Raw genomic sequence first — 115,343 nt, forward strand, 5'->3', positions numbered from 1 at the left:
CCGAAATACTGAGAAAAAGCGTCGATATTCATGGGGGCACTCCTGAAAAAAGGAGTATGAGATCATAAGTAGCTCCGTGGGTCAAACTGAACGATTTTGATTAAATAACGTTCGCGATCTCACCCTAGGGAATAACAGAATAAATATCGGTACAATTATATAGAAATAGTTTCATGGTCAAATTAAATCGTCCCAATGAAATTAATATTAATTTGTCACAATACTCCGTATAAATTTTAAACTCGATATCATTTTAACAAGAATTTAAGCAGTATAAATATATAACAGTAAATGAGTTACAATAGATGATATTAAAAATGAATCTCAACATACAAATTGCCAATGCAAACAATTGTACCAAAGCCAAGTTATCTAATACATGTGGTCAAATCGCGATCATTGCTGCACAAAAATTTCAACATAGCCTGCTTCTAACCCGACCACTTCTACCCCCTGAGGAACAGCATACCCTGGTGTTACCGTAATCTGCTGTGCAGGATCGCGTAACTCACGTCTATAGGTAACAAAAACCTGCCCGTCAGGCCCCTGGCGTAATGCCCCGGCAGGCACCGCCAATCCATGTTCATTGCGATACGTGACAATAGCCAGTTTTGCACTCATATTCAGACGGATACGCTGCCGCTGTTTAGGTGTAAGGGGATCAATCGCTACCAACACATCATAATTTACACCCGCTCCCTGCGATTCACTTGAACGGCCCTGTACGCCAATCGTCTTAATCTGCCCCTGCAAGGATAACCCCGCAAAACCATCACCCGTGATCTGAACTGGCATTCCTTCATACAATTGGTGAAGATCTGCCTCTTCAATGCGTGCTACCGCCTGAATTTGTTCTAAATTGATTATCTCAAAAAGCGGTGCACCCTGAGTGACTCGTGTCCCTTTTTGAATAGATAACGCTTTGTCTGATTCCTGAACAAGAGGACGAACAACAATTCCGTCAAAAGGAGAAACCAGCTCGCGTTGAGCTTGCTGAACTTGGAGTGCCTGATAACGCGATTGAGCGTTGGCGAGTTCCATATCGGCGATTTGGCGATTCTCGCCTGTGCCTTTATCAAGTGTCGCGTTTAGCTCTTCCCTGGCTGCGGCAAGATCGAGCTGTTGAACTTTGACCTGCTGCTCCAGTGTATCAACTTCCATACGGGCAACAATGCCACGCTCAAATAAGGTTCGAGTATCAGTAAGTTTACGTTCAGTATCATTCAGGCTTAACTGAGCATTGGTTAAGGTTCTGCGTACCCTGGCAACGTCTTGGCTGTTTTCCCAGTTCGCCATATCTTGTACCACTCGCTGGGCTTTCAGTCGTTCCGTAAGCGCCTGTCGTAACTGGATATCCAATTGTGCAGTATCAAGGCTCAACAGGGGTTGCCCTCGTTTAACGCGCTGGCCTTCCGTCACCACGACTTCAGCGATAACACCATCGAATGGTGCCGCAATCGTCAAACTGGTAGCGGCCTGAATGCGACCAACTAACCCAAGACGGTTTTCCAGCCGTTGAGGTTCAACACGCACCCACGGTTTCTGTGATGATGTATCAGTTGAAGACGGCAGATAGACATAGGCAATGGCAACCCCGGCAACTAATGCAACAACAAGTGCCACCAGCCAACGAGTCTTACGCCTGAAACAGGCAAGTACCCTGCTCTTAATCATTAAGTGCAATATCCCAGCTCCCCAGGGTGGTGCCCAATGTTTCATCCAATTCCGCTTGCGCATTCAGGTAGGCGATTAACGCATTGAGACGAACATTCTCGGCATTACGCAGATCGGTTTCAAAACTCAATACCTGAAAGTTACTGGAACGGCCAACCGTCAGTTTTTCGCGTTCAATCTCCAGCTTGCGTCGGGATAGATCCCTGGCACGTTGTGCTATCTCATATTGACGCCAACGTGTACTAATATCACGCACCGCATTACCGACATCACGTTCCAGTAACTGTTTTGCCTCAGTAAGACGGATATCCTGATTCTGAACATCAACCCGCGCCCGCACTTCCGCCTGACGCTGACTCAAATCGCCAATGGGTATTTCCACCTGGACACCTGCGTAATTTTCCCAATTTCGCGAACTGTTTGCACCGGTTCGATCGCGTACCTGGCTGGCCCCACCGACCAAAGAGACATCCCATAAGCGGTCATTACGGGCGACTGTCAGGTTAATACCCGCCTGCTCTGCGGTAATCAATTGGGTGAGATAGGATGGTTGCTGCTCTTGTGCCAAATGTTGCGCCTGGAGCAGATTAATGTCTATGCGTTTGGCGTCCAATTTGTCAGTCGCTTTTACCTGAGTTTGCAAATCCAGGGCGAGCAAACGCAACAACTCTAAGCGACTGGTATCCAGTTGATTAGCGGCTTCCTCATTAGCCAGTTCCTGCATGGCGACATCGGCCTCAGTCTGAACAATCTCGAAAGCTGCCATTCTACCTGCGGAAATCATGACTTTATTAACCTCCAGCAGTTGGCGCGAACGTTCAAGGGCATCACGTGCGATTTGTAACTGTTCTTGAGCGCGCAGCAATTCACGGTAAGCCATAATAACCTGCGTGATAGTCTGAGATACCGTTGCTTTCAGATTCAGGCGATTTATTTGCTCCATCAGTTGAGCAAGACGTACAGGTGCCGTCGCCACCTCTTTGCCGGCCCCGCGCAGCAGTGGCTGGATCACAGAGAATGAAGCGCCATCATTACGGCTACGGCCAGCATTTTCCGCCCATGTCGCCCGGCTCGTCCATGACAAGCTGAACCGGGTACCATATTCCCCAAGCATTGTAGACGTGGGCGTAACCTCGCTCTGACGGTAACGATCATCTTGATTACGGGCAGCAATATAACGACTATTGATCAGCAATTTCGGCGTAAAACGATCTTCTGCAACCCGCAAATCGAATTTCTGGGCAATACGATCCAGATAAGCACTGCGAATTGAGCGATTGTTTCGTAATCCCAAATAGATTGCATCACTGAGTGTCAGATCGATAGTCTGCTGATTAAGAGAAATTGTGCTCATTGTGGGCATGGTTGCCTGCGACGGGGTCAGCGGCTCCGCTAAAGCTTGTTTGACGGATACCGCTATCATCAGCGCAATAATGATGCCAATAACACGCTGAAAAGTTTGGCTAATCATCACGAAGTGCCTCTACAGGTTGTAACCTGGCAGCAGTCAATGCCGGGTTGATGCCGAAAAATAAACCGATCACTAACGAACTGGCAATCCCCAGTGGCAAAGAGAGTGGAGATAACGTGAATACCCAACCAGAAAATTTTACAAACAGGTACCCAGCGGTCACCCCCAACAGCGATCCAGCGACTGCGCCGACAATAGACAAAGTGGCCGCCTCCAGCATAAAAAGCACACCGATATCAACAGGTCGGGCTCCCAGAGCCATACGAACACCAATTTCACGCCTGCGTTCTGAAACATTCATCAGCATGACATTCATGACACCCACCCCGCCCACCAGCAATGAAATGCCTCCCAATCCGGCAAGCAAATAGGAGAATGTCTTTGCTTGTCGCGTCAATCCATCAAGCAATTGCTGCGGAATTTGAACTTCAACATGACGACCTTTTGATAATGAGACAAGATAATCACGTAATAATACAGCATCACTGCTTAACGTTGTTACGTCTCGCGCTCTGGCAATGACACTGCCTATCTCTGGAGCTGGCCGCAGCCGTCGCATTCCTTCAATGGGCAATATCACGGAACCATCAACAGAAACCGGGAGTAAAGGATTTATTCCCTGAGCAGAGAGAATACCTATCACTTCAAACAGATATCCCTCAATTTGCAGTTGACTACCTACCCGGATAGGTTGGTTTGGTACTTTTGACTGTTTCGCAATATCTGCGCCGATCACGGCATAAGTTGTCTGTCGATCATAGTCCGATAGAAAACGCCCCTGCTCGATCTGTAAATCAAGCACTGCGGCCAGATCAGAGGATGTACCTGTAATATTCGTATCAATCCCTTGCCCCAGGAAACGCATTCGAGTTGAGTATAACGTGATGGGGGCAGCATGCATGATCGTGGGCAGCGTTCGGGTAAGCATCTGAGTATCCAGTGTGGATGGCGCAGGTTTGACATCAGTGCCCGGCATAAAATCAAAATGGGCGACCAGCATATTGCTCCCCATGCTCTTGAAAGTGCTGATAGCTTCATTGGCAGCGTTGTAACCAATGTTCAAAAGTGCAATGACCGAAGCACACCCGACGGCAATACCAAGCAACGCAAACAGGGAACGCCGCCCCAGTAAACGCAGGCTATCCAGCGATTCACGCAAGGCTTGCGAGAAGGAAAATCCGTGGCGACCAGAATTCACATTAAGCATCGGATATATCCGACCATAGATCGGTTTCGGAAAGCTGCCCATCATTGACATACAGACAGCGCTGCATATTTCTGGCGATTGCTTCATCGTGTGTCACCATGATCAGTGTCACTCCCTGCTCGCGATTCAGTGACAGAAGAAGCGCCATGATATCGCGTGCTGTAGTACTGTCGAGATTGCCTGTCGGTTCATCAGCCAAAATGAGAGAGGGCTTGCCGACCAAGGCTCTGGCGATGGCAACACGTTGACGTTGTCCCCCGGAGAGATCTGCCGGCCGATGGTGAATACGATCAGCCAGACCAACCAATTCAAGCTGATATTTCGCCTCCTGCCGGGCCAGCGAACGTGAATATCCACGATACAGCAATGGCAGCGCCACATTATCCAATGCCTGCATTCTGGGAAGTAAATTGAAACTCTGAAATACGAAACCAATTTCCTGATTTCTTATTCTCGCCCGCTCATCAGGAGTAACATTTGTTATATTAACGCCACTAAACTGAAAACAACCAGAAGTAGGTTGATCCAATAAACCAATAATATTAAGCAAAGTACTTTTACCCGAACCGGAAGCGCCAACAATAGCACAACTTTGCCCACGCATTATGGTAAGTGATATTTTATCCAGCACCGGATGATAGTTTTCCCCCATACGATAGGTTCGACAAATATTTCTCATATAAATCAAAACCTCTCCACCCTGGGAAGTTGTGATTGTCATGTCTGATTTATTCATCGCTTTTGACATCCATTAAATGTATCACTGGCTCCATTTGATCGTTTACCCGGTTTTATATCATGGGAAGATTCTCTTGTAAAAGGCTGCAACTTGAGTGAGATGCAAAAACGTCGAGCAGCAAAAATAGATTAGATTAACTTAACATAAATTCAAGTTACCCATTGCATTTTGGGGTTAATCCCGCCAAATTAATCCTGCCAGCTTTGGCATTTCGTACAGGTTTTTATGAAAGTTCAAGAGATAAAGGGCGCGAGATCAAAATGTATATCTAAGCTCTCGCAATAGAAAATTATCAGGTATTGGGGTAATAGCGATGAAATTAAAAAAAATCTTGGGAATGGGTAGTGCATTATTGTTAACCCTGTTTTCACAAGCAGCATTATCGGCGAGCTACCAATCTTCGGTTGTTCTGCCAACCGTGTATTCCAGAAATTACACAGAAACAGCTTATCTTCCTGTCGTCGGATCTCCACCAGCCTCAGGCAGTATTAGCAATGTATCCTGGACTTGGAATGTCGTCGGGTGGCCTCAAGGACTGTCGGTTTATCTTTGTCAGGGAGATATCAACAACAACAGTTGCCTTGATATCTCTCGCACCCGGAGAATGTCTACAGCCGCATTCAATACTAGAAGCCCGGCACAGCAGTTCTTTTATGCTTTGAAAGTTGCAAATGGCGGAACAGTACCAGTGGCAGGCCAAATGGGAGAAATTACTGTCACTTGGTAATAATTTCTCGATTGTCCTCCAAAGATTGCCGTCAGCACCACAGGCGGCAATTCTGACTTATAACTGAGCTCAAGAAACATCTGCTAAAGCTATCAAAGCCTATTAACAAAGAATGTCTCCAACCTTATCGCGATTTTCTAGCATTTAATATACCTCATTCCCCATTGCCAGGATTAAACAACTCGATCTTGATCGCATTTTATACTATCCATTCGGACGGATAAATAATTTCATATTAGAATAGTTTAATTAAGTCACTATTAAATCATCAATATTCTCTATGGGAAGATGACTGCTTTATCACCGCAGCCTGACAGCGGATAACAGGGTCACTTATTGGTCAGTCTCACTGACATTGTCACATTTAACGTAAAAAAAGGAACAGAACGATGGCGAAATGCCACAACTCGATGGCCAGGGTCACGAGTTATCTTTTAATTTACCTGACGGCAATCCAGCCGCTGCACCCGGCTATCGCTGCCGGCATAACACCGGATAACAACCGTACGCAGGTACAAAACCACGCCAACGTGCCGGTGGTGAATATCGCCACACCGAATGACGCCGGGATATCCCATAACACCTATCAAGAGTTTAACGTTGCCACTCAAGGTGCCGTACTCAATAACGCCACTCAGGCGGCGCAATCACAACTGGCCGGGCAACTTAACGCTAACCCTAATCTAAAGGACAAAGCGGCTGAACTGATTATCAATGAAGTCACCGGCAACGGACGCTCTGAGCTGCAAGGTCAATTGGAAATTGTCGGCAATAAAGCCAACGTGATGATTGCCAACCCTAACGGCATCACCTGTGATGGCTGTGGCTTTATCAATACTGCCAGCGCCACTCTGACCACCGGGAAGCCTCAATTTGATAAACAAGGTGCGCTGGAAGCGTTGGAAGTTAAACAAGGCCAGATCACCATTGGTAGCAAAGGGCTGGATGGCAAAGCGACGGATTATGTCGATATCATCAGCCGGGCAACGGAGTTAAACGGGAAAATTCAGGCTAACACCCTGTCACTGACGCAGGGAGCCAACCGCATCAGCTTAAAAGACGGCACGGTTAACCCTCTCGCTGGAGAAGGCGCTAAACCGCAATTAGCCATTGATACCAAAGCATTAGGCGGCATGTATGCCAATAAAATCCGGCTGGTGGCCACTGAAGATGGTGTTGGGGTGAATTTGAAAGATTTAACCAGTGACCAGCGTGATATCACTTTAAACGCTAACGGTAAAATCGAATTAGGCAATACCAATGCTAAAACCGACTTAAATATTATCGGCAAAGAAACGCATATTGCCCCGAATATTACCGTGCAAGCAGAGCGGGATATGCGGGTATTTGGCGACACCGTACGCAATACCGGTGATAAAGCCTTGCTGCAAGCCAACGATAATCTGTGGATACAGAAAGATGCGCAGGGAAATAAAGGTCAGTTAGTCGAGAATAGATCGGTGACAATAAAAACCGTCAAGGGGGATTTGGTTGTCAGGACAAAAGATCTGAATAATACCCACAATGTCTTTGTTATGCAAAATAAGCCGGTAAAACCGGATTTTACAGACAGAGATATGACCGTATTTAATGATGTCAATATTTTTGGCAAGCCCTATGCTATAACAGCAGAGTTGACACCACTTCCGGACAAATGGTTCGGTCATGCCTATTTCAGTCGTCTTAGTTTTGAGGATAACAGAACAGAAAAAGCTTATTTAAATAATGCCAGAATGAAAAGCAGGGTATTAGAAAATTCTCTGCCCGGTCTTATCCTCTCGGGAAGAAATGCTTATATCAACTGACCCCCCCTTCTGAAAAATTGCACTTATTAGTCGAATCCGCCCTATTTTTCAAAATAAACCGGATTTAATAACGTTTTCAACCGGTGAATAAACTCTTTTATAAGTCATTTAAATAATTATTCATAAAAAACAAGATTAACAAAACCCGAAAATAAATAACTTAACCGAATGCGAACTGAATGACTTACAGCGCTATTGTATTGAATTTATTATGCAATATCGCGATGCATTAAATACATCCGTTTAAACTTTTTTTACACTATTTCATCCGTTTAATAGCATTGCTTTTCTACCGTTTGATTTAAATCATGTGTCTCTTTTTATACCTCAAATATGCTTTAACACTTAAATGCTCATTTAATTATGACTAATTAGCTCGCCATACTTTTCACCATTTTTGATATAATAAGATGTTATTAAATGAGTTTACCGATTTATTTAAACACCATTTAAATAGATGTCGAGCGGGAAGCTGTTTTTTTCGGTGATCCGTTAACTGAGGATAAAAAGCAGGTATCCATTAATGCCAGATTTTGAAAAGGTGCAGAATAACTAAAAACGGTTTATTCCCTGTCCTGCCATGACCATTTAAAACCACGAAAACAGCTGGATTAAAGCTTTTATATAAAAGACGGATTTAACTATAAGTGCAGTTTTTAAATGACATTAACCATTAACAGAAAACTTAAAATAAATCAGCGAGAAAAAGAATATTATCCGAAAAAGCATAACAGGGTATCTTTATACCATCAGGTTATTTACGGATTGATTTATGAAGATAAAAGATTGATAAAAACTTTTCATACTTGTCAGTAAAACAACGCCAGTAAAGATAAAAAGCGAATGGGTTAAACGTAAAATACAATGTACCATGATGATTAAACTTAATAAAAACCAAGAGTTAAAAGCAGTAAAAACAACGGATAAAACTTTATTATACAAGTTAAAACCAGAGGTTGAAAAAAGGTTTTTAATAACAGTTTAAAACCCGCCATTGCTGCCATTAATGGCTGTGCTTATTCTTGAGCTTGCGATGGAATTATGAGCATATCCACGATGACAACCATGAAAGAATCAGGTCAACGTTAAATAGCCTGAGTCCAGTGGAGCTCCAGATTCAGGTATCATTAGCTGCCTAGATTTACTATTTTTACTAAGGTGATTTTCTCCTCAAAAAAATACATTCTGGAATATCGTTATATATATTTCATCTCCCAAATTAAGCAAGATAATCTGACCATAATTATAAAAAATAAAACTAAAGCCAATGACACATTGCTCAATTTCAGAGTAAATAGTATTAAAACAAGATAATTTCTGGCCTATCAATCCATTGAATATTGGGATATATCCTTAATTATTTGTTTCCCGTATTCACCTAAGTCACCATCGATCATCGGCTTATTGCATACAACTAGTGATGAGCCGTCTTGACCGCAAGATATCTTCCTTGATATACCCGCCCCTTCAAATTCGAAAAATAATTCTTGAGGATGCTCTATATCCTCTACATGCAGCATATAGACTAATCCCTGAACAGATTTAAGACGGTTGCCAATAATGCCTATTCCCCAATCATGGGATTCTTTAGATATAATATTCAACGAGGTTCTCCTTTTAGGGCGTTTTTGACAGAAGTATTATTAACCCCATCTTTTAGGATAGTAATAAAAGTTCCGTCTGGTTTAGTAACAACAACATCATTCCCCTTTATTTTGAAGAACACATCACCTCTTGTTCCATTAGGGCCCTGTCCAGCAAAAATTCCTAGGATTGTTTTATCTGCGTTGTTACCTATAAGATAATCTAATGCGCTCTCAGCCTCTACAAAGCCTTTAATATCACCGATAACAGGCACGAAGTCAGTACCAAAGCTGATAATTTCTCCGGCTTGCTTACACGCCTCCGGTGATTGCTGACAAAAGGCTCTCTTTTTCTCCTCGTAAGCTTTGATTGTACCCCGTCTTTCTTTCTCTGCTGCGGATAGAAGGTGTGCCAGCGAATTATAGACAATGACAATTTCCCCGGCATTCGCACCACTGTTATCGCCGCCAGATTTGTGACCAATTTTTGCTGAGTAGGGAGAGCATAAAAAACCTTGGGGCACTTACACGGCAAAGCAGCTAAAGAAGTCTCACTTGACAACCAGAAAAACCACCAAACCAGAGGACTGATATGGCAGAGAGCCACTTAACGGTGTAAGTATTCATAGGTCGTCGATAATGGGTAATAGTCTGGTTGAATTGCCGATTTTCCCTCCAAATAACCCGAGTGCCCCAAGGTTTTTTATGTTCTCCAAATTCATAAAGGGGACTGAGTTGCTTTACCCAGGTGGATTCTCTGACAATTTCGGTATAACTAAAGTCCCTTAGTGCCTTTTTTAGTTGGGTTATCCAGTGCAGACCCCCTGATTCTTCAGATAATAAATTTGTGAGTGCCTCTTCCACATCAGGATTAAGATCTGATTTTAATTGCTCACAGATACGCCTCCTCTCATCCGATAAACATCGTCCAATCAAATCCTGAAAAGTACTGTACGCAGGGGGAATGATCTGATTTTTATTGAGGTGACTTAACAATGCCCGCAAGATAAACACAGGCTTAGCTGACCTTTTAACAACCCGTGCGGCCAGTTCAGCTAATTGTTCTGCCATGACACTGCCATAGCGTTGATAATTCAGATGCTGACAAATAAGTCTTTGCAGTTGTATCCGGGTCGTCTTGCCTGGAACTTTTATATTGGCGGCAGAATGATCAGGGAAATGGCACGCCAGAATATAAGAGATATCCGTGATGACATCTTCCCGCGTGTAGGTAAAGAATATTTTCCTGGATTTAAAATACCCAAGCATAAGAATGAAGTTCACTCTGGAGTTAACAGACCAACCTTGCGGTATTATTTGCCGAGCTGGCCGAATTTGAACGGGAGTTGATCAGTGAACGAACAAAAGCAGGGCTGGCAGCGGCCAGAGCAAGAGGACGTGAAGGCGGACGTTCTTTTAAACTCACAAAATCTCAGGTTCGCCTGGCACAAGCTTCCATGAAGAGTAGAGATTGTAGCGTATCTGAATTATGTGAAGAGCTTGGGATTAGCAGACAGGCTCTCTATAAGTATGTAGGGCCAGATGGGGAACTCAGGGAACACGGCAAAAGAGTATTAAAATCTTAGCGCTAACTGAGTACCCATTTGAGTACCCATTTTTTTCCTCATCAACTTTGAACCTTATCGGGGGATGGGCAAAAATAGCCAAAATGGATAAAACGGTTAATTTGGAAAGAGTTAAGCCCTGAACAGGTGGTTGATTATTTGAAGCAACATAAAGGGATATCTTTGCATCATGAGACGATTTATAGGCTGATTTATAAAGATAAAATAGAGGGGGTGATTTATAGCACGCAAGACACTGTATACAATTATCGTTAAACTTGATAGCAAGCGGGCATCAGAAGTCGCGAAAGCGGCAGTGAAAGTATTATACCCATTAAAACAAAAGGTTAAGACCATCACATTCGATAACGGTTTGGAGTTTACAGATCATGAAATCATCAGTGAAAAATTAGGAACCCAAATTGACTTTGCGCATCCTTATTCGCCCTGGGAAAGAGGGATCAATGAGAATATCAATGGGTTAATCAGACAATACTTTCCAAAGGGAACCGACTTTAATGAAGTCTCTGATCAGGAAATAAATTTTGTGGTAAACCGATTAAATAATCGCCCCCGAAAAACACGGGGTGGGGTGGGAAAACACCTTTACTGATTAAAAATTTTACCTGTTTTTCCGTTAAATCCTGCGGGCTTGCCAAAAAGCTTTTCTCCAGTAAACGTTATTCATGGATGAGCGGGTTACACCTTTATGGGTTGATGCATGAATAAATTCATTATTGGCATCATAAATACCAACATGTAACCCATGTTCACCACTGCCTGTTTTGAAAAAAATTAAATCACCCGGCATTAAATCATCTTTATCAATGCGGGTTCCTAACCCTACTTGCCCACGGGTAGTACGAGGTAATTGAATATCAAACCGGTCACTGAATGTACGGTAAACAAAACCAGAACAATCGACTCCCTTACGATCCATCCCACCATAATGATAGGGTGTGCCGTACCATTGATTAAGCTGCTCTTTAAGTTGAGCAATCACCATGATGGGATCAGAAAGCGCCGTTTTTAACGCAGGTGCCTGAGTTCTGGGGGTATGGCTGGAACAACCAATGAGTAACAGGCTGAGTAACAACAACAGCTCTTTTATTCTTATTGTCATCAACCTCACCTCACAGAACCCGCAAAATACGCTAACTTTATCCAGACCCCAATCAAAAAACAAGGCTGTCTTTCAAGCAGAATAGCTAAGTATTTATTTGGTTATCCGTTCTGGACGGCTAATCAACCAGACACCAAATAAAATAAAAATTACACCTGCTGTTCTCAACAAGGTGACTGTTTCATTAAACCAGGGCAATATAGCCGCCATGAAATAAACAAATACATAACTCAGGCTTATTAATGGATAAGCTTTATTTAATGGTAAATATTTCAGTGTAAATAACCAACATAGCATAGATAACAGATACCCAGCCAGACCAGCCATTATCGTCACGAGAGAATTACGATTATCCCATAACCACTCAAGATCAAACCAATGCAAGCCAAGGTTCAATGCCGGCAAATTTACAACGCCCCATTTCAGTAATAGCTGTGCTATTGTCACCAATAATACGCTGGCTAATCCCCAAATATAACCTTTCATTCATTCAGGCTCATCAACAAAATCCCCAACATAATACAAGCAACCCCACTCCAATGTTTTCTGCCTACTTTTTCCTGATAGAGAAATTTCCCCGCTAAAGTGACCATAATAAAATTGATACTCAACATGGGATAAGCTATTCCCAACGGCAATATCTGTAACAAACGCAGCCAAAATAACATCCCAGCAGCTAACAGAATCACCGCCCCTACCAACCATTTCAGCGCTAATGCTTTCTTGTTACCAGCATCATTCTGCCAGCATATCACAGCCTGTTTCTGACATAGCTGACCAGCACAGGTCATCAGGCTGACCAGCAACAGCAAAGCAAAACTTATCATGGGCGTTTCTCATAGACCATAATAACGAAGCGGTAATTACGGCTGACTTGATCTGCTTTTGGTAAGTCAGGTAATTCTTCATTTTTATACAAATGAAAAAGTACTGATACCCGGCCTTCTTTACGGGCTTTTTCCAGCCATTGCGGAAAATCTTTATCGTTAATATGCCGGTATCGGCTATCCGGATAATTCAAACCGTATTCCAGTTCACCAAAACGCTCAAGCATATAAATATCACTGCGTTTCATCTCCCATGCAGCACTGGTCGCAAGGCCAACACTTTCCGATACAATATATCGACTGTCTGCAAGCTCCTGACGATGCAGGTTAATAAAACGCTGAGGCAATTTGGAGTTAATGATATTTTCAGGTAAAGCATTACCAATCGTCAGACTGACAACAATAGAGCAAAATGCCGCCCACAACCAGTATTTCCCATTCAGCATGAAACACAGATAACCAATAATTGCCCAGATCCCAAAGGCAACAATCGCTAAGACCCATTTCGACCATTCTGATGGCTGGTATAAAGCATGTTTTGTCACGGCTTCCATAGCAAACAAAGCCATTACCGCCAACAGACCAATGAATACGTTAACCATTCCATTGATCTTCAATAACTTCATCTTGCCATTTTTTACACAATCTACACCCAATTTAGCCATCATCATTGCCAATGGCGCCATACAGGGCAAGATGTAAGTCGGCAGTTTTCCTTTTGCAATACTGAAAAATAATAATGGCACAGCAAACCAGCAAAGCAGAAAAAACATTTCAGGATGAGATTTTCTCTCTTTCCAGCCTTTAATCACAGCCCCAGGCAATAATCCAAGCCACGGGATCACCCCAAGGATCAGAATCGGGATGTAATACCAGAATGGTGCTATATGTTGGGCATCATCGGCTGAGAAACGCTTAATATGTTCAATCCAGAAGAAATAGTGCCAATAATCAGGCTCACGCAGAGCAACCGCAATGACCCACGGTAAACTAATTGCTATCGCAGAAATAATGGCAAGCGGACCAAAGCATATTATTTGCCGGAGCCGTTTCTGATAAATGACAATCGGCAACATAGCAATCACCGGAACGGCCAAGGCCAGAAACCCTTTCGTCATAAAGCCCATACCACAACATAAACCAAGCACCAAATATGCTATAACCCGCTGCCAGGTACAATCGGCTTTTAATGCCCAGAAACTGCACACCATGGCCGCTGTCATCCACAAAGAGAACATCGGATCAAGCACGCTATAAGTGCCAATCGCCAAAACCAGAAACATTGAGATATAAATCAGACTGGTGGCAAAAGCAATATGCCGGTCCTGCCACATCATCATAGCAAGCCGATATAATAAAATTGTACTGATGAAAATACAGAAAACAGATCCAAAACGGACAGCAAAGTTATTCTCACCAAAAATCCATTGGCTAATATTATTAATCCAATAACCCGCTACCGGCTTTTCAAAATAACGAATATCCAGTAAATACGGAACAATCCAATCTCCTCGTTGCAGCATTTCACGACTAATTTCTGCATAACGGGTTTCATCTGGCTGCCACAATAGACGGCCATTAAGGGGTAATAAATAGGTAAGGGCAAAAAAAAGAGCCATCAAAAAGGCCCCTACTTTACACGCCCGGTTATTTAACATAGATAAGTTAAACCTCTTGTTGACATCCTAACCACCCTTCTCTGCCGGGAAATTCGGAACGAACGATTCTTCCTACAGGAATTCGCTGTATATTTTCAGGCAGCAGATGACTCAATGCACAAAATTGTATGTTTTCCCGGTGAGCCATTTCCAGCAGAGCTGCAAATTCTGTGGATTTGGACATCCCTTCCACTTCCGTATGGATGGTATATACCGGAATTCCCTGGCTGTTTTTTATTTCATCAAGGATAAACCGGTTAAAATCTTCATCTTTGACCTGAATTCCTATCACTTCATCATAAGTTGGCAACGTCACCGGAATTTGCACAGTGCCAATAGTCCCATCAGGTAACATCGGCCTGAATGGATGCGTCCCCCGGCAATCACTGTTGTAATCAAAACCAAACCGCTGCTTTACCGCAAGTACGCGTTCATCCGCCCGCCAGCCAGCAACAGCAGAACACGTTACCCGTTGGCCGGTCGCTTGTACCAAAGCCTCTACTCCCAGTTTAACCTGCTCGGTTAACTGAGCCTCAGACCAGCGGCCAACTTTCGCCTGCCAGCCCTGATGATCCCATGCATGCAAACCAACTTCATGGCCTGCATCCAACGTTTGCTTCATCAGATAGCCTAAGTCCCTGGCTATCTTCTTACCCGGCCATGCAGTACCCGCCAGTAAGATATCAAGACCATACAAAGATGCCGCATTTGATCTCAACATTTTCCATAAGAATTTCGGCCGTAAAAGACGCCATAAATGACGTCCCATATTATCCGGCCCGACACTAAAGAAAAAACTGGCCTGAATCTGATGCTTTGCCAAGATGTTAAGCAACCGCGGTACCCCTTCAAAGGTTCCCCGATAGGTGTCCACATCAATTCTCAAGCCAACTTGTTTCATGCGTTTTTCCCTAATTCTTCCACTTCACCACGCAAGAAGAAATCCAATGTTTCATTGATCGTCTGTTTCATTTCAATGGTTGGTTTCCAACCCAGCAGCCGTTGCGCATTTTTAATGCTGGGCTTACGGTGTTCAACATCCTGATAGCCTTTACCGTAGTAACTTCCGCTTTCAATCTTTTTGAATCCGGCAAACGGCGGAAAATGACCTCTCAACTCATGATTCTCAAAACTATCAAGTAACATTTCTGCTAACTGGCGAATACTGGCTTCGTTAGTTGGATTACCAATATTGACAATTTGACCGTCACACAACCCACCACGGTTTTCAATAATCCGGAATAGCGCTTCAATACCATCATTAATATCAGTAAAACAGCGTTTCTGTTCTCCACCATCCACCAGCTTGATCGGTGAGCCTTCAACTAAGTTCAATATCAGTTGTGTGATCGCTCTGGAACTGCCAATACGCGCAGAGTTCAGGTTATCCAAACGTGGTCCCATCCAATTAAATGGACGAAACAGCGTGAATTTAAGCCCCTCTTTCTCACCATATGCCCAGATAACTCGATCCAATAATTGTTTGGATACAGAATAGATCCAGCGCTGTTTGTTAATCGGACCAACAATCAGACGAGAATCATCTTCGTCAAACTCTTTATCATCACACATGCCGTAAACTTCTGATGTGGATGGGAAAATAATCCGTTTATTGTATTTAACACAATAACGAACAATCTTTAGATTCTCTTCGAAATCCAGTTCAAATACGCGCAGTGGGTTACGGGTATATTCAATCGGGGTTGCAATAGCCACCAACGGCAGAACCACATCACACTTCTTAATGTGATACTCGATCCATTCAGTATGGATGTTGACATCACCTTCAATGAAGTGAAAACGTGGGTTACCAATGAAGCGCTCAATGGCAGAAGAACCGATATCCATACCGTAGATGTCATAGTTGCCATCACGCAACAGGCGCTCTGTCAGATGATTACCGATAAAACCATTCACACCCAGAATTAATACACGCTTACGGTGGCTAATTTGAGAAGTTGACTTTGGGCCGACACGGATATCAGTCACAATGCTCATCTCTGCCGCCAGACGCGTCCCCTGAACATACAGACCGGATTCATTCTGCCCACTCATAATTTCCAGCGCACCCTGACCACAGGCAATCATCAGCGGAGCCACAGATAATATAGTGCCTGGCTGTTTGTTATGCGCTTTATTCAGCACGGAAGCCCGCCAGATAGTCATCTTGCGCTCACCCAGGAAAGTAAATGCCCCAGGATAAGGTTCCGTCACAGCCCTTATCAGGTTGTTAATTTCCGTAGCTGATTTGTTCCAATTAATTTCGCCATCAGCAGCAGTACGGCGACCAAAGTAAGTTGCCTGCTTCTCATCCTGCGGGGTTGCAGTGTCAGTTCCTGCTTTGATCTGAGGTAATACTTGATCAAGCAGTTTTTCTGCGGCTTCACAAATTTTACCGTGCAAAATCAGCGAAGTATCTGTTTCTGCAATAGCGACTTTATGTTGGGCAACAATATCCCCTGCATCAGGTTTCAATACCATTTTATGCAGGGTGACCCCCGTTTCTGTTTCACCCTGCAAAATCGCCCAGTTAATGGGGGCACGACCACGGTATTTTGGCAACAGAGAACCATGCAGATTAAATGCGCCTGCGCTCGCCAGCGATAAGACCTCTTCGCTCAACATGTTCCGGTAATAAAAAGAGAAAATCACATCAGGCTTCATTTCCCGGATACGCTCAATCCAAAGTGGATGGTTAACGTTCTCTGGTGCAAAAACCGGCAGCGCTAAATCTGCACTCAAACGGGCAACAGAAGAGAAAAAATGGGTTTCAGTCGGATCATCTGTATGGGTAAATACCGCCTGAATATCAAAGCCAGCTTTAGTTAAGGCATTGATCCCGACACAACCGATATCATGATAGGCAAAGATAATTGCTTTCATTTAGTATTTTTCCTGGTTTTCTGGGTTATCGTTGGTCTTTTTATTTCCGACCACTTTTTGAATAAAATAACGTGGGCGTGCACGGACATCGTTATAAATACGGCCTATGTATTCACCTAATAAGCCCATTGCAACGAACTGTGCGCCAATAAACATGAAAAGGATGGCAAACAGGGTAAACACCCCGTCCGCAGCCCAAATAGAACCGAAAATCAGACGTAAGGTCATCAGCAGCACCGCCAGTAAAAAACCTGAAACTGCAATGACACTCCCGACTACGCTCAATAAACGCAATGGGGCGGTTGTCAGACAAGTAAGCAGGTCATACATCAGGTTAATCAGCTTCATGAAGTTGTATTTGGAATCACCAAATTCACGCTCTGCATGGGCAACATCAATCTCTATCGTTTTACGGGCGAACGTGTTTGCCAGAATAGGAATGAAGGTGCTGCGCTCATGGCACTGCAACATAGCTTCAATAATGTGACGGCGATAGGCGCGAAGCATACAGCCATAATCCCCCATAGAACGCCCTGTTGCCTTAGTAATCATCGCGTTGATGATTTTTGAAGCTGTTTTACGAAACAGGGAATCCTGCCGGTTAGCCCGGCGGGTACCCACAACGTCATAACCCTGTTCAGCGGTTTTAACCAGACGGGGGATCTCTTCCGGTGGATTTTGTAAATCTGCATCAAGCGTAATAACCAGATCGCCATTGACCTGATTAAAACCCGCCATGATTGCTGAATGCTGGCCGTAATTACGATTAAGCAGAATTGCAATAATATGATTTTCAGGTTGTTCCGCTGCCTGAGTCAGAATTTCCGCAGATTTATCACTACTGCCATCATCAACAAGAATAAGCTCATATTCCTGAGTCAATTGTTCACAAGCTGCCAAGGTTCTTTCCAGTAAAAGAGGTAAACTTTCTTCTTCGTTATAAACTGGAATAACAACAGACACTTTCTTAATTTGTTCAAAGGACACTTATCTGCACTCCGAAATAATTTCTTGTAAGGCATTAATTACACGATCCACATCGTCATCACTCATATCAGGGAAAAGTGGTAATGAACAAAGCGTTGCTGAATTCCATTCTGATTCAGGCAGCGACAATTGCGGGTAACGTTCCCGATAGTATTTTTGCGTATGTGCAGCTCTGAAATGCAAACCTGTGCCGATATTTTTTTCTTTTAGACGCTCCATTAATGTGTCGCGGTCAATACCACAGATTTCCTTATTAATCCGCACCATAAACAGATGATGTGCATGTAAATGTTCATAATCAGGTACACTTAACATCTGCAACGGCAAATTTTTTAATGCCGCTGAATAACGAGCTACAATTTGCCGACGGCGAGCATTCATTGATTCCAATTTACTTAATTGCACAACAGCAATGGCAGCATGAATATCAGATAAATTATATTTGTAACCGGGTTCTACAACTTCCGCCTGCGGTTTCCTGCCCTGAATTTGACGATCAAAAGCATCAACACCCAATCCATGAAACTTTAGACATCGGATCCGTTCAGCAAGTTCATTATTATCAGTAACAATTAAACCACCTTCCGCACAGGTGACATTTTTTATGGCATGAAAAGAGAAAATAGCTGTACCATGCTCACCAACCCACTCATTTTTATAACGAGTCCCTATTGCATGAGCCGCGTCTTCAATTAACGGAATACCGGCATCTTGAGCAATGACACGCAGTGCATCCAAATCACAGGGAGCCCCAGCATAATGAACAGGAATAATCGCTTTGGTTCTGGATGTCATTGCTTCTTTTACGGTTTCTGCTTCGACCATTAAGGTATTGCGATCGACATCAATCATGATCGGCTCAGCACCAAGCAGACAGATCATATTTATTGTGGAAACCCAGGTTTGAGACGGCGTAATAACTTCGTCACCGGGGCCAATGCCCAACGCCATTAATGTCAGATGCATACCTGCCGTTGCAGAGGATAAGGCAACCGCATGTTTACAACCAAACATACGGCAGAAGTCCTGTTCCAATTGATGATTTTGCGGGCCTGTTGTAATCCAGCCCGAACGAAGAACTTTCTCTACCGCCTGAATTTCTTCATCACCTATGGCAGGACGGGAAAATGGCAGAAAACAATCCATAAAAAACAGTCCAATTCATTCATAATATGATGACATATTAGATGACTGTATTTTAACGAATCATCAACGCAGGTATGATTTAGTAAATTAAGTGAAAATTACAATAGATTTACTCTGACTGAACTATGATCAAGGCAAAAAAACTCGCCAATATTTATGCCTTTTCTCTGATACGCATTTGATATCAGCCGCAAAAACGCAGGAAAGCGTATTTTCTTTCATTACCTCATCCGGTTTTCCATCCGCAACCAATAGGCCATTGGCAAGCAACCAGATCCGATCAGCTTTATCATAACTGTGATTAAGATCATGACCACTCATGATTACGGTTCCACCGAGTGCACAGAATTTCTTTACCAATAGATCAAGCGCTGCGACCTGAGTGATATCAAGGTTATTTGCAGGCTCATCCAAGAGTAATAATGTGCCTTTCGAATTCATTGATGGCCAGACCTGTAAAAAAACCCCGGTTAACCGCACCCTTTGCCATTCACCACCAGATAAGTTTCCTACCGGTGTCTCCAGCAGCATTCCCAATTTAAAATAAGAACAGAGTTCTGACAGCACATCGTCACAATTAACCCGGTGGTGCAGCAAGTGCAGTTGCAGATATTGAAAAACCGGCATTATTGGTACAGAAGAAATTTGCTGACTAAGCCATGCTCTGTGCCGCGCTAATTCACCGTGACTGTATTGACTCAGGCATTTTTGTTGCAAATCAATTTCACCACTACACGGCAAAATACCTGCCATACAGGCCAATAACGTACTTTTCCCTGAACCATTCGGCCCAATGAGATGGATTTGTTCACCTTGTTGTACTGAGGCTGTCAGCGGCATTAATCGGTTTTGTACTGAAACTTGGTGGAGAGTCATCAACTGGCTGGTGATTTGCACATCATTCACTTTTTTAACTCCAGTCTCTGACTTTTAACAATAACCAGATGAATACCGGTGCGCCCAATGTTGCAGTCACAACGCCAATCGGTACTTCTGCATTCGTCAGGCTAAGGCGAGAAAGTAAATCAGCCAGCAGTAATCCATAGCCGCCCGCCAGAACACATGCAGGCAGTAATGTTTTATAATCTGTCAAACCACACAGACGTAAAATATGTGGGATCACCAAACCAATAAAGCTGATGGTTCCGGCAAGTGCAACACTTAACCCCACCAGCAATCCAATCGCGCATACAAATAGATTACGCCAGCGATAAAGTGAGATACCTAACTGTTGAGATGTTGTTTCGCCCAGTGAAAGAAAATTAAGTACTTTTCCTTGACTGCTCAACCAAATGATTACAGGAAATAAAGCAACCACCAACCATTGCTGTCGCCAGTCTATCCCACTGAAACTGCCCATCATCCAGTATATTAGCTGGCGTAAGTCCAGACTGGTGCTAAAATAAACCATCCATGTCATCAATGCACCAGAGACGACACCGAAAGCGACACCCACCAATAACAAACGGGCATTATTCAGATGACGCTTTCTTGAAAAGGTCAGTAATATCATGGTGACAGTGAGCGCACCCAGCACAGCGCCAATGCTCAATAACCAAAATGGCGTAATACCGTGAAACATCAGCACCAAAAACACAACCACCACGCTGGCACCATTACTGATCCCCAATAATCCCGGCTCAGCCAGCGGGTTTTCAAACAGAGCCTGCATCACCGCACCCGCCACAGTCAGGCTTGCACCTACCGCAACGACAGCCAGAACACGAGGAAAACGCAGCTGCCACACAAACAATTGACCCGTTTCAGAAAACCATTGATCAGGCCATATCCAATTTTCCCCAGCACAAAGTGAGAGAAAAAAAACAAATAAAAATAAACAAGTTAGAATTGTCAGGAAGCGATAATCACGCCTTTTCTGACGAGTCACTAATTCAGCAATGGAATAGGTGGGTTGCATTGGGAATCAGCTCATGAGAGAGGATCTTTATAAGAAAAAGGCCGCTATTAATGCGGCCTTTTTGATTATTCCTTAGGTATGGCTTTCTCAACCCGGCTTTTTAACTTCTGACCAGGACGGAATGTCACTACTCGGCGAGCGGTAATCGGAATATCTTCACCCGTCTTAGGATTACGTCCCGGACGTTGGTTTTTATCCCGTAAATCAAAGTTGCCAAATCCAGACAATTTTACCTGCTCACCATTCTCCAAAGAACGACGCACTTCTTCAAAGAATAATTCAACCAGATCTTTAGCATCACGCTTGCTAATTCCCAGTTTCTCAAACAGATTTTCTGACATTTCAGCTTTAGTAAGCGCCATAGGTTCAGTCCCTCAAGGATGCTTGGAATCGCTGTTTCAGTACTGCAACACATCTATTGACAGTCGCAGCAATCTCTTCTTCTTCCAGTGTACGTGCGGTATCCTGCAAGATAAAACTTATAGCAAGGCTCTTATGACCCTCAGCTATACCTTTACCACAATACACGTCAAACAAGTTTATGCCAACTATATGATTTACGCCAACTTTCTTGCATTCTGCCAAAACATCTTCTACAGCAACGTTTTCAGGCACCACAATGGCGATATCACGACGGTTTGACGGGAAGCGTGAAATCTCTTTCGCGTCAGGGATCACGCGGCCTGACAGCTTATTCCAGAGTATTTCAAATACCACGGTACGACCATTTAAATCAAGTTTACGCTCTAATTCCGGATGGATAACACCAATGTATCCGATGTATTCATTTTCCAGATAAATCCCGGCACCTTGACCTGGGTGCAACGCCGGATTTACATCTGCTCTAAAAGAAATCTTAGATAATTTTCCCGTTAATTCCAGAACAGCTTCCAAATCGCCTTTCATATCGAAGAAATCGATAGATTGTTTTTCTAGTGACCAATGCTCTTCAAAACGATTGCCGGTAATGACACCACCTAACATCAGCTCCTGGCGAATACCCTGCCCCGCATTTTCATCAGGAACAAAACGCAAGCCGGTTTCAAACAAACGTACACGGTTTTGCTGGCGATTCTGGTTATACACCACGGTTGTCAGCAAACCCGTCAGCAAAGATAAACGCATTGCAGACATGTCCGCTGAAATTGGGTTAGGGAGCATCAATGACTGTTGCTGTGGATGCAACAATGCCTGAATTTTAGGATCAACAAAGCTGTAGGTAATCGCTTCCTGATAACCTCTGTCAACCAGCATGGTTTTAACGCGTTTCAGGGAAAGATCCACTTCACGGTGTTTTTTCATGATGAGGTCTGCACGCATCGGTACATCCGGAATATTGTTGTAACCGTAAATACGGGCAACGTCTTCCACCAGATCTTCTTCAATTTCCATATCAAAACGCCAGCTTGGCGCAATCGCCTGCCAGCAGTTTTCCTGAACAGTGACTTTGCAACCTAAACGGGTCAAGATATCACCAACCTGTTCATCAGGCACACAGTGACCAATCAAACGATCCAATTTTTCACGGCGCAGCGTGATTGTCGCAGGTTTTGGTAATTGAGATCCATCAGTAATATCAATGACCGGACCGGCTTCACCACCACAAATATCAATCAGTAGTTGAGTTGCTCTCTCTATTGCCTGGTGTTGTAACTGAGGATCAACACCGCGCTCATAGCGGTGAGAAGCGTCGGTATGTAAACCATAACGACGAGCACGACCCGCAATCGCCAAAGGTGCAAAAAACGCGCACTCAAGTAAAATATTTTGCGTTTCTTCATTCACACCTGAATGTTCACCACCAAAAATACCCGCCATTGCAATGGCTTGTTTTTCATCAGAAATAACAAGAGTATCAGCAAAAAGCGTGGCTTCTGTACCATCCAGCAAAATCAGTTTTTCATCCTGTTTCGCCATACGCACAGTGATTGAACCATTTAAACGTTCTAAATCAAACGCATGCAATGGTTGGCCTAATTCAAGCAACACATAGTTAGTCACATCGACAATCGGGTCGATAGAACGAACACCACCACGACGCAGTTTTTCACGCATCCACAATGGGGTTGTCGCTTTCACATTGATTTTTTCGATTACCCGCCCCAGGTAACGAGGGCAAGCTTCTGTTGCTTCAACATGAATAGGAAAAACAGCATCCGTTGTTGGCTTTATTGCCTCAATTTGCGGTGCAGATAATGGCATTTTATTAGCGACTGCCACATCACGTGCAACCCCCATAATACTCAGGCAATCAGCACGGTTAGGTGTAATACTGATCTCGATGACTTGATCATCCAGTTTCAGATATTCACGCAGGTCAACACCTAAAGGCGCATCAGTTGGTAATTCAATAATACCGTCGTGATCTTCAGAAATACCCAGTTCAGAGAAAGAACACAACATTCCTTCTGAAGGCTCACCACGCAGTTTAGCCGCTTTGATTTTGAAATCACCTGGCAGTACAGCGCCTATTGTGGCGACTGCAACTTTTAACCCCAAGCGGCAGTTCGGGGCACCACAAACGATATCTAATAGGCGCTCACCTCCGACATTCACTTTTGTTACTCGCAACTTATCCGCATTGGGATGCTGGCCACATTCAACAACTTCACCGATAACCACACTATGGAATTGACCCGCAACAGCCTCTGCACCATCAACCTCCAGACCAACCATAGTGATTTGATCAGATAATTCTTCACTGCCAATGGCTGGGTTTACCCACTCGCGCAACCAGAGTTCACTGAATTTCATGAGATATTCCCGCCTTATTTAAACTGTTTGAGAAAACGCAAATCATTTTCGAAGAATGCACGCAAGTCAGTGACACCGTAACGTAACATTGTCAGGCGCTCCACTCCCATGCCAAAAGCAAAACCAGAATAAATTTCAGGATCAAGGCCAACATTGTTCAGCACATTAGGATGAACCATACCGCAACCCAACACTTCCAGCCATTTGCCGTTTTTACCCATTACGTCAACTTCCGCCGAAGGTTCTGTAAATGGAAAGTAAGAAGGACGGAAACGAACCTGCAAGTCTTCTTCAAAGAAATTAGTCAGGAAATCGTGCAACGTTCCTTTCAGGTTAGTAAAACTGATGCCACGATCAATAATCAAACCTTCCACCTGATGGAACATGGGCGTATGTGTCTGGTCGTAGTCATTACGATATACACGGCCAGGGGCAATGACACGAATTGGCGGCTGTTGGTTATGCATAGTCCGGACCTGAACGCCTGAAGTCTGAGTACGCAACAGACGTTTGGCATCAAACCAGAAAGTATCATGATCAGCGCGTGCAGGATGGTGGGCAGGAATATTCAATGCATCGAAATTGTGATAATCATCTTCAATTTCAGGGCCTGATTCTACAGAAAAACCTAATTCACCAAAGAAAGTTTCAATGCGCTCTATTGTACGGTTAACCGGGTGTAATCCACCATTTTCCATACGGCGACCAGGCAAAGATACATCAATCTTCTCTGCGGCTAAACGGAAGTTCAGAAGAGCCGTCTCCAGTTTTTCTTTACGGGCATTCAAAACTTCCTGGACTTCCTGCTTCGCCTGATTAATAACCGCCCCTGCGGCGGGACGTTCTTCGGCCGGCAGATCACGCAGCGATGACATTTGGAGCGTTAAATGGCCTTTTTTGCCTAAATATTCAACACGCACCAAATCCAACGCAGCAACATCCTGGGCATCTTCTATGGCTGCTTTTGCATTTGCAACCAATTCAGCGAGATGTGGCATCGTTTTCCTCTTTCTTCGGCCTAATGGCCTGCTAATAATGATCGTTAATGACTCTATAAACCTGCTTCTGTTTTTATGTGATAAAAACAAAAAAGCCTCCACAACGGAGGCTCAGGCGCTACTTTTCGTTTCTTTTCTTACGCGCAAAGCCCCCTGAATTTAGGCGCTAAAGTAAAAGAAGAAGCGAAAAAAAGCTAAAGGCATGATATTGGTTCTCTCGGAAAAAATATTTTTTCTGACAATGACGCTCTAGTAAGCCACATTTTTAAACAAAGCAAAAGAGGGAGCATGCTCCCCCTCTCACTACTCTAACTTATGCCAGAGCGCTCTTCGCTTTTTCAACTAAAGCAGCAAATGCCACTTTGTCAAACACAGCGATGTCAGCCAGGATCTTACGGTCGATTTCAACAGAAGCCTTTTTCAGGCCATCAATGAAACGGCTGTAGGACAGACCATTCTGACGTGCAGCAGCGTTGATACGTGCAATCCACAGTTGACGGAACTGACGTTTACGCTGACGACGGTCACGGTAAGCGTACTGCCCTGCTTTGATTACTGCCTGGAAGGCAACACGGTAAACGCGCGAACGGGCACCATAGTAACCTTTCGCTTGCTTTAAAATTTTCTTGTGACGTGCACGGGCGACAACACCACGTTTTACGCGAGCCATATACTTCTCCTATCGTCTCTGAGTTCTAATCTAAAAATTGCTTATGCGTATGGCAGACAAGCAACAACCAAGCCCAGATCACCTTTGGAGACCATGCCTTTTGGACGTAAATGACGTTTACGCTTGGTTGATTTCTTAGTCAGAATGTGACGAAGGTTAGCGTGCTTACGCTTAAAACCACCACTTGCGGTTTTTTTAAAGCGTTTAGCGGCGCCGCGTACTGTTTTAATCTTTGGCATTTTAATTTCCACTTCGCATTGTTAATTACAACGAATCAGTAAGGCGAATAAGCCCCAACCAGACGAGCCGACTGGAGCTTATTACTTGATTGCCCGACTATTTCTTCTTAGGAGCGAGCACCATTATCATCTGACGGCCTTCAATCTTCGATGGGAAGGATTCAACCACTGCCAGTTCATCCAGATCGTTGCGAATGCGGTTAAGCATTTCGACACCAATCTGTTGGTGCGCCATTTCACGCCCACGGAAACGCAGGGTGATTTTGGCTTTATCGCCATCTTCCAGAAAACGAATCAGGTTGCGTAGTTTGACCTGATAGTCGCCTTCATCTGTACCAGGACGGAATTTAATTTCCTTAACCTGAATAACCTTTTGTTTTTTCTTCTGTTCTTTGACTGACTTACTCTTCTCATAGAGGAACTTGCCGTAATCCATGATACGGCAAACTGGCGGCTCGGCATTCGGGCTGATTTCAACTAAATCAACGCCTGCTTCCTCAGCTTTTTCAAGAGCTTCTCTCAGACTGACGATGCCAATCTGTTCGCCATCTAAACCTGTTAAACGAACTTCAGAAGCGCGAATCTCTCCATTAATGCGATTAGGACGCGCCGTTTGAATTCTTTTTCCGCCTTTAATACTTTATTCCTCCAATTGATGAAGATTGCGACTGCGTATTTCTATCAGCAGTTTTTCGATGAACTCGTTAACATCAATGCTACCTAAATCCTTACCTCGGCGGGTCCGAACAGAAATTTTTCCTGATTCGACCTCTTTTTCACCACAAACAAGCATATAAGAAACACGACGTAGAGTGTGTTCACGGATTTTAAAACCAATCTTCTCGTTTCTCAAGTCTGCTTTTGCACGAATGCCAGCATCTTGAAGTTTTTTTGCTAATTCCTGTACATAATCAGCCTGGCTATCTGTGATATTCATCACAACTACCTGCTGTGGAGCAATCCATGTCGGGAAAAAACCCGCATACTCCTCAGTCAGGATGCCGATAAACCGTTCCAGTGAACCCAGAACCGCACGGTGAATCATTACAGGAACCTTACGTTCGTTGTTTTCACCTACATAGGACGCACTCAAACGGCCCGGTAGTGAAAAGTCAAGCTGCACAGTACCACATTGCCACGCACGATCCAAACAATCATGCAAAGTAAATTCAATTTTTGGTCCGTAGAAAGCGCCTTCACCTGGCTGATACTCAAACTGAACACCATTTTCTTGCAGCGCCGCAGCCAAAGCTTCTTCGGCCTGACTCCATTGTTCTTCAGTACCAATGCGTTTTTCCGGGCGGGTTGACAGCTTAACCACGATTTTTTCAAAACCAAAAGTACTGTAAACGTCATACACCATCTTGATACAGCTGCTGACTTCCTGATGAATTTGCTCTTCTGTACAGAAGATATGAGCATCATCCTGAGTAAAGCCGCGAACACGCATCAAGCCATGTAATGCACCTGACGGTTCATTACGGTGGCAGCTACCGAACTCAGCCATACGCAAAGGCAAGTCACGATAAGATTTTAAACCCTGGTTAAAAATCTGAATGTGCCCTGGACAGTTCATTGGTTTAACGCAATATTCACGGTTCTCTGAAGAAGTGGTAAACATATGCTCACCATAGTTTTCCCAGTGACCTGTTTTTTCCCACATCACACGGTCCATCATAAATGGGCCTTTAACTTCCTGATATTGATATTCTTTCAGTTTAGTGCGCACGAAAGTTTCAAGTTCACGGAAAATAGTCCAGCCATCGTTATGCCAGAATGCCATACCCGGCGCTTCTTCCTGCATGTGGTACAGATCCAGCTGTTTACCAATTTTACGATGGTCACGCTTAGCGGCTTCTTCCAGACGTTGCAGATAAGTGTTGAGCTGTTTCTTATCAGCCCACGCAGTACCGTATATCCGTTGCAACATTTTATTGTTGCTGTCCCCACGCCAGTATGCCCCTGCCACTTTCTGCAATTTAAAATGATGACAGAAACGCATATTTGGCACATGTGGACCACGGCACATGTCAACATATTCTTCATGATGATAGAGACCAGGGCGATCATCACGACCAATGTTGTCATCCAAAATCTGTACTTTGTAATCCTCACCACGGGCAACGAACGTATCACGAGCTTCTTGCCAACTCACTTTTTTCTTGATGACGTCATAGTCTTTTTTGGCGAGCTCCAACATGCGTTTTTCAAGTAACGCAATATCTTCCTGTGTCAGGGCACGGCCAAGATCGACATCATAGTAGAAACCATTATCAATAACCGGCCCGATAGCCATTTTAGTATCTGGCCATAATTGCTTAATCGCATGGCCCAACAGATGTGCGCATGAATGGCGGATAATTTCCAGCCCTTTCTCATCTTTACTGGTCATAATCGCCAGTCTTGCATCAGAATCGATTAATTCACAGGCATCCACCAATTCACCATTTATGCGGCCAGCAATACATGCTTTCGCTAAACCCGGACCAATATCACAGGCAACATCCATGACAGAAACGGCACGATCAAACTGACGTTGGCTACCGTCAGGAAGAGTAATAACAGGCATTTAAAATCCTTATCTACAGTGGTGACCCGCACGAAAGGTCACTTGAAGGAGTTCGATATTCAACTAAAATAACGATTCAAATTATTATCTAGTCAATCCATTAAAGTTTGGTACTAAGATTGGTACACGATGTAAAAAGTGACTGCCTTTGATACCGAAACATCGCGAAAATATACCACCAACAAACATTCAGGTCACGGCTATGTTTAATCACAAAATCAAAGGACATACAGCCTTAATAATCCACTGCATCAATAACACCATCATAGCAACAACGAAAAAGCACGATTTCTGCTCCTATTACAAAGCGGAATAGATATCGCCAGCTTGATATTGAAATCAATGCAAGTCTTGAAAAAATCTTATAGGAAACAGGCGTAAACAGTAATGGCGGTTCCCAGTTCTAACTGAATATAATCATAATCAAATATATATTTCAGAAAAACTCATTAGAAATGGAATAGCCATTATTGTCAGCGCTTTAATCTGCCATGGTCAATGAACGGTAAGCATTCTTCACTTTCCACAAATAACGTGGAGCCTGAGGTGCCGGATGATTATCCTTGACATGCTGATAAAACTCATCCGGTGTCATACGGTTTATTTTATTAACGGCTAACTGGCGGTCAACACTAAAAGTACGCAAGAGCGCGCCTGCGCCATTGACGTAAGCAACGATAGTGGCATAGTAGAGCGTCTCCGGATTATCAATACCCGCCAGATGCTGCTCTTTTAGAAGACTAATATAAGCAGTACCAAGATCAATATTAGTTTTAGGATCTTTCAACTCACGAGTTGTCGGCTGACCAGAACGCCCCTTCTGTCGATACACATCCCGCCCGGCTGTTGATGCTTTAATTTGCATAAGGCCAATTGCATTCGATTTACTAACGGCATCGGGGCGAAAACCTGATTCAACTTGAATAATCGCCCTGATAAGCGTTTCATCAACACCGTACCGATTGGATGCCTGTTGAATAAATGTATCAAAAGGTGTCGGTGGGAAAGAAGAAAACCCAACTACATTAGCAGAGCTATTACTGAGCATACGTTGCTGACCTGGCTGTTTTCCGATATTGGTTTGCGGGGCATTTCTTCCAGCACAACCGACTAATAGCACAATCAGTGCCACAAAGCTGAGTCTTAATTTCACCCTTTTAATCCTCTGGATCAAATCTACTATAGCGCAGCATATACAATTTCGTTCACAACCCAAAAATATTTTACTTAACTTTTAACTCTATTCATGTTCATATCATATGTAATGACTATTGCAATAATCTCTGTTTCCAAATTTTATAATCTTGACTTTACTTAGATGATATTGATAATCGTTATCATATGCATATTTATAACAAGTAAAGGTTTGAATTCATGAAAAAGAAACTCTCTCTGCTTCCTTACCCCATACCTGGAATCGTATTGATTCTCTTATCCATAATCTTATTTAGCCAGCAGGTATCCGCCGCCAAAAAATTCAAAGTCGTCACCACGTTTACTATCATTCAGGATATAGCACAAAATGTAGCAGGTGATGCTGCAATTGTTGAATCAATTACTAAGCCGGGCGCTGAAATCCATGATTATCAGCCTACTCCCAAAGATATTATAAAATCTCAACATGCTGATTTGATCCTTTGGAATGGATTGAATCTGGAACGCTGGTTCGAACGTTTTTTTGAAAACCTCAAAGATGTGCCCGCCGTTGTCATTACTGAAGGCATTGTGCCACTACCTATTCGTGAAGGGCCTTACAATGGAAACCCTAACCCGCACGCCTGGATGTCACCCACCAACGCTTTGGTTTATGTTGAAAATATCCGCAAAGCATTGGTGAAGTATGATCCTGAAAATACAGAAATTTATAATAGGAATGCTAAAGCCTATGCTGAAAAAATCGCCCAACTGGATTCACCACTGCGAGAGCGTCTTTCCCGTATTCCACAGGATCAACGTTGGTTAGTCACCAGTGAAGGGGCTTTTAGCTATCTGGCTAAAGATTATCAATTTAAGGAAGTTTATCTGTGGCCAATCAATGCGGAAGAGCAAGGTTCACCACAACAAGTTCGTTATGTGATTGATACGGTAAGAGCCAATAAGATCCCGGTGGTGTTCAGCGAAAGTACCATTTCCGATAAACCAGCCAAACAAGTCAGTAAAGAAACCGATGCCCGCTATGGTGGCGTTCTTTATGTGGATTCACTCTCCGGCAGTGACGGGCCAGTACCCACTTATATTGATTTATTGAACAAAACGGTAGATACCATCGCAAAAGGATTTAATCAATGAATAGCAATATGCTGTTTGAACGTCCTCATTTAGTGGTTGATGACGCCACTGTGACTTATAACAACGGCCACACGGCTATTTATGACGCCAGTTTTTCTATCACCGGCGGTACTATCTGTGCATTGGTTGGTATTAATGGCAGTGGTAAGTCCACACTGTTTAAGACCATTATGGGGCTGGTAAACCCATCTCAAGGGAAAGTTACCCTGAGCGATATGCCTGTCAAAAGTGCGTTAAAGAAAAATATCATCGCCTATGTACCTCAAACAGAAGAAGTAGACTGGAACTTTCCGGTACTGGTTTCCGATGTCGTTATGATGGGCCGCTACGGCAAAATGGGGTTTTTGAGAATCCCAGGCAAAAAGGATCTCCAGGCTGTCGATGAAGCACTTGAACGTGTTGGCTTAACCGCTCTGCGCAACCGGCAGATTGGCGAGCTCTCAGGTGGGCAGAAAAAACGGGTTTTTCTTGCAAGAGCGCTGGCTCAGGAAGGAAAAGTTCTGTTACTGGATGAACCTTTTACCGGTGTTGATGTAAAAACAGAAAATGCCATTATTGACCTGCTGTGTGATTTACGTGATGAGGGTCATCTAGTTTTAGTCTCAACACATAACCTTGGCAGTGTGCCCGAATTCTGTGACCACGTTATCCTGATCAACCGAACTGTTCTGGCAAGTGGTCCGACAGCAACAACGTTCACCCAGAAGAATTTAGAGATGACTTTTGGTGGCGTACTTCGTCACATTAATCTATCCGGGCCGGAGTTGCATAATGATGATGATCCACGTTCCCTGACGGTGATTACTGATGATGAACGTGCAGCGGTGTTTTACGGTCAAGACAACCATGTTCCACCGAGGCAAACCCAGCAAAAGGAGAAACATCAACCATGATAGAACTTTTGCTGCAACCTTTTCACTATAACTACATGGTGAAAGCTATCTGGGTTAGTGCCATTGTCGGTGCCGTTTGTGCCTTTCTTTCTGCCTATCTGATGCTAAAAGGCTGGTCACTGATGGGAGATGCGCTCTCTCACTCGGTTGTGCCTGGTGTCGCCGGAGCTTATGCACTGGGTCTTCCTTATGCCGGTGGCGCTTTTTTTACCGGCATGCTGGCAGCGCTATCAATGACTCTGGTTCGCCATATCACTCGCTTACGTGAAGATGCGGTGATCGGGTTTATATTTTCCACTTTCTTTGCTGTCGGCTTATTGATCGTTTCTCTCAATCCCACATCCGTTAATGTACAAACCATTATCCTCGGCAATATCCTCGGTATCGCTGATGAAGATGTTCTCCAGGTTGAAATTATCATTGCGGTTTCATTTATCGTGTTGATGCTTATTTGGAAAGATTTGCTGGTTGTATTCTTCGACGAAACCCATGCACGTTCTATTGGCTTGTCGCCCTTACGGATGAAAATCATTTTTTTTACTTTACTGAGTGCCTGTACCGTTGCTGCCTTACAAACTGTCGGCGCTATTCTGGTCATTGCAATGGTAGTGACGCCAGGAGCAACCGCCTATTTGCTGACTGACCGTTTTAAACACTTACTGATAATTGCAGTGGCTATTGGTTCCCTGACCAGTGCGTTTGGTGCTTACTTAAGTTTCTTCCTTAATGGTGCCACCGGTGGTGTCATTGTCACGCTGCAAACCGTTATTTTCCTATTGGCGTTCTTCTTCGCACCAAAACACGGATTACTTGCTTCCCGTATGCGTGCCAAAAAAGAATCCGCAGCATTGGCTAAGGAGACACTTCTATGAATCAGTTGATTCAATTAATCACTGAGCCGTTTATGTTTCCATTCATGCAACGGGCAATATTCGCAGCGATTATGACAGGCACAGTATGTGCGATACTCTCTTGTTACCTAGTACTTAAAGGGTGGTCGTTAATGGGGGATGCAATCTCTCACGCCGTATTACCGGGGATTGTACTGGCTTTCGCTGCTGGGGTACCTCTGGCTATTGGGGCGTTCCTTTCTGGTATTTTTTGTGCTTTTGCAACAGGGTATCTGAAAGAACACAGCCGGATAAAAGAAGATACTGTGATGGGAATTGTCTTTTCCGGCATGTTTGCTCTTGGTTTAGTGCTTTTTGCCCGAATGGATACCGACCAACATCTCACTCATATTCTGTTTGGTAATATGCTGGGGATCACTAAAGATGAATTGAATCAAACATTATGGATTACCGGTATTACCATGGCGGTGGTACTGCTAAAACGTAAAGATTTCATGCTCTATTGCTTTGATCCAAACCAAGCGCGCGTAGTAGGGTTACCTGTTAAGTTTTTGCATTACGGTTTGCTTTGTTTGCTGGCAATGACTATTGTCGCCTCCCTGCAAGCTGTGGGAATGATTCTGGTTATTGCTATGTTAATATCGCCGGGAATTATCGCTTTTATGCTATGTCGCAGTTTTGACCGAATGTTAATTGTCGCTACAGTTGCGTCAGTCAGTTCCTGTGTTCTTGGTACACTGATTAGTTTCCATATTGATGGTGCAACAGGGCCATGCATTGTTATTGTCCAGGCTATTTTCTTTACACTGGCACTGAGTTACAACCAGATAAAGCAGGCAAGAACGAAACTCAAACATAAAACCCATCAAGCTACTCTCCAAGTCTCCGACGAACCTAATCAATAACAAAAAGGGTTATATCTGTTTTAAGATATAACCCCATTAATCATCTTTTTTACCGACTCATATATTTTCTCTGACTATAATTGTTCATTAAAGTGATTGACGATTTAGAGAGGTGAACCATGTGGCAGGCAGTAAATCGTTTGCTAAATGAATATTTCGGTGCTGCCGAGATTCACGATAAAACTGCGTTAACTGGAGGCGATATTCATCAAGCCTGGCAAGTCACTCATGGCAAACGGCAAGTTTTTGTCAAATCAAATCTGAAGGAAATGCTCCCTGTCTTCAAAGCAGAATCTGAACAACTTGAACTACTGGCACGCAGTCAAACTATTCGTGTCCCAGGGGTTTATGGTGTTGGCTGTGATCGAGACTACAGTTTTCTGTTACTTGAATTTCTGCCTTTAAAATCTTTTAACCCACACAATGCTTATTGTTTCGGTCAACAATTGGCAAAACTTCATCATTGGAGTGAGCAACCCCAATTCGGCTTTGATTTTGACAATATGCTGGCAACAACACCACAACCAAATGGTTGGCAACGACGTTGGCATCAGTTTTATGCAGAGAAACGAATTGGTTGGCAATTACAGATTGCAGCAGAAAAAGGCATGATATTTGGTGATATTGATAATATTGTTCGGGTCGTAAGTAACAAACTTCAACATCACCAACCACAGCCCTCTCTCTTACATGGCGATCTCTGGCCAGCTAATTGCGCTTCTCTGGATGATCACGCCGTTGCTTTCGATCCTGCTTGTTATTGGGGAGATCGTGAGTGTGATTTTGCTATGCTACCGTTGTACCCTGATTTACCAATGCAAATTTTTGATGGTTATCAGAGTGTGTGGCCACTGCCTGCCAATTTTATTGATCGACAACCGATATATCAGCTCTATTATTTGCTTAACCGTTGTAATCTGTTTGGTGGTGATAATTTTATTGCGGTGCAAGACATTATTGATGACATTATGCAATGAAGAAATAATTGGCTGCGGAAACGCTTCATTCCGCAGCCATCACCATCAGAAGATTTACCAGCCTAAAATTCCCAGTAGAAAATAAAAAATTGCACCGATAATTACCGGTGAAACATATAAAATATAAATCTGACTAAACAATGTATGGTGCGGAAGTTTAATTCTTGATTCAATCTGCTCTCTTGTCAGGCCACCATTATCTTTGACTCTTTCAAGAATCAACTGATCTTCAATATTTTCACGTACAAATTTCACTTGTCTATACATACGCTGACCTGATGCATTCATAGCAAGACCGACGAAAATAAGAAAATAAATAATCAGAAAGCTCATATTTTCCCCAGTGAAGCCAGCCAAACGAACAGGAGTTGGTGAATTTTTCCAGAAAAATTCCAAAAATGGCGTATTAAAACGCACCATTTCGGCCATCATTTTCAGAAAATCATCTAAAACAGCATTGATGCCATCACCTTTAATACCACGTAGCCAGGCAAGATTGATCACAGAAACGATAGTCGATAAAAGTGCCGGAATAAAAATCACCCAACCTAAGACTCGCTTAATAATAGCGAGATATCCGGCTTTTTGGTAAGTCATCGATACTCCTCATAGTAATAAATAGATTTTATTTTTGGCTAATCATAGCCCATCAATCATTAAATTTAACTTTATATTTAATTAACTAAGCATCTCTTACCCCGTTCCCGACAAGAAGAAGATTTCATCTGCCGAGATTGCTACAATCAGCTTTCGCTAACTGTCTGACCAGTGGGAGATACTCATGTCTTTTCATTTACCAATAAAAGCAGTCATCTTTGATATGGACGGTTTACTGATTGACTCTGAACCATACTGGACCCAAGGAGAAAAAGAAGTATTCAGTGAATTAGGTCTGGATTTATCTTTGGCAAAGACACGACCAGATACTCTTGGGTTGCGTATTGACCATGTTGTTGAGCTATGGTACCAAGCTTCTCCGTGGCAAAGCGCATCAAAATCAGAAGTGGAACAGCGGATTATTGATCATGTTATCAGACAGGTAAAAGAAAACCGTCCCCTGCTCCCAGGTGCCGAATATGCTTTAAATCTTTGTCGTGAACAAGGATTAAAAATCGGTCTGGCCTCAGCTTCTCCACAATATATGTTGGAACAAGTACTTGAGATGTTCAACTTGAGTCATTATTTTGATACTGTCGTTTCTGCTGCCAAATTACCCCACAGTAAACCCCATCCCGAAGTTTATTTGCTCGCTGCTGAACAACTGAGTGTTTCCCCCACAAATTGTGTGACTCTGGAAGATTCATTTAATGGAATGATAGCGACAAAAGCAGCAAGAATGCGTTCAATCGTTGTTCCAACAGCCCATCATTTTAATGATCTACGTTGGACATTAGCAGATATTAAACTACGCTCACTTGAACAATTAAGTGTAACAGATATCATCTGAGCATAACTTTAGCTGCCATTATCTGTTTAAATGGCAGTTTCTAATTGCTCACATAGCCGCCTTAGCGTTTATTCCTTATTCTGTCAAATGGAAATCTAATTAAATATTAGCTTTATATATTAATAAATAAGATATTTTTGCTTTTCACCCTCTATCTTACCCACATAAAACCCACTATACTTCGTCAACTGTATGGATAGACAGTTATCAGTCAGAGGAATTTATGACCGCAGAAGGGCATCTTTTATTTTCAGTTGCCAGTATTATTATGGCGCACAAACTTGAAATAACACCAGAAATAGCCAATGGTGACTGGTTGCATATGCTACCAGGCGTGCTGCTTACTGCATTGTTACCAGATATAGATCACCCAAATTCAACCTTGGGTAGATTATTCAGATTTATCTCAATTCCAATTGCCAAACTCTGTGGTCACAGAGGATTTACTCACAGTTTACTTGCTCTTGCATTAGGTATCGCTTTACTTTGGCTCAAAATACCAGAAGAGTGGCCTATACCAACCGATTTTTTCCATGCCATGATTATTGGTTATCTAAGTCATCTGGTAGCAGATATGCTGACTCCTGCTGGTGTGCCGTTATTATGGCCAATAAAGACACGTTTCCGCCTGCCTGTACTTGGCAAACAAGGAAACAAGAAAGCAGAAAGATTTATTTCTGCCTTGCTGATTGTCATTGCCGTTTTTCTGCCAAAACATATTGAATACTCTATACTTATTTACATAGATTACATCAAAAAACTGTATTTTTAATAACTTTTGAAAATATTTCAAGAGTTATAATCGCATAAAAATCAATCTTAATTGCCATGATGATTATATCAAATTCGATTTAATTATAAGGGCCAATAACCTTAGCTGGTACCATACTCTCAATTACTTGCTGTAGGGTATAAGTTTATAACTTAACTCGATTAATACAGCTTAACTCCCTCAATAATTAAAATCTGGAGTTTGTGGATGAACTTACCATTAATTCTAAATGTGCTCGTTTTCGCAGCACTGCTTTTACTATTGTCAAAAGCCAGCTCACACCAATGGAGTCTGTCAAAAAAGGTTCTTTTCGGCCTTGCCATTGGCGTTATTTTTGGTCTGGCGCTACAACTGACTTATGGAGCTGATAATACCATACTGAAAGAATCAATCTCATGGTTCAATATTGTAGGTAACGGCTATGTACAACTTCTGCAAATGGTGATTATGCCGCTGGTATTTGCGTCTATTCTAAGCGCTGTTGCCAGATTGCATAAAGCATCTTCTCTGGGAAAAATCAGTTTTCTGACCATTGGCAGCCTGCTGTTCACTACGATGATCGCAGCGCTGATCGGTATCATTATTACTAACCTATTCGGTCTGACGGCTGAAGGTCTGGTGCAGGGAACTCAAGAAACAGCACGTCTGTCGGCTATCGAAAATAACTACATCGGCAAAATCTCTGATTTGTCTGTGCCACAGTTAATTTTATCTTTTATTCCTAAAAACCCATTTGCCGATTTAGCCGGTGCTAATCCAACGTCTGTTATCAGCGTTGTTATTTTTGCAACCTTCCTGGGGGTTGCCGCACTGCAAATGCTGAAAGATGACCGCGAACGTGGTGAACGTGCATTAGCTGCTATCGATATTATGCAAGCATGGGCAATGAAACTGGTTCGCCTGGTTATGCGCCTGACGCCATATGGTGTTATGGCTCTAATGACCAAAGTCGTTGCCAACTCCAATATCCACGAAATTGTGAAACTGGGCAGCTTTGTTATCGCATCCTACGTCGCACTGACGTTAGTATTTGTTGCTCACGGGTTTCTGCTCTCCCTCACCGGTATCAATCCACTTAAATTTTTCAAAAAAATCTGGCCGGTATTGACCTTTGCATTCACTAGCCGTTCAAGTGCAGCCAGTATCCCACTGAACGTTGAAACCCAGACACTCCGTATCGGTGTACCGGAATCTATCGCCAGTTTCTCAGCATCTTTCGGCGCAACAATTGGTCAGAATGGTTGTGCCGGGATTTATCCGGCCATGTTGGCAGTCATGGTTGCGCCGACAGTAGGCATAAACCCATTTGATCCTGTATGGATTGCAACACTGGTTGGTATTGTGACTATCAGCTCCGCCGGTGTCGCTGGTGTGGGCGGCGGTGCCACATTTGCCGCACTGATTGTCTTACCCGCAATGGGATTACCTGTAACACTAATTGCCCTGCTGATTTCTGTTGAGCCTCTTATTGATATGGGCCGTACCGCGCTGAATGTGAGTGGTTCAATGACCGCCGGTACAATTACCAGCCAGTTAATGGGACAAACTGATAAAACTATCTTCAATCAGGAAGAAGAAATTGAATTAAACCAGCTATAATTTGAATTTCAAAAATCATAAAAAAAGCCGAAGAATACATCATTCTTTGGCTTTTTTATTTTATTCACAATATTATTTATTCAGGTATTGCCCACTACGCAGAGCTTCAATACGTTTGTCTAATGGTGGGTGAGACAGAAACAGCTCACTGAACGTCTTGGATTTACCATTAATACAGAATGCCATCATACTGCCTTCTTCCTGCGGTTCATAACTGGTTTTAAGACGCTGTAAAGCAGCAATCATCTTCTCACGGCCTACCAACTTAGCAGAACCTGCATCTGCATGGAATTCGCGGTAACGGGAGAACCACATGGTGATAATACTTGCCAGAATACCGAATACGATTTCCAGCACCATTGAAACAACCATGTAAACGATCGGGTTACCAGAAGAGTTACCCTCTTCTTCATTATTATTGCCAGACAGAAAACCTGATACAACCTGAGCCAACAGACGGGAAATAAAGATAACGAAAGTATTGACTATCCCTTGCAGCAAAGTCATCGTCACCATATCACCATTAGCGATATGGCTAATCTCATGGGCAATAACGGCTTCCGCTTCTGCCCTGCTCATATTATCCAACAGGCCAGTACTAACAGCGACCAGAGAAGCATTACGACGAGCGCCGGTAGCGAAGGCATTAATGTCAGGTGCAGCATAAATCGCAACCTGTGGCATCGTAATATTGACCTGCTCCGCCTGACGGCGAACAGTTTCAACTAACCAATGTTCGACTTCATTTGCTGGCTGTTCGATGACCTGACCACCAACAGAACGCAAGGCCATCCATTTGGACATCAGCAAGGAAATAAACGACCCACCGAAACCGAACAGGCCAGCCATAATCATTAAACCTTGTACGCTACTTCCCTGAATTCCTGTCAGAGAAAGTATTATCCCAAACACCAACATAACAGCGAGGTTAGTGAGGAGGAACAAAGCAATTCGCATCATAAAAACCGGCTTCCTTTATTAATAATCAATGCACTTTCAGAGTTAATCTATAAATAAGGCTGTTCTTGCTATATTCAAGGCTTTTAACTCCTCAAGCGATAAAATCAACACAACTTTACAAAATTATAAAAAAACCGGTATCAGCCTAACACCAATTGGTTAAGCAAAATACTCCGATACCCGGTAACAAAGAGAAAATGTGAAACAACTCATCCTCCTGAAAAGAGAAGACACCTCAAAAAGCACCGTTTATACAGAGATTAAAAACCCAATACAGCGTTCACTCAAAACATCTAAAGTGAACGGTATTGGACATCGTTAACGGGCTACTTAAAAATGACTCTACTTAGATTTAGCTAACATTTTCTCAGCAGGTTGATGAGCCAAATCAAGTGCAATTTTCACTGATTCATCAAGATAGGGATCCGGACCCTGATAATCTTTAGGTAAATCATCCAGTGAAGTTAACAGTTTTTTACCTTCGCGTTTAAAGCGATCATTAATCCGGTTCAGCTTTAAAGCATCATCTTCCTTATTTTCTTTCTCTCTTTGTGCATAGTTAAGAGAAACCATATTTTTATGCTTTTTCATTGCCTTATAGTGCGCAATGTCCTCATTGATATATTTGAACTCTGGATCATCCGCGATGCGGGCACTATGAGCCACATTCAACGGAGGAACTAACCCGGCAATAACTTTAGATCCAGTATAACGGGCAGGAGGAACGCTATCCCAAGGCAAAGCATTATCTTCAAAACTTTCCCCTGTTTCTGCCGGATCAATCCCCGTTGGCATCACAATATCAGGTGTAACACCTTTACGTTGGGTGCTACCGCCATTCACACGATAGAATTTCTGAATTGTATATTGAACAGAACCCAGTGACGGCCAATCAGGGCGCATCATTTGATCGTAAATACGACTCAAAGAACGATATTGCTGAACCGTACCTTTACCAAACGTTGGCTCACCAACAATCAGCGCCCGCCCATAATCCTGCATTGCCGCAGCAAAAATCTCAGAAGCAGAAGCACTAAACCGGTCTACCAAGACAACCAAAGGCCCTTTATAGTACACCACCTCATCAGTATCAGAATCTTGACGGATTTTCCCATTATTATCCCTGACTTGCACAACCGGGCCACTTGGGAGAAACAGGCCAGACAAAGAAACCGCTTCTGTCAGTGCACCACCGCCATTACCACGCAGATCAATGACAATAGCACTGACATGCTGTTTAGTCAGTTTTTGCAATTGAGTTTTAACATTATCAGTCAAGCCAACGTAAAAACCTGGGATATCAAGAACGCCCACTTTTTCCTTACCCATTGTCTTGACTGACATCTTCACTGCCCGATCTTCCAGACGGATCTGTTCACGAGTCAACGTGATAGTACGTGGTTTTGCCCCTTTGGTATCAGAAATAACCTCAAGCCGTACTTTACTGCCTTTAGGGCCTTTAATCAGTGCAACCACATCATCCAAACGCCAGCCAATGATATCCACCATGGACTTCCCTGACTGAGCGACACCGATAATTTTATCACCCACGTTTAACGCTTTACTTTTGGCGGCGGGTCCACCGGCAACCATCGAATTTATGACGGTATAATCATCATCTATCTGTAAAACAGCACCAATTCCTTCCAGGGAAAGACTCATCTCTGAGTTAAACTGTTCAGTATTGCGTGGTGAAAGATAATTGGTATGAGGATCGATTTCACGAGCAAACGCCGCCATAATCAATTGGAAAACATCTTCACTCTGACTTTGTGTCAGGCGTTTTAACGCAGACTGATAGCGCTTGGTCAGCACTTGTTTAATTTCTTCATCGTCTTTACCGGTGAGTTTGAGATTGAGCCAATCATATTTGACTTTAGTATCCCAAAGTTTATTTAACTCTTCGATATTCTGCGGCCAAGGCGCTTTGGAACGATCAACATCCATTGTATCGTTACCATCAAAATTCATTAGCTGTTCAAGACGAGATAACGCGTACTGATATCGCTCAAAGCGACGTTTTTGCAACAAATTAAACAGATCATACGGGATTTCCAGATTCCCGTTTTCCAATTCCTTGCCTAACAATTTTTTCCTATCAGCATATTGAGCTATATCTGACGCCAGTAATACGTTATGGCTGTAATCCAGTATATTAAGGTAGCGGTCAAATATTTTTGCTGAAAAATCACCATTTAAATTAAATTGACGATAATGAGAGCGAATGAAGCGGGATGTTACCCGCTCGCTCACTGTTGAATGCTGAGGCTCTTGCTTCAATACAGGCAGTTGTTCAATACCAACAGGAACAGCCGTTGGACTGTTTGTATCTGCATAACAAGTACCAAAAATTGAAACGCCTAAGACAAAAGCCAGTCTGACGAATATGTTCATGCCCTGGTTGGCCTCCGTATCAGAACTGTAAATGTTCTGCGCGTACAATCATCGCTAAACCGGAAGGCAATTGTACCCGTACACCGTCTTTGGCGATTTCAAGCACAGAAGCATCCATCGAGCTTTTACCCACTCTTACTTTAATTTCCTGACCAATTTTCAGCGATGAAACATCAGCGATCTGAGTCGGTGCAGGTTGAGCAGGTTGAGCCGCCGGTTTCCGTGCTTGCTGAGGGCGATTTTGTTGGCGTGGTTGCCGTTTTTCCCCTTCAGTTTTATTGGCACGACGACGAGGCGCTGGCTTTTTGGTGACAGGCCGTTCATTTTTTTCACCGGCCTCAGCATTTTCAGCTTCACGTTTTTTAGCTCTTTGCTCTGCACGCTGTGCCTGAACCCGTGCTTTGGCTTCAGTCAGTTGCTGGAGAGCGTGTTCAATGTGTTCCGCCTCCAGTTCACCGCATGAATGACCATCAAGGTCAACACGCTGCGCACCCTCTTTAACACCATACAGGTAACGCCAACTTGATGTGTACAGACGCAAAGCAGAGCGCAATTGTGTTTTACTTAAACACTCTTCGTCCTGGATACGTTCAACGATATCCTGAAAAATACCGATCTTTAAAGGACGAGCTTCACCTTCAGCTACGAAACAGAGCGGGAAACGCTCGGCTAAAAAAGCAATAATTTCTTTACTACTATTCAACTTAGGTTGATTTTCCATGAAATTTCCTGATTACAACGGTTTTGCCAACCAGCATAGGCATGAACTGGCGTCATTATAATAGCGTTGCTGATAAATGCACGTTATCCATATGTTAAGTTACGTTCAATTCAACATATTTCGGCACAACGCACTGTTCTAAATGAGCACAAAGCCCATCAATAAGGGCTTGTAAGCCAAATTCGTCTTTTTCGTCGAATCTATTAAAAATCGTACTATCAATATCCAACACACCAATGATTCTATCGTTTACAATCAATGGCAACACAATTTCAGCGTTACTGGCAGCATCACAAGCAATATGACCGGGGAATGCATGAACATCATCAACACGCTGAATACGCTTTTCTGATACAGCAGTTCCACATACCCCCTTGCCAACCGGTATTCTCACACAGGCGACTTTTCCCTGAAAGGGTCCCAGAACCAACGTATCACCATCAATCAGGTAAAAACCGACCCAGTTAACGTCATGCAAGCGTTCATACAACAATGCACTGGCATTAGCGAACGTCGCTATTAAGTCAAACTCACCAGACAACAGAGCTTTTAAGTCCGCTGCAAGCTCCCGATAGAACTCATTTTTATTCATATTGACCTATCCGATGAAATTTACAAAACGCATCTCTATTTTTTATATCAAAAAAATATCAGATGCCCATAACAATAAGGTTAACAGCCTGTCACACTGACGTAAATTTTTTACTGTCTTTAATAAGATATTCTTTATTATATTTATTGAACATGGGTAAAGGCTAGTGAGATATCACACCTCTTACCAAAACATTAAAAAGTGTAGCCAGTATGAATATGATTCACTGTAAGCACCTCAATGCCCTCACGCAATAAAAATCAGACTGAATTATTCCGCAATTATAAAGATCAATTATCTGATAACCGTACCAATCATTAGTTTCTTTCATTTTAGAGTTAACGCTTCATGAAGTAAAAAAACAAAACATTCAAACAATTTATCCGTAGAATTATTGCACTACCCCTTTATCGTTAACACTTTCAGCGCCCATGACCACACCAAATAAATATTTCCTACTGAATGTGGAAAAGGTCAAAGAATAGCGAAGACGAAAGAAGCAATATGACGAGAGTAAGTTTTAGAACAGATAATTATAACAGCAATATCATCTACCGATAATACAGCATGGAAAATATTATTACTGGCAATCTCAGTCATTTGATCTATTCTCAAATGATGGCCTTACTGGTCGTACCTGTTAACTAAAAGCTAAGGAACCATCATGAATCAGACAAAGTTAAGAATTTCCAGCTACGAAATCGATGATGCTATTCTGTCTTCACCTACCGAAGAAAACGACACGACCATTAGCATCCCTTGTAATTCTGACCACGAGCTTTGTATGCAGCTGGATGGGTGGGATGAACATACCAGTATTCCCGCCTTACTAAACGATAAGCACATTCTGCTATACAGGCAACATTATGACAGACAAAAACATGCATGGGTTATGAGGGTGGTCTGATGTCTGAAAAATTTTTGACAAAAAAAGGCCGAGTTGACTCCTCTACTCGGCCTAGGGAAAATGGCTCTTAAAGAGCCGTGCGCTAAAAGTGTCATTGAGACGTAAACAACTTACAGTTTAAAGCGTAGCTGACATACGGCATTTTACCAACTTTTTGGGCAATAAATAGCCAAACATCATGCTACCGCTTAACTCAATGGCATTATTTTTTATCACACAATGCTAAAGCTGCTTGCTGGAATGGCTCTATACTCATTTTTTGAGCCGGATTTTTGCGATCATTCAATAGAATAATATCCAAAGACTTCGCATTCACTTTCCCTACCCTCATCATCTCTGTGGCTATATCATTCAATGGGTATTGCACTAACGTACTTGGATTAATCACAAACAGAGCCTGATTTGCTCTGCAATCCAACATCACTTCTTCCCGTGTAAATGCCCATTTATCACCAAACTGTAGCTTACTCACCGTTTCAATAGGTGCAGCAATACTTTGAAAAGAGAGAGAAAACAAGGGAAGTAATAAAAATAAACGTTTCATAATAGTTACCAATGTAGATATAAGAACAAGAAAAGCAGATTCATTCTTACGCACTACCTGTACACTCCGACTTCTGCACGGCGTCCGTATTCACTCTATATTCTATTATCAGACACAGACCGCCCCAATAACCCCTACTGAAACAGGGGATGAATCAAGAAAATCAAACCGGCTGGTAAGTAGCGAAAACAGCAACACAGAATAAAGCCAGCGCTCCAAGCATAATTTCAACCCAACTATTGATAACTAACAATTGATAGCGGCCAGGTTGCCTCAATTTAGGAACCAGAATATAGCGATTAATTAGTGCAAGTACCACCATACCCGCCACCAGTGCTATCTTTAGCCATAGCATTAATTGATATTCACTGCCACTATATTCCGGCCAATCGGGGAGCAAAATCAAGCTACTGATGATACCTGTAGCAATAATAAGAATTACTGCAATATGACCATACGCGGAAAAACGCATCATAGAGATCATGATCTGTTTATCCAGCCCTACAGCCAATTTACTTTGTATACGCCAAAATTGCAGGCACAACAAAAATGGCCATAATCCACCAAACCAATATCCAACACTCAATAAGTGAATTACCTGATTAATCTGGTGAAAAACACCGGTCATCCCATTATGTATTACCGAATGGCCGATAAGAGCATGACAAGACAGTAAAATGGCAGAGATAATGAGCATAGTAACATTTCTGGTTTTTGGGTTATTGATAAACAATAACCCTGTAGCAACTATTGAAGCCAGTATTTGCCATTGCCAAACTTTGCCAAAAGTTGTTCCCAATACTGCCAGCCAGATTTCCAGATTATAAGTATCTTGCCAACCATCCCCCATTATCCCCGCTTGCATCGCCAACCAGCCAATGGCCGTTATGAGAGCCACAATCGTGCTGATAATTACCCCCAAACGGAGACGGGTATCAATCAGAATAGATAAACGATTGGGAACCAGCATGGCTGTAAATATGCTGAAGCCAAACATCAGCATGACTGCCACGAAATGAGAGAAGCGACAAAGAATATACAGCGTGACCAGAGACATAATTACTTAACTGTAAAGCTATAGACGCCTTTAGTCTTATGCCCATCAACAGAGACTACGCTCCAATCAACATCATATTTACCCGCCACCAGCTTATCTTCGACAGGAAGAATAAGTTTTGTATTGGTTGCCGGATCAAGCTTCAATTTACCCGTTTTTATAGGTTTATTTTCCGGGCCAGTCACTTTTACTTTACTGAAATTCAGCTCAATACCTTCTGAAAAACGCAAAGTAATTACCTGTGGTGTATTTTCTACTGTCGTATCTTCGGCTGGAATTTGTTCTGTTAAATGCGCATGGGCTAAAGCTTGCTGGCAAGACATGCCGACAAAAAGAACCACCAAAGCAGATAACTTTCGGCAAAAAGAGTGAATTTTGCTGATAGCCATAAATGACCTCTTAATTTTCAGATGAATTTCTATAAATTGATATCATCTTATATCAAAAGGATTATTTTATCCGCGATAACTTACAATGAGAATTTCGTCTTGTGAACTATCGCGCAAAAATAAAGGAAAACCGCAGTATTAGCCTTAAACATCTAAAGCTATTGTCAGCGACTGCGGCTAATCCATCCCATTCGATCAAACAGGATTTGCAGCAGCCAGAGCTTTTAGATCTTTATCCAGGAAGAAGAGCGCCTTACCATCCTCGCCAACCATATCCAGTTTATCAAGGATAGATTTGAACAACTTCTCTTCTTCGTGCTGTTCTGCTACATACCATTGCAGAAAGTTAAAAGTAGAATAATCCTGCGTAGTTATCGCCAAATGGGCAAGTCTATTAATTTCAGCAGTAATGAACTTCTCATGCTCATAAGTTTTCTTAAGTACATGAGATATGGATTCATAATCAGCAGAAGGCGCATCAATCTGTCCCAAACGTGGCATCGCACCAGTATCACTCAGATAATCAAATAAGCGATGCATATGCTGCATTTCTTCCTGAGCGTGTGATTTAAAAAACGCGGCGGCACCCGCTAACCCTTTATCACCGCACCATGCACTCATTTGCAGATATAAATTCGCAGAATAGAACTCCAAATTCATCTGCTCATTTAATTTATTAACTACTTCTTGATTTAACATAATAGGCACTCCAGTTATTAATTTACCTGTATTATGCCAACTATATTAAAATAATAAAACCCAATAAGCAAAAATAAATAAAATATACGTATGACATTGAAATAAAAATATATTTTTAAAAAACACAAATAGAAATGAATCTCATTTAATATGTTTAAATGGAAATGAATTTTATTTACAAAATAACACTCGCTAAGAAATTTTTATATTTAATGATAATGAATATTATTTATATTTATAAAATAATCAATTCAGCCCTTGCCAGAAAAGCGAGTCTGGATTAACTTTATCGCTTTATGAATTTGAGTTTCAATTCAGCGAGACACTTATGGGACATAATCTGGCCGGCCTTTCTACTGAGAACATGGATAAAGTCAATGTTGATTTGGCGGCATCGGGTGTAGCTTTTAAAGAACGTTACAATATGCTGGTACTTCCTGACACCGTCGAACAGGAACAACCCACACACCTTAGGGAATATTTTCAACAACGTTTGGTGCATTATCGCCAGTTATCCAAACAATTTTCCCGTTTACCTTACGAGCCAAAAAGCCGCTGATCATCTAATGAGAATGGGCAACCACCGGAGAACCGGTGGTTATATCAAATTATTGCTCTGCAAACTTATCCGTTGCATTAATCAGATGATGTAAAATACCCGGTTCGTCAAATGAGTGTCCTGCGCCCTCAATGATGTGTAATTCTGCTTCCGGCCATGCTTGAGCCAAATCCCAGGCATTTTGCAACCGGCAAGCCATATCATATCGGCCATGAATGATGACTGCCGGAATATTCCTTATAACGTCAATGTTATTCAACAATTGTTGATCGTCATTCATAAAACCCTCATTGATAAAATAGTGGTTCTCAATTCGGGCAAACGCCAAGGCAAACTCATCTTCTGCGAAAGATTCCACGCTCTCTGAAGGAAGCAATGTTACCGTCTCTCCTTCCCACAAACTCCAGAGGCGAGCGGCTTCTAATTGAACCTGACGATCATCACTAGTCAGCCGCTTATTATATGCACCGATAATATCCTTTCGCTCTTCCTCCGACAAAATAGATATCGTTCGTTGCCATTTGTCGGGAAAAAAATTAGAAGCGCCATCCTGATAATACCAGTGCAACTCCTGCGGCCTCAGCAAAAAAATCCCCCGAAGAATTAATTCAGAAACTCGTTGAGGGTGAGTCTGAGCGTAAACTAAAGATAAAGTGGAACCCCATGAACCACCAAATACCAGCCACTTTTCCACCCCCATTAATTGACGCAAGCACTCAATGTCTTCAACTAAATGCCAGGTAGTATTATTTTCCAGACTGGCATGAGGTTTTGAACGCCCACAGCCACGCTGATCAAATAACATGACATGATATTTTTTAAGGTCAAATAGCCGACGATGATAACAGGCAATACCACCGCCCGGTCCACCATGAATAAATACGGCAGGCTTACCGTTAGGATTACCACATAATTCCCAATAGATTTGATGACCATCACCTGTGTCCAAATAACCAGAACGGTAAGCTTCACAAGCAGGATATAATTTTTTTAATTCTGACATAACATTTCCTTTACTGGCTAACACCAAATCGGGTGTCCATCTAATGACGGGTAGAGATAACTATCAGAAAATGTTATTTCAATTCACTATAGCTAATCGTATTTTGCTGACAATCAACAACAACACGGTAATCTTTGTCACGCTTAGAACCACGAACAGTAAGGGGAACTTTTAATATATCTTTATCACCAGTGATATTTTCTGCATTTATCCACGCCACAGGTGTCGATGTCCCCAACTGCTTTTTATCTTCTGACCAACGGTTGATACGGTTTTGCAGAAAATCACGTTTTACCTGAGCGGCAATTTGCGACTTGGTTAAATTATCGCAAGAGACAAACTTATCAACACGTTTGCCCTCTGACACAGCAGATGCTGCGAATGAGACAGTGAACAAAAGTGCAGCGCCTGATAGGACAACTCTCTTAATGATGTGACATGCTTTCATACTACCTCCTGTTAATATCTCAAACTAAGAGATTAAATATGGAACTAACCTAACATGCCAAGTGAAATAAATGTATGATTATTGTTAAATAAATAATTTAATTATGTTGATTTTTCATCATCAAACATCACATTAACCTGCTCTTTTGTGCGATGCTGTTCGCGAATCTCTTGAGCAACCAACCCAATGGCTTCCCCACTACTCATTCCCTCAGCCATTAGTTGCTGAATTTTCTCCACTGCCAGTTGCTGTTCCTGATGAGATAAGGTTGGCATACTTGAAAACATGATAATAACCTCTGAATAAACTGATCGACGCCGAAGAGTATAGCGATTTTTATCTCAGGTAAGGAGTGGATTTCTATGTTAATCTCTAGAGATGAAAATCAATGCCAACTCTCGCGTTACAACTGTTAAAACCAACACCATAATGAGCACTTCACTGCAAAAACGACAATTACCTTATCAATCAGACGCTGCCATCAACTATTTCGCGCCGATTTCAAGCCAGCCTTGGGCAATGCTGCTTCATTCGGGTTCTGCGAACCATCCCCATAACCGGTTTGATATTCTGGTCGCAGAACCACTGATAACCCTTCTCAGTCATGAGCAATCAACCGCAATAAATGAACGTGGTGATACTTATATTACTGAGGAAGATCCCTTTTATCTGTTAAAAAAACAGCTGGAGAAATTAAATATCACAGCAAATTTTGATCCTGATTTGCCATTTCAGGGGGGAGCACTGGGTCTATGGGGATATGATCTTGGGCGTTGTATCGAAAAATTACCGTCACAAGCCAAAAATGAGTTGTCATTTCCAGATATGGCAATAGGCATTTATGACTGGGCGCTGATTGTTGATCATCATAAAAAACAGGTGACTTTATTCAGTTACAGTGATGCGGATGCACGCCTAAACTGGCTTATATCCCACCAAACTTCGCCAAAAACGGCTTTTACACTGACCAGCGAGTGGCGGTCAAATATGAGTGCAGAGCAATATCATAAAAAAATTAACTGTATTCATGACTATCTATTAGACGGCGATTGTTATCAAGTCAATTTGGCACAGCGATTTTGCGCTGATTACCGGGGAGATGAATGGCAAGCATTCATAAAACTGAATAAGAGCAATTGCGCGCCTTTTTCTGCCTTTATTCGTTTACCGGAAAACAGTGTTATCAGTGTCTCTCCTGAACGTTTCCTGCTCCTGGAAAATAATCAAATCCAGACTCGTCCAATTAAAGGAACATTACCGCGCTTAAATGACGCAAAAAAGGATGCATTACAAGCTGAAAAACTGGCGGCATCAAAAAAAGACCGGGCCGAAAACCTGATGATCGTCGATTTATTACGTAATGATATTGGCCGGGTAGCCACACCGGGCTCAGTTAAAGTTCCTGAATTATTTGTCGTTGAACAATTCCCTGCCGTTCACCATCTGGTCAGCACAATTACCGCAGCATTACCAAATGAACAGTATGCTACAGACTTACTGCGCGCCTGTTTTCCTGGAGGTTCTATCACTGGTGCTCCTAAAATCAGAGCAATGGAAATAATAGAAGAGCTTGAGCCCCATCGACGGCATGGATATTGTGGTTCAATTGGCTACATTAGCTTTTGTGGCACGATGGACAGTAATATCACCATTCGCACCCTCTTGACCGAAAAAGAAAAAATATATTGCTGGGCAGGTGGCGGAATTATTGCCGACAGCATTGCTGAAAAAGAGTATCAGGAAACATTTGATAAGTTGAATCGTATTTTGCCGCAACTGGGGAAAATAAAATCGATATGATGCCACTCTCTGATTTCATTAACAGATTTCAGTTACAACTGCCATCATCCCCTAAACGGCTTGCAAATAACACCCGCCATGCTGCGGTGTTATTGCCGATCATCTGCAAGCCGAAACCAACACTATTACTGACCCAGCGCTCCACCACATTACGCTCACACGCCGGCCAAGTGGCCTTTCCCGGTGGAGTTGCTGATCCCAAAGACAAATCAATCATCGCTACAGCACTGCGGGAAGCAGAAGAAGAAGTCAACATACCCCATCAGAAAGTTCAAGTTTTGGGGCAACTCATGCCCTTGGACAGCATTAGCGGTTATCTGGTAACCCCCATTGTCGGGTTATTACCCCCGGAATTGTCTTTCCACAGCAACCCAACAGAAGTTTCCAGTATCTTCGAAGTCCCTTTAGCTGAAGCGCTTTCACTTTCAAATTATCATTATCTTGATGTTAACCGCCGTGGTCAGCAACATCGCATCTATTTTTACTGGTATCAGAAACGACTCATCTGGGGCCTGACAGCCGCTATCATTCACCAATTAGCTCAACAGGTTCAAGTTTGATCCAAATCATGAGAAATCATCAACCTGTGTTTTTTCTATCCATTTTTGTCACGGTTGCTATCATATTTCAAAAAAAACTGTAAACTGCCTTATCAACATGACTAAATCACAGTAAAGTAGCGTCCCCCAACATATATAACTATATCTCTATCTTTTTTAAGGAGTCTGGCGTGATTAGCGTTTTCGACATGTTTAAGGTCGGTATTGGCCCATCTAGTTCTCATACGGTTGGCCCGATGAAAGCCGGCAAACAGTTTGTCGACGATCTGGTAAACCAGGGCTTAATGCCTTCTATCACGCGTGTAGCCGTCGATGTTTACGGCTCACTCTCATTAACCGGCAAAGGTCATCATACGGATATCGCCATTATCATGGGTCTGGCAGGTAATTTGCCAGCTACCGTTGATATTGATTCAATCCCCGGTTTTATTCGTGATGTAGAGCAAACTCAGCGTATTAAGCTGGCCAATGGCTTACATGAAGTCGATTTCCCCCATGATAGCGGCATGGTTTTCCGTAGTGATAACCTGTCATTACATGAAAACGGTATGCAAATTCATGCATTCGCGGGAGACAAAAAAGTTTATAGCAAAACCTACTACTCAATTGGTGGTGGTTTTATTGTTGATGAAGAACATTTTGGTAAACCCTCTCAGGATATCAAACCTGTTTCATATCCATTCAATTCAGCAAAAGAACTGCTGATGAATTGTAATAAAACCGGGCTATCTATCTCCGGTTTAATGATGAAAAACGAACTGGACCTCCACAGTAAAGAAGAAATTAACGCTTATTTTGCTGATGTCTGGGATACCATGCAGGCTTGTATTGAACGTGGTTTGAACACCGAAGGCGTTTTGCCTGGCCCATTGCGTGTGCCACGCCGTGCAGCGGCATTACATCGTATGCTGACCTCATCAAACAACCTGTCTAACGATCCAATGAATGTCGTGGATCTGGTGAACATGTTCGCCCTGGCAGTCAATGAAGAAAATGCCGCAGGTGGGCGTGTTGTTACCGCACCAACTAATGGCGCTTGTGGCATTGTTCCTGCCGTACTCGCTTATTACAACCATTGCATTGAGCCTGTGACACCAGAGCTGTATATCCGCTATTTCCTGGCATCTGGCGCTATCGGCATTCTGTATAAAATGAATGCCTCTATTTCTGGAGCTGAAGTGGGTTGTCAAGGGGAAGTTGGTGTTGCCTGTTCAATGGCCGCAGCCGGCCTTGCGGAACTGCTAGGTGGTAGTGCTGAACAGGTCTGTATTGCCGCTGAAATCGGCATGGAACATAACCTCGGCCTTACCTGTGACCCAGTTGCAGGCCAGGTACAAGTGCCTTGTATTGAACGCAATGCAATTGCTTCAGTAAAAGCCATCAACTCTAGCCGCATGGCTTTGCGCCGTACCAGTGAACCACGGGTTTCTCTCGATAAAGTCATTGAAACCATGTACGAAACAGGCAAAGACATGAATGCTAAATATCGTGAAACATCCCGTGGCGGTCTGGCGATTAAAGTTCAGTGTGATTAATCAAATAAATAACCTGTTTTTTGATCAGTAACGTCTTCTGCAATCAAAATATCCCTATGTGGTAGTAGGGATATTTTTTAGTAAAACCCCTCAATGATCACTTTTCGATCGGAAAAGATGAATATATTTTTAATTTTGAATGAATAAGATGTTACCGGAAACAGAATAAATAACTAAAAATAAGTAAATTACAGATAATTATAGATTGATTTTTCAATATTCAGCTTATTAAATTGTTTTGTGGTTAACATTTTCATCTATTTCATTTTTTCTGACTGACAGCAATTTTCCTCAGGTATTTCTGATGTTACTCTAGCAGCCTATTTTTTCAGTCAATAAGAGATAAAGTCTAAATCAAGTCAAATATTCAGGTATCACATTGATAAAAGGTTGTTATTCGTACAAACATGCTTTTTATTGGAGGAATGATTCATCAAAATAATTGGAGTAACTTTGTAATAATCCTACGTTTATATTGTTAACAGAGGGGAAAACAGGTGAGTATAGCCATTATGATTGGCACACATGGAGCTGCGGCTGAACAACTGCTTCGTACCGCAGAGATGTTAATTGGGGAACAGGAAAATGTTTCCTATATTGACTTCGTTCCTGGTGAAAATGCCGATACTTTATTTGAAAAATACAGCAATAAACTTGCAACACTTAACACAAAGCAAGGTGTACTGTTCCTTGTTGATACATGGGGAGGAAGTCCATTCAATGCAGCGAATCGTATCGCTGTAGATAAAGAGAATTATGAGATCATCACCGGGGTTAACGTTCCGATGTTGGTTGAAACCTTTATGTGCCGGGATGATGGCCCATCGTTGACAGAACTGGTTTCTGTTGCCCTTGAAACAGGGAAAGAAGGCATTCGGGCCCTGAAAACGGAAGAGCCTCAAAAAGCCGAACCCGCCAAACCGGTAACGCCTGCTGCTGTTCCTTCATCTACCCCATCAGCGGGTGGTCATATGAAAATAGCCCTGGCCCGGATTGATGACCGTCTTATTCATGGTCAGGTCGCGACTCGTTGGACAAAAGAGACCAATGTGAAACGGATCATTGTCGTCAGTGATGAAGTTGCTGCCGATACGGTCCGCGCCACCTTGCTAAAACAAGTTGCTCCGCCGGGGCTCAGTGCTCACGTTGTTGACGTTGCCAAATGTGTTCGTGTTTATAACAACCCTAAATACGCTAATGAGCGTGTTATGTTGCTATTTACAAATCCAGCAGATGTTTTACGTCTGGTCGAAGATGGTGTTGATATCACATCTGTAAACATCGGTGGAATGGCATTCCGTCAAGGAAAAACGCAAGTTAACAACGCAATATCCGTTGATGAAACCGATATTGTGGCCTTCAAAAAACTGGATGAACGTGGCATTGAGCTTGAAGCCCGCAAAGTTGCCAGTGACAGCCGTCTGCAAATGATGGATCTGCTCCAGAAGGTTAAAAACGAAAAACAAACCAGAGCAATTTAACTATTACTCAATGACAAAAATTTCTTACCGAATTTAATTTGGTTATAGGAGACAAACAATGGAAATTACCGTTGTTCAAATTGCATTGATATTCATCGTAGCTTGTATAGTCGGAATGGATTCCATTCTTGATGAATTTCAATTCCATCGCCCACTCGTGGCCTGTACTTTAATTGGGATCATCCTTGGTGATATGACAACCGGTATCATTATCGGCGGTACATTGGAAATGATCGCGCTTGGCTGGATGAATATCGGAGCTGCAATTGCCCCGGATGCGGCTTTAGCATCAATTATCTCAACTATCCTGGTCATTGCCGGTGGTCGTGATATTGGTGAAGGTATCGCCTTGGCTATTCCTCTGGCAGCCGCAGGACAAGTACTGACCATCATTGTACGTACTATCACTGTTGCCTTCCAACATGCCGCTGACAACGCAGCAGAACGTGGTAACCTTCGTGCAATCAGCTTTATCCATTTATCCGCATTACTGCTCCAGGCTATGCGTATCGCCATCCCTGCCCTGATTGTCGCCTTATCTGTTGGTACCAATGAAGTCCAGCAATTACTCGCGTCTATCCCTAAAGTCGTCACAGATGGCCTGAACATCGCGGGAGGCATGATCGTGGTTGTAGGTTACGCCATGGTCATCAATATGATGCGTGCTGGCTACCTGATGCCATTCTTCTACCTCGGCTTTGTCACTGCGGCATTCACTGAATTCAACCTAGTTGCATTAGGTATTATTGGTATCGTTATGGCCGTGCTGTACATCCAGTTAAGCCCCAAATATAACAAATCTCAGGTAGTTGCGGCCCCTGGACAAGCCAATAACCACCTTGATAACGAATTAGATTAAGAGGATGAGCAACATGTTAGATACAACAAAAACGGCTGCTCAGACAGCAGGCCAGAAAAAACTGACGCCAAGTGACATCCGCGGTGTATTTCTCCGTTCTAATGTGTTCCAGGGTTCATGGAACTTTGAACGTATGCAGGCTCTGGGTTTCTGTTTCGCTATGGTTCCAACGCTTCGCCGCCTGTATCCGGAAAATACCGATGAGCGTAAACAAGCCATTAAACGCCACCTGGAATTCTTTAACACTCACCCTTACGTCGTCGCACCTGTTCTGGGTGTCACGATGGCAATGGAAGAACAGCGCGCTAACGGTGCCCCGATTGATGATGGTGCCATCAACGGCATCAAAGTTGGTTTGATGGGGCCATTAGCGGGTGTTGGCGACCCGATTTTCTGGGGCACAGTCCGCCCGGTATTCGCTGCGCTGGGGGCAGGTCTTGCCATGAGTGGCAGCTGGCTTGGGCCTGTGCTGTTCTTCTTCTTGTTCAACCTGGTACGCCTGTTGGTTCTCTATTCAGGTATCTCTTATGGCTATAAGAAAGGGATTGATATCGTTCAGGATATGGGTGGCGGTTTCCTGCAAAAAATGACGGAAGGGGCGTCAATTCTTGGCCTGTTTGTCATGGGAGCATTAGTTAATAAATGGACGAAAGTTAATATCCCGCTGGTGGTATCGGAAATTCCTAACCCACAAACCGGTGAAAAGACCATAACCACGGTTCAGAACATCCTCGATCAGTTGATGCCTGGCCTGGTCCCACTTTTGCTGACATTTGCTTGTATGTGGCTGTTACGGCATAAAGTGAATGCCTTGTGGATTATTATTGGCTTCTTCATTCTGGGGATTATTGGTGCCAGATTTGGTTTCCTCGGTCTATAGTTAATCATTCGGGGAGGGAAAATTCCTCCCCGCATTTTTTTACAGCAACACAGGGATTAAAGAATGAGCCTTAATGATATGGTATTAGTTGGTTTAATCGTATTAATGCTGGCTTTCGCTGTCTATGATGAATTTGTGGTTAATCTGCTGAAAGGGAAAACTGATTTACAAATAAAGCTAAAAAGAAAGCACAAAATTGATGCTCTCATCTTTATTATCCTGATACTTATTGTTGTTTATAATAACATCACTGCTTATGGCAGCCGTTTAACCACATATTTATTGTTATTTACTATCTTGGTGACTATTTATATTGCTTATATACGCTCACCTAAATTGTCATTTAAAAATAACGGTTTTTTCTATGCAAACACATTTATTTCCTATGATCGGATAAAAACCATAAATTTATCTGAGGATGGCATCTTGCTTATTGGCTTGGAAAATAAGAAATTATATCTCTCAGTAAGCCAACTTGATGATTTAGAAAAGATTTATAAATTTCTTATCGAAAGAAAATAGATAAACATTAATAATATATAAAAAAATAATAAACAGTCAGCCTAGTGCTGACTTTTATTTTTACCTCATTTTTACTCCCCAATAGATAATGATAACTATTATCGGCATCACACCTCAATCCTAAAAACAATATTATTTTCCCTTTTTGAATTATTATGCTATCTTTTAAAAAGTCATGGGGAGTAGCCTGTTTCAGAGAAATAGCTTAGTCAATTTTTCTGAAAAGCTCGTATCAACACGCTCGTTTGAAAGTAAAACGTGGTGCGGGCAGCCTTATTTCGGTTGGCAAGACCATAGCATATAACACCATCATTGGTTGGGGATGGATTATATGTATATGGAAACGCCCAACCGAGGTTATTTTAATGAATATATACGCAACCCTTATCTTAGCTTTAGCACTTTCAATGGATGCCTTTGCTGCGGCAATTTGTAAAGGGGCCACACTACATAAACCCCATTTTCGTGAAGCAATCCGTACTGGTTTGATATTTGGTTTGGCAGAAGCCAGTACCCCACTGATTGGCTGGTCTATAGGGCTTTATACCAGCCAATATATTATGGAGTGGGATCACTGGATCGCTTTTACTCTGTTATTTATTCTGGGCGGTAGAATGATGACAGAGAGTTTTAAAGTGAATCAGGAAAAGAAATGCGAATCGCCCTGTCGCCACAACTCAATGGTACTAATAACAACAGCCATTGCTACCAGCCTGGATGCAATGGCAATCGGTATCGGGCTCGCTTTTCTCCAGGTCAATATCGTACATACTGCTATAGCTATCGGTATGATGACAATGATTATGGCAACATTGGGGATGTTAATTGGCCGCTATATTGGTCCACTGCTGGGCAAACGTGCTGAGTTTATTGGTGGGATGATTCTGATTGCGATTGGTTTCAATATTTTATTTGAGCATCTCGAATTATTTATGTACGCGAAATAACTTCTTCAGCCCAAAATATTAACCTTTCAAGAATTGTATTTTGGGCTGAAATTCTGATTACCTAATGCGTTGATAAACCCGCAATATAAAATCAGCTTCGCATTCAAACAACGCCTTATCTGCCAGTTCTTTTTTTACCTCTTCCGTTGCCCGCCAGGCAAATGGCGTCATCTGTAATAAATGACACGCTTGTATTCCATCTAATTTCATTGGATAAGATAATGACTCATCTGTTATCAATTCAAACCCTGCCAATTGTTCTGCCTTCAATGGATGAAGATGAACATTTTGATAAATCAACGCTTTAATCTGATAAAGATGGCGAGGGCCAGGAGCAACTGTCAGAATAATTCCTTGTGGCTTAATTACCCTTGCCAACTCTTCTGCTTTGCAAGGTGCATAAATTCGTAACACCCCAGCAAGAGACTCATCAGCAAATGGCAAACGATGGCTTGACGCAACACAAAAGCGGACAGAAGGATAGCGTTTAGCACCATAACGCACTGCGATCTTGGCGACATCTAACCCATAGATCTTAAGATTACGCCCCTTGCTTAACTGCTCTTCAACCGCAGCGGTGTAATAACCTTCACCGCATCCTATATCCAGCAAACTATCTGCATTTTCTGGCAAATACTTTTCCAGCAGTTCTGAAACCCGTTGTTGTAATGGCTGATAATATCCTGAATCCAAAAATGCCCTTCTTGACTGCATCATCTCCGGGCTGTCTCCGGGCTCTTTGGACCTTTTATACTGAACGGGCATCAAATTGACATACCCTTCTTTAGCACAATCAAACTGATGATTATTTTCACAGCGCCATTGCTGCCGGGTTAGCAATAAAGGTTGATGACATAAGGGGCATTGATAAGACATATGATTCCCAAAAAATAAGTAAAAACCAGCGGGTACTATAGCATATTCTGATACTTTTCATCGTAAATCATACTACTTAATAGCTTTATATAAGCGATTAATCATTATTTTAAATGAAATCACATTCCACTATTTTCAGAATTATCTTTGAGCCAGCTCGCAATATTTTTGTGGAATAAATATATTTATCAGGTATTATTTCACAATCAAAAACAAAGAAAACATCAAGTATTAATAAGCTATTTAACTAACAGAAACAACTAATAATGCAGGTAATAGAATGAACATTTTCATACAATATTTTAATAAATTAAGATCTATTTCACCAAAATTCGACATTATGCCGAATACAAACTATCTTGATCTTATTCCATCAAAAAGTGATGTTGAGACTTTATCTGATGATCTGGATAAAGTCCGCGCGGATTTTGCTGCTGTACTAAAGCAATTCAATGATGAAATTATATTATCTACAGGGAAAGAGACGATATATGAAAGAAATAATAAACAGAAAACACCCTGAAATCGTTAAACCATCAAATTCAGATGATAATAATTCATTATATAATCAGCTTCCTGATTCAGAAATATTAACGACTTATGAGCAATATACAAAGGGAGCGGCTGACAGATTTTTGATCCTTATTGAACAACAACAAAAGCACAGACATGAAATGGAAAAAGTTGCCTTAGAACAAACGATAAGAAAAAGCATAAGGGGACAAAATTGTGGGCTATTACTGACTCTTATCTCTCTCTTTGTTGCTTTAATATTAGGTTTAAATGAACATAATTGGTTAGCAGGCATTATCGGAAGCGGTACTGTAACAACGATTTTGATTATTTATGTTTTGAACAGAAATCCACAATCGTATATAAGATAAATCGATATAGGCCAGAATAAAAAGACTAATCTTTATATCGTCATAGGTCTTTACTCTGCCTAATATTTATAGGTAAAAATAAAATAGCCACAAATATATTGCTGGTAATTATATATTGTTTAATTATTAAAGCACATCACCATAATAAAGAGCCTTTTTCAATTACCTTAATGTCTATTGGAATTTTAATTTATGAAGATCGATATAATACTCTCACAATGAATATTTTTCATCAACTTCACTATGATATTAACAAAAGAATAACTATCCCATGCTCCACTCTGTTGGGGCATTTCACTTATATCCCTCTTCACGCCTGAATCTCAATGACTACAACACAAATACACCACAAGACCCATAGACCTTGCTAAACTTCTGAACATGAATTCGACTAACTGCTACTCCAGACAAAGAATCTTCAACAACATTTAACTTAAATTCTCATGAGCATTTACCCATAAAAAACTGCACCCTCAGTGGTTGGTTTAATATCCAACTTTTAGGTGCAGTTCTAAGTTAGTAACTAAAATAGTTACTGGTTTTTCTAATCATTATCAATAATAGGAAACGATTATGTCATTATTCCCACTCAATCGTTGCAGGCGGTTTACCGCTGACATCATACACAACTCTTGAAATTCCATTGACTTCATTGATGATCCGGTTAGAAACTCGTCCAAGGAAATCATAAGGCAAATGCGCCCAATGTGCGGTCATGAAATCGACTGTTTCTACTGCACGTAAAGAGACAACCCAGTCATATTTACGGCCATCCCCCATAACACCCACAGAACGAACAGGCAGGAATACCGTAAATGCTTGGCTTACTTTATTGTACAAATTAGCTTTGTGCAGTTCTTCAATAAAGATAGCATCCGCACGACGCAGTAGATCACAGTACTCTTTCTTCACTTCACCCAAGACACGAACACCCAGCCCAGGACCTGGAAATGGATGACGGTTCAGCATGTCATAAGGCAATCCCAGTTCCAGGCCAATCTTGCGAACTTCATCTTTGAACAACTCTTTCAGCGGTTCCACCAGACCCAGTTTCATCTCTTCCGGCAAACCACCTACGTTATGGTGAGATTTGATGACGTGTGCTTTACCTGTCGCAGAGGCCGCTGATTCAATCACATCCGGGTAAATAGTGCCTTGCGCCAACCATTTGACTTGAGTCTGTTTACTTGCCTCTTGATCAAACACTTCAATAAACACACGGCCAATGGTTTTGCGTTTTTCTTCCGGATCATTAATGCCAGCCAATGCAGTAAGGAAACGATCTTCTGCGGGAACATGGACGATATTCAGCCCAAATTTACCGGCAAACATTTCCATTACCTGGTCAGCTTCATTCAAACGCAGTAAACCGTTATCGACAAATACACAGGTCAGGCGTTTGCCAATTGCGCGATGCAGTAATAACGCGGTGACAGAGGAATCAACACCACCGGACAACCCCAAAATAACGTGATCGTCACCGATCTGTTCACGCAGACGTACAACCGCATCTTCAATAATAGAAGCCGGAGTCCACAGAGCTTCACATTGGCAAATATCCAATACAAAACGTTCCAGTATGCGTTGTCCTTGATGGGTATGGGTGACTTCCGGATGAAACTGTACACCATAAAAACGTTTTTCTTCATTCGCGATAATGGCAAACGGGCAGGTATCAGTGCTGGCAATAGTGATAAAATCCGCAGGGATCGCAGTGACTTTATCACCATGACTCATCCATACATCCAACAACGGTTTACTCTGCTCATTTAATGAATCGTGAATATCACGAAACAACGCACTTTCCGCTTTGATTTCAACCTGAGCATAACCAAATTCACGTTCAGTAGAACTTTCTACTTTACCACCGCATTGCATCGACATAGTTTGCATGCCGTAGCAGACACCCAGTACAGGAATATCGGCGTTAAAAACGTACTCTGGTGCACGTGGACTCCCCTGCTCTGTAGTACTCTCCGGTCCACCGGAAAGAATAATACCGCTTGGGTTGAATTCGCGGATTTGTTCTTCCGTTACATCCCATGCCCAAAGTTCACAGTAAACTCCGATTTCACGGATACGGCGAGCAATCAACTGAGTATATTGCGAACCAAAATCAAGGATAAGAATACGGTGCTGATGGATATTTGTTGTCATGTGCGGCGAATTCCAAAAAAACAAGTAAATAAAAACATAGGAGATAGGTGGCTCCTACAGGAGCCACAATAAATATGAATTACAGACCTAACCGGTAGTTTGGAGACTCTTTGGTAATGGTGACATCGTGAACGTGGCTTTCCTGAATACCCGCACCACTAATGCGAACAAATTCAGCTTTGGTTCTCAGTTCATCAATAGTTGCGCAGCCAGTCAGCCCCATACAGGAACGCAGGCCTCCCATTTGCTGATGGATAATGTTTTTCAGCAACCCCTTATAGGCAACACGACCTTCAATGCCTTCCGGTACCAGTTTGTCTGCGGCATTGTCAGTTTGGAAATAGCGATCGGAAGAGCCTTTAGACATCGCCCCCAGAGAGCCCATTCCACGATAAGATTTAAATGAACGCCCCTGGAACAACTCAATTTCGCCTGGAGATTCTTCCGTGCCTGCCAACATGGAACCGACCATGACACAGGAGGCCCCGGCGGCAATTGCTTTGGCAATATCACCGGAGAAACGAATACCACCATCAGCAATAACCGGGATCCCTGAGCCTTCCAGCGCTTCAACCGCATCAGAGATAGCGGTAATTTGTGGCACACCAACACCTGTCACAATCCGGGTAGTACAGATAGATCCAGGGCCAATACCGACTTTAACCGCATTAACCCCAGCCGCTACCAACGCTTTTGCACCTTCTCCCGTCGCCACGTTACCGCCAATAATCTGTAGATTCGGGTATTTAGCGCGGGTTTCACGAATACGCTGCAATACCCCTTCAGAATGACCGTGTGATGAATCAATCAGCAGAACATCAATACCGGCGGCAACCAACGCATCAACACGCTCTTCATTCCCAGCACCCGCGCCAACCGCAGCCCCAACGCGTAAACGTCCATGCCCATCTTTACAGGCATTAGGTTTACGTTCCGCTTTCTGGAAATCCTTAACCGTGATCATGCCGAGCAGATGAAAGTCCTCATCAACCACCAGCGCTTTTTCAACCCGTTTTTCGTGCATTTTATGCAACACAACATCACGGGCTTCGCCTTCTTTTACCGTTACCAGACGCTCTTTAGGTGTCATTACCGCAGTAACCGGCTGATCCAGATCGGTCACGAAACGTACGTCACGACCCGTAATAATACCAACCAACTCATTTCCTTCGGTAACAACAGGATAACCAGCAAAACCATTACGCTCTGTCAGTGCCTGAACTTCACGCAGCGTTGTTTTAGGGGCCACCGTGACGGGATTTGTCACAACACCACTCTCATGTTTTTTCACCCGACTCACTTCTTCTGCCTGACGTTCAATCGACATATTTTTATGGATGAAACCAATTCCACCTTCCTGAGCCAGCGCGATAGCCAAGCCGGATTCCGTTACGGTATCCATTGCCGCAGACAACATGGGAACATTCAGGCGAATAGTGGAAGTCAGTTGAGTAGACAGGTCCGCAGTGTTAGGCAGAACAGAAGAGTGGGCAGGAATTAACAGAACATCGTCAAAGGTTAAAGCTTCTTTTTTAATTCGTAACATAAGCAATATCTCACCAGGCTGCGGACAATTTAAGGAATAAAATATTGCTGCGGCATTATACAGAACGTAATCGGTTGCCTCCAGTATTTTATTAAAAAATTTCTTGCTTACTTCATAACGAACGTTAGTATCGGTGAATTAAGCCCTTGTTTTGGAATTTGATCTGGCTCACATGTCACTACCTTCTAATACTGGAATTTTTTCTGTCAGCCGCCTCAATCAGACGGTCCGTCAACTGCTCGAAATGGAAATGGGCAGAATTTGGTTGAGCGCTGAAATATCGAATTTTTCTCAACCCACCTCCGGCCACTGGTATTTTACCCTGAAAGATGAACGTGCTCAGGTGCGGGCCGCAATGTTTCGCAGTAGTAATCAACGGGTGACATTCAAGCCACAAAATGGCCAGCAGGTTTTGGTCCGCGCGGCAATTACGCTTTATGAACCCAGAGGGGACTATCAGCTTATTGTTGAAAGTATGCAACCCGCCGGTGATGGCCTGTTACAGCAACAGTTTGAAATATTGAAACAGAAACTCAATGACGAAGGGTTATTTGATCAGAGTCATAAGAAACCCCTTCCCTCTCCTGCTCAACAGCTTGGGGTGATTACATCAGCCAGTGGTGCCGCCCTGCATGATATTTTGAATATTTTGCAGCGCCGTGATCCATCATTGCCAATTGTCATTTATCCAACAGCCGTCCAGGGGACAGAAGCGCCGTTACAGATTATTCAGGCAATTGAATTAGCGAATGAAAGGCAGGAATGTGATGTATTGATCGTCGGCCGCGGTGGTGGCTCGTTGGAAGATTTATGGAGCTTCAATGATGAACGTGTCGCCAGAGCGATTTTTCACAGTGATATTCCGATAGTCAGTGCAGTAGGCCATGAAACGGATGTCACCATTGCTGATTTCGTGGCAGATTTGCGGGCCCCGACCCCCTCAGCAGCCGCTGAATTGGTCAGCCGTAATCAGCTCGAATTGTTACGTCAAATCCAGTCGCAACAACAGCGATTGGAAATGGCAATGGATTACTTCTTTGCGCAGAAACAGCAGGTTTTCAGCCTGTTATCTCACCGCTTACAGCAGCAGCACCCTCATTTACGGTTAGCTCGTCAGCAGAATTTGCTGGTCAGTTTACGCCAGCGGCTGGCTGATAGCCTGCAACGGCATTTACGGCAAAGCGATCTGATTTATGAGAAATTGCAACAACGGCTCTGGTATTCAGAACCCAGCCGGCAGATCCGCCAGTATAGCCAACAGATTCAGCAACAAGATTTTCGGTTAAAACAAGCGTTCGAACGACAAATCAGCCGTTCCAGAGAAAAATTTGCCGTTTCCTGCTCACGAATGGAAGCGGTCAGCCCACTGGCAACACTGGCCCGTGGTTACAGCATCAGCGAAGCCCCTGATGGAAAATTACTGAAACAAACCAAGCAAGTGCATGTCGGTGATGCTCTGAGAACCCGGTTACAAGATGGCTGGATTGAGAGTGAAGTGGTTAAGGTCAAGAAAGAACGTAAAAAACGACCAGCAAGTTAGAAATAGTGGCATTCCTTGCCACTTATTTTATATCAGAAACGGATTTCTGCTCCTGCAATATAAGTACGCCCTCTGGCGGTTTGCATAGACGAAGTTTGTTCAATCATTAATGGAGACGAATTTGCGCGATTAAGTGCTTCCGAATAATTTTTATTTGCCAAGTTCTGTACTGAAAACTTCAACAGCACGCTTTTATTTATCTGATAATCACTATAAAGATCGATTATCGTTGGGATTTTAGGTTCTCTTTGCAATATAACCCGCCCGTCGTCATCAAAATTATATTGATCTGGGTCCATCCTATGAGAATCACCAGTATATTTAACAATCGCACCAACACGGACTTTCTCATCAAATAAACGGATACCGGTATCCAAAGTCATAAAACTATCCGGCAATTGTGACACAGGATCGGCACCAAAATGTGCTGTAGCGGCAGAAGTTGGCTGACGCGTTTTTTGCCAGCTATAAGCCAATTTGCTATAAAATATACCGGCATCATAATCAGCAGAAACTTCATATCCGCTTACTTTTACCGGCGTCAGACTATTGTGATAAATATACATTTTGATGTTAGGATCGACTGTACTGTAATCTACTGAACTATCAGCTTTACATTTCTTCCTATTGCCACAGATAAGCCAGATATCACTGAGAATATAATTCTCTATTTTAGATTGATACCAGGCAGCTTTCAGGCGGAAAGTATCTCCTTTTACAATCAAGTCTGGGCGGAAACTGTTAAAGCCAATTTGATAAGTGTCTGATGTCTCTCCTTTCAAAAATGGGTTCATAGATCCACCCCCTTCATTACTATAGAAAGTTTCCTGAATATTTGGCGCTCTCATTGAACGGGCATAACTGACGAATGGCTGGAATTCAGGAATAATTTCTGCTGAGAGTAAAACACCTGGATTAAATCCATGTTCTTTCAAATCCAATTCAGTTTCCTGCTGAGGGAAACAAGGGATCCGCAGATCACAAGCCGGTTTATGGCCTTTGACACTGTAGTCCATATAATTAAACGAAATGTCTGCCCGATAAATTCCACGACTAATTTTCAGCCCGCCATAAATGCTGGCAATATCTTGTTTACCACTTGGTGCAAAAACATTATTTTCTTTTGCTTCATTATCTGTGTTTTCATACTTTTTCCTTTCTTCTTCATTTTGACCTTCACCAGAATAAACACTATCCGTTGCCTTGCTATATTCTGTTTTCATCAACTTACTGCCGAATGTTAGTTCAAAATCTGTGTCACCATAGCCAAAACGGCTGATATTACTGATATCTATTGCATCTGATTTGTTTTTAGCATTGCTATTTAGCAGCCTATAAAGTGAATCACCTTCGTAGCGTTGAGTCCCCTCACTGGTGCTGACCAGTAATTTTATATCAACCCATTCGCTGAATGGTGTGTAATTGTATTTTAGGTAAATATCCCGACTATCAATATGACGACGGGTGAATTTATTATGATAATTCCGTCCACTGAGCTCCATATCATGAAAGTCGCTCGGTTTAATATTTATTTTAATTAATTGCGAATTGGGTTTTTGCTTAAATGATTCATTTGTCGCAAACTCATCGCTTAATACTCCGTCACCATTCTTATAATGCGCATCAATTGAGTGCCCGCTGACAGCCAGCATAGCACCGATTGAACCCTCAGAACTGAAAGCCGGTGTTTTACCCGCAACCGCTATCATGCCATTATGACCAATACCATTATTGCCATAATTTGCTTTTGTGCGTACTCCCAATGAATTTCCCGCGAATATCACATCATCTACGCCAATTGTACGGAAATTAGCGCTACCGACTAATGCATTAACGCTATCTGAACCATCAGATTGACCTCGGTTGACATCGATTCCCACGATAAAATTAGGATCAATTATTGCACCAAATTGGTTATAAGTAGTACCGTGAGCTGGACTCGTCGGAGATGTACCATAAAAACTCTGGCTAACACCATCAACCATCATATTCACTCGCCCAAAGCCACTTAGTCCGCGAATATTCACACTCACTGTTCCCTGCCCCGGATCTATTTGAGTATAGGTTCCTGGCATACTGCGCAATATGCTATCCACTGACTGAATTTTAGTATCTTCACCTTTAGAACTGTAAGATCCGGGCTTTTCCATTGCCCGAATTTCAGCATTATCCTGTGAGCCTGAAACCTTAAGACTACTGAATTTCAGCACCTTATCTGATTTCCCCTCTTGCTTTTCCTCACCATAAGCAAGCCCTTGAAGCCCAATAAAAACAACGCTGGCCCCTGCTATTTTTGTCATTATTTTCATTTAAATCATCCAAAATGCATATAAATTAATATTTGCTTACATACCCATTTTCAAAAAACAATAGAAATATTTAGCACTGATAAATAATTATCAGTGCTTTCAATAAAAACTATATTTATAATTTCTTTCAGTTATCTTTTAATTGCGGAAAATATTCCTTAGCATCATCCAGCATCAAAATAAAACTGTAATCCAGTGCAGTATCTTTCAGTCGGTTAAAACGGCCTGATTTACCACCATGCCCGGCACTCATATTGGTTTCCAATAATAAAATAGAGTCGCCTTTTTTCATATCGCGTAATTTTGCTACCCATTTAGTCGGTTCCCAATATTGAACCTGTGAATCATGCAATCCACTCGTGACTAATAAGTTGGGATAGCGCTGATGCTTTATATTGTCATACGGGCTATATGATTTAATTCGAAGATAATCTTCTTTATTTTCCGGATTACCCCACTCTTCATATTCTCCTACTGTCAATGGAATAGAAGGATCGAGCATGGTTGTCACCGCATCAACAAATGGTACCTGAGCAACCACACCGCGATATAATTCCGGAGCCTGATTAATCACCGTCCCCATCAGCAAACCACCAGCACTGCCTCCCATAGCATAAACTCGTTTGCTGTCGCCATATTTCTGAGCAATCAGTGCCTTGGTCACATCAATAAAGTCAGTAAAACTATTCATTTTATTTTCGACTTTACCTTGCAAGTACCATTTTTTACCCAATTCACCGCCACCACGCACATGTACTAACGCGTAAACAAAGCCCCGATCTAATAAACTCAATCGTGGTGAACTGAATGAAGGATCCATACTGAAACCATAAGCCCCATAACCATATATCAGGATCGGGTTCTGGCCTTTTTTGAACAGGGATTTACGATAAACCAAAGAAACAGGAACTTCCACGCCATCACGGGCTTTCACCCAAATACGCTGACTCTCATAATGATGTTTATCGAAGCCTTTGACTTCCTGCTGTTTAAGTAATTCCCGCTCACCGGTTTTCATATTCCACTGGAATGTTGAACTTGGTGTTGTCATGGATGAATAACCATAACGTACCACATCGGTATCAGGTTCAGGGTTGTAATCAATCCATGCCATATAACTTGGATCATCAAACTTAATCTGTTTTTCCTGATCGGTTTCCCAACTTATCTGGCGAATAGTCGGCAATCCTTTAATTCGCTCCTGAACGACCAACCAGTGATTAAACAGTGAAAAATCTTCAAGATCTGTCTCCTGTTGCGGAGCAATCACTGTTTTCCACGGCGTATTTATGGCATCAGCTTGATAAAGCCCATAAGTTTCACTTTCATGATTTGAGCGAATGTAAAAATGGCCTCGGAAATGATCAATATAATATTCCCGACCTTCCTGACGAGGAGAAAATATCTGGAGTTCAGCTTGTGGTTTATTCGCGTCAATCAGCAAATATTCAGAAGTCGAATTACTGGTTATCGACAGCATAATATAATCACGGGAGGCGCTTTTAGCTATGCCTAAATAAAAACGCTCATCTTCTTCCTGATATATTTTCTGGTCTTCGGTGGTATCTGTACCATATTGGTGACGAAATACTTGGTATGGCAATAAAGTCTGTGAATGCCTGCGCACATAAAACAGTGTATTACTGTCATTTGCCCAAACAATGTTGCCGGAAGTATTTTTTATTACGTCATTATTCCACTGGTTATCAGCAATGTCTTTAAAAGAGATCTGATAATTACGGCGTCCCTGAGTATCTTCAGTAATTGCAATACGTTTATTATCCAGAGAGATAGCAAAATGACTCAGTTGATAATATTCGTGACCTTTAGCTCTTTCATTACCATCAACCAGAACCTGCCAGTCTGATGAGCCATCAACAGGTTTACGCTGATAAATCGGGAAATCTTTTCCAGCTTCATAGACGGTACGATAAATATACCCGTTATAAGTATAGGGTACAGACTGATCATCCTGTTTCATCCTGCCGACCATTTCTTCATATAAAGTATCCCGCAGTTGCTCTCCAGGTTTCAGCATCTGTTCGGTGTATTTATTTTCGGCTGTCAGATAATCAATGATTTTTTGATCCTGGCGATTATCATCCCGCATCCAGTAATAGTCATCTGTACGGGTATCACCGTGAATCGTCATCTGATGTGGTTGTTTCATGGCCTTTGGTGGCATAATTTCTCCTTCTGCGGCGGCAGAATTCAACCAGCCGCTCAATAAAAACGTTAATAACAGCCCTTTAGTTTTCAGGGCAAACCGCGCTTGCTGCCTTAACATATCTGCTGTCCTTAAGTCGCTAAAAGATTCGATTAGTTAAATTAAAATCAATCGGCAGTTCTATTGTAATTTCACTGCCTTTTAAAACGCTATCAGGAGGAATCGGTAATGGCTGCGCTCTCGCCAGAACTTGCTTCGCTTCCCTGTCCAGAGAACGGGTACCTGAACGACGGACTAAATCGCTGTTAGTGACATAGCCTTGCTTATTAATGGTAAATCTGACTGTAGGCTGGCCAGTGCGGTTTCTTCTCTGTGCATCCTCGGGATAACGTTTATAACGGTTCAAATGCCCGATAACCTCAGCTCGCCATAAAGCATCCGCATCCACGACAGTATTTGAATCACTGTCATAAGAGGCCGCAACCCGCGAAGTCAAATTAGCCGACGTAGCGGTACTGCTTACCCTAGCAGCACTATTCTGAGACTTTTCACTCTCTTCCTCTGCCTGCCGACGCTTCACTTGGGATGTTTTATTCTGCTCTTCCGGATTCTTTTTTTGTTTTTTCGGCTTATGCACCCGTATTTGAGCCTGCTCATTTTTAGTAAGCTCAGGTGTTTTCATCTCATTAACCGCACTTTCCTGCTGCCGGCTAGTAACAGAAAGCTGCTGTTCAATACCAATAGATTGTTTCTGTACTTGATGTGTTGCTTCTGTCAGTAATGAAAATTCCATCATCACTGCCGGAGGGGGCATCAGTTGATCGGAAACTTCTTCTGGCTGATAGATAATCCACATAACCCAAATGAGGTGAACAGCAATAGCAACAGTAAAAGCAAGTCCTTTTTTAACAGGATTTGTTTGAAAGATGGGGTTTGTCAGCGTCAACATGGATTACAGCGCATAATTTTACTTATCATTTAGTAATGATAATTAATTTCATATGCTAATGAAAATTATTTTTATATATATCGTTAACTTGCGCACATCCATGTGCCAAGGCCCTTTAACTACCGGAAAGAAACCATCATTTACTTAAAATATCTATGGTTTTTTTGCTGGTGTATACCAGATATAGTCTGCATGTTGACTGTCCATTACATTGCCTTTCTCAGCCATAATCAGCACTACCAGATCTTCTTGTGGTGACAGATCCTGAACATGTAAAGGAACACCCATTATTTTTGTTGCATGGTATGCACCCGCAATCAATGTGGCAGGTGCCGGGGCTTTAAGTAGCTGCTCTGCCATTCGGCGATCCCGCATTTGCTGAATAGTTGTCATAACAGATAATTGTTGTGCTGTTATTTCACCACCATGAGCATCTTTAATCGTCGCTTCAATCCGCGATTTTACATTTTTGGCGACGGAAATATCGCCCTGGAGAACCGGCAGGTTACAGCAAACCGCTTTAACTTCACTACGACTCAGGTTTGCAAACAATAACGGATAAGGCTGCTGCATAAGCTCCATGACCAACCCGCCATACAGCTGCCACGGCCAGCCATCGTGCCATGCCAGCAACTCTTTTATGCGGCTTTCACGCACGCTAGGTTTAGTTTGCAACCAACTTTTAACTTTATTCACTTTTTCCTGCTGGTCGGGGTTAATCATTTCCAGCAAAACCGCACCATGTTCTCTTTTAAGACGAAGCTGCTGAACCAGCCAAAGCTCAATCTGATGATGGTATGGATTATCGTGTTTTTCACCTACAATGATCCGCTGGTGTGATGCCAATTGATTGAGCAATTCATCAGGAGTAACAGCGTTGCCTGTTTTAAGATCGACAATCCCCCCTTGCTGAGTCAGTTCGGGTGAAAGCACTTGGGGAGTGGGCTTTTGTTGTACAGAGGTACACCCGGATAAGATAAGTAAGCCACAGATAATCAGAAAAGATTTTACAACGGTGAAAGATTTCATAACGTCCGTTATCCATATAATATTTTTCCGCATCATATAGATAATAAGAATTATTTACAATAACCGGTCCCGGCTCCCACCAGGGAGCCGGGACTATTTTAACCCATTGGTATTACAACGGATGAGTCTGCGCTTCAACGGCTGCCAAAGCAACCATATTGACGATACGACGTACAGAAGCAATTGGCGTCAGAATGTGTACCGGTTTTGCCACGCCCATCAGTACCGGGCCAACGGTAACCCCTTCAGAACTGGTTACGCGCAACAGGTTATAACTGATACGGGCAGCTTCCATATTTGGCATAATTAACAGATTCGCCGCCCCTTTCAGTGGGCTATCCGGCATGATGTCACGACGAATACTTTCAACCAACGCGGCATCACCATGCATTTCACCATCAATTTCAAGTGAAGGTGACACTTTGTTGACCAATTCTAACGTCCGACGCATTTTCTGGGCTGAGAGACAATCCGCAGAACCAAAACTTGAATGAGAAAGCAACGCAACTTTCGGCTCAATACCAAAACGGCGGACGCTTTCTGCGGCCATGAGGGTAATTTCAGCCAATTGTTCAGGTGTTGGATCATTATTGACATAGGTATCAGCGATAAAAGTATTACCGCTTGGCAAGAGTAATGCGTTCATTGCACCGGCAGTATGAACCCCATCACGGAAACCAAAGACATTTTTCACCACATCATAATGTTCGCTGTAACTGCCAACGGTGCCGCAAATCAAGCCATCAGCCTCCCCACGCAGCACCATAATTGCCCCAATCAAGGTTGGATTACCAATGACTGCACGGCGCGCCTGTTCCGCAGAAACGCCACGGCGCTTCATGATCTGGTGATATTCTTGCCAGTATTTTTTGAAGCGCGGATCATTCTCATTATTGACCACTTCAAAATCTTTACCCGCTTCAATATGCAGCCCCAGTTTCTGGATACGCCTTTCGATAACACTTGGGCGACCAATCAGGATCGGGTAAGCCAATCCCAGAGAGATCAGCTCTTGAGTTGCATGTAATACGCGCACTTCTTCCCCTTCGGCCAAAACAATCCGTTTTTCCGCTTTTTTGGCCTGAGAAAAAATAGGCTTCATAAACAAGTTTGTTTTATAAACAAACTCATTCAGTTTCTCTATATACGCGCTAAAGTCTTCAATCGGGCGGGTTGCCACGCCAGAATCCATTGCGGCTTTAGCCACTGCCGGGGCAATTTTAACAATCAGGCGTGGATCAAATGGCTTGGGAATAATATATTCCGGGCCAAAAAACAGATCCTGATCATTATAGGCAGAAGCCACTTCTTCACTCTGCTCTGCCATCGCCAAATCAGCAATAGCGTGAACACAAGCCAGTTTCATCTCTTCATTGATGGTTGTCGCACCAACATCCAGCGCGCCACGGAAAATGAATGGGAAACAGAGAACATTATTAACCTGATTCGGATAATCAGAGCGACCGGTACAAATAATGGCATCAGGACGAACTTGTTTAGCCAATGGCGGCAGAATTTCGGGCTCAGGGTTTGCCAGCGCCATGATGAGGGGATCTTTCGCCATGGTTTTCACCATGTCCTGAGTCAATACGCCCGGCCCGGAACATCCGAGGAAAATATCCGCACCCGGGATAGCATCACCTAATGTACGGCTGCCATTGTCTTCAATCGCATAGGCGACTTTAGTTTCTTCCATATTTTCATCGCGGCCACGATAAATGACCCCTTTAGAGTCACATACCACGATATTTTCACGTTTTAATCCAAGCGCAACCAGCAAGTTCATACAGGCAATTGATGCAGCACCTGCACCAGAAACCACCAGACGAACGTCTGAAATCTCTTTTTTCATAATCCGCAGGCCATTCAGAACAGCTGCGGTACAAATAATCGCGGTGCCATGCTGATCATCATGGAATACCGGAATGTTCATTTTTTCCCGGAGTTTTTTCTCAATATAAAAACATTCCGGTGCTTTGATATCTTCGAGGTTAATTCCGCCAAAAGTCGGCTCCAGCGCCGCAATAATATCAATTAATTTATTAGGATCAGACTCATCAACTTCGATATCAAATACATCAATACCTGAGAACTTTTTAAACAGTACGCCTTTTCCTTCCATCACTGGCTTACCTGCCAGCGCACCAATATTCCCCAACCCTAAGACCGCAGTACCATTAGAAATCACAGCGACAAGATTGCCACGCGCAGTATATTTGTAAGCCGCTAATGGATCTTCTGCAATTTCCAGACAAGGCGCGGCAACACCCGGTGAATAAGCTAAAGCCAAATCCCGCTGAGTTGTCAGAGGCTTAGTTGGAGTAATCGTGATTTTCCCTGGTTGTGGAAACTGGTGAAAATCCAATGCACTCTGTTTTAATTTTTCATCCATCGTCGGATCCTTTATATACATTATCTGGAGTAAGAGCGGGACCAGTATAATGGGTACTGTGTGCTAAATCATAACATTGACAGCATTTTACCCATAAATTAGCACTTTTTTGCTCACAAAAAACACGACCGAATTTACCCAATCAATACCACCGACTGAGTATGGGAACATCAATAAATAAACATTATAATTTATATAATATTATTTTAGTTATAATAACCATGATAATTATAACTCATAAAAACTCTCAATATAAATTCAATTAAAATAAATTTTATAAAAGAAAACAAATCTAATAATTATATTTATAACAAATTGATTTACAATATTATTTTCCACCTCATCGTTATATGTTTTTGGTGAAAATTACTCATCTTCTTTTTTTACTTATCAAACTAATTTGCGCTATTTATATTTTTATATCAGGATGTGCTTTCTGGACTTACAGAGCTATCAATTCTGTAAATCAATCGGTTTTGAGAAAATTTTTTCATAGTTATTTAATTTAAGGCAGACCCATTCATTACTGCCTTTTAATCGTGCATTTCGTGGCTTTAATCTTTTAGGGAGAAGGAAAATGTATAACCATTCAGTGATGATAGTTGATGACCACCCTCTCATTCGCCATGGCTTAAAACAGATTGTAGAGCTCGATCGAGCGCTTACCGTAACAGCAGAAGCTGACAATGGTGAAGAAGCAATAAACATTGCATGCAAACTGAAACCTGATGTCATTATGATAGATCTCAATATGAATGGTCTTTCTGGCGTGGATACGATTAAATCTATTCGTAGAAAAGGGATCAACTCTTATGTCCTGGTATTATCTGTTTCAGATGACCGGAATGATGTTTACGCAGCCATTGACGCAGGCGCCAATGGCTATTTACTGAAAGACAGTGACTTGGATTCGCTATTAAGCAGTATTCGTCACGCCGCCCGCGGGCAAACTGTCTTTAGTGAAAAAATATATCAACATCTGGCTAACCGCCATAAACATGTTGATCCTTTATCTGAATTGACCAAGCGTGAATTAGATGTCTTAAAAGAAGTTTCCAGTGGCATGACCAATAAGGAAGTCGCTGATGTCCTCTTTATTTCTGAAGAGACGGTGAAAGTACACATCAGAAACTTGTTAAAAAAACTAAACGTACGTTCCCGCCTGGCTGCAACAATTATGTATCTGCAACATAGGAAAAATGGCATAGCTTAATGTTTTTCCTGAGCCGCCCTCTTTGGTTTATTGCCGGAGGCCGGCTCTTATCGCTATGATGACAGGCCGATAAGATTGCGTTCCCCTCCTTTGATATCCCAGATAATAAAAATCAGGACATCATCTGGAAAAAACAGGTATTTTCCAGCATTATGTTTAGGTATTTAAATTCTTTTTTAAGGATCTCTTCATTATGTCGGATAAATCTTCTCAGCCTGTTTTTACGCTCTACGGGATCAAGAACTGTGACACCATAAAAAAAGCCCGTCGTTGGCTGGAAGAGCAGGAAATCGCTTACCTGTTTCACGATTATCGTGTTGATGGATTAGATGCCGTGCTTTTGCAGTCATTTATTGACAAACTTGGCTGGGAACCTTTAATTAACACCCGGGGTACAACCTGGCGTAAATTGAGTGATCAACAACGCGCGACAATCAATAATGCTGAATCAGCAAAAGCGTTGATGCTGGAACAACCCGCTATTATCAAACGTCCACTGCTAATTTCTGCAAAAGGCAACTGCCTGCTGGGTTATAAGGCAGATGAATATCAGCAATTTTTTGCTGAGGCGCGCTGAAATGACCTGTCCTGTAATTGAGCTTGCACAACAACTGATCAAACGTCCCTCTGTCAGCCCAGATGATAAAGGTTGCCAGGATATTATGATCGCCCGTCTGCAAGCCGTTGGCTTTACCATTGAACGGATGCCTTTCGGCGACACAAACAATTTCTGGGCCTATCGCGGCACAGGCCTGACATTGGCCTTTGCCGGGCATACGGATGTTGTCCCTGCGGGCGACGAATCTCAATGGGAACAACCCCCTTTTGAGCCGACTATTCGTAATGGCATGTTATATGGCCGAGGCGCAGCAGATATGAAAGGCTCGCTGGCTGCCATGATTGTTGCGGCTGAACGCTTTGTTGCCAATTATCCCAACCACAGTGGTCGCTTGGCCTTCTTGATTACCTCTGACGAGGAAGCAAAAGCCACCCACGGCACAGTTAAAGTCGTTGAAGCCTTGATGTCCCGTAATGAGCGGCTGGATTATTGTCTGATTGGTGAACCTTCCAGTCAGCACCACCTTGGCGATATGGTGAAAAATGGCCGGCGCGGTTCTCTGACGGCTAATCTGACTGTACAGGGTATTCAAGGCCACGTTGCCTATCCGCATTTGGCTGATAACCCAATCCACCGGGCCCTGCCAGTTTTGCAAGAGCTGGTCAACACCCAGTGGGATGAAGGAAATGCGTTTTTCCCGGCAACCAGTATGCAAATTGCCAATATTCATGCTGGAACGGGCAGTCATAACGTGATCCCGGGGAATTTGCAGGTCCAATTCAATTTCCGTTTCAGTACGGAACTGACCGATAGACAAATCCGCGAACGGGTTGAGACAATCCTGAAAAATCACAAACTGAATTACACCATTGAATGGATATTGCCCGGCCAGCCTTTCCTGACCGCCAAAGGCGAGTTAGTCAATGCCGTCGTACAAGCAATAGACCATTACTGTGGCTATAAACCTGAATTATCTACCAGTGGCGGCACATCAGATGGGCGGTTTGTTGCTCAGATGGGCGCTCAGGTTATCGAACTGGGGCCACTCAACGCAACAATTCATAAAGTTAATGAATCCGTCAATGCCGCAGATCTGCAACAACTCAGTCGGATTTATCAGCGCGTTATGGAGCAACTCATCCAGTGATAACCGCAAATATGTTAACTGGCCTGGCTACCGGGCACTTGATCTCTCTCTCTGGCAATCACCGATTACAACCAGAAGCAGTAAAATCTTTTCTTTCCATGCAGCAAGCAGCAGCAAATGCGGGAATTAATCTGCAACCTGCCAGTACATTCCGCGATTTCCAGCGTCAACAGGCTATCTGGAATGGCAAATTCCGCGGAGAACGCCCGGTATTAGATGAAAATAGCCAACCAATGGATATCACCCCATTAACAGAAGGAGAACTTTGTCAGGCGATTCTCCGCTGGTCTGCCCTGCCCGGTGCCAGCCGCCATCATTGGGGTACTGAACTGGATATTTATGCTCCAACGATGCTGCCGGAAAACCAGAAATTACAGCTGGAGCCTTGGGAATATGAAAATGGCGGCTACTTTGAACCGCTGACACATTGGTTGACAGAGAATATGGCCCATTTTGGTTTTTATCGCCCTTTTGTCGGTAAGCGTGATGGTGTCGCTTATGAGCCGTGGCATATCAGTTACCGGCCACTATCCGGACAACTGGAAAAACTGCTGACTAAACAGATGTTACTGGATGTATGGCAACAACATGATATCGCAGGTCTTGACTGGTTATCGGCTAACTTGCCTTATCTATTTGAAAACTACCTCGGTACTGCGCAGGAGATTACCCAATGCAATGGTTAGCTGATTATTGGTGGATTATTTTAGTTTTATTAGTTGGCGTTCTTCTCAATGCCATTAAAGAATTACGCCGCCTGGACGCCAAAAAATTTCTGGACAATAAACCAGAGCTTCCTCCTCACCGGGATTTTAATGACAAATGGGATGATAAGGACGACTGGCCTCAGAAAAAGCAGTAGTCCATTCTTGCCAATGTACCGCCAATTTCTTGTCGAGACTTGCCAACGCTTGTGCGGTTTCTTGCCGCCAGAATAATGTTAATGCCTTATATCCGCTTAACTTCAACACAGTGACACACTGCTCAATACTCATCTCCTGCTGGAGATGATTTCTCAATGCGGGCAACGGCAAATCACTGTTTAGTAATAATCGTTGCAAAGCCGGTAATGAAGCAGAAAATGGCCGGTGAGCAAATGCAAAACCTGAAAGCTCTTGCCAATCACTCTGACTGAGACGGTGATCAATTTGGTAATCAACAGGCAAGCTGAACCCAATCTGTGACTCCAGCCAATATGCATCACGGGCAAGCCGTTGTTGTGCCTGAATACACAGTGCCACTCCCTGCTCACTCAATGGAAAAATCGCCATGGCGGTATAACAACCGCTACTGGCTTCCAAATGGGTTCCCATACGGACCAGTTGGAAACCACATTTTTGCCATAATGCCCACAGTTCAGCGGTATAACCAAAGCTGACAGAAATAAAATCTATTCCCTGCCCTTTTGCTCTTGCCCGCTGAAACGCGATCATTCCCTGAGCAATACCCTGTCTGCGGTTGTTAGCCTGTACAGCAACCCGGCTAATCCGTTGAGATTTCAGGACTGCCGCCTGAGGTAAACCACTGTGGGCCGCTAACGATTGAGCGACCAGATTTCCTCTGGGACGACGCCTGCCTGCCCATACTTCATGTGCCAGCTCAGGTGACAACCCGCCTTCGTCAACCATCCACAAAGCAGCTATCAAAGCTTTATCTCCAAACGCTGCAATAAACTGCATTCCTTTGGCGTCAAGTAAACGCCGTAAATCCAAAGGTGAAGTTTTATAATGAGCACTGGTTAATATGCCGTAAAACTGTCTCAGCAATTCCGGCTGTTGAATCCATTGCTGCTGCTGATATATGTGATAACGGATCGCCTGATCAGAATTGTTTACCGGAATGGCATCTTCAAACAATAAAGCATTTTCCAGCCAGTTCTCCAGAGGATCATTCTCAGCCCAACGTACAGGCGCTGTCAGATTAAAAATATGACAATCAGGAATTTCAGCACAAAATTTAAGTAAAAATCCCCGTCCTGTCCCCTCATATCCCTGCACAGTTGTCGTTAATAATACCCGAGGGAAATAGCTTATCAGCTCAAATAACTGAGGCGTTGGAATAGCTGCGGCTTCGTCGATAATCAACCAATCAATATCTGACACACGGTTTTGTCTGCAATATTTCAGCAAATTATCTACCGCCCAAAATTGCCCTTTTTCACCCGAATAGCCTCTGATAATTTCAGTCGTTGCTTTTGCCGGTGCCGTCAGCCAGCAATTATTCCCTTGCCATTGCTGCATTAACATGCCTGCAAGCGTCGATTTACCGCGCCCTCTTGGCGCGGTAATTACCCAGACCCCCTGATTTACCCGCAAAAGTTGCGCTAAAATAGCATGCTGGCTAACGGTGGGATTACCATCAGGCAGTTGCCACTCACTGGATTGCGAAAATTCAGGCAGGTGAAAAAAAGTATTTTGCCGCCATAGCAAAACTTGAGGATCATTAATAAGTTGCCGCTGAATATGCTGAATAAAGTGCGGAGTTGGGATAGCGTCTGATTGTTGGTTCCAACGTATGCTGTCCTTATCCGGTTGATAACACCATTGATACCACGATGGAACCATCATCACCAACCAACTTCCGGCCTTCAATGTCCCCGCCAATATCGCCAGTGCTTCCGCATTAAAACCTTCGGTAGCATCAAATATTCCGTGCAGATATTCCTGACCTAATAAGCTGACTGCTTTTGCTGGTGGTGCCGCTTTCTCTTTGCGATAAGAGATCCATAACCAATCACCGGTAAATCTCTGCTGTAGCTCATTAGCCTGTTGATAACACCAATTATGATCTCCACTCAACACCAGCAAGCGGCGTAATCCTTGCCGCTGCATTTCCGCCTGTATCGCACTCAATTCCGGCAACATAACGACTACGATTTACCCATCAGCAATGACAAAATCCCGGCAGCAATCAGCGGCCCCACCGGAACCCCTTTAAACAAGGCAACACCCAGTACGGTTCCCACCAGTAAACCTGCAACAGTCGAGGGCTGATTAGACATCAAGGAAACCCCACGGCTGCCCAGCCACGACACTAATACACCGATTGCTATTGCCAGTAACGATTTCCAATTCATAAACGAATTAAGAACCGCTTGTACCGTAATTTTTCCGCTGGCAATAGGTGCCATCACACCCACGGTCAAAATAAGCACACCGATGGTCAACCCATATTTTTCCACCCAGGGGAAGAATTGATTTAGGGGTGTTATACGGATAACTAGCAAAAGCAACATGGCAAGCGTGACGGTCATGTTGTGGCTAATGATACCCAGTACCGCCAACACCAGCAGCACGAGTAAAGTTGGATCAAGATGGCTCATAGACTTCAATACCCTATGGCACATCAGGCCAGGGCAATTTTTCCTTATGTCACAGAAATGGCTTATATTTTCCTACTAATTCAGACAATTAACAAGTTTATATTGGGAATATTTTTTCTTTATAAAATAAACACCCTCAACAAATGGATTTTTAATTAATTGAGTGGTTAAAGGATTTTTTTACCAAAGAATTGCAAGAAATAATCTTGTATACCATAAATAAAATCACCTTGTGAGACTAAAATAACCACAGCAATTCTCTATATAGAAATCCTTCAGCTTAAATAGCATATAATACTTCAACGATAGAATCGGTTATTTCAATCCATTCCGCGATAGTCACTCATTATTTACTTTACCTAAGTTAGAAATGCTCTCCTATTTTGTGAGCAAGCTCTAAATATGTGTTTTTTTAACAACTCATACTTAGTCTAAACACTCAAAAATACAAATTTAACTAACCAATTCATTGCAAAATAAATTAATACTGATAATAGTAAATATCGTCTGACCTTTAATTCAACAGAGAGTAAATTATGTCATGCTTTCCTACTGGATATTGGGAACAATATCCGAATACTGCCACCGTGATCACAACATATACTTGCAATGCTGCTTGCAAAGAGTGTTGTTTTGAATGTAATCCCTCTGTGAAAGCGCGTCTGAGCCTGGATGAAATTAAACAATTTATTTCACACTCAAAGGCTAATTTTCCCGGGTTAAAGTTAGTCGTCTTCAGTGGTGGAGAGTGTTTCCTATTAGGTAAGGATCTGATTGAAGCCATTCGTTTCGCCTCAGATCACAGCTTATTAACTCGCTGCGTGACTAACGGCTACTGGGGAAAAAACAGAGAAAAGGCACAAAAAATCGCCCAAGATTTAACTGATGCTGGGATCACAGAAATAAATATCAGCACCGGGAAAGATCACAGTGAATGGATACCCATCGACAGCGTAGTTGCGGCAGCAGAAGCATTAGCCGGACAAAATATTACGACACTAATTACCGTGGAACAGGATACTGCTGATTCTGCCATTGCGACACAAATCACACAGCATCCGACCATCAAACGCCTCAAAGAACAAAACAAAATTAGCCTGCAACGCAATACATGGATGCCGTTCTATGACACCAGTGAAGAACGAAAAGACGTTCCAAACCGGAATGAACAATTGGCAAAAGGGTGCGATCAGGTCTTTGAAAATATCGTATTGACACCACACGGTGAAATCTCCGCCTGCTGTGGGCTGACATTAGAGCATATCCCTGAAATGAAACTGGGTCGGTTACAGGGAGGCGATTTATCCCAGCTTTTCAAGGGACAGGAAGAAGACTTTATGAAAGTATGGTTGCGGACGGAAGGACCGTACCAGATCCTAAAAAAATATCGCCCACATGATAGCAACATTCATCTGGAAAAAATCGTTCACCCCTGCCAAGCCTGTGCCCATCTGCATAAAGACGAAGGAATACGCCAGAATTTATTAGATAATTATCATAAGGAAATTATTCCGATAATGAAGAAATTTAATGCCAAAGAAAGGCTGGATCTCATCTACTATTCAGCAGCAAAAAATACCGTTCACTTAACAGAGGAGTGAAAAATGAATCGACGTACATTTATCAAATAATTTAGTAATCAAAAAAGGGAAGTATTTTATTATCCGTCAGAAATATTTCCGATTGTTATTTTGCGAGCGGACTCTAAATAATCATATTTTGTAACAAGGTATATTTAGTCTAAACGCTCAAAATAAAAATTTAATCAACCAACATATTGCAAATATAGAACCATTAAGCTAATAGTTAGTATCACCCACCGTTTAATAGCGCTGAAGACGAATTACTCTATGATTCACCACTGAACATGAGGAATAATATCAAAATATTATTACAATAATCACAATATACACTTACGATAAATATCGTTGGTAAGAAACATGAGTTAAATAATTATTTTATGAAATTATTACAGTAATAAAGAAATTTAATAAAAAAAGGTTAGATTTCATCTTAATAACACCCAGTAGAAAAAGAATTCCGTTAACTTATAAAGGAACGAATGATGAAAAGACGTACATTTATTGGCGTGGCAGCCGGAGCAGCCATTGGCAGTGTCATACCCACCGTTAATGCTAGTGCTGATAGCAATCGCCTCTTTGGTGTGCCACGTTCATTGCTCTCTCCAGGAGAGGTTGAAGAAAATAAGCTGAGGCTGTCAATGTCAAACGCGAAACTCCCGGTTGAAGTTTGGGAGGAAATCATCACCTATAACCGATTTTGGGAAACCATCAAACAGCAGCCCAACCTGGCATTAGAATACAGGGAATCACCGGAGAAAGTCCTGGCTGAATTCGGCATAGACAAAAATATCGTTAGCCCTGGTTCCGTAGAGGAATTACTGTTATTCATCACTTATGATAAGAATTTGATGAATGCCGTAAAAACCAATGACTATGAAGAATTATTTTCCCGACTGAAAGCCTATGGTTTAAACGAAAGAGGTTCAAGTCTGAGGAGCCGGATTAACCACCATCTCAATCAAGACGCCAGCCTTGTTGCACATTTTAAAGAACATATTGAATCCTACCCGCTGCAAGAGACAAACAGCCCTCCCCTTATCAGGTTGAAGGAAATTCTGGAACCTTTGAACAGTGAAGACGATACCCGTATCGAAATTGCCCGTCTTGTCGTTGGGGCAAACGTGGTTGCTGCGGTGAATGTGGCTGTCGGTACCCGAGTCGTCGCGGCAGTGAATGCAGCGGCGGCAGTAAATGTAGCAGCCTATTTGAGCCTGGCAGTGCAAGTAGCCATCACTGTATGTATGGCAAATTATTTACCCAAAATCGATCACAGTGACCTTTCAACCGGCACGGCTTCTCTGCATCTTGCCAGACTCTATAACAATCAAAAGATGGTGGACACCCTGGTCACAGAAGCTATCCGCAGGGAAATCACCGCTTGCCTGTTTGCTGCGCAAAAATGTGGTTATATCAATCTGCCGGCGACACGCGAAGAGCGTAAAGAAGTGATTCATCTTTTTACCGAATTATCTTTAGGAATGGCCGCAGCATGAGCAATATTGTGGGATTGAATCCAGACTTCAAAGTCATATTAATGAACGTCGCCATGTTCGTCCTGATCGCCTTAGTTTTTCTGCCTGTACCATACTGGCTTAATAGCAGTAACCCAAATAAGCTGGCGGCAAGCATTACGGCAACGCTCTTCGTGGTTATTGCCTTATTCATAGGCTATCAACTGCTAGCAAATAAGGCGATGGTCAAGGAAGGAAAATTATTAATGAAGTCCGGAGTATATTCACACGAATGGGCTATTTCTTCATTGCGCCGGGAAGAAAGCGTTTCCTTGAAAGATTTTCATCGCAGTAATGGTATACATATTATCCATTATTCGTCGGGATATTATCACAAGAAACGAAATAAATATTTCATTCTACGAGTCAGTAAACGCCCTTTAATATGCTTTAGTGCAGAAGGTAATATTGGATTATGCATAGATGAATCTGTTTTCGAAAAAATAAAGGGCGAATTACGAGATAAAATATAACGTGGAGCAGAAAAATAATGGAATATAGCGACAATTATTGGCCGTTGAACTATACACAGCTCCGTTTAGCCATTGCTAATACTGTTGCTGACGATAAGTCTGTCTTCAATGTCGGCGAATTCGTCAGCTTCAATGGCAGTATTAGTCTGGAAAGATTGGAACAGGCCATTATGACCATTCATAACTTCAATGATGGTTTTTCCTTACGTTACCGTATTTCTGAACAAAATATTTTTCAGGAGAAGTGTTCTGCACCGATCGAAGTTATATCAATAAAACTGTCAAATCCGGCAATAGAACACGCTACAAAAGCCGATTTCGACAAAAGAATAACTGAACCACTGGCTCCTGAAAATGGTGTGACGATCAGGCATTATCTTTATTTTAATGATGTTGGGTGCTGCTTTTGGGGAATTATCGCTCACCATGTCGCCACAGATTATTGGGGCATAAGTCAGTTGATTCACGATGTTTTGTCCTGTTATGAACAACAACTATTTCACCCAACATCAGAGTCTATTTTTACCTACCAAGCTTATCTTAATGATGTTAAATATAAAGCAAGCGCATATTATGCCAACGACAAAAACTATTGGGATAATTACCTCAAACAACTTCCCAAATTAGAGGATTATGCCGGAAAACGCCTGTTTCCCTCGAAATCAATTAAAGTGAGCCGACCTCTCACCGCAAACAACGACAGTTTCACCTTTAATGATAAATTAATGATGATATTAGCCTTATGCTTGCAAATAACCCAACGGGGCCGTTTATCAACAAGCATCATTAATTTACCTTTCTCTAACCGACGTGACAAAGGAGAATACCGTTATTATCGCCCGGCGATGAACACGTTACCTCTTATGGTTTCTTTATCGCCAGGAACAACGATAAAACAGATCCTCATGGAAATGCAGTCGCAAATTAGTCTGCATAGCAGGCATAGCCGTATTGATATAAGTGATTTAAATGATGGCGCGATAAGCCGGGCAGATCAATTAACCGCTGTCCCTTATGTCAATTTATTACATGAGATTGAACATGATCTTATGAAAAATAATCGCGCGATGCGCGGCTGTATGGCTTCCGGCGCAGTAAATGATTATGGGGTTAATATCCGGTTTTCTTCTGACGAAAAGTCAGCATTAGTTGAATTGGATGCAGCAAGCCGCCTGTACAGTACCTTTACCACCGATGTTCTGATTGATGATTATTTACGTATTTATCACGCCATTGCAGAAAATATCAATGAAACTGTCGAAACATATTGGGAAAAATATAAAAAAATCAAACTTATGGATAATATGATATCTGACATGGAAACTCCAGAGAATATTGTCGTTAATCACCCCATCAGAGAGAACATAATTACCAAAATAGCACAAATCGCCACAATATCGCCGAATAAAAAAGCAGTAATTTTCGGAAATCAAACCACAATAAACTCCGAATATTGCCTTAATTACCATGAACTTTACAGTAAATTATTAACTTTCAGCCAACTGCTATTATCCTGCCCCCTAAAAAACCGAAGAATAGCAGTGTTATTACCCAGAGGAATGGAATCCTTATTGTCTATATTAGCAATCCATACTGCGGGATTATGCTTTATTCCAATCAACATGACATTCAAACGAGAAGAAATCAGCAATATATTGCATGGGCTGGATATCTCTTTATTAATAACTTCTCGTCACCATCATGAGAAAGTGAATGATATTAATAATACGCAGATTTTCTTTATTGAAGATATGAACACACTCCCTTCCCGGATATCTCCGGGAAATGACATAAAATGCCCGGCGACCAAAGAGGATGAAGCTTATATCTTTTTTACATCAGGCACCACCGGAATACCAAAAGCGGTACCGATAACTTTCAAGGGGCTTTATGCTTATTTAGCCGCGATGACAGATAGGTATGGTATTCAACAAGATGACGTTATTCTTAATTTCAGTACTCCGGTTTTCGATGCTTATATTGAGGAAGTATTTGGCTGTTTTTATCTGGGAGCGACACTGGCAATTGCCAGTGATCACATGATCGTTGAGCTTGATTCACTGTTTTCATTTTGCCATGCACAATCGGTAACTGTCGTTAACTTTCCTACGAATTATTGGCACCAAATTGTCTTTTTCCTGCATGCAGCCATTAAAGAATTGTCACCGACCATCAGAATGACAATTATTGGCGGCGATCTGGCAATGGATAAAGCCATCCACCATTGGTTGGAAAAAGTAGGAGGCGGAATTTCTCTGATTAACTCTTATGGCCCAACAGAATGTTGTGTTGTGGCAAGCTGTCACAAAATAGATGATGAGTTCCAACCTGGTAATATTATTGGTAAAGCATTGGCAAATAGTACTATTGTCATTCGGGAATATGGAACTGATAATATTATCAGCGGCAGCAGTGGAGAAATATGTATTCGTGGGGATTCTATATGTACCGAATATATTAACGACAATCAGTCAACCTCGTGTAAATTCTTACAACTAAACGATGGAAAAATCTATTATTTAACAGGAGATCGCGGGTTTTACGATGCCCAGGGAAATTTAAATTTCGTTGGACGACTGGACAAACAGCATAAAATTGATGGGAAACGTGTCGATCTGGCAGAGATGCAAAAAATACTTACAGCGGCAACTCATATTGATGAAATTCATTTAACGATAAAGGAAAATGAAACCGGGTATCAGTATATCAATATATTTATCCCTCATGACTCATATTCAATTGCACGTCACGAAATCGTCTCATTCCTGCGGGGATGTTATCCCAAATTACAGGTGCCTTTTATTGTCGAATCAGCATTATCCCACTATTCCACCTCCGTGACAGGATTGAATAAAGAAGAGAATGTTTCACAGATTAAAGGAGAAAAACGCGAAATATTTTTTACATTATGGCGCGAGGTCTTTGGAGATAACGATGGAGTTGTTGATGAAGATACGAATTTCTTTGACGCAGGCGGTACTTCGCTTAAAGCATTATTGCTCATTAATAAGATCCAGCAATGTTTTGATTGTTCTATCCGCCTAGAAGATTTTTACCAATCCCCCAGATTGGGTTATTTATTGCAATCTGTCATTCAACAGGGGCAGATGCCAGTTCTAACCCACAAAAATAGCACTTGCCTGACAGAACAACATGACCAGTATTATTGGATAATTGATACTATTTCTAATCGTTCAGGTGCCCATAATATCCCGTTATATTATCATCTGGCCGGTAATATCGATTTAAAGAAATTACGCTCTGCTTTGCTGTATACCCTGCAATGTTTCCCTGCTCTTTGCCAAAGAGTCACTATGACGGATGGGCAACTCTCTTTAACCCTTTTACCTGCAACCGAAGAAAACCTGCCCTTTGAATATATCGATCTGACTCATGCTACTGGCATCAATATTGAGATTTCATTGCGCAAAATCTTAAATGATATGGCATTCAAGCCGATGTCATTGCAGGACAATCCACCGGTATGTTTTAAATTGTTGAAAATAGCAGAGCATAAGCATTATCTTTTGTTAAATTTCCATCATGCATTTTGTGATGGAATGTCGATTGCTCATGTATTACAACAATTATCCTCAGCTTATACGGATAATGCAGCGAAAATTACAGCGACTACAGAAACAAACATTAGCATCATTAATCAGCGCATGTCGGACGAAACATTAAATTTTTGGACAGAAAAATTGCTCAACGTACTTTCTGTTGCCGGACAGCGAGATATTATATCAGGGGCTAATCTTCGGGTTCGTGGCCGACGCTACTCAATGCCGTTGTCTCCTCAATTAATTACCACACTGTCCTGCGTGCAGAAAAAACACCTGGTGACTCTGGAACAGATCGTGATTGGGGCATTTCTGATGACTATCCGATCATTACTTAATAAAGACGAATTGATCCTAGGTATCCCTTGTGCCAACCGCGTTCCTCCTGTGTCATTCGAGAGTGTCGGCAGCTTTGCTACAACGTTGCTACTGCCCTATGTTACTGCGGAAACCTCATTAATGAACGTATCCAGGTATGTCCGTGATTTCCTGATGGATGCAAATGCCCATTCAAATATCTCGCTAACGTATCTAAAACAACACTTTCACCACCACCACGGAATGCAGTTACCGGAAATCGCTTATTACTTCTCTTCTCAAATAGGATTCTCCACCGGTTTACATCTTGGTGAAACCCATTGCACAAAAGAGAAAATCAAAGGGCTCAAGCCTAAAGGGGATATCGCGCTTGAACTGGTCAATTCACCAACCGGGATAGGCCTGGAGTGGCTCTACGACGATGATATTTTCTCAGAAGATATCATCAGCGACATGGGGCTATTTTTGCTGGACCTATTGGATTGTACGGGTGCGCAATATGGCTTGGCGCCTGTCGATCCGCAATGATAACAAACACGAATATGGATGCTGATTGTGCTGGTTAAACAAAAGAAATGGATAGTTATCACTATCATCATGATCGCTTTTCTTACTGTGATTTATGACAAATTCAATCGGCAAGAAACGCCTGCGGTTATAACAGAACAAATCATCACCGGAACACTGGGTGATGTTATCACCATAGTAGGCGCTGCCGGTGTTATACAACCGACCCGCCAGGTTAACGTTGGTAGCCAAATCTCAGGCCAGTTAATCCAATTGCATGTTGAGGTCGGAGATGTTGTCGAAGCAGGTAAGCTGGTTGCCAGTATTGATGACACTTTTTATCGCACCAAAGTTGAAGCAAGCCGCGCACGGCTGGAAAAATTACGTGCCATGCTAAAGGAGGAACGATACACCTATGAACTTCTGTCCATCACGGAAAAACGCCAGAGTCAACTTAACCAGCACTCTGCAACCAGCCAGCAATTGCTGGATGAAGCCACTTTTGGCGTGAAAAAAAGTCAGGCCAGAATTGAAAGCCTCAATGCTGATATCCGGCAAAATGAACATATTTTGCGTAATGAAGAAGTCAGCCTCAGTTATACCCAAATCTATTCACCTATCGCCGGCGTAGTGACCGCAATCCATGTTGATCCAGGGCAAACCCTGAATGTTAATCAACAAACACCAGTTCTCATGCAGATTGCTGATCTCAAGAATATGACTGTCTATGCAAAAGTTTCCGAGGCAGATATTAACCAAATCGTACTGGGGCAAAAGGCCTCCTTTAGGACCTATGGGGCAAGTCAGCATATATGGCACGGTAATGTTAAGAAGATTATGTATAAACCCGACTTAATTAATAATGCAGTTTATTATACCGTTCTGTTTGATGTGCCTAATGACAATTTCCTGCTAAAACCCAGTATGAGTGCTGATGTCACTATTGTGACACACGAAAGCACCGGGGTAGTGACTATCCCCAGTGATGTATTGAATAATAAGCGGCATCAACCTTTGGATGATAATCTAACCGCCTATTTTTTACGTGAGATGAAAGATGGCAATATCGTAGTCAGAAAATTACTTGTCGGGCATAACGACGGCGTACGCTCAATCGTTACCAGCGGATTGCAGAATAACGAACAAATCGTGGTGCTGGCCAAACAAGATAATGCCGGAGGTAAAAATGATAACACTCAATAATATCTGCAAGACCTACGGCAATGAGAGTAAAAAAAAGCATCTTGTCCTGAAAAATATTTGCTTAACAATCGGCCAGAATGACTATATTGCCATTCTTGGGCGCTCCGGCTCAGGGAAAAGTACCTTATTGAATATCATCGGGCTTTTAGATATCGCCAGTGCGGGAGAATATATTATTAACGACCTCAAGGTGACTCAGCAAAAGATTCACTCATTAGCGCTTTTACGGCGGAAATATTTTGGTTTTGTCTTTCAAAACTATAACCTGCTCGATAACTACCGCATTGATGAAAATATCCTGATGCCCAGGTACTATTTAAAAAGAAACTTCGATTATGACAGAGAACACTTCAATTATTTAATAGATCGCCTCCATCTTAATCCGTTATTAGCTAAATACCCGCGTCACCTCTCTGGGGGAGAACAACAACGCGTTGCTGTAGCCCGCGCATTAATCAACAATCCGAAATTTATTATTGCCGATGAACCTACCGGTGCATTGGATACCACCAATGCGGCCAATCTCATGCGGCTTTTTACTGAATTACATCATCGTGGATGTGGCATCATCCTGGTGACGCATGATCAAGTTGTCGCTGGATATGCAAAACGCAGGCTGTATCTGGATAATGGTTCTTTGGTGACTCAATAGGCATGAGTAAAATATCCTTAAAGTTTAACGTTTATTCTACTGTTATCCTGTTTAATCTCAAGATGGCAGCACGTTCCCTTGCCGCACATAAAACACGGGTCTTCCTGACTTTGTTATGTATTGCTGTCGGGGTAGCCTCAATTGTGATCATGCAAGCCGTTGGATCGGCAACTCAGGATCATATTGTCAAAATGGTCTCCTCAATGGGGAGTAATATCATTTCAGTGAAATACAAAGGGCAGGAAAACGGCGCTTTTGCTTCTCATCATGACTATCTGACACAAGCAGATATAACGTCACTTTCAGGTAATCCACATATCAGCCACAGCACCCTTTTTTCCACGGCTACAGGAACAATAGTTTCTCCACAAGGCACTGCTGATGCGCAATTAATCGGTGCCAATGCGGATATAGCGGTTATCCGTAATTTGGTTATTGAACGAGGGAGTTTTTATACACCGCAAGAAGATATTGCCCTGGCAAATGTCGTTGTTTTGGGTGCCTCCTTAGCCGAACGACTCTTTCCGCAAAAGGAAACCGCATCTGAGCAAAATATCAAGATCAACGACATCTCCATGCGGGTTATTGGTATCTTGGCACAGAAAGGCGAAGGTATGGATGCCGGGGTCGATGATACCGCGTTTTTACCAAGAAACAGTTATCTGGTGCGACTGTTCGGCAATACACAGCCCAGTGGCATAGTATTGAAAGCCAAAGATGCGGCCCATGTCGAACCGGTTAAACACGCCGTTGAAGAACGGTTGTCACGGTTTAAACGTCAACAAAGCTATGAGATACGTAATACCACCGAGTTGTTGAACACACTGCATGAAACTCAATCACAAATTAACCTTTTCCTGCTGGCAATTTCATCAGTCACACTCTTTGTTGCCGGTGTCAGTGTTATGAATACCATTCTGATCAGTGTCAGAGAACGTAGACGGGAGATTGGTATACGGCTTGCCGTAGGCGCAAGTTATTCCGATATTTTTTATCAGTTTCTTACCGAAGCATTTTTGATTTCATTATTGGGTGCGTTATTGGGATTATTATTCTCATTTATCGGTTTCAGAATATTATCGTTATTTGATATTGCTGTTGGTTTCTCTTTTTACTCCTTTTTATTAGCTTCCCTCTCGACATGCTTCATCACGATAGTGTTTGGTGTCTATCCATCACATCGCGCAGCAGCCTCTGCACCGATCGAAGGGATCAGGGAATTGTAGTTTGTTTTGTTTAATGCAACTTTGGAGGCTCAATGAAAAATCAGCTTTTGTATGAAATTCTACACCGGGAAATTATGGCTCTTCACCCAGAAGTTGAGGCCATACCGGCAGATGAAAATCTTTTTGATATCGGTTTCGATTCGATAAAAATGCTGATGCTGGTTGATCGGCTAAAGTATGCAGGGTATCCAGTCAAATTTGCGGATTTGGTCCGGTGGCCGACAATCAATGACTGGGTCAATCTGATGACAAAAGATTAATGTCGCAGTCTGCTGTTTCATAATGAGTGGTGGCTGATCCATGCAGCAAGATCTGCAATCACCTGCGCTGGGATCTGCCTTGGTTGCAGATAATCCTCGCCACCGGTACATCCTGTCGTGGGCAACAAAATATGATTTAATCCCGTATAGAGTTTGAACACCACCTGTTTATTGCCCTGTAATGCGGTTTTCCACATGGTGAAGTCAATATCATGCGGAACCTGAAAATCCTGATCGCCTTGAACGAAGAAAAGAGGCATTGCGGGTAAGCTGTTTAAGCAGGTAAATGCGTGGTAATCCTTAAGCTGCTTGAGATAGCTATCTGGCACGGCAAGGAAATCTGCGAGAGATGGGGTGTTTTTCCCGCAGGTATCTGGGCGGGCGGTACATTCCGGGGACAAATTAACATCTTGTAACTGGGATAAAATCACCTGGAGTAAACCACGAAAAGGCGTAGCCAGCATCGCAATGCCCATAATATTTCTGCCTGATCTTTGCCGCAAACCCTTTGCAATTAGCGGGCTGACATATCCGCCGAAACTATGCCCGATAAGGAAGACGGGCACATTATAGAATTCAGCATGTTCCATCAGACTAGCTAAAATATTGCATGCATCATCAATAATTTCTGTGTTGAGATCGCTAGCCTCAGAGTCGGTATTCCCCTGACAGGCGCGATAATAGCGTTTGTCAAAACGTACACTGGCGATACCATGTTGGCTTAATTCATGTGCCAACATGCGGAACAGTGGATTTGGCCCAACATCATAATCCATCGAATGCGGACCAGAACCTGCAACCAATAGTACAAGCGCTGTAGTATTTTGGGAGGATGGCAGGCACACCAGACCGTCTGGAACATCTTCAAGACCAAACTCTCTTAGGTTTTTTTCGGTGAAGATGCCTGACTGTTCATGCGCATCAGGTAGCGGGCACGGAGTCAACATAAGCGAGCTAATTAGCTGATCTTTCAGCCCAATATAAAGGTTGAGTTTTCCATTCAAGGTATTTAGTTGCAGACAGCAAGCCTCTTGCTGCCGGGAAATAATAGCAATATCTGAGTTACACAAACTGTCTGCCAACGCCGTTAAGGCCAGATCATCAGCCGCCATACGCAATGGCTCACTCATCAATTCCCTGGCCCTTTCCCACTGCTCGTCAAGCAACGCAGTTATTAATACCTGTATTTCCCCATCCAATGTGGCAATTAAGTGTTTAACAAGCATGTCTTTACTCAGTTTCCGGCGGCCACAACCGTGATGTATGTACTAAAGCTAAAATCCAGACAGTTTCACTGCCAATCTCGTCCCATATTGCCTCACTATCGCAAAGCGCCTGAGGTGTCCAAATCACGTTCACTTACGAACCTTTGCCTGTTCTCTTCGAGCCGCAAAAATAGTTTTTACGTCACTCTGTTCAACACCGTTACCCTCTTTTACAGATTGGCGTGCGACATCAACCTTTTCCTGAAGGAAAGCGCGATATTTATGACGTTGAACATACTCACGCATCAGTTCACAGACAACTTGAGAGACCGGGCGGTGCTCTGCTGCCGTGGCAGCCATAAAGTGATCACGCAAATCTGATTCAAGTTTCATAGTAAAAACAGCTTGTTTAACCATAGTCTCTCCTCGTTTGATATAGAAAAAATATATCCCATTTCATTATTGACACCCACTTCCATCGACTTAGCCAGAAGTGGATGTCAAGTGGATTATGCCAATTCCCTCTGTCGTTGAACAGTCACAATATGGTCAGCTTTAGCGAGCAGATCGGCATTGTGTGAAACCACAATCCACAAACCGGGCCAGCGCTCAGGTAAAGTGGACCACAAGCGACGAGCCGTATCTGCATCTAATGACGAATCACAGTTATCAACGACATAAACGTCAGCAGGACGGCATAGCATCCGGGCCAGAGCCAAACGCTGACGCTGACCACCAGACAATTGCCCGGCATTGCCAGAATTAATGACAGTATCAAGCCCTTCCGGTAATTCATATGATCCGGGAGTCAAACCTACCGCCTCCAAAGCCGCGGCCATGACATCATCGTTAATATCCGTATCACCCAATGCTAAGTTTTGTCTTACCGTTCCACCAAAAAAACCTGCTTTCTTCCTGGCATAACCGATACGTGGATTCCGCCACCAGTTTTCATTCCCCAACACTTCTCTGTTATTCCACAGCACACTGCCGGAACTGGATTTTTCCAAGCCAATCAAGTAACGCAAAAAAGTGGTTTTACCCGCGCCAATATCACCAACAATGCCAATAATTTGATTAGCCGTCGCCTCAAACGAAACCGGGAGCTGAGTATTTGAGCAGGCAAGATGATTAACACTCAACTTATGCAGCGCCTCACCTTTCTCATCTTGCTCATATTCTTTGGTCTCTTTTTTATCTAACAAAAGCTGTTTGATTCGCCCATAACACACATCAGCATTCTTGTAATAGGCAACGGCCCGACCAAAGAAAAATATCTGTTCACTGATCCAGCCGATGTAGGTCAAAAATAATGCCAGATTACCTACGGTAAAACTGCCATCAACGATTCGTTTACTGACTATCAATAAAACAGCTGACGTTCCAAGGATCACAATATTTTTGAACAAACCAGAAAGCAGGTCGGTAAATACCTGATGTCTGGCTTGAATAGCCCGGCGACTGACAAATTTCTGCGACAATCTCTCAATCTGCCCCTCAATTTTGTTGCCAAGACGTAAATCGCGTATACCCGTTAAAACATCAGTAATCTTGCCGGCAATATCTCCCTGGGATTGACGTTTACTCGCCTGTAAATTACCTACTTTGCGTTTAAGTATCGCCCCAATCCAAAGGCCCGCAATCATAGGCATAAGAGCAAGCGTGGTTATTGTGTCGGTGTTGATAAGCACAACTAATGCGATAATTAAAAGTAAGGCACGGTAGAGAAAATCAGAGGTCCAGCTCAAAAATTCTGCAATTTCATCACTGTCATCACGAATGCGGTTCAAAAGATCGCCTTGCGAAAAAGTGTGTCTCTGATTGTGGGAACAATGGCTCACACCCCACAATACCCGTTCTTTCAGGTAAGCACTGACTTTAAAGATCAACGTAAAATCCAGGCTTAATCCCAGGAAGAGAACCAGCGATCGTAAAACCATTGTTGCTATCGCAGAAGCAAGTAACCACCAGACCACAGGGTTAGCAGGTTCATTCATCGCTCTATCCAGTAACTGACTAATCAAATAACCAACCAGTAGAGGAAAACCATGCATAAGTGTCCACACAGCCATAGTGATGAAATAGAGAGGCGCAAACCTTTTCACGAGGTCAATCAAAGCCGGTAACATTTTAGGTTTAGTTGATACACTGGATACAGTCATACAATAAGTCCATGGTTGCTCGTTAACGTTGCGATTTCAGCTTCTGGGATCCGCTGCTGGATCCGTCCATCATCAACAATGATGATTTCATCAACGGCTGAAAGCGTGTGAAGACGGTGTGCGACCATTACTACGGTGCGATTGCGGCTTAATTTTTCAAGCAATTTCAGCCAACTCGCTTCAGTCCGGGGATCAAGCTGAGATGTTCCTTCATCAATAATCACCAGTGAACAATGCTGCAACATCACTCTGGCACCCGCAATCATCTGAATTTCACCTTCTGACAGCATTCGGCCATTAGTGCCGACCTGCGTATCAAGACCATCAGATAACGCTCTGACCCATTCAAGCGCATCTAACTCCTCGAGGACCTCCCAAATTTGTTTGTCAGATATTTCATCACTGAACAGCGTTAAATTTTCTCGCAGCGTTGCAGAAAACAGATGAGAACGCTGACTAAGAACGGAAACCTTTTTGGCAAACTCTTCAGGTTTAATTGTTGAGACATCAATATTGCCAATAGTCACTCTTCCTGAGTCGGGTCTCGCAAATCCACACATCAAATTAAGAATGGTACTTTTTCCCGCGCCTGTTCTGCCGATAATGCCAATTTTACTTCCCGGAGCGACGTAAAAGTTAACACCATGCAAAACCTGTGCTTCTTCCCCGTTATAACTGAAATCAACATTATCAAAATGGATAGAAAGAGGACCATCCGGCAACAAATTATTTGATGGTTTACCTGGCGCACCTTCATTTAACGTTTTTGTCGCCAGTGATAAAGCAGCAAATAATTTCTGTATCAGCTCTATCTCTGATGACATCTCCTCCACTGGCTCGCGAAGTTTATCAACGTAGAGATAAATCATGGTCAATGTCCCGATGCTTAAGCTGTTCTCACCAAGTAATTGAAGCCCAAAACCAAAACCTATACCGAAACACAATGCAAAGAAGAGCTGAGTAATTGGCCAGAACGCTCTGCCACCAATATAGGCACTGCGTTCAAATTTGAGTAACACCAACAGCATCTTACGAAATGCAGTGGCCGGCCAATGCGCCTGTGACAATGGTTGTAAATCATCCATTGCATGTAGTGAATCACCGATAAAACCAAAGATTCGGGCTTTCTCATTGCGTGCAATAAGCCAGCGACGAACAGAAAGTCGAGTTAATTGAATTAATACATAGGCCACCAGTATGACAACAATAGCCATAGCAATACCGGCCTGAGGCATGACGCTGAATATAATTATCAATGTACCTATTGTCATTGCTAAATTAGCAATGGCTTTGAAACCCGCTTTAGAAATCGTTTTTCCTATAATGTCAGCATTGCCTTCAATATTTTCCAGCAACTCGCCCTGCGATCTTCGTTCTATTTCCAATACAGGTAGAACTGTCATCACATGATGAAAGAGCTTGTATCTAATGGTATCAGCAATACCCCAACCGGCCTTAGTGCTCATGTAACTGGTTACCAGACTACCGATCACACCAATCGACGCGATAAAAATATAAATGATTGCCAGTACGATAAGTTGATCAGCAGTCGTACCTGATGTCGCCTCATCAACGTAATTCCTGATAATATAAGGACCGCTCAGATCACAGGATAATGTCACGGCTAAAGCCAGAAAAGCACATATAACCGTTCCCTTAAACGGTATGGCGCTATGTAGCAATATCCGCCATACAGTTAACTTCTTTGACATGATGTTTTCCATCTTTGGGTTATGGCACCTCAGTAAAATTAGGGATGTTATTCACAACATCGGGATTATTAATAACAGATCGATTACAACAGCAAGATTTTGTTCACAGTTAGCAAAATGCAATTATCGCAAAATATCCGCATTTATCACTATCTGATTAAAGTCTTTATAAACACTATCACAAGAAAACAAAATTTATATCTTATTCTATAATGTCAATACCTTCGTAAGGTTATTTAACATCCTAATTGGAAGATATATCACCAATGTGAATAATAAATAACTGGCTCCAAGCCATGAATCATAAATAGAGGAAAAACCGGTGATAATCCCAACGAATTATAATGATTTTGACAAATATATAGCGATTATATAAATGAATTTCCATTCAATATTGACACACCTTGAGTTGCCCATAATTTCAGCGAGTTATGACTAATAAAACGGTAATCTACTCTTACATTGAATTAATTTATATTCACTACCCATGTTATCGGATAATATCTGGTCACAAAAAATAAATAAAAGAATTATAACCAAAATGAATTTATATCAATAAAAGGGCCTTTCGGCCCAGGTAATCGTTTGCGCAATTAATCCAAAATAACACCGATACGGTGCGCTACCTCTTCATACGCTTCAATCAGGCCACCAAGACTTTGGCGGAAACGATCTTTATCCATTTTGTCTAAAGTCTCTTTATCCCACAAACGGCTGCCATCAGGAGAGAACTCATCCCCCAGAATCACCTGCCCTTTAAACAAACCAAATTCCAGTTTGAAATCAACCAAAATCAAACCGGCATCATCAAATAATTTGTTCAATACTTCATTAGCCTTGTAGCTTAATCTTTTCATCTCAGCCAGATGCTCTTTGCTAACCCAGTCAAACGTTTCACAATAAGACTCATTCACCATTGGGTCATGCATGGCATCATTTTTCAGAAACAGATCGAACAAAGGTGGATTCAATATTACACCTTCCTCAACACCAAGGCGTCTAACCAATGAACCCGCAGCACGATTGCGAATAACACATTCAACCGGCACCATATCCAGATTTTTAACCAAGACTTCGGTGTCTGATAACAGACGTTCCATTTGTGTCGGGATACCCGCTTCTTCCAGTTTGCTCATGATGAAATGGTTAAATTTGTTATTCACCATCCCTTTGCGGTCAAACTGTTCAATGCGTTCGCCATCCAATGCTGATGTATCATTACGGAACTCCAACACTAGCAAATTAGGATCATCCGTGGTGTACACCGTTTTGGCCTTCCCACGATACAACTCAGCTTTTTTCTGCATCTTATATACTCCAAAATATCACTACTGAATAAACGTCAGAGATAAATAATAAAGCAGATTGCTAACAAAATCCTGTTCAAAAGGTCGATTTTTTCTATCGTTATCAGGTTAGTCTACAAAACGAACTCATTTTTAGGCCAACAGCCTTCTCCTCATCCAATTAAAATAACCAGAATTATTACCTGCAAATAAAATTCCGCTTTTCGTGAATCCAAAAATTCTTTCAGGGCCATTACTTGCTGCATTAACTATTACAACAAAGGGGCAATTCATTTCGCCCCTTTATTTATATCTATAATCCTGTCGTCTGGCTGAAAGCGGCTTTCAATGCTGCAACCAGTTCATCATTTTGTGATTGAGTCAACGGTTTACCTTTATCACTAATGAACTGCAAGCTACTGCGGTTATTCAAATCACCAACCTGTAATTTATAATCACCTTCGCTGATGGAAGGTTCATTAACCCCCATTGATTTCCAGTCCGATGCGCTAAGACCTTTATAAGTTACCGCGATAGAACCCGTCGAACGGCTGCGGCTACCCACTTTCATACCCGCTTTTTCCAGCGCTGCCGGTAATCTATCCCAGACGATATTATATGGCGCACGAACAATCATCTGAGGTAACCCAGAAGTATCACCGCCACTCTGTACATCTAATGGCCCCAAATTGCGGGCGGCTGTATTATCACTAATCCGTTCACGCTGTTGGTTCACACCTTCGATCAATTCATTGAGCATCAGTGCGTTATAACGTTGGATTTCGATAGGATCAGTGATTAGTTGATCACCTTGTCTCAGTCCTTCATTGGTCACTGATAATTCAATCTGATAACTCTGGTGTGCAATACTGATACGATAGCGAATCTGATACGGAACATTTTCATCTGCACGCGGCCATTCAATCCAGTCGGTTGTCAGTGTCTGACCAGCATCATCGCGCTGGCTAACTTTGTAACCTTTTTTCAGCAAAACATGATTAATCTGCGACCACAGATTGCTATTCTCAGGTGTGTTTTCAAGCAGTAATTTACTGCTCTTCACACTATTTTCAGCACGGGTGCCACTCAACAGGGCCAATGCCTGCGACGGTGGGCGAATATCAAGCCCTTTGCCAACCTGTCCTTTTGATACTGTTGGAGGAATATCATATTCACCATTCTGTAATGGCAATATCATACCCGCAGGAACATTCAGCGCTTTCAGAGGCGGAGTTTCAAGATACGTGTCATCATCATTGATCTGACGCTTATAACTTTGGTCACCAGAACACGCGGCCAATAACACTACCAGTGACATACCAGCAGCTTTCATCACCTTTGATTTTTGCAACAATATTGCCATTAAAATTCCCTAAATTTTACAGTAATCCAGCCGTTTTCAAGGCTTTTTCGACTGAGACTTTTCCTGCATCTGTCAATGGCGTCATCGGCAGACGCAGCGTGTCATCAGCAATCAGCCCCAGTTTGTAACATACCCATTTGACTGGAATTGGGTTAGGTTCAACAAAGAGTTGATGGTGTAAATCCATCAGGCGGTTATTCAGTTTACGCGCTTTTGCAAACTGGCCGCTCAACGCCAACTTACAAAATTCAGCCACTTCAGCAGCCGCAATGTTTGCAGTAACAGAAATTACCCCTTTACCACCAAGCTGGATAAAATCCAACCCACTTGCATCATCACCACTCAACAAGATGAAGCTATCATCATTAACTAACTCTTGGATTTGACTGACACGACTTAAGTTCCCTGTAGCTTCTTTAATTGCGACAATATTTTTAATTTTCGCCAAACGCGCTACAGTTGGCGGCAACAGATCACACCCTGTACGGGAGGGCACATTATACAGAATTTGTGGCAAATCAGTATGTTCAGCGATCGTTTTAAAGTGCTGATATAAACCTTCCTGCGATGGCTTATTATAATAAGGCGTTACCGTCAGGCAGCCAACAACACCACTGTTTTCAAAACGTTTCGTCAGAGATATTGCCTCAGCAGTCGCATTCGCGCCTGTTCCGGCGATGACCGGAATACGTCCGTCGGCCAGTTCCACCGTTGTCAAAACAACATCGCCGTGCTCATCGTGACTCAGTGTGGCAGACTCTCCGGTTGTTCCTACCGAAACGATCGCTGATGTACCACTGGCAACATGGTAATCAATTAACTTTTTCAAACTGGCCTTATCAACATGACCATTCGCATCCATTGGTGTTACCAGTGCAACAATGCTGCCTGTAAATTCAAAACTCCCGCTAGACATTACATACCCCCCTATACAAACAAGAGTTCAATGGTACTTTCTAGTCATACAGAAGGAAACTATTTAACACAGGATTTCAATGAATTTTGTTAATACCGGATAATCTCCATTAAAAAGAAGTGATAACCAAAGTAATTTATTGAAATTCAAAGGTGGGGAATGAGAACAATAGAGCAACTTTGATACGATTGACCTTGGCAGTATACCCTTTTTGTGTTTACCTTAAATAAACTACAGCAGAGAAGGAAAAGTGACTTTGCCACAATCAGAACAACATTTTCTCGTTATAACCGCTTTAGGCGCTGACCGTCCTGGTATCGTCAACACGATCACTCGTCTTGTGAGTGAATGTGGTTGTAACATTGAAGACAGCCGTTTAGCGATGTTTGGTGAGGAATTCACCTTCATTATGCTGCTTTCCGGTAGCTGGAACGCCATCACCATGATTGAATCTTCGCTGCCACAGAAAGGGGCCGAGCTGGATCTTCTTCTCGTCATGAAACGTACAAGATGTGATGATCATACAACATTTCCTTCCACGGTTTCCGTTAAGGTTGATGTTGATGATTCACCCGGTATTGTTGAGCAGTTTACCAATCTGTTTACCACGCAGGATTTTAATATTGCTGAACTGGTATCAAAAACACAGTCACCAGAAGATGATATCCCTGCCCGGCTACAAATCCAGATTACTGCTCACAGTCTATTAGATGATGACGGCATAATTATTAAGCAGACGTTTAATAAGCTATGTACAGATCTAAATGCACAAGGCAGTATTAGTATTCTTGAACCACTTTAGTAGAAAGATTAAACGGAGAATACGTGATGAGCCCATTGAAAGCCGGTGATAAGGCCCCTCAATTCAGCCTTCCTGACCAAGATGGAGAAACAATCAACTTGTCTGATTTCGAAGGTCAGCGTGTTTTAGTTTATTTTTACCCTAAAGCAATGACTCCTGGTTGTACTGTACAAGCCTGTGGTCTGCGCGATGAAATGGATACATTAAAGGAATTAGGTGTTGAGGTGCTGGGTATCAGTACCGATAACCCAAGTAAACTGTCACGCTTTGTGGAGAAAGAAATGCTGAACTTCACATTGCTGTCCGATGAAGATCATCAAATTGCTGAACAATTTGGTGTCTGGGGTGAGAAACAGTTTATGGGGAAAACCTATGATGGTATCCACCGTATCAGTTTCCTGATTGATACCAAAGGTAATATTGAGCATGTTTTTGATAAATTTAAGACCAGTGATCACCATCAGATCGTGGTGGATTATCTGAAACAGTATCTTTAATAAAAAACCGCTAAAAAATTAATCGTACGCATTCAGCAACTCAAGATACCTGGGGCAAGTACGGGAGAGAGATTCCCATTCCGTACTTGCCCTAATAATGAATAACCGGTATTAACCCAGAAATAAATACAAAGTCCACTTTCATATTAAAAATAGATTTATTCTTTTATTTCATCGTCTTCTGTTATAACCATCTCCTCCGGCCATGCATGAATAACGGCTTTAATCAGCGTCGCCAGCGGAATAGCAAAGAATATGCCCCAAAATCCCCATAAGCCACCAAAAGTAATCACAGAAAGAATAATCACCAGCGGATGCAAGTTTACGGCTTCAGAGAACAAAATCGGCACCAGTAAATTGCCATCCAGCCCCTGAACAACCAAATAAGCAATAATCAAGGTCCAGAAATCTGTCCCGACGCCCCATTGAAATAAAGCAACCAGTACAACAGGAATAGTAACAATCACCGCGCCTACATAAGGAATTAACACTGACAGCCCAACCAGAACCGCAAGCAGTAATGAATAATCTAACCCAAGAAATGCGAATATAGCGTAGGTACAGATACCAACAATCACCATTTCCGTCACTTTACCACGGATATAGTTAGTGATTTGCTGATTCATTTCACGCCACACCTGCCCGGCCAAAATACGGTTACGGGGCAAAACCCGTTGTAACGCTTGCAGCATCTGGTTTTTATCTTTTAGCAGAAAAAAGGCCATGAGAGGCACAAGAATCAGGTAGATAGCCAATGTCAGCAAACCAATTAATGAAGCTACCGAAAACTTCACCACAGATTCTCCAGCCGTTGAAATCTTACTGCGCAAATTTTCGGCCATCATATCAATGATGCCGGCATCAACCAAAGCCGGATAACGGGCCGGTAATGTTTGAGCATATTCATTAAACCGGTTAAGCATATTAGGCATATCCGACAACAGATTAATTCCCTGCTGCCATGCCGTTGGTGCCACAATCAGAATAACCAGCAAGCTGATCCCGGAAAAAATAATCAGCACAATACAAACAGCCACTGTCCGCGAACATCCCAGCGTCTCAAGTTTGGCAGTTGGCCATTCCAATAAATACGCGAGAACAATCGCCACCAGTAATGGTGCCAAAATACCATGTAAAAAATAAATAATGCAAAACCCTGCCAGGAGGATGACAAACAACGCAATAACTTGCGGATCAGTAAACCGACGGCGATACCACTGTATAATCATATCCAGCATTGACCTGGCTCCTTGATAGCAATATTCATGTTTCTATTTTTATTAAAAATCGTACTAATTGGTTAATTTTAAGGTACCCTTGTTCATCATACACGTATTATCTAAAGCGATGGCTAAATGAGAGCATTTTTGTTTTATGAAAATAAGGTCTAAACAATCCCTGACAGCAATATTAATCAGTACACTATTGCTAGTAAGTCCCCCTGTTCTCAGCGCCTCTATTGAAGATTCATTGCCGGATATAGGTACCACGGCAGGTTCAACCTTGAGTATCAATCAGGAACTGGCAATGGGCGATTTTTACGTCCGCCAGATGCGTGACAACGCTCCGCTGATTTATGACCCATTATTGACGCAATATATCAACACCCTTGGACAAAGGTTGGTCGCTCATGCCGATTCAGTTAAAACACCTTTTCATTTTTATCTGATCAATAACCCAAATATTAACGCTTACGCTTTCTTTGGCGGTAACGTCGTACTCCATGCCGCACTTTTTCGTTATAGCCGTAATGAAAGCGAACTGGCATCCGTTGTAGCCCACGAAATTTCCCACGTCACTCAGCGCCATCTGGCACGAATGATGGAAGATCAGCAGCGTACCGCACCACTGGCCTGGGCAAGTATGCTGGGCTCTATTCTGTTGATGATGGCTAACCCACAAGCGGGAATGGCCGCACTCAGCGGAACTTTTGCCGGTATACAACAAGGTATGATCAGCTTTACCCAATCCAATGAGCAGGAAGCTGACCGCATTGGCATGCAGACGCTACGCAAAGCGGGTTTTGATCCCCAAGGTATGCCGGATTTTATGCAGATCCTGGCAGATCAGACCCGTTACAGTTCTAAACCACCAGAGATATTGCTCACTCACCCATTACCTGACAGCCGCCTTGCTGATGCTCGTAACCGTGCTAACCAATACCCCGGCAAGCGTGTTCCACAATCTCAAGATTTTCTGTTCGCCAAGGTCCGTATTATGGCAATGTACACCACAAAGCAACGCGACTATCTGGAACAGATTTTAGAAAATTACCGTCAAGGCACAGCTAAAGAGCAACTTGCCGCCGCTTATGGGCAGGCAATCTTACTTTCTCAGGATAAAAAATACACTGAGGCACGGGCGATTCTGGCACCATTATTAGCAAAACAACCAGATAACCTCTGGTTTATTGACACGATGACCGATATTGATATTGAACAGAACCGAACGGCTCAGGCGATCACCCGATTACAAAACGCCTTACAGAAACAAAAAGACAATGTGGTCTTACAGATTAATCTGGCAAACGCACTGGTTCACGCAAAGCAATACCCACAGGCTGTAAAGCTGCTCTACCGTTATACATTCAATAATCCTGATGATCTAAACGGTTGGAGCCTGATGAGGGAAGCCGCCGCCCAACAAGGCAAACGCCATGAAGAATTATCGGCATATGCTGAAGAAATGGCACTTCTTGGTCAGTTTGACAATGCCATTAAATACCTCAGCAGTGCCAGCGCACTGGTAAAATTAGGCAGTTACGATCAAGAACGTTATGATGCCCGTATCGATCAGTTACGCCAGCTACAACAACGTTACAATCAATACAAACGTTAAGGAATTTTCATGCAACAGGTGATCATTTATCATAACCCCCGCTGCTCCAAAAGCCGTGAAACTTTGGCTCTTATTGAAGAGCAAGGAATTAAGCCACAGATTATTCTCTATCTGGAGGTCCCTCCTACAGTAGAGCAATTATCTGTTCTGTTAAAACAGCTTGGTTTTCATGATGCGCGCCAGTTGATGCGAACGAAAGAAGAGCCATACAAAGAGTTGAATCTGGCCGATGAAAAACTCACCCAACACGATCTACTGAAAGTGATGGTTGCCAATCCTAAACTGATTGAGCGCCCTATTGTCGTTTGTGGTGATAAAGCCAGGCTTGGACGCCCGCCGGAACAAATAAAAGAAATTCTTGGTTAATCCGGTAGATATGATGATGGTGAAATCACCATCATCTTTAAAGATGCAGAATATCCTTCACAAATGGAATCGTCAGCTTGCGCTGGGCAACGATCGAAGCATGATCTAACTGATTCAATGTCATAAACAGCGTCCGCATTTCTCTGTCTAATCTTTTCAGTAAGAAACGCCCCACATCTTCCGGCAACTCAAACCCACGTAATTTTGCACGCAGTTGCAAAGCCTGTAATTTCTCATCATCGGAAAGCGGTTGTAATTTATAAATTTGCCCCCAGTCCAGACGGGAAGCTAAATCAGGTAACCTGAGATCAATTTGACGAGGTGGCCGATCGCCACTGATAAGCAAACAAGTGCGACCGATTTCCAGAATGCGATTATAAAGATTGAAAATCGCCATTTCCCACTCTTCATCACCAGCAATACATTCGATATTATCGATACAAACCAGTGATAAGTGTTCCATGCCCTCAAGCACCTCAGGGATAAAATAGGCACGTTTATCCAGCGGAACATAACCCACAGCTTCATCTTTCAGGGACAATTCAGCACATGCGGCATGTAACAAATGACTTCGCCCCCCACTATCACGGGACCAAAAATAAATATAGCTGCCATGCGGCTGATTAATGGCCAATTTGAGTGCAGCTAACAGAGTGGCGTTTTCCCCCGGAAAGAAACTGGCAAAAGTTTCATCATCGGGAAGATATAAAGGTAATGAAAGCTGCGATGGTGTGTTCAGAAGCACCTCAAACAGAGCAGGTAACAAGCGCAAACAAGTTTATCACAGAAAATAGTTGTAAATGAACTGTATAGATAAATAATAAAAAAACTATTTTTTGGATTCAATAAGTTAAACCCATGTCAGCCTCGCCTTAAATGTACAATATTTATTCACAATACAGAACAACCTGTAAGCACTGGTGAAATATTCTGAATGCGAAAGCAGGAAAGGGCTAAGTTTTTAATTTCATGCTATCTAAGAGGGAATAGTCAGATGGTGAGATTTGTCAGTTTTCAGAAGGATCAATGTAATAGTTCTTTACTGATAACAAAAAGGCGACGATAGTGGTAATCCTTGTCGTAGCCCCAACAATAATCAGCCCAAGTTATATAGAAATCATCCCATGATGTAATCAAATTCAGCGGACGCTCCTCTCTGGTACCATCAGAAACATATACGTGATATCCATCAGCATTGATTGCCCAAGCAATCATACGCTCCCAGAACCTGCGCCCATCTGATGTCTGCTCACTAACAGACACGACAATAGAATAATTTTCAAGAAAGAACCTGAAAAATTCTTGTGGTAAGCCTCTCACAGCCCCATCATGCTGAGGAAGGACTGTACGCCATACAAGTATCTGTGTGCATGTGTTTTTGGATGGAATAATGTGTTCCATAAACTCCAGTTTCACAGCATAAACCGTTTCCGGCTCATCTGCGCCAGTAACTAATCTGTACTGATTGCCAGAAACAGATGCTAATAAGCGATAACCGTGTGGTGTAACAAATCCAGGCAAAGAGAAAACCTTCACCCCACGCTCAATGAAAGCCTGGGTATGCTCTACATTTTTCTCTGTCATGTTAAGCTTGATATTGAAATCTGCTTCTGGGATAAGGACGGGCATCTTCTCTTTTACTGTATAACTATTCATCGTCTCCTCCAACAGTTGTCGGAGCACTTCTGAAAAAAAGCCGAAATTCTTTGCTTCGGCATTAGGCACATCTGGTATGCAGTGTATTAGCAAAATGATAAATAATCAACGTCCGGTTGACGTAAAAACGAGCAACCCACTATTTTCATGAAATAAGAAATCCCTCTGCAACGCCCCGTACAACCTGACATTTTCACGCTACGTTCAATACAAATAAAGATCACATTCTATCGCTATTCCTCACACTATTCAGATTAATATGCCAACAAAATCGCAACAAATTTAACATAAGTGCTAATCTTAATAAGAAGTGGGGGCGCTCTGATTTACCGCCTACCCCATTATCAACTGACATAATAAACAGGAAACCAAGTAATGAAAAAAATCCTATTGTGTTGCTCTGCTGGCATGTCCACCAGCATGCTGGTACAACGTATGCAGGCAGAAGTGACAAAACGAGCATTGGACATTGAGATCAAGGCCGCCTCTACCATCGAATTAAAACATCTAATAACCGATGCCGACGTTGTTTTACTTGGCCCGCAAGTAAGACATCAGCTGGCTCATTTTTCCGCTATCGCCAAACCACTCGGCAAGCCGATAGACATTATTGACATGATGGATTACGGCGCTCTCCGTGGTGACAAAGTTCTCGATAAGGCATTAAGCCTGTTGGAATAATTAACTTCATCATACGGAGTGCCCTATGAGCCTCTATACTGCTTTCATACGTGTCGTAGAAAGCCATATTGTCCCACTTGCAGGACGAATCGGTAACCAGCGACATATTAGTGCGATACGTGACGGTTTTATCTCAGCCATGCCATTTTTGCTCATCGGCAGTATCATGCTAATTGTGGCAAACCCGCCATTTGATGCACAAACTTCATCCTCATTTGGTCAAGTTTGGTTGTCCTTTGCGAAAATTCACTGGGACACCATCACCATGCCTTACTTTATGACCATGGGATTAATGAGCATATTTGTTTCCGTTGGCACGGCCTACAGCCTGGCTAAATCCTACGGTCTGGATGGGTTAACTTCTGCTTTACTGTCACTAATGGCATTTTTATTAGCGGCAGCACCGCAAATAGAAAACAAAATAGCACTCGATTTTCTCGGAGGAGCAGGGGTATTCACCGCATTGATTTGCGCTATCTGGTCAGTTGAACTGACGCGTTTATTAAAAAAATATAACATCACTATCCGTATGCCGGCACAAGTACCACCGGCAATTGCCCGTTCTTTTGAACTTCTGTATCCGGTCATCGGTATCTTGCTAACGGTTTACCCGATCAGCGTGTTCTTGCAGAGTGAATTCAATCTGCTGCTTCCTGCCGCCATAATGCAAATTTTCCAACCTCTCATTTCCGTTGGTGACACACTGCCCGCCATTATGCTGGCAGTGCTGATTGCCAATCTACTGTGGTTTGCCGGTATTCACGGTGCCAACATTGTTACTGTCCTGTTGAGCCCCATATTTATGGCAAATATTGCCACCAATGCAGCATTAATGGCTCAAGGGGTTGCTGCAACCCAAATTCTCACTGATGCTTATTGGTCATTTTATGTCTGTCTTGGTGGCTCCGGCTCCACCCTGGCTCTGGCTATTCTTTACCTACGCAGCCGTTCTATACACTTACGTACTATCGGAAAACTGAGCGCAGTTCCGGCCATGTTCAACATTAATGAACCACTGCTATTTGGTTCACCGATTGTTATGAACCCAACCCTATTAATTCCATTATTGGTTGTGCCATTGGTCAATGCAGTCTTGTCTTACAGCACCCTACATCTTGATCTGGTGCATAAAATGGTCGCTATCTCTCCCTGGACCACACCGGCTCCATTCGGTGCAATGCTTTCCGCCGCCTGGGATTACCGTGCGGCAGTGCTGGTTATTGTGCTGATGATAATCGATCTATTTATCTGGTATCCCTTCTTCAAAGTTTATGAAAAGCAATTAATCAATGAAGAAAATAAACAACAACAAGAAACGATATCCACCAGCGTAGAAACGCAATCTTAGCCATGATCTTCGGAGGATTTACACATGGATTTGGAACAAACTATTGTCGAACTGCTGATTCATGCCGGGAGCGCACGCAGCCATGCGCTGATGGCATTACAACATGCCAGAAACGGTGACTTTCAAGCTTCACAAACACTGATGGCTGAATCCCAACAGGCAATCAAGGAGGCGCATGCCATTCAAACTACTCTAATCGGGTTGGATGAAGGCGGCGGTAAATTGCCTGTCAATTTGATCACTATACATGCACAGGATCACTTGATGAATGCGATGGTTATTCAGGATCTTGCCGGCGATATGATTGAACTCTACCGCCGGATGCCATCACAGGAGGAAAAAATATGAAACAGATCAAAATAGCCGTTATCGGTGGCGGTAGCAGCTACACACCTGAGTTAGTAGAAGGACTCATTCAGCGCAACAAAAGCATTCCACTCTCTGAACTGGCATTAGTTGACATTGATGGTGGAAAACAGAAAGTAGAAATTATCGCTGCACTTACCCGTCGTATGCTAGCCCGCCATGGCCTGGAACACGTTATCGTCAGCGTACATTTCACACCGGATAATGCAATTCGCGGTGCCAGTTTTATTTTGACTCAATTACGTGTCGGCCAGCTTCCGGCGCGTGCTATGGATGAACATCTGGGGCTGAAATATGGCTTAATCGGTCAGGAAACGACAGGCGTAGGTGGATTTGCCAAAGCGCTGCGTACCATCCCCGTTTTGCTGGATATCGCCGGTAAAGTTGAACAACTTGCGCCAGATGCATGGATTGTTAACTTCACTAACCCGGCTGGGATCGTCACCGAAGCGGTTTCCCGTTACAGCAAAGCAAAAATTATCGGCCTGTGTAATGTCCCGGTCACCATGCACCATATGATTGCCAATATGCTGCAACACCCTTATCAAGATGTGCAATTACGTTTTGCAGGGCTTAATCATATGGTTTGGGTACATCAGGTACTGGTTTCAGGGCGGGATGAAACGCATCGGGTACTTGATATGTTATGCAACGGTGTAGCATTAACCATGAATAACATTAAAGAATCCCCCTGGCCCCCGCCATTACTCAGAGCATTAGGTGCAATCCCCTGCCCTTATCATCGTTACTTCTACCAGACCCGCAGCATGTTGCAAGAAGAGCGCGAAGCCGCCGCCAAACAAGGCACACGGGCAGAACAAGTCATGAAAGTAGAACAGGAGCTGTTTGAACTGTATGCCGATCCAAACCTTGCTCACAAACCAGAACAGCTCAGTTTCCGCGGTGGTGCATTCTATTCTGAGGTTGCATTGGATCTGATGTGCGCTATTCACAACAATCTTGGCAGCCAGCTGGTGGTTAATACCCCTAATCGCGGTGCTATTCGTGGCCTGCCGGACGATGCCGTCATTGAAACCAACTGTATCATTAATGCAGAGGGCGCTCACCCGCTGACATTTGGCCGCCTACCTGACAGTATGTACTCTCTGACCCAGCAGATAAAAACCTTCGAACGTTTGACGATTGAAGCAGCAGTTCATGGCGATCGCAACGCTGCATTGCGGGCATTGATCACCAACCCACTGGTTGCCGATGTGGATATTGCTTTTCCGCTTTTGGATGACGTATTAGCGATAAATCGTGATTATCTGCCGCAATTTTAATGAATAATCTGCACCTGGTTGAATAACCTGAAACCAGAACGAGCATAAAATTAAAGAGATATCAGTTATTAGTAACTAATAGACTAATACTGATATCTTTTATCGTTAACTGACCTTATAACCTCTTTTTTTTGCGGCGTAACGCGCATTTATTTCTCCTGCCAAGTTTGAACAGGAGAATCAGTATTATAATTCTGCCATGAAAGCAATTGATTGAAGAATACTGAAAATATAAGGTTTCAACATGTTGAAACCTTGGGAAAATCTATGCCTTTTAAAATAGAAAACCTCGGATATGGCGAAGCACATCTCTCAGACTTTGAAGTGTCTAGCGTGGAATATGCAAAAAACAATTTAGACAATAACACACTATTTGAGAGGTACCCGACAAATAACCATGCTCAAACGATAATAATTATGTCCGCAGTTGAGAGGTTGATTAATGAGCACTATAATGCGGTTAGTCCTAGTGGATATATTTTGCTAGCCGCAGATGAGCGACTGAACAGGGTCTATAAACGATATATTAATCGATTTGTGACACAAAACGGCTTTACCATGACAGATAAGTTAGATCCAAACAGAAGGGGTCATGTCATACATACATAACAAACAAGCCGAAAAAGAAAAGCTTGAACTCGAAAAAGCGGTAGCTAAAAAAGCTGAACGTATGAGAGCCGCTTACAGTGCCCTAAAAAAATCCGAAAGAGAAGGTACTGTTCAGTATCTCAATGAAAAACGAAACTGGTACGTAGTCCGATAAACTGAAAAAGGAGCTTTTCGCTCCTTTTTCCTCCATAACGCAGGTACCGTAAATAAGTTTACGTCCACCTCCCCCGATCTCCCTGATTAAAACCATTCAAAACGGGGAAATAAATCGAATTTATTGCTTCAATGACTTATCGCGCTTAACAGATTCAACAGAAGATTCAATATATCGTTCTTCAGGACGAATAATACTAATCAAGCGGAAAATCAGACTCATACCAATACCCACAATGGTTGCCAGCGCCATCCCTTTAAGTTCAGCAACGCCAATATTTATTTTCGCGCCACTGACACCAATAATAAGAATAACGGAGGTCAGAATCAGATTTTGTGCTTTATTGTAATCCACTTTGGAATCAATCAGCACCCGAATACCGGATGCTCCGATAACCCCATAAAGCAACAGAGAAACACCGCCCATGACCGGAACAGGCACGGCTTGAATTGCTGCCGCCAGTTTACCGACACAGGAGAGCAGAATCGCCAATACCGCCGCGCCACCAATAACCCAGGTGCTGTAAACTTTGGTAATTGCCATCACACCAATATTTTCGCCATAAGTCGTATTCGGGGTTGAACCAAAGAAACCGGAAATCACAGTTGAGAAACCATTCGCGAACATAGAACGATGCAAACCGGGTTCTTTCAACAAATCTCTCTTCACAATATTTGCCGTAACAACTAAATGACCAACATGTTCCGCGATAACAACCAATGCCGCAGGCAGGATCGTCATTATAGCGAACCATTCAAAACGGGGCGTATAAAAAGTTGGCAATGCAAACCACGGTGCTTCACGCACAGGAGTCAAATCAACCTCCCCCAACAGGAATGCCAGTGCGTAGCCCACCAACACCCCAATCAAAATCGGAATGATTGCCAGAAATCCACGGAACATTACGGAGCCAAGAACAGTCACCGCCAGTGTGACCAGAGAAATTGTCAGCGTCGTTGGATTAACATCAGCGCCTTCTGCCGGACGCAAACCGGCCATATCAGCCGCAACACCAGCAAGCTCCAGCCCGATAACCGCAACAATCGCCCCCATTGCCGCAGGTGGAAACAGCACATTAATCCAGCCTCGTCCCGCCACTTTAACAATTAATGCAACCAGACAAAACAGCACACCACACAGGATAAAACCGCCCAATGCTAATTCATACCCCAATGGCAACAACAATAAAACCGGCGAAATAAATGCGAAACTCGATCCCAAATACGCCGGAATTTTTCCCTTACAAATAATCAGATATAACAATGTACCGATCCCGTTAAATAGCAGAATCGTCGCCGGGTTAACTTTAAACAGAATCGGCACCAATACCGTCGCACCAAACATAGCAAAAAGATGTTGGAAGCTCAGTGGAATGGTCTGTAAAAGTGGAGGCCGCTCATCTACCCCAATAGTGCGACGGGTCATTTGTTTATCCTCTTGATATTATCGCATCACGAACCAAAAAAAAGCCGACTCAAAAGTCGGCTAACTTATTATTTTGTACCAAATATTTTATCGCCTGCATCCCCCAGACCGGGCACAATGTAGCCCTGTTCATTAAGTCTCTCATCAATAGAAGCGGTATACAGTTCTACATCGGGATGGGCTCTTTCCAGCGCAGTAATACCTTCAGGTGCCGCAACCAAAACCAGAACTTTAATTGACTGACAGCCTGCTTTTTTCAATAAATCGATAGTTGCAATCATGGAACCGCCAGTCGCCAGCATGGGATCAACCACCAGCGCCAGACGTTCATTAATATTAGAAGCCAGTTTCTGGAAATAAGGGACCGGTTCTAGCGTTTGTTCATCGCGATACACACCTACGACACTGATCCGGGCACTTGGTACGTTCTCCAATACGCCATCCATCATACCCAATCCTGCACGCAAAATAGGCACAACGGTTATTTTCTTACCTTTAATCTGCTCAACAGCTACCGGGCCACACCAACCATCAATCGTGACCTTTTCGGTTTCTAAATCAGCGGTGGCTTCATAAGTCAGAAGGCTTCCGACTTCTGCGGCCAGTTCACGAAAGCGTTTGGTGCTGATATCATTCGCTCGCATCAGGCCGAGTTTATGTTTAACAAGTGGGTGGTTCACCTCAACGATCTTCATGGACTTCTCCTACTGTATGTCAAGTCGTCGGCAGACAAAAAATCGCGAGATTATACCGCCTTTTAACCACAACACCACTACCAATCCGTTGATTTTAATCAAACGCACGGCTTTTCTCCGATAACTGAGATCCTAAATAAGAGTCTCGCAAACGTTTGCTCAGGCTGTTAGAATTGTCAGTGTTCTATCTTAATTTATCAAATGCAACCGCCTTGAGGGCTTCTCAGTGACCAACAAAACCTCTCTCAGCTATAAAGATGCCGGTGTAGATATCGATGCTGGTAACGCCTTGGTAGACCGTATCAAAGGTGTTGTAAAACAGACTCGTCGTCCAGAAGTCATGGGCGGTTTAGGTGGATTTGGCGCTTTATGTGCATTACCGCAAAAATACCGCGAACCTATTCTGGTTTCCGGTACCGACGGTGTTGGTACCAAGTTGCGTCTGGCGATGGATCTGAAACGCCATGACACTATCGGCATTGATTTAGTTGCAATGTGCGTCAACGACTTGGTTGTCCAGGGCGCAGAACCCCTGTTCTTCCTTGATTATTATGCAACCGGAAAACTGGATGTTGATACCGCCGCCAGCGTGATTACCGGTATCGCGGAAGGTTGTAAATTATCCGGCTGTGCTCTGGTGGGTGGTGAAACCGCGGAAATGCCGGGGATGTATCACGGTGAAGATTATGATGTTGCTGGTTTCTGTGTTGGTGTCGTTGAGAAATCAGAAATTATTGATGGCAGTAAAGTTCAGGTGGGTGATGCCCTGATTGCTCTCGCCGCCAGTGGTCCTCATTCAAACGGCTATTCTCTGATACGCAAAATTCTGGCCGTCAGCAACACAGATCCGGAAGCAACTGAGCTTGAAGGCAAATCACTGGCAGATCACCTGCTCGCCCCAACAAAAATTTATGTGAAATCCCTTTTATCCCTGATTGAACACCTTGATGTTCACGCGATTGCTCATCTGACCGGCGGCGGCTTCTGGGAAAATATTCCACGTGTCCTGCCTGAAAATACCCAGGCGCAAATTAATGAATCCAGTTGGCAATGGCCGGCAATATTTAACTGGCTGCAACAAACCGGTAATGTCAGCCATCATGAAATGTACCGTACATTCAACTGTGGTGTCGGCATGGTCATTGCGTTACCACAAACAGCCGTTAAGCAAGCGCTTGAATTGCTCAACGCCGCCGGTGAGAAAGCCTGGCAAATCGGCTCTATTGCCACACAGAAAGAGAACGAACAACAGGTTGTTATTCAATGAAAAACATCGTTGTATTGATCTCCGGCAACGGCAGCAATCTCCAAGCGGTGATTGACGCCTGCCAGCAGAACAAAATCAGGGGGCAAATTTGTGCGGTATTCAGTAATACCGCCGATGCTTACGGTCTGCGACGGGCTAAACAGGCGGCAATTCCCGCCCATGTCGTCAGCCCGAAAAACTATGCGGATCGCCAGACTTATGATCAATCACTGAAACACGCCATCGATCAGTATCAACCCGATTTAGTCGTTCTCGCAGGTTATATGCGTATTTTGACGCCAGATTTTGTTCAACACTACTTTGGTCGCCTGCTAAACATTCACCCTTCTCTATTGCCCAAATATCCCGGTCTGCATACTCACCGCAAGGCAATGGAAAATGGCGATACAGAACACGGCACTTCCGTTCATTTTGTGACAGAAGAGCTGGATGGCGGCCCAGTGATCCTGCAAGCCAAAGTCCCTATTTTTGCAAATGATCAAGAAAGTGAGGTGATTAAACGGGTTCAAACTCAAGAGCACGATATCTACCCATTAGTGATCAACTGGTTTGTCGAAGGGCGTCTGAGCATGGTTAATGGCAAAGCCCATCTGGATGGGAATATCCTTCCTCCACAAGGCTATGCCGCAGAATAATCTATTTATTCCCCCCTAATTACAGTGCTGTGGTAATATACCCGGCACTGCGAACTATTATTAATAATACTCTCTTATTGATTAAAAACACCGAGGTATCAAATGTCTGGTGGTTCTCATTCTCCACCTGTCAGATTACGTCCGCTTGAGCGGGAAGATCTGCCTTTTATCCATCAATTAGATAACAACGCCAGCGTTATGCGTTACTGGTTCGAAGAACCTTATGAAGCTTTTGTTGAACTGAGCGATCTCTACGACAAACATATTCACGATCAGAGCGAGCGACGGTTTATTATCACGAATTCTAACGCCAAAGTTGGGCTGGTTGAATTAGTCGAAATCGACTACATCCATCGCCGGGCAGAATTTCAGATCATTATCGATCCGGCCTATCAGGGTCAGGGCCATGCAATCAAAGCGGCAAAACTGGCAATGGAATACGCGTTTTCTGTCCTTAACCTGTATAAACTCTACCTGATTGTTGATAAGGAAAACACCAAAGCCATTCATATCTATAATAAGCTGGGTTTTTACACTGAGGGAGAATTAATAGATGAATTCTTTATTAATGGCGGTTACCGCACAGCCATTCGCATGTGTGTTTTCCAACCTCAATATTTCGCATCCAAGGCAAATGAAAAGACCTGAACCCATCATGACAGACGAGATTGCAACAACCGGCCACGACTAATAATATTACCTTTACCTCAACACTTGGAGTAACAATGTCCCAAGACAGGCTCTATACCGAGAAAGAACTTAGTTGGTTATCCTTCAACGAACGTGTGCTTCAGGAAGCGGCGGATAAGAGCAACCCATTGATAGAACGGATGCGGTTCCTGGGTATTTACTCCAATAATCTGGACGAATTCTACAAAGTTCGTTTTGCTGATGTGAAGCGAAGAATACTGATTAATGAAGCGCGGGGAGCTGCCACCAGCTCCCGACACATACTGAAAAAGATTCAATCTAAAGTGGCTAAAACCGATCAGGAATTTGATGTGCTCTATAATGAGTTACTGCTAGAAATGGCCCGCAATCAAATTTTCCTGATCAATGAACGCCAAATTTCACCGAATCAACAAATCTGGTTACGCCAATATTTTCGTCAACATCTGCGGCCTCATATCACGCCAATCCTGATTAATCCGGAAACAAATCTGGTTGAATTTCTGAAAGATGACTACACTTATCTGGCGGTTGAAATTGTCCGCGGTCAGAATATCCAATACGCATTACTGGAAATTCCGTCAGATAAGGTACCACGTTTTGTTAATTTGCCGCCTGAAATGCCACGACGACGCAAATCAATGATCCTGCTGGACAATATTCTGCGCTACTGTCTTGATGAAATTTTTAAAGGCTTCTTTGACTATGATTCACTAAATGCCTATTCAATGAAAATGACCCGTGATTCTGAATATGATTTAGCAACAGAGATGGAATCAAGCCTGCTCGAACTGATGTCATCCACGCTGAAACAACGGCTGACTGCGGAACCGGTAAGATTCGTTTATCAGAGAGAAATGCCGGATGAAATGGTGGAATTACTGCGTAGCAA

At 42.8% G+C, this 115,343-nt stretch carries 109 protein-coding genes, 3 pseudogenes and 1 other annotated feature (1 of these 113 running past the window's edge); of the genes and pseudogenes, 52 read left to right on the forward strand and 60 right to left on the reverse strand.

Features of this window, described 5'->3' with window-relative positions:
* Positions 1-396 precede the first annotated feature (396 nt).
* From C5471_RS02865 to C5471_RS02880, 4 genes are read right to left on the reverse strand one after another with little or no spacing between them, the layout of a single operon-like run.
* Positions 397-1,674, reverse strand: coding sequence for an efflux RND transporter periplasmic adaptor subunit (locus C5471_RS02865; RefSeq protein ID WP_133812798.1), 1,278 nt, complete (start codon positions 1,672-1,674; stop codon positions 397-399).
* A complete protein-coding gene (locus C5471_RS02870; protein WP_133812797.1) occupies positions 1,667-3,145 on the reverse strand; it encodes a TolC family protein in 1,479 nt (492 codons plus the stop codon). The genes C5471_RS02865 and C5471_RS02870 overlap by 8 nt, the downstream gene beginning before the upstream one ends.
* Complete coding sequence (locus C5471_RS02875) at positions 3,138-4,352, reverse strand: ABC transporter permease (protein WP_166295622.1); 1,215 nt, start codon at positions 4,350-4,352, stop codon at positions 3,138-3,140. The genes C5471_RS02870 and C5471_RS02875 overlap by 8 nt, the downstream gene beginning before the upstream one ends.
* Complete coding sequence (locus C5471_RS02880) at positions 4,345-5,088, reverse strand: ABC transporter ATP-binding protein (protein WP_422630901.1); 744 nt, start codon at positions 5,086-5,088, stop codon at positions 4,345-4,347. Before C5471_RS02880 ends, C5471_RS02875 begins: the two co-directional genes overlap by 8 nt.
* 316 nt (positions 5,089-5,404) lie before the next feature.
* On the opposite strand from C5471_RS02880, the gene C5471_RS02885 reads away from it, so the two are divergent.
* On the forward strand, positions 5,405-5,818 hold the full coding sequence (locus C5471_RS02885; protein WP_207627146.1) for a flagellar protein FlhE: 414 nt from the start codon (positions 5,405-5,407) through the stop codon (positions 5,816-5,818).
* Between the two features lie 389 nt (positions 5,819-6,207).
* Positions 6,208-7,380: pseudogene (locus C5471_RS02890) on the forward strand (filamentous hemagglutinin N-terminal domain-containing protein); the annotation flags it as partial.
* 1,568 nt (positions 7,381-8,948) lie between these two features.
* On the opposite strand, the gene C5471_RS02895 reads toward C5471_RS02890, so the two are convergent.
* From C5471_RS02895 to C5471_RS02905, 3 genes are read right to left on the reverse strand one after another with little or no spacing between them, the layout of a single operon-like run.
* On the reverse strand, positions 8,949-9,227 hold the full coding sequence (locus C5471_RS02895; RefSeq protein WP_133812795.1) for a hypothetical protein: 279 nt from the start codon (positions 9,225-9,227) through the stop codon (positions 8,949-8,951).
* Positions 9,224-9,730, reverse strand: coding sequence for a hypothetical protein (locus tag C5471_RS02900; protein ID WP_133812794.1), 507 nt, complete (start codon positions 9,728-9,730; stop codon positions 9,224-9,226). The genes C5471_RS02895 and C5471_RS02900 overlap by 4 nt, the downstream gene beginning before the upstream one ends.
* 16 nt (positions 9,731-9,746) lie before the next feature.
* Positions 9,747-10,490 carry a DUF4158 domain-containing protein gene (locus C5471_RS02905; RefSeq protein WP_133812793.1) on the reverse strand — a complete coding sequence of 248 codons (744 nt, stop codon included), beginning with the start codon at positions 10,488-10,490 and terminating at the stop codon, positions 9,747-9,749.
* 35 nt (positions 10,491-10,525) lie between these two features.
* Here C5471_RS02905 and C5471_RS02910 point away from each other — a divergent pair.
* Both C5471_RS02910 and C5471_RS02915 read left to right on the forward strand, forming a co-directional pair.
* Positions 10,526-10,792 (forward strand): annotated as a pseudogene (locus C5471_RS02910) (recombinase family protein); the annotation flags it as partial.
* Between the two features lie 81 nt (positions 10,793-10,873).
* Positions 10,874-11,384, forward strand: a pseudogene (locus C5471_RS02915) (IS30 family transposase); the annotation flags it as partial.
* A gap of 24 nt (positions 11,385-11,408) precedes the next feature.
* On the opposite strand, the gene C5471_RS02920 reads toward C5471_RS02915, so the two are convergent.
* The 19 genes from C5471_RS02920 to C5471_RS03010 all read right to left on the reverse strand — a co-directional run bounded on the left by C5471_RS02920 (position 11,409) and on the right by C5471_RS03010 (position 29,696).
* Positions 11,409-11,894, reverse strand: coding sequence for a C40 family peptidase (locus C5471_RS02920; RefSeq protein WP_133812792.1), 486 nt, complete (start codon positions 11,892-11,894; stop codon positions 11,409-11,411).
* Between the two features lie 93 nt (positions 11,895-11,987).
* On the reverse strand, positions 11,988-12,380 hold the full coding sequence (gene arnF / locus C5471_RS02925; RefSeq protein WP_133812791.1) for a 4-amino-4-deoxy-L-arabinose-phosphoundecaprenol flippase subunit ArnF: 393 nt from the start codon (positions 12,378-12,380) through the stop codon (positions 11,988-11,990).
* Entirely contained in the window at positions 12,377-12,721 is a 345-nt protein-coding gene (gene arnE / locus C5471_RS02930) for a 4-amino-4-deoxy-L-arabinose-phosphoundecaprenol flippase subunit ArnE (RefSeq protein ID WP_133812790.1), read from the reverse strand. The genes arnF and arnE overlap by 4 nt, the downstream gene beginning before the upstream one ends.
* Positions 12,718-14,379, reverse strand: coding sequence for a lipid IV(A) 4-amino-4-deoxy-L-arabinosyltransferase (gene arnT / locus C5471_RS02935; protein ID WP_133812789.1), 1,662 nt, complete (start codon positions 14,377-14,379; stop codon positions 12,718-12,720). Before arnT ends, arnE begins: the two co-directional genes overlap by 4 nt.
* 7 nt (positions 14,380-14,386) lie before the next feature.
* A complete protein-coding gene (gene arnD, locus C5471_RS02940; RefSeq protein ID WP_133812788.1) occupies positions 14,387-15,280 on the reverse strand; it encodes a 4-deoxy-4-formamido-L-arabinose-phosphoundecaprenol deformylase in 894 nt (297 codons plus the stop codon).
* Entirely contained in the window at positions 15,277-17,262 is a 1,986-nt protein-coding gene (arnA, locus tag C5471_RS02945; RefSeq protein ID WP_133812787.1) for a bifunctional UDP-4-amino-4-deoxy-L-arabinose formyltransferase/UDP-glucuronic acid oxidase ArnA, read from the reverse strand. The genes arnD and arnA overlap by 4 nt, the downstream gene beginning before the upstream one ends.
* The gene (arnC, locus tag C5471_RS02950; protein WP_133812786.1) at positions 17,263-18,249 is read right to left on the reverse strand and encodes an undecaprenyl-phosphate 4-deoxy-4-formamido-L-arabinose transferase; all 987 of its coding nucleotides are present in this window, start codon (positions 18,247-18,249) and stop codon (positions 17,263-17,265) included.
* On the reverse strand, positions 18,250-19,395 hold the full coding sequence (arnB, locus tag C5471_RS02955) for a UDP-4-amino-4-deoxy-L-arabinose aminotransferase (protein WP_133812785.1): 1,146 nt from the start codon (positions 19,393-19,395) through the stop codon (positions 18,250-18,252).
* A gap of 129 nt (positions 19,396-19,524) precedes the next feature.
* Positions 19,525-20,271 carry a vitamin B12 ABC transporter ATP-binding protein BtuD gene (gene btuD / locus C5471_RS02960; protein ID WP_133814190.1) on the reverse strand — a complete coding sequence of 249 codons (747 nt, stop codon included), beginning with the start codon at positions 20,269-20,271 and terminating at the stop codon, positions 19,525-19,527.
* A 34-nt stretch (positions 20,272-20,305) separates the two neighbouring features.
* On the reverse strand, positions 20,306-21,313 hold the full coding sequence (gene btuC / locus C5471_RS02965; protein WP_133812784.1) for a vitamin B12 ABC transporter permease BtuC: 1,008 nt from the start codon (positions 21,311-21,313) through the stop codon (positions 20,306-20,308).
* Positions 21,314-21,378: 65 nt separating this feature from the next.
* Positions 21,379-21,675 (reverse strand): integration host factor subunit alpha, encoded by a 297-nt coding sequence (gene ihfA, locus C5471_RS02970; RefSeq protein WP_133812783.1) that lies wholly within the window; start codon positions 21,673-21,675, stop codon positions 21,379-21,381.
* Between the two features lie 4 nt (positions 21,676-21,679).
* Positions 21,680-24,067, reverse strand: coding sequence for a phenylalanine--tRNA ligase subunit beta (gene pheT / locus C5471_RS02975; RefSeq protein ID WP_133812782.1), 2,388 nt, complete (start codon positions 24,065-24,067; stop codon positions 21,680-21,682).
* Between the two features lie 14 nt (positions 24,068-24,081).
* On the reverse strand, positions 24,082-25,065 hold the full coding sequence (gene pheS, locus C5471_RS02980) for a phenylalanine--tRNA ligase subunit alpha (protein WP_133812781.1): 984 nt from the start codon (positions 25,063-25,065) through the stop codon (positions 24,082-24,084).
* Positions 25,066-25,150: 85 nt separating this feature from the next.
* Positions 25,151-25,275: a sequence feature (Phe leader region), on the reverse strand.
* The gene (gene pheM, locus C5471_RS25210; protein ID WP_133814189.1) at positions 25,225-25,269 is read right to left on the reverse strand and encodes a pheST operon leader peptide PheM; all 45 of its coding nucleotides are present in this window, start codon (positions 25,267-25,269) and stop codon (positions 25,225-25,227) included. Its footprint overlaps the feature before it by 45 nt.
* 103 nt (positions 25,276-25,378) lie before the next feature.
* Positions 25,379-25,735 carry a 50S ribosomal protein L20 gene (gene rplT, locus C5471_RS02990; RefSeq protein WP_021323015.1) on the reverse strand — a complete coding sequence of 119 codons (357 nt, stop codon included), beginning with the start codon at positions 25,733-25,735 and terminating at the stop codon, positions 25,379-25,381.
* A gap of 41 nt (positions 25,736-25,776) precedes the next feature.
* The gene (rpmI, locus tag C5471_RS02995) at positions 25,777-25,974 is read right to left on the reverse strand and encodes a 50S ribosomal protein L35 (protein ID WP_006118955.1); all 198 of its coding nucleotides are present in this window, start codon (positions 25,972-25,974) and stop codon (positions 25,777-25,779) included.
* A 97-nt stretch (positions 25,975-26,071) separates the two neighbouring features.
* Positions 26,072-26,611 carry a translation initiation factor IF-3 gene (gene infC, locus C5471_RS03000; RefSeq protein WP_133812780.1) on the reverse strand — a complete coding sequence of 180 codons (540 nt, stop codon included), beginning with the start codon at positions 26,609-26,611 and terminating at the stop codon, positions 26,072-26,074.
* Between the two features lie 3 nt (positions 26,612-26,614).
* The gene (gene thrS / locus C5471_RS03005; RefSeq protein WP_133812779.1) at positions 26,615-28,543 is read right to left on the reverse strand and encodes a threonine--tRNA ligase; all 1,929 of its coding nucleotides are present in this window, start codon (positions 28,541-28,543) and stop codon (positions 26,615-26,617) included.
* A gap of 481 nt (positions 28,544-29,024) precedes the next feature.
* Positions 29,025-29,696, reverse strand: coding sequence for a transglycosylase SLT domain-containing protein (locus tag C5471_RS03010; protein ID WP_133812778.1), 672 nt, complete (start codon positions 29,694-29,696; stop codon positions 29,025-29,027).
* 221 nt (positions 29,697-29,917) lie between these two features.
* Between C5471_RS03010 and C5471_RS03015 the strand changes: the two genes are divergently transcribed.
* The 5 genes from C5471_RS03015 to C5471_RS03035 all read left to right on the forward strand — a co-directional run bounded on the left by C5471_RS03015 (position 29,918) and on the right by C5471_RS03035 (position 34,458).
* Positions 29,918-30,832 (forward strand): metal ABC transporter substrate-binding protein, encoded by a 915-nt coding sequence (locus C5471_RS03015; RefSeq protein ID WP_133812777.1) that lies wholly within the window; start codon positions 29,918-29,920, stop codon positions 30,830-30,832.
* Positions 30,829-31,725, forward strand: a complete 897-nt coding sequence (locus C5471_RS03020) for a manganese/iron ABC transporter ATP-binding protein (protein WP_133812776.1) — start codon at positions 30,829-30,831, stop codon at positions 31,723-31,725. The genes C5471_RS03015 and C5471_RS03020 overlap by 4 nt, the downstream gene beginning before the upstream one ends.
* On the forward strand, positions 31,722-32,597 hold the full coding sequence (locus tag C5471_RS03025; protein ID WP_133812775.1) for a metal ABC transporter permease: 876 nt from the start codon (positions 31,722-31,724) through the stop codon (positions 32,595-32,597). The genes C5471_RS03020 and C5471_RS03025 overlap by 4 nt, the downstream gene beginning before the upstream one ends.
* Entirely contained in the window at positions 32,594-33,481 is an 888-nt protein-coding gene (locus C5471_RS03030) for a metal ABC transporter permease (RefSeq protein WP_133812774.1), read from the forward strand. Before C5471_RS03025 ends, C5471_RS03030 begins: the two co-directional genes overlap by 4 nt.
* Before the next feature lie 119 nt (positions 33,482-33,600).
* Positions 33,601-34,458 carry a fructosamine kinase family protein gene (locus C5471_RS03035; protein WP_133812773.1) on the forward strand — a complete coding sequence of 286 codons (858 nt, stop codon included), beginning with the start codon at positions 33,601-33,603 and terminating at the stop codon, positions 34,456-34,458.
* Between the two features lie 54 nt (positions 34,459-34,512).
* Here C5471_RS03035 and C5471_RS03040 read toward each other — a convergent pair whose 3' ends face one another.
* Complete coding sequence (locus C5471_RS03040) at positions 34,513-35,055, reverse strand: YniB family protein (RefSeq protein WP_133812772.1); 543 nt, start codon at positions 35,053-35,055, stop codon at positions 34,513-34,515.
* A 184-nt stretch (positions 35,056-35,239) separates the two neighbouring features.
* Between C5471_RS03040 and hxpB the strand changes: the two genes are divergently transcribed.
* From hxpB to C5471_RS03055, 3 genes are all read left to right on the forward strand, one after another.
* A complete protein-coding gene (gene hxpB, locus C5471_RS03045; protein WP_133812771.1) occupies positions 35,240-35,905 on the forward strand; it encodes a hexitol phosphatase HxpB in 666 nt (221 codons plus the stop codon).
* Positions 35,906-36,128: 223 nt separating this feature from the next.
* Positions 36,129-36,677, forward strand: coding sequence for a metal-dependent hydrolase (locus C5471_RS03050; protein ID WP_133812770.1), 549 nt, complete (start codon positions 36,129-36,131; stop codon positions 36,675-36,677).
* A gap of 207 nt (positions 36,678-36,884) precedes the next feature.
* Positions 36,885-38,276, forward strand: coding sequence for an L-cystine transporter (locus C5471_RS03055; RefSeq protein ID WP_166295625.1), 1,392 nt, complete (start codon positions 36,885-36,887; stop codon positions 38,274-38,276).
* 72 nt (positions 38,277-38,348) lie between these two features.
* Here the strand turns inward: C5471_RS03055 and htpX are convergent, their stop codons facing one another.
* The 4 genes from htpX to C5471_RS03075 form a co-directional block, all read right to left on the reverse strand.
* Complete coding sequence (gene htpX / locus C5471_RS03060) at positions 38,349-39,236, reverse strand: protease HtpX (RefSeq protein ID WP_046975986.1); 888 nt, start codon at positions 39,234-39,236, stop codon at positions 38,349-38,351.
* Between the two features lie 342 nt (positions 39,237-39,578).
* Entirely contained in the window at positions 39,579-41,630 is a 2,052-nt protein-coding gene (gene prc / locus C5471_RS03065) for a carboxy terminal-processing peptidase (protein ID WP_133812768.1), read from the reverse strand.
* A gap of 19 nt (positions 41,631-41,649) precedes the next feature.
* Positions 41,650-42,351, reverse strand: a complete 702-nt coding sequence (proQ, locus tag C5471_RS03070) for an RNA chaperone ProQ (RefSeq protein ID WP_133812767.1) — start codon at positions 42,349-42,351, stop codon at positions 41,650-41,652.
* 94 nt (positions 42,352-42,445) lie between these two features.
* A complete protein-coding gene (locus tag C5471_RS03075) occupies positions 42,446-42,943 on the reverse strand; it encodes a GAF domain-containing protein (protein ID WP_133812766.1) in 498 nt (165 codons plus the stop codon).
* Positions 42,944-43,607: 664 nt separating this feature from the next.
* Here C5471_RS03075 and C5471_RS03080 point away from each other — a divergent pair.
* Positions 43,608-43,850 carry a DUF1480 family protein gene (locus tag C5471_RS03080; protein ID WP_133812765.1) on the forward strand — a complete coding sequence of 81 codons (243 nt, stop codon included), beginning with the start codon at positions 43,608-43,610 and terminating at the stop codon, positions 43,848-43,850.
* Between the two features lie 202 nt (positions 43,851-44,052).
* On the opposite strand, the gene C5471_RS03085 is transcribed toward C5471_RS03080, so the two are convergent.
* The 4 genes from C5471_RS03085 to ftnA all read right to left on the reverse strand — a co-directional run bounded on the left by C5471_RS03085 (position 44,053) and on the right by ftnA (position 46,539).
* Positions 44,053-44,394 (reverse strand): YebY family protein, encoded by a 342-nt coding sequence (locus C5471_RS03085; RefSeq protein WP_133812764.1) that lies wholly within the window; start codon positions 44,392-44,394, stop codon positions 44,053-44,055.
* 163 nt (positions 44,395-44,557) lie between these two features.
* The gene (copD, locus tag C5471_RS03090; RefSeq protein ID WP_133812763.1) at positions 44,558-45,451 is read right to left on the reverse strand and encodes a copper homeostasis membrane protein CopD; all 894 of its coding nucleotides are present in this window, start codon (positions 45,449-45,451) and stop codon (positions 44,558-44,560) included.
* 2 nt (positions 45,452-45,453) lie between these two features.
* Positions 45,454-45,840 (reverse strand): CopC domain-containing protein YobA, encoded by a 387-nt coding sequence (gene yobA / locus C5471_RS03095; RefSeq protein WP_133812762.1) that lies wholly within the window; start codon positions 45,838-45,840, stop codon positions 45,454-45,456.
* Between the two features lie 195 nt (positions 45,841-46,035).
* On the reverse strand, positions 46,036-46,539 hold the full coding sequence (gene ftnA, locus C5471_RS03100; RefSeq protein WP_133812761.1) for a non-heme ferritin: 504 nt from the start codon (positions 46,537-46,539) through the stop codon (positions 46,036-46,038).
* Positions 46,540-46,867: 328 nt separating this feature from the next.
* Between ftnA and C5471_RS03105 the strand changes: the two genes are divergently transcribed.
* The gene (locus C5471_RS03105) at positions 46,868-47,098 is read left to right on the forward strand and encodes a DNA polymerase III subunit theta (RefSeq protein WP_133812760.1); all 231 of its coding nucleotides are present in this window, start codon (positions 46,868-46,870) and stop codon (positions 47,096-47,098) included.
* A gap of 49 nt (positions 47,099-47,147) precedes the next feature.
* On the opposite strand, the gene pip is transcribed toward C5471_RS03105, so the two are convergent.
* The 3 genes from pip to C5471_RS03120 form a co-directional block, all read right to left on the reverse strand.
* On the reverse strand, positions 47,148-48,101 hold the full coding sequence (gene pip, locus C5471_RS03110) for a prolyl aminopeptidase (RefSeq protein ID WP_133812759.1): 954 nt from the start codon (positions 48,099-48,101) through the stop codon (positions 47,148-47,150).
* Positions 48,102-48,174: 73 nt separating this feature from the next.
* On the reverse strand, positions 48,175-48,549 hold the full coding sequence (yebF, locus tag C5471_RS03115; protein ID WP_133812758.1) for a protein YebF: 375 nt from the start codon (positions 48,547-48,549) through the stop codon (positions 48,175-48,177).
* Positions 48,550-48,650: 101 nt separating this feature from the next.
* Complete coding sequence (locus C5471_RS03120) at positions 48,651-48,836, reverse strand: YoaH family protein (RefSeq protein WP_021324233.1); 186 nt, start codon at positions 48,834-48,836, stop codon at positions 48,651-48,653.
* Positions 48,837-48,978: 142 nt separating this feature from the next.
* Between C5471_RS03120 and pabB the strand changes: the two genes are divergently transcribed.
* From pabB to mntP, 8 genes are all read left to right on the forward strand, one after another.
* Complete coding sequence (pabB, locus tag C5471_RS03125; RefSeq protein WP_133812757.1) at positions 48,979-50,349, forward strand: aminodeoxychorismate synthase component 1; 1,371 nt, start codon at positions 48,979-48,981, stop codon at positions 50,347-50,349.
* A complete protein-coding gene (locus C5471_RS03130; RefSeq protein ID WP_133812756.1) occupies positions 50,346-50,909 on the forward strand; it encodes a CoA pyrophosphatase in 564 nt (187 codons plus the stop codon). The genes pabB and C5471_RS03130 overlap by 4 nt, the downstream gene beginning before the upstream one ends.
* Positions 50,910-51,079: 170 nt before the next feature.
* On the forward strand, positions 51,080-52,444 hold the full coding sequence (locus tag C5471_RS03135; RefSeq protein ID WP_133812755.1) for an L-serine ammonia-lyase: 1,365 nt from the start codon (positions 51,080-51,082) through the stop codon (positions 52,442-52,444).
* Positions 52,445-52,941: 497 nt separating this feature from the next.
* A complete protein-coding gene (manX, locus tag C5471_RS03140; protein WP_133812754.1) occupies positions 52,942-53,925 on the forward strand; it encodes a PTS mannose transporter subunit IIAB in 984 nt (327 codons plus the stop codon).
* A gap of 58 nt (positions 53,926-53,983) precedes the next feature.
* Positions 53,984-54,784: a PTS mannose/fructose/sorbose transporter subunit IIC gene (locus C5471_RS03145; RefSeq protein WP_133812753.1), complete on the forward strand. Its 801-nt coding sequence runs from the start codon at positions 53,984-53,986 to the stop codon at positions 54,782-54,784.
* Positions 54,785-54,797: 13 nt separating this feature from the next.
* On the forward strand, positions 54,798-55,664 hold the full coding sequence (locus C5471_RS03150) for a PTS mannose transporter subunit IID (RefSeq protein WP_133812752.1): 867 nt from the start codon (positions 54,798-54,800) through the stop codon (positions 55,662-55,664).
* Positions 55,665-55,727: 63 nt separating this feature from the next.
* Positions 55,728-56,186 (forward strand): DUF986 family protein, encoded by a 459-nt coding sequence (locus tag C5471_RS03155; protein ID WP_133812751.1) that lies wholly within the window; start codon positions 55,728-55,730, stop codon positions 56,184-56,186.
* A 365-nt stretch (positions 56,187-56,551) separates the two neighbouring features.
* Positions 56,552-57,133, forward strand: a complete 582-nt coding sequence (gene mntP / locus C5471_RS03160; protein ID WP_133812750.1) for a manganese efflux pump MntP — start codon at positions 56,552-56,554, stop codon at positions 57,131-57,133.
* A 57-nt stretch (positions 57,134-57,190) separates the two neighbouring features.
* Here mntP and rlmA read toward each other — a convergent pair whose 3' ends face one another.
* Entirely contained in the window at positions 57,191-58,009 is an 819-nt protein-coding gene (gene rlmA / locus C5471_RS03165) for a 23S rRNA (guanine(745)-N(1))-methyltransferase (protein ID WP_133812749.1), read from the reverse strand.
* Positions 58,010-58,289: 280 nt separating this feature from the next.
* Between rlmA and C5471_RS03170 the strand changes: the two genes are divergently transcribed.
* Both C5471_RS03170 and C5471_RS03175 read left to right on the forward strand, forming a co-directional pair.
* Complete coding sequence (locus C5471_RS03170; protein ID WP_242688551.1) at positions 58,290-58,532, forward strand: hypothetical protein; 243 nt, start codon at positions 58,290-58,292, stop codon at positions 58,530-58,532.
* Complete coding sequence (locus tag C5471_RS03175; protein WP_166295628.1) at positions 58,501-58,893, forward strand: DUF2335 domain-containing protein; 393 nt, start codon at positions 58,501-58,503, stop codon at positions 58,891-58,893. Before C5471_RS03170 ends, C5471_RS03175 begins: the two co-directional genes overlap by 32 nt.
* Before the next feature lie 579 nt (positions 58,894-59,472).
* On the opposite strand, the gene guaA is transcribed toward C5471_RS03175, so the two are convergent.
* Together guaA and guaB are read right to left on the reverse strand one after the other, a co-directional pair.
* Entirely contained in the window at positions 59,473-61,050 is a 1,578-nt protein-coding gene (gene guaA / locus C5471_RS03180; protein WP_133812747.1) for a glutamine-hydrolyzing GMP synthase, read from the reverse strand.
* Positions 61,051-61,129: 79 nt separating this feature from the next.
* Complete coding sequence (guaB, locus tag C5471_RS03185) at positions 61,130-62,596, reverse strand: IMP dehydrogenase (protein WP_133812746.1); 1,467 nt, start codon at positions 62,594-62,596, stop codon at positions 61,130-61,132.
* 172 nt (positions 62,597-62,768) lie between these two features.
* On the opposite strand from guaB, the gene xseA reads away from it, so the two are divergent.
* A complete protein-coding gene (gene xseA / locus C5471_RS03190) occupies positions 62,769-64,136 on the forward strand; it encodes an exodeoxyribonuclease VII large subunit (protein ID WP_133812745.1) in 1,368 nt (455 codons plus the stop codon).
* 32 nt (positions 64,137-64,168) lie between these two features.
* Here xseA and C5471_RS03195 read toward each other — a convergent pair whose 3' ends face one another.
* From C5471_RS03195 to maeB, 5 genes are all read right to left on the reverse strand, one after another.
* Entirely contained in the window at positions 64,169-66,445 is a 2,277-nt protein-coding gene (locus C5471_RS03195) for a TonB-dependent receptor domain-containing protein (protein WP_133812744.1), read from the reverse strand.
* Between the two features lie 127 nt (positions 66,446-66,572).
* Positions 66,573-68,630, reverse strand: coding sequence for a S9 family peptidase (locus tag C5471_RS03200; RefSeq protein ID WP_133814187.1), 2,058 nt, complete (start codon positions 68,628-68,630; stop codon positions 66,573-66,575).
* A 121-nt stretch (positions 68,631-68,751) separates the two neighbouring features.
* Positions 68,752-69,561 (reverse strand): TonB family protein, encoded by an 810-nt coding sequence (locus C5471_RS03205; protein ID WP_133812743.1) that lies wholly within the window; start codon positions 69,559-69,561, stop codon positions 68,752-68,754.
* A gap of 153 nt (positions 69,562-69,714) precedes the next feature.
* A complete protein-coding gene (locus C5471_RS03210; RefSeq protein WP_133812742.1) occupies positions 69,715-70,590 on the reverse strand; it encodes a ChaN family lipoprotein in 876 nt (291 codons plus the stop codon).
* Between the two features lie 112 nt (positions 70,591-70,702).
* Complete coding sequence (gene maeB / locus C5471_RS03215; protein WP_133812741.1) at positions 70,703-72,982, reverse strand: NADP-dependent oxaloacetate-decarboxylating malate dehydrogenase; 2,280 nt, start codon at positions 72,980-72,982, stop codon at positions 70,703-70,705.
* A 577-nt stretch (positions 72,983-73,559) separates the two neighbouring features.
* On the opposite strand from maeB, the gene C5471_RS03220 reads away from it, so the two are divergent.
* From C5471_RS03220 to C5471_RS03240, 5 genes are all read left to right on the forward strand, one after another.
* Positions 73,560-74,195: a response regulator gene (locus C5471_RS03220; protein WP_015833959.1), complete on the forward strand. Its 636-nt coding sequence runs from the start codon at positions 73,560-73,562 to the stop codon at positions 74,193-74,195.
* A gap of 193 nt (positions 74,196-74,388) precedes the next feature.
* The gene (locus C5471_RS03225) at positions 74,389-74,772 is read left to right on the forward strand and encodes an ArsC family reductase (RefSeq protein ID WP_133812740.1); all 384 of its coding nucleotides are present in this window, start codon (positions 74,389-74,391) and stop codon (positions 74,770-74,772) included.
* A gap of 1 nt (position 74,773) precedes the next feature.
* On the forward strand, positions 74,774-75,901 hold the full coding sequence (gene dapE / locus C5471_RS03230) for a succinyl-diaminopimelate desuccinylase (RefSeq protein WP_133812739.1): 1,128 nt from the start codon (positions 74,774-74,776) through the stop codon (positions 75,899-75,901).
* Complete coding sequence (locus C5471_RS03235) at positions 75,898-76,587, forward strand: D-alanyl-D-alanine carboxypeptidase family protein (RefSeq protein ID WP_133812738.1); 690 nt, start codon at positions 75,898-75,900, stop codon at positions 76,585-76,587. The genes dapE and C5471_RS03235 overlap by 4 nt, the downstream gene beginning before the upstream one ends.
* The gene (locus tag C5471_RS03240; RefSeq protein WP_133812737.1) at positions 76,575-76,763 is read left to right on the forward strand and encodes a YpfN family protein; all 189 of its coding nucleotides are present in this window, start codon (positions 76,575-76,577) and stop codon (positions 76,761-76,763) included. The genes C5471_RS03235 and C5471_RS03240 overlap by 13 nt, the downstream gene beginning before the upstream one ends.
* Here C5471_RS03240 and C5471_RS03245 read toward each other — a convergent pair.
* Positions 76,714-78,765 (reverse strand): tRNA(Met) cytidine acetyltransferase TmcA, encoded by a 2,052-nt coding sequence (locus C5471_RS03245; protein WP_133812736.1) that lies wholly within the window; start codon positions 78,763-78,765, stop codon positions 76,714-76,716. The genes C5471_RS03240 and C5471_RS03245 overlap by 50 nt on opposite strands.
* Positions 78,766-78,770: 5 nt before the next feature.
* Positions 78,771-79,223, reverse strand: a complete 453-nt coding sequence (locus tag C5471_RS03250) for a DUF441 domain-containing protein (RefSeq protein WP_133812735.1) — start codon at positions 79,221-79,223, stop codon at positions 78,771-78,773.
* 536 nt (positions 79,224-79,759) lie between these two features.
* On the opposite strand from C5471_RS03250, the gene C5471_RS03255 reads away from it, so the two are divergent.
* The 8 genes from C5471_RS03255 (at position 79,760) to C5471_RS03290 (ending at position 90,516) form a co-directional block, all read left to right on the forward strand.
* The gene (locus C5471_RS03255; protein ID WP_133812734.1) at positions 79,760-80,824 is read left to right on the forward strand and encodes a radical SAM protein; all 1,065 of its coding nucleotides are present in this window, start codon (positions 79,760-79,762) and stop codon (positions 80,822-80,824) included.
* Between the two features lie 461 nt (positions 80,825-81,285).
* Positions 81,286-82,299, forward strand: a complete 1,014-nt coding sequence (locus C5471_RS03260) for a hypothetical protein (RefSeq protein WP_242688553.1) — start codon at positions 81,286-81,288, stop codon at positions 82,297-82,299.
* Positions 82,296-82,790, forward strand: a complete 495-nt coding sequence (locus C5471_RS03265) for a hypothetical protein (RefSeq protein WP_133812733.1) — start codon at positions 82,296-82,298, stop codon at positions 82,788-82,790. The genes C5471_RS03260 and C5471_RS03265 overlap by 4 nt, the downstream gene beginning before the upstream one ends.
* A gap of 17 nt (positions 82,791-82,807) precedes the next feature.
* Positions 82,808-87,196: a condensation domain-containing protein gene (locus C5471_RS03270; RefSeq protein ID WP_133812732.1), complete on the forward strand. Its 4,389-nt coding sequence runs from the start codon at positions 82,808-82,810 to the stop codon at positions 87,194-87,196.
* 18 nt (positions 87,197-87,214) lie between these two features.
* On the forward strand, positions 87,215-88,378 hold the full coding sequence (locus C5471_RS03275) for an efflux RND transporter periplasmic adaptor subunit (RefSeq protein ID WP_207627152.1): 1,164 nt from the start codon (positions 87,215-87,217) through the stop codon (positions 88,376-88,378).
* Positions 88,362-89,030: an ABC transporter ATP-binding protein gene (locus C5471_RS03280; RefSeq protein WP_133812730.1), complete on the forward strand. Its 669-nt coding sequence runs from the start codon at positions 88,362-88,364 to the stop codon at positions 89,028-89,030. Before C5471_RS03275 ends, C5471_RS03280 begins: the two co-directional genes overlap by 17 nt.
* A 2-nt stretch (positions 89,031-89,032) precedes the next feature.
* Entirely contained in the window at positions 89,033-90,256 is a 1,224-nt protein-coding gene (locus C5471_RS03285; protein WP_133812729.1) for an ABC transporter permease, read from the forward strand.
* Between the two features lie 32 nt (positions 90,257-90,288).
* Positions 90,289-90,516, forward strand: coding sequence for a phosphopantetheine-binding protein (locus C5471_RS03290; RefSeq protein WP_133812728.1), 228 nt, complete (start codon positions 90,289-90,291; stop codon positions 90,514-90,516).
* A gap of 17 nt (positions 90,517-90,533) precedes the next feature.
* Here C5471_RS03290 and C5471_RS03295 read toward each other — a convergent pair whose 3' ends face one another.
* The 7 genes from C5471_RS03295 to dapA all read right to left on the reverse strand — a co-directional run bounded on the left by C5471_RS03295 (position 90,534) and on the right by dapA (position 99,160).
* Positions 90,534-91,742 (reverse strand): alpha/beta hydrolase, encoded by a 1,209-nt coding sequence (locus tag C5471_RS03295; RefSeq protein WP_133812727.1) that lies wholly within the window; start codon positions 91,740-91,742, stop codon positions 90,534-90,536.
* A gap of 129 nt (positions 91,743-91,871) precedes the next feature.
* Positions 91,872-92,138 (reverse strand): antitoxin of toxin-antitoxin stability system, encoded by a 267-nt coding sequence (locus C5471_RS03300; protein WP_133812726.1) that lies wholly within the window; start codon positions 92,136-92,138, stop codon positions 91,872-91,874.
* 92 nt (positions 92,139-92,230) lie between these two features.
* The gene (locus C5471_RS03305) at positions 92,231-93,883 is read right to left on the reverse strand and encodes an ATP-binding cassette domain-containing protein (protein WP_133812725.1); all 1,653 of its coding nucleotides are present in this window, start codon (positions 93,881-93,883) and stop codon (positions 92,231-92,233) included.
* The gene (locus C5471_RS03310; RefSeq protein ID WP_242688554.1) at positions 93,880-95,595 is read right to left on the reverse strand and encodes an ABC transporter ATP-binding protein; all 1,716 of its coding nucleotides are present in this window, start codon (positions 95,593-95,595) and stop codon (positions 93,880-93,882) included. Before C5471_RS03310 ends, C5471_RS03305 begins: the two co-directional genes overlap by 4 nt.
* Positions 95,596-96,188: 593 nt before the next feature.
* The gene (gene purC, locus C5471_RS03315) at positions 96,189-96,902 is read right to left on the reverse strand and encodes a phosphoribosylaminoimidazolesuccinocarboxamide synthase (protein ID WP_133812724.1); all 714 of its coding nucleotides are present in this window, start codon (positions 96,900-96,902) and stop codon (positions 96,189-96,191) included.
* 292 nt (positions 96,903-97,194) lie between these two features.
* Entirely contained in the window at positions 97,195-98,244 is a 1,050-nt protein-coding gene (gene bamC, locus C5471_RS03320) for an outer membrane protein assembly factor BamC (protein WP_133812723.1), read from the reverse strand.
* Positions 98,245-98,260: 16 nt separating this feature from the next.
* Positions 98,261-99,160 carry a 4-hydroxy-tetrahydrodipicolinate synthase gene (gene dapA / locus C5471_RS03325; protein ID WP_133812722.1) on the reverse strand — a complete coding sequence of 300 codons (900 nt, stop codon included), beginning with the start codon at positions 99,158-99,160 and terminating at the stop codon, positions 98,261-98,263.
* A 256-nt stretch (positions 99,161-99,416) separates the two neighbouring features.
* Here dapA and C5471_RS03330 point away from each other — a divergent pair, with 256 nt between their 5' ends.
* Together C5471_RS03330 and bcp are read left to right on the forward strand one after the other, a co-directional pair.
* Positions 99,417-99,962 (forward strand): glycine cleavage system transcriptional repressor, encoded by a 546-nt coding sequence (locus tag C5471_RS03330; RefSeq protein ID WP_133812721.1) that lies wholly within the window; start codon positions 99,417-99,419, stop codon positions 99,960-99,962.
* 26 nt (positions 99,963-99,988) lie between these two features.
* Positions 99,989-100,459 (forward strand): thioredoxin-dependent thiol peroxidase, encoded by a 471-nt coding sequence (gene bcp / locus C5471_RS03335; protein WP_133812720.1) that lies wholly within the window; start codon positions 99,989-99,991, stop codon positions 100,457-100,459.
* Positions 100,460-100,617: 158 nt separating this feature from the next.
* Here the strand turns inward: bcp and C5471_RS03340 are convergent, their stop codons facing one another.
* Positions 100,618-101,697 (reverse strand): AI-2E family transporter, encoded by a 1,080-nt coding sequence (locus C5471_RS03340; RefSeq protein WP_133812719.1) that lies wholly within the window; start codon positions 101,695-101,697, stop codon positions 100,618-100,620.
* Between the two features lie 136 nt (positions 101,698-101,833).
* Between C5471_RS03340 and bepA the strand changes: the two genes are divergently transcribed.
* Both bepA and arsC read left to right on the forward strand, forming a co-directional pair.
* Positions 101,834-103,297 carry a beta-barrel assembly-enhancing protease gene (gene bepA, locus C5471_RS03345; protein ID WP_133812718.1) on the forward strand — a complete coding sequence of 488 codons (1,464 nt, stop codon included), beginning with the start codon at positions 101,834-101,836 and terminating at the stop codon, positions 103,295-103,297.
* A gap of 9 nt (positions 103,298-103,306) precedes the next feature.
* Positions 103,307-103,663, forward strand: coding sequence for an arsenate reductase (glutaredoxin) (gene arsC / locus C5471_RS03350; protein ID WP_133812717.1), 357 nt, complete (start codon positions 103,307-103,309; stop codon positions 103,661-103,663).
* Between the two features lie 37 nt (positions 103,664-103,700).
* On the opposite strand, the gene hda is transcribed toward arsC, so the two are convergent.
* Positions 103,701-104,408 (reverse strand): DnaA inactivator Hda, encoded by a 708-nt coding sequence (gene hda / locus C5471_RS03355; protein WP_133814184.1) that lies wholly within the window; start codon positions 104,406-104,408, stop codon positions 103,701-103,703.
* 278 nt (positions 104,409-104,686) lie between these two features.
* On the reverse strand, positions 104,687-105,319 hold the full coding sequence (locus C5471_RS03360) for a hypothetical protein (protein WP_133812716.1): 633 nt from the start codon (positions 105,317-105,319) through the stop codon (positions 104,687-104,689).
* 375 nt (positions 105,320-105,694) lie between these two features.
* Here C5471_RS03360 and C5471_RS03365 point away from each other — a divergent pair, with 375 nt between their 5' ends.
* From C5471_RS03365 to C5471_RS03390, 6 genes are all read left to right on the forward strand, one after another.
* Entirely contained in the window at positions 105,695-106,000 is a 306-nt protein-coding gene (locus tag C5471_RS03365; RefSeq protein WP_021325670.1) for a PTS sugar transporter subunit IIB, read from the forward strand.
* A 25-nt stretch (positions 106,001-106,025) separates the two neighbouring features.
* Complete coding sequence (locus tag C5471_RS03370; RefSeq protein WP_133812715.1) at positions 106,026-107,348, forward strand: PTS sugar transporter subunit IIC; 1,323 nt, start codon at positions 106,026-106,028, stop codon at positions 107,346-107,348.
* A 24-nt stretch (positions 107,349-107,372) separates the two neighbouring features.
* Positions 107,373-107,696, forward strand: coding sequence for a PTS lactose/cellobiose transporter subunit IIA (locus C5471_RS03375; RefSeq protein ID WP_133812714.1), 324 nt, complete (start codon positions 107,373-107,375; stop codon positions 107,694-107,696).
* Entirely contained in the window at positions 107,693-108,997 is a 1,305-nt protein-coding gene (locus C5471_RS03380) for a 6-phospho-beta-glucosidase (RefSeq protein ID WP_133812713.1), read from the forward strand. Before C5471_RS03375 ends, C5471_RS03380 begins: the two co-directional genes overlap by 4 nt.
* 213 nt (positions 108,998-109,210) lie before the next feature.
* Complete coding sequence (locus C5471_RS03385) at positions 109,211-109,606, forward strand: hypothetical protein (protein ID WP_133812712.1); 396 nt, start codon at positions 109,211-109,213, stop codon at positions 109,604-109,606.
* A complete protein-coding gene (locus C5471_RS03390; protein ID WP_166295634.1) occupies positions 109,590-109,760 on the forward strand; it encodes a hypothetical protein in 171 nt (56 codons plus the stop codon). The genes C5471_RS03385 and C5471_RS03390 overlap by 17 nt, the downstream gene beginning before the upstream one ends.
* Before the next feature lie 120 nt (positions 109,761-109,880).
* On the opposite strand, the gene uraA is transcribed toward C5471_RS03390, so the two are convergent.
* Both uraA and upp read right to left on the reverse strand, forming a co-directional pair.
* The gene (gene uraA / locus C5471_RS03395) at positions 109,881-111,185 is read right to left on the reverse strand and encodes a uracil permease (protein WP_133812711.1); all 1,305 of its coding nucleotides are present in this window, start codon (positions 111,183-111,185) and stop codon (positions 109,881-109,883) included.
* Between the two features lie 68 nt (positions 111,186-111,253).
* Positions 111,254-111,880, reverse strand: coding sequence for a uracil phosphoribosyltransferase (gene upp, locus C5471_RS03400; RefSeq protein WP_133812710.1), 627 nt, complete (start codon positions 111,878-111,880; stop codon positions 111,254-111,256).
* 226 nt (positions 111,881-112,106) lie between these two features.
* Between upp and purM the strand changes: the two genes are divergently transcribed.
* The 4 genes from purM to ppk1 all read left to right on the forward strand — a co-directional run.
* Positions 112,107-113,147, forward strand: coding sequence for a phosphoribosylformylglycinamidine cyclo-ligase (gene purM, locus C5471_RS03405; protein WP_133812709.1), 1,041 nt, complete (start codon positions 112,107-112,109; stop codon positions 113,145-113,147).
* Positions 113,144-113,782 carry a phosphoribosylglycinamide formyltransferase gene (purN, locus tag C5471_RS03410; protein ID WP_133812708.1) on the forward strand — a complete coding sequence of 213 codons (639 nt, stop codon included), beginning with the start codon at positions 113,144-113,146 and terminating at the stop codon, positions 113,780-113,782. Before purM ends, purN begins: the two co-directional genes overlap by 4 nt.
* A 102-nt stretch (positions 113,783-113,884) precedes the next feature.
* A complete protein-coding gene (gene speG / locus C5471_RS03415) occupies positions 113,885-114,430 on the forward strand; it encodes a spermidine N1-acetyltransferase (RefSeq protein ID WP_133812707.1) in 546 nt (181 codons plus the stop codon).
* A gap of 77 nt (positions 114,431-114,507) precedes the next feature.
* Positions 114,508-115,343 carry the start of a polyphosphate kinase 1 gene (ppk1, locus tag C5471_RS03420; RefSeq protein ID WP_133812706.1) on the forward strand. Its footprint extends 1,234 nt past the window's final position, so the window shows 836 of its 2,070 coding nt (coding positions 1-836); the start codon lies at positions 114,508-114,510; the stop codon falls past the right edge of the window.

It is taken from the genome of Photorhabdus tasmaniensis (assembly GCF_011189505.1).
Classification (GTDB): domain Bacteria; phylum Pseudomonadota; class Gammaproteobacteria; order Enterobacterales; family Enterobacteriaceae; genus Photorhabdus; species Photorhabdus tasmaniensis.

Coding starts and splice junctions, on each gene's coding strand:
- C5471_RS02865 (WP_133812798.1), bottom strand. CDS start 1,674: ATGATTAAGAGCAGGGTACTTGCCTGTTTCAGGCGTAAGACTCGTTGG.
- C5471_RS02870 (WP_133812797.1), bottom strand. CDS start 3,145: ATGATTAGCCAAACTTTTCAGCGTGTTATTGGCATCATTATTGCGCTG.
- C5471_RS02875 (WP_166295622.1), bottom strand. CDS start 4,352: ATGCTTAATGTGAATTCTGGTCGCCACGGATTTTCCTTCTCGCAAGCC.
- C5471_RS02880 (WP_422630901.1), bottom strand. CDS start 5,088: ATGAATAAATCAGACATGACAATCACAACTTCCCAGGGTGGAGAGGTT.
- C5471_RS02885 (WP_207627146.1), top strand. CDS start 5,405: ATGAAATTAAAAAAAATCTTGGGAATGGGTAGTGCATTATTGTTAACC.
- C5471_RS02920 (WP_133812792.1), bottom strand. CDS start 11,894: ATGACAATAAGAATAAAAGAGCTGTTGTTGTTACTCAGCCTGTTACTC.
- arnF (WP_133812791.1), bottom strand. CDS start 12,380: ATGAAAGGTTATATTTGGGGATTAGCCAGCGTATTATTGGTGACAATA.
- arnE (WP_133812790.1), bottom strand. CDS start 12,721: ATGATAAGTTTTGCTTTGCTGTTGCTGGTCAGCCTGATGACCTGTGCT.
- arnT (WP_133812789.1), bottom strand. CDS start 14,379: ATGTTAAATAACCGGGCGTGTAAAGTAGGGGCCTTTTTGATGGCTCTT.
- arnD (WP_133812788.1), bottom strand. CDS start 15,280: ATGAAACAAGTTGGCTTGAGAATTGATGTGGACACCTATCGGGGAACC.
- arnA (WP_133812787.1), bottom strand. CDS start 17,262: ATGAAAGCAATTATCTTTGCCTATCATGATATCGGTTGTGTCGGGATC.
- arnB (WP_133812785.1), bottom strand. CDS start 19,395: ATGGATTGTTTTCTGCCATTTTCCCGTCCTGCCATAGGTGATGAAGAA.
- btuD (WP_133814190.1), bottom strand. CDS start 20,271: ATGACTCTCCACCAAGTTTCAGTACAAAACCGATTAATGCCGCTGACA.
- btuC (WP_133812784.1), bottom strand. CDS start 21,313: ATGCAACCCACCTATTCCATTGCTGAATTAGTGACTCGTCAGAAAAGG.
- ihfA (WP_133812783.1), bottom strand. CDS start 21,675: ATGGCGCTTACTAAAGCTGAAATGTCAGAAAATCTGTTTGAGAAACTG.
- pheT (WP_133812782.1), bottom strand. CDS start 24,067: ATGAAATTCAGTGAACTCTGGTTGCGCGAGTGGGTAAACCCAGCCATT.
- pheS (WP_133812781.1), bottom strand. CDS start 25,065: ATGCCACATCTCGCTGAATTGGTTGCAAATGCAAAAGCAGCCATAGAA.
- rplT (WP_021323015.1), bottom strand. CDS start 25,735: ATGGCTCGCGTAAAACGTGGTGTTGTCGCCCGTGCACGTCACAAGAAA.
- rpmI (WP_006118955.1), bottom strand. CDS start 25,974: ATGCCAAAGATTAAAACAGTACGCGGCGCCGCTAAACGCTTTAAAAAA.
- thrS (WP_133812779.1), bottom strand. CDS start 28,543: ATGCCTGTTATTACTCTTCCTGACGGTAGCCAACGTCAGTTTGATCGT.
- C5471_RS03015 (WP_133812777.1), top strand. CDS start 29,918: ATGAAAAAGAAACTCTCTCTGCTTCCTTACCCCATACCTGGAATCGTA.
- C5471_RS03020 (WP_133812776.1), top strand. CDS start 30,829: ATGAATAGCAATATGCTGTTTGAACGTCCTCATTTAGTGGTTGATGAC.
- C5471_RS03025 (WP_133812775.1), top strand. CDS start 31,722: ATGATAGAACTTTTGCTGCAACCTTTTCACTATAACTACATGGTGAAA.
- C5471_RS03030 (WP_133812774.1), top strand. CDS start 32,594: ATGAATCAGTTGATTCAATTAATCACTGAGCCGTTTATGTTTCCATTC.
- C5471_RS03035 (WP_133812773.1), top strand. CDS start 33,601: ATGTGGCAGGCAGTAAATCGTTTGCTAAATGAATATTTCGGTGCTGCC.
- C5471_RS03040 (WP_133812772.1), bottom strand. CDS start 35,055: ATGACTTACCAAAAAGCCGGATATCTCGCTATTATTAAGCGAGTCTTA.
- hxpB (WP_133812771.1), top strand. CDS start 35,240: ATGTCTTTTCATTTACCAATAAAAGCAGTCATCTTTGATATGGACGGT.
- C5471_RS03050 (WP_133812770.1), top strand. CDS start 36,129: ATGACCGCAGAAGGGCATCTTTTATTTTCAGTTGCCAGTATTATTATG.
- C5471_RS03055 (WP_166295625.1), top strand. CDS start 36,885: ATGAACTTACCATTAATTCTAAATGTGCTCGTTTTCGCAGCACTGCTT.
- htpX (WP_046975986.1), bottom strand. CDS start 39,236: ATGATGCGAATTGCTTTGTTCCTCCTCACTAACCTCGCTGTTATGTTG.
- prc (WP_133812768.1), bottom strand. CDS start 41,630: ATGAACATATTCGTCAGACTGGCTTTTGTCTTAGGCGTTTCAATTTTT.
- proQ (WP_133812767.1), bottom strand. CDS start 42,351: ATGGAAAATCAACCTAAGTTGAATAGTAGTAAAGAAATTATTGCTTTT.
- C5471_RS03075 (WP_133812766.1), bottom strand. CDS start 42,943: ATGAATAAAAATGAGTTCTATCGGGAGCTTGCAGCGGACTTAAAAGCT.
- C5471_RS03080 (WP_133812765.1), top strand. CDS start 43,608: ATGAATCAGACAAAGTTAAGAATTTCCAGCTACGAAATCGATGATGCT.
- C5471_RS03085 (WP_133812764.1), bottom strand. CDS start 44,394: ATGAAACGTTTATTTTTATTACTTCCCTTGTTTTCTCTCTCTTTTCAA.
- copD (WP_133812763.1), bottom strand. CDS start 45,451: ATGTCTCTGGTCACGCTGTATATTCTTTGTCGCTTCTCTCATTTCGTG.
- yobA (WP_133812762.1), bottom strand. CDS start 45,840: ATGGCTATCAGCAAAATTCACTCTTTTTGCCGAAAGTTATCTGCTTTG.
- ftnA (WP_133812761.1), bottom strand. CDS start 46,539: ATGTTAAATCAAGAAGTAGTTAATAAATTAAATGAGCAGATGAATTTG.
- C5471_RS03105 (WP_133812760.1), top strand. CDS start 46,868: ATGGGACATAATCTGGCCGGCCTTTCTACTGAGAACATGGATAAAGTC.
- pip (WP_133812759.1), bottom strand. CDS start 48,101: ATGTCAGAATTAAAAAAATTATATCCTGCTTGTGAAGCTTACCGTTCT.
- yebF (WP_133812758.1), bottom strand. CDS start 48,549: ATGAAAGCATGTCACATCATTAAGAGAGTTGTCCTATCAGGCGCTGCA.
- C5471_RS03120 (WP_021324233.1), bottom strand. CDS start 48,836: ATGTTTTCAAGTATGCCAACCTTATCTCATCAGGAACAGCAACTGGCA.
- pabB (WP_133812757.1), top strand. CDS start 48,979: ATGAGCACTTCACTGCAAAAACGACAATTACCTTATCAATCAGACGCT.
- C5471_RS03130 (WP_133812756.1), top strand. CDS start 50,346: ATGATGCCACTCTCTGATTTCATTAACAGATTTCAGTTACAACTGCCA.
- C5471_RS03145 (WP_133812753.1), top strand. CDS start 53,984: ATGGAAATTACCGTTGTTCAAATTGCATTGATATTCATCGTAGCTTGT.
- C5471_RS03150 (WP_133812752.1), top strand. CDS start 54,798: ATGTTAGATACAACAAAAACGGCTGCTCAGACAGCAGGCCAGAAAAAA.
- C5471_RS03155 (WP_133812751.1), top strand. CDS start 55,728: ATGAGCCTTAATGATATGGTATTAGTTGGTTTAATCGTATTAATGCTG.
- mntP (WP_133812750.1), top strand. CDS start 56,552: ATGAATATATACGCAACCCTTATCTTAGCTTTAGCACTTTCAATGGAT.
- rlmA (WP_133812749.1), bottom strand. CDS start 58,009: ATGTCTTATCAATGCCCCTTATGTCATCAACCTTTATTGCTAACCCGG.
- C5471_RS03170 (WP_242688551.1), top strand. CDS start 58,290: ATGAACATTTTCATACAATATTTTAATAAATTAAGATCTATTTCACCA.
- C5471_RS03175 (WP_166295628.1), top strand. CDS start 58,501: ATGAAAGAAATAATAAACAGAAAACACCCTGAAATCGTTAAACCATCA.
- guaA (WP_133812747.1), bottom strand. CDS start 61,050: ATGACAACAAATATCCATCAGCACCGTATTCTTATCCTTGATTTTGGT.
- guaB (WP_133812746.1), bottom strand. CDS start 62,596: ATGTTACGAATTAAAAAAGAAGCTTTAACCTTTGACGATGTTCTGTTA.
- xseA (WP_133812745.1), top strand. CDS start 62,769: ATGTCACTACCTTCTAATACTGGAATTTTTTCTGTCAGCCGCCTCAAT.
- C5471_RS03195 (WP_133812744.1), bottom strand. CDS start 66,445: ATGAAAATAATGACAAAAATAGCAGGGGCCAGCGTTGTTTTTATTGGG.
- C5471_RS03200 (WP_133814187.1), bottom strand. CDS start 68,630: ATGCCACCAAAGGCCATGAAACAACCACATCAGATGACGATTCACGGT.
- C5471_RS03205 (WP_133812743.1), bottom strand. CDS start 69,561: ATGTTGACGCTGACAAACCCCATCTTTCAAACAAATCCTGTTAAAAAA.
- C5471_RS03210 (WP_133812742.1), bottom strand. CDS start 70,590: ATGAAATCTTTCACCGTTGTAAAATCTTTTCTGATTATCTGTGGCTTA.
- maeB (WP_133812741.1), bottom strand. CDS start 72,982: ATGGATGAAAAATTAAAACAGAGTGCATTGGATTTTCACCAGTTTCCA.
- C5471_RS03220 (WP_015833959.1), top strand. CDS start 73,560: ATGTATAACCATTCAGTGATGATAGTTGATGACCACCCTCTCATTCGC.
- C5471_RS03225 (WP_133812740.1), top strand. CDS start 74,389: ATGTCGGATAAATCTTCTCAGCCTGTTTTTACGCTCTACGGGATCAAG.
- dapE (WP_133812739.1), top strand. CDS start 74,774: ATGACCTGTCCTGTAATTGAGCTTGCACAACAACTGATCAAACGTCCC.
- C5471_RS03240 (WP_133812737.1), top strand. CDS start 76,575: ATGCAATGGTTAGCTGATTATTGGTGGATTATTTTAGTTTTATTAGTT.
- C5471_RS03245 (WP_133812736.1), bottom strand. CDS start 78,765: ATGTTGCCGGAATTGAGTGCGATACAGGCGGAAATGCAGCGGCAAGGA.
- C5471_RS03250 (WP_133812735.1), bottom strand. CDS start 79,223: ATGAGCCATCTTGATCCAACTTTACTCGTGCTGCTGGTGTTGGCGGTA.
- C5471_RS03255 (WP_133812734.1), top strand. CDS start 79,760: ATGTCATGCTTTCCTACTGGATATTGGGAACAATATCCGAATACTGCC.
- C5471_RS03260 (WP_242688553.1), top strand. CDS start 81,286: ATGATGAAAAGACGTACATTTATTGGCGTGGCAGCCGGAGCAGCCATT.
- C5471_RS03265 (WP_133812733.1), top strand. CDS start 82,296: ATGAGCAATATTGTGGGATTGAATCCAGACTTCAAAGTCATATTAATG.
- C5471_RS03270 (WP_133812732.1), top strand. CDS start 82,808: ATGGAATATAGCGACAATTATTGGCCGTTGAACTATACACAGCTCCGT.
- C5471_RS03275 (WP_207627152.1), top strand. CDS start 87,215: ATGCTGATTGTGCTGGTTAAACAAAAGAAATGGATAGTTATCACTATC.
- C5471_RS03280 (WP_133812730.1), top strand. CDS start 88,362: ATGATAACACTCAATAATATCTGCAAGACCTACGGCAATGAGAGTAAA.
- C5471_RS03285 (WP_133812729.1), top strand. CDS start 89,033: ATGAGTAAAATATCCTTAAAGTTTAACGTTTATTCTACTGTTATCCTG.
- C5471_RS03290 (WP_133812728.1), top strand. CDS start 90,289: ATGAAAAATCAGCTTTTGTATGAAATTCTACACCGGGAAATTATGGCT.
- C5471_RS03295 (WP_133812727.1), bottom strand. CDS start 91,742: ATGCTTGTTAAACACTTAATTGCCACATTGGATGGGGAAATACAGGTA.
- C5471_RS03300 (WP_133812726.1), bottom strand. CDS start 92,138: ATGGTTAAACAAGCTGTTTTTACTATGAAACTTGAATCAGATTTGCGT.
- C5471_RS03305 (WP_133812725.1), bottom strand. CDS start 93,883: ATGACTGTATCCAGTGTATCAACTAAACCTAAAATGTTACCGGCTTTG.
- C5471_RS03310 (WP_242688554.1), bottom strand. CDS start 95,595: ATGTCAAAGAAGTTAACTGTATGGCGGATATTGCTACATAGCGCCATA.
- purC (WP_133812724.1), bottom strand. CDS start 96,902: ATGCAGAAAAAAGCTGAGTTGTATCGTGGGAAGGCCAAAACGGTGTAC.
- bamC (WP_133812723.1), bottom strand. CDS start 98,244: ATGGCAATATTGTTGCAAAAATCAAAGGTGATGAAAGCTGCTGGTATG.
- dapA (WP_133812722.1), bottom strand. CDS start 99,160: ATGTCTAGCGGGAGTTTTGAATTTACAGGCAGCATTGTTGCACTGGTA.
- bcp (WP_133812720.1), top strand. CDS start 99,989: ATGAGCCCATTGAAAGCCGGTGATAAGGCCCCTCAATTCAGCCTTCCT.
- C5471_RS03340 (WP_133812719.1), bottom strand. CDS start 101,697: ATGCTGGATATGATTATACAGTGGTATCGCCGTCGGTTTACTGATCCG.
- bepA (WP_133812718.1), top strand. CDS start 101,834: ATGAAAATAAGGTCTAAACAATCCCTGACAGCAATATTAATCAGTACA.
- arsC (WP_133812717.1), top strand. CDS start 103,307: ATGCAACAGGTGATCATTTATCATAACCCCCGCTGCTCCAAAAGCCGT.
- C5471_RS03360 (WP_133812716.1), bottom strand. CDS start 105,319: ATGAATAGTTATACAGTAAAAGAGAAGATGCCCGTCCTTATCCCAGAA.
- C5471_RS03365 (WP_021325670.1), top strand. CDS start 105,695: ATGAAAAAAATCCTATTGTGTTGCTCTGCTGGCATGTCCACCAGCATG.
- C5471_RS03370 (WP_133812715.1), top strand. CDS start 106,026: ATGAGCCTCTATACTGCTTTCATACGTGTCGTAGAAAGCCATATTGTC.
- C5471_RS03375 (WP_133812714.1), top strand. CDS start 107,373: ATGGATTTGGAACAAACTATTGTCGAACTGCTGATTCATGCCGGGAGC.
- C5471_RS03380 (WP_133812713.1), top strand. CDS start 107,693: ATGAAACAGATCAAAATAGCCGTTATCGGTGGCGGTAGCAGCTACACA.
- C5471_RS03390 (WP_166295634.1), top strand. CDS start 109,590: ATGTCATACATACATAACAAACAAGCCGAAAAAGAAAAGCTTGAACTC.
- uraA (WP_133812711.1), bottom strand. CDS start 111,185: ATGACCCGTCGCACTATTGGGGTAGATGAGCGGCCTCCACTTTTACAG.
- upp (WP_133812710.1), bottom strand. CDS start 111,880: ATGAAGATCGTTGAGGTGAACCACCCACTTGTTAAACATAAACTCGGC.
- purN (WP_133812708.1), top strand. CDS start 113,144: ATGAAAAACATCGTTGTATTGATCTCCGGCAACGGCAGCAATCTCCAA.
- speG (WP_133812707.1), top strand. CDS start 113,885: ATGTCTGGTGGTTCTCATTCTCCACCTGTCAGATTACGTCCGCTTGAG.